Below are 115,343 nucleotides of genomic sequence, written 5' to 3'. Positions count from 1 at the left end.
CGAATATAAGCGATGTAAAATTTCTTCAGTTGCATGGGGATGTAGAGCGATCGCTTTTTGAATCTCGTTCTCTGATTCCGCTAAAACTGATAAAATACTGGCAGGAGTAAAGGAATTTTTGGCGACTGCTAACCTAATCTTAAAAACTTTATCCCTCGCTAACAACATCAAGGTTTCTGGGGAGGTAAAGGGATTTTGGGCTACTGCCAAGCGTATCCAGTCCCAACGACTCCGAGCTAACATCGCTAACTGTTCGGTTTCTGTATCCCAATTACTAGCTATCTCGTGTTGTCCTTCCACTAACTGTATTAACTGGGGTGGACAACTAGGGTTAAACTTAATGGCCAAACGTACAGGTATTTCTAGAGATCCCGCTAATTGTTCTAAGACAGCTAATGGGGTTTCTGATGACTCTGCTACCTGCAAGCGCGGTTCTAAAGTCGGTTCCTGTGCTAGTCTTTCTAACAACTTTAGGCGATAGCGAAGCGGCAAATAGGGGTTACTTAGTCCGTCCATCAAGTATTTTACCGGAACCCATTGACTGAGAAAATCGGGAGAAACGGGAGCAATTTTCAGGAGTTCGACGGCTAGGCGATCGTTTTGCCCCAATTGACACGCTTTTAGTTTTTCCTCTACGGCATCTGTACAATTATCGGCTATTTCTCCTGCCCAGTTAACGTGCATTTGAGCGGCTTCACTAACACGGGGATCAGGGCTTTCTATAAGAATTTGGAGCAGATGACGGGGAGTTTGAGGAAAGTTAGCTACTGCCAGTTGAAAAGAGACGGATTCTCTTGTCAATTGTTCTGGATTATTGAGAAAGGGCTGTAACTCAGAGAGGCTTAACGATGAAAGGAATTCCATAAAATGATCAGAATTTTATAGTTATATTATTCCCAGTAAATTTGTATTTATAACTTTTTTTTCTTAAAGAGTGATAAATCGTTGAAACAGAATTAGCATCATCGACCTCACCTTTGTTAAGGTTAAGAATGACGAGTCAAGTGATACAAGTTTAGCGTAAGTGATCGCAGTTGCCCGTACTCAAGTGGCTCAACTGGTTGGAGGATCAAGCAATGCAACAACATTTCGTATTAAAGCTTTTTGCAGCACTGGGATGCGGGCTGATAGCTGGAGTCTTTTTCGCTTTTTCGTCCTTCGTTCTGGTTCGCTCTTGCACGACTCAGTCCGACACAGGGCATTACTGCGATGCAATCTATTAATATTACGGTGATTAATCCGTTGTTTATGGGGGTTTTGTTGGGAACTGCGGCGGTTTGCATCTTTCTAGCTATTTTTTCGCTCTCTAGGTGGCATCAACCTGATGCCGTTTATTTGCTTGTCGGCAGTCTGCTCTATCTTATTGGTACAATCGGTGTGACTATTGTCTGCAATGTGCCTCTAAACGATGCCTTAGCGACTGTAGAGCCAAGTAGTACAAATGGAGCGAATCTATGGGTTAGTTATCTTAAAAACTGGACATTCTGGAACCATATTCGCACGATTACGGCTCTAGCGGCGGCTACATCATTTACGATCGCGCTATTAATAAGTGAGTAATATTGAAGAAGAAAATTAGAATAAAATAGCGATCGCGTTGAGCAGATAAAAATGTTAATGTACGCCAAGCATTCATGATGGCGCGGCTAACTACATGATTGAAAGTCAAGCAAGGATCAGCCGCCTTTTAAACAAAATTAAACTGTTTTATGCTAAAGATTCTTGTCTTTGATTAAGTCCATAATAATGACCTTTTAAATTAATTAATTCTTCATGAATTCCCTGTTCTACAACTGCGCCATTTTTCATAACAATAATGAGATCGGCATTTTTGATCGTATCAAGACGATGGGTAATATAAAAGATGGTTTGTTCAGTAAAAATTTCTTGTAGATTGAGTAAAATTTGTTGTTCAGTTGTGTAATCTAAAGCACTGGTGGCCTCATCTAACACTAAAATTCTGGGTTGTTGAAGAATAGCGCGTGCAATTACAAGACGCTGTCTTTGTCCACCAGAAAGCGTTGAACCTTTCTCGCCAATCATCGTATTGTAGCCATTGGGTAGGTTCATAATAAAATCGTGAGCAACTGCTATTTTAGCGGCTCTGACGATTTCTTCTGAAGTTGCATTTGGATTAGTCATGCTCAAATTATCTTTAATTGAACCTTCAAACAACATTGTTTCTTGAGGCACAATACTAATTTGTTGGCGTAATGAAAACAGTTCAACTTTATTAATATCATAGCCATCAATAACAATGCGTCCAAATTCTGGTTTATATAGTCTAGCCAGTAAATCCATTAAAGTACTTTTTCCTGCACCACTACCACCAACGAGCGCTACTGATGTTCCCATCGGAATTGTTAAATTAATTTTATTTAATTGGAATGCTCCACTACTTTGATGGCGAAAAGAAACATCTTCAAAAGAAACCGTACCTTTAATAACTGGCATTGGAATATTATCGTAATCTTGTTCGCCTTCTGCTGGCAAATTCATAAACTCGCCTAAACGTTCTAAAGAAAGAGTCGTTTTTTGGAAATTTTGCCAAATTTGGCTTAAGCGCAAGATGGGGGAAGTTACTTGACCTGCAATAATCCGAATAGCGATTAATGTTCCTAATGTAAGCTGTCCCGTAAAAACAAGATAAAATCCGACCCAAACAATCATTAAACGCGATAGTTGCTGAAGAAAGTTATTGAATGTTCGAGAAAGTGATGCTATCTCGGCTGCGTCAACTGATGCCGAAATATAATCCGCATAGTTATCTTGCCATCGCCAACGCATCGGTAATTCAAGACTTTGACATTTTACGGTTTCAATTCCTGTAATTGTCTCAACTAGATGAGATTGTACTAAAGATTTTTGTTCAGCTTTATAACGTAAGCGTTGCCGAGTAGCAGGCGAAAAAGCGATCGTTAATATAATCGACAGAGGAATAACAGCGAGTACTAATACGGTGAGTAAAGGACTTAGAAGAGCTAATACTGCAATTAAAACGATCGATAATGCCGTATCAATAATTGCTCTTAAAGCTTGACCTGTCAAGAATTCCCGCACATCTTCTAATTCATTAACTCGTGAGGTAATTTGACCAATAGGATGTCGCTGAAAATAATTTAAAGGCAGATGAAACAAATGATTAATTGCATTTGTTCCCATGCTCATATCAATACGGTTAGTTGTATCGGATAAAAGATTATCTCGCGCCATCGTTAATAATGTTTCAAAAATTGCCACACCAAGTAACAGAAAGCCAATTATATTAAGATTTGCTACACTACCATCACCTTTATCGATGAGAAATCTGATCGTCAAAGGAAATACTAATCCTAATATTTGCACCACAAAAGATGCTAACAATACTTCAATTAATTTCCAGCGATATCGCATTAAAGTTGGAAAAAACCATCGTAAGCCAAAGGGTTCTTTCTCTCTTTTCTGCATTTCACTAAGAAGTAGTATTTGTACTTCTTCGTTTAGTCCACTAAAAAATTCATCTGTTGAACGACGAGTTAAACCTTTTCCGGGTTGGCCAATCATTACTACTTGATCGCCGATTTCATAAAGAATGATTAATTTTTCATTTTTTATCATCATTCCTGGTAGCTTTAAACGTCGTAAATTCGATGATGGGACAGTAATGAGTTGAGTTTTCAAACCCATTGATTCAGCAATAAGCTCACAGATATCTAAAGAAATTACGCCATGAAGTTGTAATTTTTTATTTAAAATATTACGAACCGTTTCACGAGAAAAAGAAACATTAAAATAGCGACTAATCATTTGAAAGCAAGCCATCGCAGCTTTTAAGCTTCCTTTTCCCGAAATATAAGCCGAATTTATTCTGTTTTTTGGGTTATGGGTAATAAAGTCGCTAAGGCTTGTATCTTCTAATAGTTCGTTAGGAGCGGAAATTGCTTGCTCGGTTATTAAATATTTGTTATTAGATTGATGGTTGTTATTATGATTTTGTTCGGTCTGAAGCTCGACAATTCTTGACCACTGTTCTTGAGGAATAGCCAAAAAACGAATCGCCTCAGAATCTGAAACACGTAAAGTAATTTCTTCTGTTGTTGGGTTAAAACGACTACCAATGGGAAATCCTAATACTTGTCCTCCACCACTCACTAACCAAACCCAATTAGGATCACCTAATGGGCTTTGTTTCAATTTCAAGCGAGTATTAGCGGGAACAGAAAGGATGCGAGTAGAGGGAAGAATTTCTTGAGTTAACTTTAGCAAGTTTTTTACTACTTTGGCTTGCTGTGCTAGATGATAACCTAATAAATCAAAAACTTCTAATATGGAAATTTGCTCAAATAATTCGGTTGCTAGTTGTGGATGTTGTTCTAATAATTTGAGAAAAGCTTGATAGCTCAAGGTTAGACCCACTACTTCTGTTGAAGCACTAGCGGCCTCACAAGGCTGTTTTCTCGCCCAATTAACGCAGCCGATAATTGCTCCTGGTTCTAATATTTTTAGCGTGACTGATGTTTGTTGACAGGGATCGTAACTTAGCCACCGTGCTTTGCCTTCATAAAGAATGACAATATAGGGACTCATTTTCCCTTGTGCCATAATCGTTTGTCCCATCGAATAGCGGAGCGGTTTCATTTGCTCTGCTAGTTTAAATAAGGTTGCTTGGTCAAGACTATTAAATGGAAAAACATTACCGAGAAAGTCTTGTATGGTCTCAGTGGTCTCAGTGATCTCAAAGGACTCGCGCATATTATCTTTTATTTATTACCTTATGGTTATTCAAAACTTTAACATTTTATTCAATTTGTTCTAGATTCTCGGCACTCCGTCGGGAACTGTAAAATCATGGCTCTCTAGACTCTCCATTATATTAAACGCATCTATTTTAATGATCATTTCGTTAAAAGCTATCTAAAATGTAACTCTTTAAAATTTTCTTGACATATTGTTTAAAATATGGTATGAGCGGCGAGTTGTTGAACGGTTAAATTAATTCTTTAATTTTTGCATAATTTCTTGATGCAGAGGTTGTAAGGCTAGGTCGAATTCGGGAAAATAGATAGGACTGGGGAATACTTCACTAAACCATGTTGCTAGGGCTAAGTTTTCCACGACTGGAAAGAAATCATAAGGTTGTACTCCATCAATATGACGACTATTCACGCCAAACCCTGCCCGTTGGTTACGATATTGTATGATAGGTGGGTTTTCTTTTAGCCATTGGATAAAGTTTTTAGAATTTGCCATACTCACACTCAGTTGTTGTTCTAAACTGGTAGGAAGTTCTTCTTGTTTTGTTGTGATCCAAGCTTGTTTGAGTAAAGTTGTTCGAGACTCAGGTTTATTAAACGCTTCAAGAAGAAGATTCATAGAAGACGTAGCGGGTATATTTTTAGCGGGTATGTTTTTTGCTTCCGTTAAAGCTAAAAGTTCTTTACTAAGTGTTGTTCCGTTTTTATCCCAGTCTTGACGCGCTTGTCTTAAATCTCCTATCCACCACGATACACCACCGCGACTCTGATAGAGATGATTTTTTAAAGCAATTGATGAAGTATTGATGAGCAATTTATCATAGAGTTTATAGATTCTTTCGATGATGGGAAGATATAACGGTTGCATTCGGGCAGATCGCCAAATGGGAGATGTTATAAATAAAGGATGGCGTATAACCTCAAAAGCGATCGCATCTAGGGCTAATTCTATTTTATTCTGTCTGAGTAAGCTTAGTCCCAATCCATAGAAATTACCTTGTTTTGCGGGTATCAGTTGAATAGCTTCGATAAAACTGTCGATCGCATTGGCGGAATTTTGGGATAATAGTAGCCATCCTAAATTACTTCGACCAAATTCTTGATAGGGTGATGCAATATTTCCCTTCTCAAACCAAGTAATACTTTCATTGATTAACGGTTGTCTTTGTTGGGGGTTTTGGGTAGTAAGTGCGATGTTTCCCATATTCCATCCGAGTTGATAGGAGTAATAGGGTTCCCAAGGGACAATTTTATGTGCTTGCGTTAGACTGGAAATGAAAGGATCGATCTGATCTTGGTTGAGTGCAAAAAATCCAAGGCTAGAAAGTTGCCATGCGCGATGAATTGGAATTAACCAAATCATAACTGCAATGATTAACCCTAAACCTGTATAAAAAATAGATATCGGTTGCGGGAATTTTTGTTCGGTTTTAAATAACGATGCAAGACAAGCAAAATAGATAATTAGAGTACCACTGATGGAAATATTATCGAGTTGATAGTCTGTCAAACTCATGAAAGCGTATGCAAATAAACCGCTAACCAGACTCGATAGGAAAATTTGATCAGTTGTGTTAGTTGGTCGATAACGGATTACACTATAGATTAACCATGCGATCGCTCCTATCATTATTAATATGCCCCAAATTCCCATTTCTGCAAACAGTTGCACTGGGGTACTATGTAGCTGATAGATTAACTCCGATTCTTGACCTGCCCACACGGGACGATATTTTTGATAAGCTAAAGGTACATTACCGACACCTATTCCAGTCAAAGGGTGATGAGTACCCATCATCCCTCCTACATTCGTATTAATCCAACGATAGGCAAATTCATTATTATTTTGTCCAGAAGTAAGGTTAGTGAAAGTTTGTCTTAGACGGTTATTAGAAAAAAGGAATACCAGCAAAACCGTTAGACTGCTAATACTTCCTATCCCTATCCAACGACGCGAAATACGACTTTTAAAAATTAATATCATCAAACCACAGACAAATAAACCCAATAACCCTAACCATCCGCCCTTAGAACTGGTAGTGTATAGATCTACAATTCCTAAAACTATACCGATACTCCATAACCATCGTTGATTCGGTTGTAGGATAAGATGAGCGACTAAAAGCGGTAATGCTAATAATAAATATCCTGCCACATAATTTTGATGTCCGATGGGTGCCCAGTTGCGTAACTCCAAAACCGAAAAATCAAAAGGGATATTTACCCCAAATGCTTTTAACCCATTTAAACGAGATATTTCGGGGAATACGGTTTGAGTCAACCACAAGAAAAGACTAATGACAATAAATGCAATATTGAGATAGCCTTGTTTAATAAGTAACTGAATACGTTGCTGAGGGATAACTAACCACTGAGACAACGCATATAACGCACCAAAACCGCCCAAAACTGCCCAAACATTCCAAAAAGCCTGATTTTTGAATTCTGCGCCGAAAATCGATAAGATAAGTCCAATTGTAGCGATTCCTATTAGCCAATCTAACCCATTTCCAAGCATTTTTAAGCGATGGTGATGCCAAATTAAGGATAATAGCCAGATTATGGGACATAATAACCCAATTTGCCAAAAAGCTACCCAAGGCCATTGCACCATCAGACTATGACTATCTGGTGCTAAGGTAAACATGACATAAAAAGCAGCAGTTAGCATTAACCATAGCTTGCCAGCGTTACTGATTTCAAGGGAAAAGGTGTTAGTATCGGATGCAGAGTAGGAAGGCATAACAATTAGCGTGATTCATTCATTGTTATTATTCCCGGCAAAAACTTAGAATTATCAGGTATTCAAGAATCGTTTCATGAGTAACATTAACCGTCGTCAGTTATTACAGGGTATTGGAGGATTTACGGTAGGAACGGTTATTATAAATCAACATCGTATTTTAGAAGCAGCAACACCCAGAATAGAAATACACGTCACCGATAGCCAAGGAAAACCTTTAGATAGTAAGATTTTAGATAATCTATATTTTTTAAATCTTCAAGATCATCCTATCCCAGAACTTCCTCGACAAGTAACGCAAGGGAAATTATTTTCTGACTCTCCTCAGTTTCCTTTTGCTATTGCTTTAAAAATGCTTGTGGAGGGTTTTGGCGAAGTGACACTTTATGCGGATAATAAAGGTCAGGGTTATTCATCTACAGATTTTCCCCTTAATCTTAATTTAGCTTTTGCTGAAACGCGAATATATAGAGTCAGTCAAGCGGTTAGTGTCTGGAAAAAAGAAGCTATTCAGTTTCCCAATACGTTAGAATCTCGTTTAGAAAAAGCGAAAGCTTATTACAACAAAGCACTCAATACAGATGATATATATCTAAAAGCGAAATGGTTTAATTCTAGTATAGTCGAAAGTTTAAAAGCAGGGGAAGAAGCGGTGTTTCTTCAAGCGAAACAAAAAATTACTGCTCGAAAAAACTTTCTTTTTGGTTGTAACTTTTTTGGCTATCCTGAAAAAGGGGAAGAATATAATCAACGATTTAAAGAATTGTTTAACTTTGCGACAATTCCGTTTTATTGGAAATACTTTGAACCGAAGCTTGGGCAAAAAAACTGGCCGAATATTAATCAGAGAGTAACTTGGTTACAACAACACGATATTACACCCAAAGGACATCCTTTAGTTTGGTTTCATGAGATTGGTATTCCCGATGAAGTGAGAAAAAAATCTTATGACGAAATTAAAACTTTAATTGCTCGACATATCGAAGAAGTTACCCGCTACTATCGGGGGAAAATAAACTATTTTGATATCATTAACGAACCTCATGGAATTCTCTGGGCGAATGAGTTAGGATATTCTTTAGAACAATTTGTCGAATTAACTCAGATTGCCTCGGAAGCTTCCTATAAAGGAAATCCAGAAATTATTCGTATTATTAATAACTGTTGTTTGTGGGCTGAAAATGTCGCTTATGGAAAACCACCTCAACATAGTCCATATGAATATTTACAAAATTGCTTAAGAAATAATATACCTTTTGAATTTATTGGGTTACAATTATATTATCCTGAACAAGATATGTTTGAAATCAATCGTTTATTAGAGCGATTTGGTCAATTGGGTAAACCAATTCATATTACAGAGTTGGGTGTATCTTCTTCGACTAAAACCGATGAAAGTTCTTATTTTAAAGAACCGATCGGTTTATGGCATTTTCCTTGGAGCGAGACGGTTCAAGCGGATTGGATTGAGCAATTTTATACAATTTGTTATAGTAAAAATTATATTTATGGGATTAGTTGGTGGGATTTAGCCGATGGAGGTTCATTTATGCCCTATGGAGGTTTATTAAATAAGGATATGTCACCCAAAATAGGGTTTTATCGATTAAAAGAATTATTGAATCAATGGAATAAAATTAACTGAGGTGAAAATGATAGATAAAAAAATATTAGAAATTGAAAAATGGATTGATTTTTTGTCTCAAAAAGAACACAAATATTGCTTGAAAAAATGAATAAAAAACTTAAATCTAAAGAGCAAATAATTGAGCGATTTTAAATCAAAATGATTTATAAAAAAAATATATAAATGGCTAATGATCCTGAAATACAAGCAGAAATATCAGCAATTAATCAAAAATTTTTAATTACTGAAATATATAGTTTATTAAATAGTAATTTAATCAAATAGGAGACAAAATGAGATTTATCGCTAACCTAATTACATCACTATTAATCGCTGGATGGATAGCTACAATGTCAGTTTTTTCTATCCAAAACATTACCCCATTTTCCTTAAAATTATTACAATTTGAATCAATTAAAATACCTATTGGAGTATTATTATCTATTAGTGTTGGAACTGGATTTATCTTAGGTTCATTTGTTCCGTTATTTTTAAAAAGTTCTAAGAAATCATCTCAGAGACGCTTAGAAGAAATAAATATTGATGAATTTGAAGAATTCAACTTTGATAAATAATTAAAAATTCTTACTAACCTTTAGGGTTTGGAGACCAAACCCCTACAGAAAAAACATGATATTTTTTTTACATTTACTTTACCTGACGTTTTTCGATGAGGGAAATTGAACGAGAAACGCTATCGGGGAAAATCACCACAAGTCCACCTTCGCTAATTTTATCTAAACCTTTCTCTAAAGCTTCGACTTCATTTAAGATGATTTTGTAAGGCGTATTAGGGTTTTCTGAAACAATGCCTTGAACGATTAGATTTGCCACCTCACCGCGTTCTCGTCCTCTGGTATCATCGTCTTCTTTGATAAGAATCTGATCGAACATTTGGGCTGAAAGTTTCCCTAAAGTTATTAAATCGTCATCTCTGCGATCGCCAGGTCCGCCAACTACCCCGATTTTCTCGCCAGGCCAATTCTTAACAAAACCGCTTACAGCCTCATATCCTGCTGGGTTATGAGCATAATCAATTAAAGCATGATGAGCACCTAAATTAAAGAGGTTCATGCGTCCTGGGGTTTGATCAGCAGATGGAACAAATGTTCTAACACCTTGACGAATCAGTTCAATATCTACACCTTGAACAAAAGCCCCTACACAAGCAGCAAGAGCATTAGCAATCATAAAAGGTGCCATACCACCCATCGTCATCGGAACATTAAGTGCTTCTTCGATGCGGAGTGTCCATTCGCCCTCAAGAATAGAAAGATAACCATTTTCATACACAGCAGCGATCCCACCGCGTCGTACATGAGCTTCAATAATGGGATTATTGGGCATCATCGAAAAATAAGCCACTTTCCCTTTAACCCGTTCAGCCATTGGAGCAACCAAAGGATCATCAGCATTGAGAACCGCGTAACCATTGGGGGCAACAACTTCAGCAACAACGCTTTTGACTTTAGCCATTTGTTCAATTGTATCAATGTCACCGAGTCCTAAATGGTCAGCAGCAACATTTAACACAATTCCGACATCACACTGATCAAAAGCTAACCCTGAACGGAGAATCCCACCTCGCGCCGATTCTAAAACGGCTATTTCAACGGTTGGATCTCGAAGAATCACCCCTGCACTATAAGGGCCTGTATTATCGCCTTTTTCGACTAAATGTTCACCTAAATAAATGCCGTCTGTGGTAGTGTAACCGACTACTTTTCCCGTTTGGCGATAGATATGGGCAGTGAGACGAGTTGTCGTTGTTTTGCCGTTGGTTCCCGTGATAGCAATGATGGGAATACGACAAGGTGTTCCTGGTGGAAATAACATATCAATGACGGGGGCGGCCACATTTCGCGGTAAACCACGACTGGGGGCGACGTGCATCCGAAAACCAGGGGCGGCGTTAACTTCAACAATCACACCATCGACTTCTCGTAGGGGTTTAGTAATGTCTGGGGTAACGACATCGATCCCCGCAATATCTAGCCCAATGATCTTAGCAACTCGTTCGGCTAACCAGACGTTTTCGGGGTGAACTTCATCGGTGCGATCGATAGCGATCCCTCCAGTACTGAGGTTAGCTGTGGCCCGCAGATAGACCATTTCTCCTTGATTGGGAACGCTACTAATGTTGTATCCTTGACGTTCTAGGATGTTTTCTACTGTGCGATCAACTACAATTTTGGTGAGAATATTCGCGTGTCCTTCGCCACGATTTGGGTCTTTATTAGTTTCTTCGATCAATTCTTCAATTGTTGAACGACCATCACCAATCACATGAGCGGGAACCCTTTCAGCAACTGCGATCAGCTTACCATTAACAATCAAAATTCGATGGTCACTGCCTTTATAATAACGTTCAACGATTACTGTCCGGCTTTTTGAGGCTGTGCTGGCTAAATCATAGGCTTCTTCTGCGAGTTCCCATGAGTTAATATCAATGGTGATACCGCGTCCATGATTGCCGTCGAGTGGCTTAATAACGATGGGATAACCGCCGACTTCTTTGATCGCACCTTCTAACTCATCTAGATATTGAATAACGGTTCCTTTAGGTACAGGAATACCGGAATCTCTGAGGATGGTTTTTGTGCCTTCTTTGTCGCAAGCGAGTTCTACGGCTAAAATCCCCGAATTTTGGCTTAATGTGGCTTGAATGCGCTTCTGATAGATGCCATAGCCAAATTGTACCATCGCTCTAGCACTCAGGAGTGTCCAGGGAATTTGACGGGTTTCTGCTTCTTTGACGATCGTTTCTGTACTGGGTCCGAGGGATGAATGGGCGGCTAGATCTCTGAGATCTGCGAGATCTTGTTCTAGTTCGACTTTGGAATAAAAACCTGTTTCGACGATCGCTTGACACATCCGAACTGCAGCGCGTCCCGCATAACGTCCGGCTTGTTCTTCGACGTATTCAAATACAACATTGTAAACGCCTGGGGTTGAGGTTTCTCTGGTGCGACCAAATCCGACGGGCATTCCGACTAATTCTTGTAATTCTAGGGCGATGTGTTCGATAATATGCCCCATGTATGTTCCTTGTTGAACTCGCTCTAAAAAGCCACCGCGATAGCCAGGGGAGCAGTAATGTTCGACCAAACTGGGTAAAATTTTGACTAATCCTTCGTAAAAGCCAGGTATTTCGTTGGAGGGCTTCTCGGCTAAATCCTCCAAGTCAAGACGCATGATCACCAGTTTTTTACGTCGAATACTCCAATAGTTGGGACCTCTTAGGGTCTGAGTTTTGAGAATCTTCATAAGGATTTTGCGTTTTTCACAAACTTGGAAGCACAAAGAAGCCGTTTGATATTGTCTCTTGTTGTCGATGACGATAACTGTTCAGATTGAACATTTTTTTAGGCGTTTTTGGCGATGGGTAAATGTTTATGTAGATGATAGAGATCGCTATGGGAAAGAATATGTAATTTTAGATTATGCAGACTTAACGGTTCATTGACGGTAACTTCGGCTTGATTGGTATAAGACATAGCACGAGCATCAACGATCGCTACTGTTCCTTTGCCGATCACTCTAATGATGCCATCTCGTTCAAACATGGCACAAGTATCTTCATCGATGCCGATCCCAAGACGTTCAGGATAGATGGAAATAGCGCTCAAAAGGCGAGACATTCGGTTACGGTTATGAAAATGTTGATCGACGATCACTTCGGGGATCAAGCCTAAACCCATTGCCATATCGACTAAAGGGCGATTTGGTGATTCTCCGCTACTTCCTCCCGCTATCATATGATGTCCCATGACGGCGGCACCTGCGCTAGTTCCTGCGAGGGTTATTTCTCCGAGTTGAACCCGTTGGCGAATGCGTTCCATCAAGGGGGTATCTGCGAGTAAACCACATAACCTCAGTTGATCCCCACCAGTCAGAAAGATTCCTGTACACTCCTCTACATATTCTTGAAATTGGGGATCTTCTCCTTGAGAGCGATCGCGGATATCTAAAACTTTAATGTATTTCGATCCCATATCTTCAAAAATACGCTGATATCGTTCCCCAATTAGCACGGGTTCACGAGACGCTGAAGGAATAATGCCGATGATTGAATCATCACCACCAGAACGAGTCCAAAAGGTATGCAGAATTTCTTTCCCATGAACTTTATCTTCTGCACCACCGATCACGAGTATAGCTGTTTTGGTTGCTTGAGGCATAGGACTGTCTTGTACTTTGGTCTGTGACTGGAGCATCATAGTTTAATTGCAGAAACGAGAAATTATTTTAGAATGTTTTCGACCATTGTTTCAGGTGTTTTTAGTACATTTATCATTGAATGATTAAATATTTTGTCAACGTACAAAGTCTGTCGAGGGGGACAACTCAATTAAACTACAATTTAAAAAATACAACGATCGCTCACCTCTTGCCAACTTAACATCTACAACTTTTTTCTCAGGGTTTAGTGAAATCCTTTGAAAGAGAAAATGATCCCACTCCTAGCACGATGTCTATGTTGAAGTCAGATCGTTATTTAATGATACTGCATTGATTGACACAAGGGAATGAATTTTAAAAGCGAGATTTTGATCTGATAGAATTGGGGTAAAACTCGTCTAAAGTTTGCCTGTGATCTTCGATGTTATTACCCTTTTCCCCGACTTTTTTACCTCTCCTCTACAGTCGGGTTTGCTCAAGAAAGCGTTAGATCGAGAAATTGCTAAAGTTAATTTAGTCAATCCTAGAGATTTTGTCGTTGATAAATATCGAAAAGTCGATGACGAACCTTATGGGGGTGGTGTGGGAATGTTACTCAAACCCGAACCCATTTTCGCTGCCGTGGAATCAAGAGAAATTTTACCAAGACGAGATATTATTCTAATGACACCTCAAGGTCAATCTTTAGATCAACCACTTTTAAAAGAATTAGCGACTAATTATGATCAACTAATTTTAATCTGTGGACATTATGAGGGGGTTGATGAGCGCGTCACGCAACATCTAGCGACAAGAGAAGTATCTTTAGGGGATTTTGTTTTAACTTGTGGCGAAATTCCCGCATTAACGATTATTAATGGGGTAACTCGCTTATTACCTGGAACAGTTGCTAAAGAAGAATCTCTCAAAGCCGAAAGTTTTGAGACAGGATTGCTCGATTATCCTCAGTATACTCGCCCTCCAGTTTTTCGAGAATGGGCTGTACCTGATGTGTTGCGTTCAGGACACCATCAAAAAATTGAACGCTGGCGTAAAGCACAACAATTACAACGAACTCAGGCGCGTCGTCCTGATTTATGGGCTAAATGGCAAGAGGAAAATCGTGAATCTTAATTATTTTTTCGGCGTTCCTCCTTCTAAATCACTAATTTCGGCTTGGACTTTGCGATGTTCATAACGTAGGGATTTAAGAACAACTTCGGGCAGTTGATCTTCTTTTTTAAAAGCCTGATTATAGTAATCTAAAGCTTGTTTTAATAAGGCAACATTTTTTTCTTTTCGACCTTTAGAACGCAAAATTTGACCCGTTAAATAGTGTAATTCGGGGTTATCTGGGGTTTCTTGTAAAGCTTCTTTAATAAATTTTAATGCTTGATCGTAGTCTTTGAGATCACGATAAGCTAAAGCGATACCGCGATCAACTAAAAAATTGGGTGCAGCATAGGTTTCTAAACGTTCGATAGCTTGTTGTGGACTCGAAAAAGGAAGATTCACAGAAAGCATTAACTCAAGATATCCTTTTAATAAGTTTAATTCGGGATCATCTGGGTTTACTTTTTCTGCCGTTTCTAGATATTGAAAAACTTTTTGTAATCGAGGTAGGGCTGATACTGGCCCTTCTGTTTGAAAGATATATCCCCCCTCTAAAAAGTGACCAACTGCTAAATATAAATTGCCTCGTAAAGGATCTTTATCACTGAGGTTTTGCGCGACTTCAATCGTTTTATTAGCATAGTTTTTCAGTCCTTCCATGTCCTTTTTAGTATAGGCTAAAGAGGCTCTCATGGCATAGGCTAAGGGTTCATTGGGTTCCGTTTGAGTGGCTACGATCACGTATTCTTCTGCTGCTTTGTAGTTTCCTTTTTTAAAAAGTTCGTCAAATGCGGCCTCGGTTTTATCTCCAATATCGCGGGGGTTACTGTTGCGGAAGGGATCACCCGCTAAACTAGGAGGAAGAACACCAGTTAGAATAGTTAAGCTGACTGAACAAGCGCAAGCAATTTTTGTCAATCCTTGGTTTAACTTTGTTTTCATTAAATTTACCTCAAAAACTTGAATAATCTGTCACAATAAAAATAAGATTGTTAGTTGAGTTATAAGATTTCCCTATTAATGCTTTATTTAAAAAACGTTGTCTATCATCCTCCTGCAACACCTCAACCGATTTTAAAAGGAATTAATTTAGAATTAGCCCCTCAAGAATTAGGATTGATTATTGGCCCTAGTGGTTCCGGGAAAACAACTCTTTTGGAAATTCTAGCAGGTTTAGCAGAAAAAACGCGGGGAGAAATTTTCTGGCGAGATCAAGAATTAAATTCTCTTGACTTACAGGAATTAGGGGGGTTAGTTTTCCAGTTTCCTGAACGTCATTTTTGCGGCAAAACACTTTTAGAAGAATTACGTTTAGGTCATCCTGAAATCGGAGTCGAACGGATTAAACAAGCATTAAGTGAAGTGAGTTTAGATCATCTTCCTTTGAATACCTCTCCTCATGATCTCAGTGGTGGTCAACAACGTCGTCTATCTTTAGCAGTACAATTAATTCGTCAACCTAATTTATTATTACTGGATGAACCCACGGCGGGGCTAGATTGGTCAATGCGTCGTCAATTGTCTAAATTATTAGAATCTCTGAAAAAGCATTGGTCTTTATTAATCGTTAGTCATGATCCTAATGAATTATTTAATATTGCCGATCGTCGTTGGAAAATTAATCAAGGAGAATTAGAAACGATTTAATGAATCAATCTTTACCAGCATTTATTGAACTTTGGCAAACTACTTTAAATTGGCAACCTAACCCAGAACAACTGCAAACTTTTCAAGTTCTTTATGATCAGATTTTAGAGGGAAATACTCAATTAAATTTAACTAGAATTACTGAAGCTTCAGACTTTTGGGAGAAACATTTATGGGATTCTTTATCAGGAGTTTCTCAAATTAATTTAGACTCATTACAAAACTCTTGTAAAGTGATTGATATCGGTACTGGTGCGGGTTTTCCTGGTATTCCAATTGCTATAAGTTACCCAGACTGGCAAGTGACACTTCTCGATTCTACTCGAAAAAAATTGGTTTTTGTGCAACAAATTTTAGATAAATTATTGCTCAAAAATGCTAAGATTTTAGTGGGAAGAGCCGAAGCTATAGCCAGAGAAAAACAGTATAGATCTAACTATGATTTAGCCACTATTCGAGCCGTTAGTAATGCGAGTGTGTGTGCTGAATATGCCTTACCTTTTTTAAAAGTGGGTGGAACAGCAATTCTTTATCGTGGTCAATGGAGCGATGAAGAAGATTATAATTTAAAATCGGCTCTTTCATTATTGGGAGGAGAGATAACGTTAGTAAAATCTTTTCAAACTCCTTTAACTCAAGGAATTCGTCACTGTGTATATGTACAAAAAATCCTTAAAACTCCAGAAGAATATCCCAGAGCAATTGGGACTCCAACACAACAGCCTTTAGGAATAAATTTTCAAGATGTTTAGATTAATTAAAATTATTTTTATCATTACGCTTGTTGTCTTAGTGAACCTGAATAACTTAGCATTTGCCGATGAACTCAATTCAGCAAAACTATTTGAAATTAATTGCGCGGGATGTCATCCAAAAGGAGGAAATATCATCCGTAGAGGCAAAACACTTAAATTAAAAGACTTAAAAAAATTTAAAATGGATTCACTCTTATCAGTAACAGATATTGTGACAAATGGAAAAGGTATTATGTCAGCATATAAAGAACGTTTAACAGAACAAGAAATTAATGCAGTTGCTAGTTATGTACTTGAACAAGCTAGAGAAAATTGGCAGTAAATGTAGCAAAATCTTTGGAGATTGGTCTAAAATACGAAATGTAAAGAAATATAAAGGTTTATGCTCAATAAAGTCATTGTTATCGTGGGTGCAACGGGTGGCATCGGTACCGCTTTAGCACACAAACTTAGCACCACAGGGGCTAACCTTGTTTTAGCAGCAAGAAATAGGGAACGGTTATCCGCTTTAGCATCTGGGTTATCGACATCAGGTTTAGTATTAACGGTGCCAACTGATATTACTGACTTATCCCAAGTCGAAAGCTTGATGGAAAAAACCGTGAGTCAATTTGGACAAATCGATGTTTTAGTCAATGCTGCGGGCGCGGGTGTGATGAAACAATACAACAAAATTACCCCAGAAGATTTAGATTTAATGTTGAATCTCAATCTAAAAGGAAGTTTTTATACTTGTCAAGCGGCAGCAAATGTGATGAAAGATAAACACTCAGGGCATATTTGTAATGTCGTGGGAATTTTGGGTAAACATCCGATGGCGATGGCTTCGGCTTATTGTGCTTCTAAATATGGCATGGTTGGTTATAGTAAGTGTTTAGCCGATGAAGTGAAACGGTATGGAATTAAGGTCACTTTATTTTATTTTGGTGGTATTGATACCCCATTTTGGGATAATGTTAGTCTAAAAGTTGACCGAAAAAAAATGCTAACTGCTCAAACTGCGGCCGATGCGATTTATTATGCAATAACAGCCGAACCTCAAGCAGTTCCAATGGAAATTAATATTCAACCCGATAGTCATTTATTCTTTTAATTTATGGTTTTTGCATCGCAAGTTAATCAAGAATGCGCTTATGTATATTGATTATGTTCATTTTTATGTAGAAGATGCAAAAAAATGGCGAAACTGGTTCGTTAATGTAATGGGATTTCTGGTTATTGCTAGTGGTGAGAATGTCCACACCTTAACTGAAGTAGTAGGAAATGTAGGAAATAAAGATAATTCACCAATTATTTTTGTTCTTTCTTCTCCTTTAACTCTATTTAGTCCTGTGACAAAATTTTTACAAAAACATCCCTCTGGGGTTGTTGAGATTGCTTTTTCGGTCGATGATTTAGAAAAGATAATTAACAATAATGCTCAGATTTTTGAACCCATAGAAGAAAGAATTTCATCAGAAGGACGTGTGAAATGGAGTCAAATTAAAAATCCTGCTAACCTTAAACATACTTTAATTGAACGTCAAGGAAAAACGCCGATTATTCCTGAGCTTAATTTAACTGAAATTGCTTATATTCCGACTCAACAAAGTAATTTTAATAAAATTGATCATTTAGTTTTAAATGTAGCTTCTGGTGAGTTAGCAAACACAGCAAATTGGTACGAAACTGTTTTAGAATTTGAGAAAAAACAATCTTTTAGGATTCAAACCGAACAATCTGGATTATATTCTCAAGTAATGGTACATCCAGTGAGTGGTGTACAAATTCCAATTAATGAACCGAGTTCGCCGAATTCTCAAATACAAGAATTTTTGGATATAAATCAAGGTTCTGGCATTCAACATATCGCTTTACAAACATCTAAAATCGTTCAATTAACTGAATCTTTGAGACTTGCTGGACTTTCTTTCTTAAAAGTACCGAAAAATTATTATGAACAAATTTCTAATAAAAATGAGCAAAAAATTATTGAACTTTTAGAATTAGAAGCATTAATTAAACAAGAAATATTAATTGATTTAGAAATAGATCATAATTTAGTAAATTCGACAAATTATCCTCTTTTACTCCAGATTTTTACACAACCTATCTTTGAAAAACCGACTTTCTTTTTTGAGTTAATTGAAAGACGAGAGCAAGCAAAAGGTTTTGGTGAAGGTAATTTTAGAGCTTTATTTGAAGCGATAGAAAGAGAACAAATCAAACGTGGGAATTTAATAATATAGTTAATTATTGAATTAGCTATATTTTTCATGTTGCCATTTTTCACCGATTATGTTTACTTTTTTGATTGCTTCTTCTAATTTTTTTTCAGCAATTTCTAATTGAGGAAGATGTTGAGTAAGCTTATCTAATTTTTCTTGACTTGATTGAATATTTTGCATTTTTTTTACTCCAAAGCTTTAATAAGACTAAATCCTGATAAAAAATGGGTTTATTTTCCAAACGCCTACGCAAATCTAAAGCCTATATTTTACGATTGATTATTTTCCATCGGAAACCAGTTATTGTCTAAAGCTTGTTCTATAGAGATGGTAGACTGAGCAGGAAATAATTCTATTTTACATCCCATTAAACGAGCCATAATTTCTCTAGCATTCTGATAGCATTCCTCAAAGACTTCAAAAAGATAAGGCTTAAGACTCGGACTATCTTTTAAAAGTTCTTTAATTTGAACTCGAAAAGTCGTTATTTCAGATTTCCATTTATTAGAATTATAAGCACGTTCAGCTTCCCAATAAGCTAGTTTTAGTAAGTGTTCAAAAAGTCTAGTTAATAAACTTTTTATCGCCCGCTTATCGCTTTTTCCCATAGTCTCCAACTCCTCAATTAAGTTTTTCCAATCCACTAAGGAAAACTTGCCTTGACGTAGTTGTTCTAGGGTTGCCTTGAGCCATAGCTGATAATCTTGCTCGTACAAAGTTTGGATTGATGAATCTATTTGTGCTGTCATAAACACGCTCTATTTTTGAGATTTTTATCCTACTATTGTACCTTTTCAATATTTCCGGCTTTAATCCAACCTTCTTGATTAGTCGAAATTACCTTAACTCTTTGCCAGTTTCCATCATCGCTGGTTCCTAAAACCATAATTTCGGCTTTATAACCAAGACTACCTAATCTAGCGGCTTCTGTGCTAGGTTCGGCCCGTAAACTTAAACCATCTGACCATGATACAAAAGCTTTATAAGTTCCGGTGGGAATATCTTCTAAACTTTTGACTTCGGTAACTGGGTTGGTTGCTGCTTTGTTGGGTTCGGTTGTTGTTGCTTTTTTGGCTAATGCTTGTTGTTTCTTTTCTTCAGCGAAAAGGGGTTTATCTGGTGGCGAAGACATTTTCGATAAAATCACATAAGCAACCGCCGCAGATGCTCCCGCTAAAAGGACAACTCCGAGGATAAAACCGATAATAAATTGTAAAAAACCAGATAAACGATTCATATTATTTTAAGTTTAGTTTAGTTGAATTGACGTTGAATGCGATCGTTAAAACGACCATCTCTAGAGGCTAAACGGGCTTTTCCTGAATTTGCCCAGTTTTGCAAAAATTCGATTTGTTCTTGTGCAGTTCGAGCAAGGGGAATCATTTGACTAGCGGCTTCTAGAATATCATCAATTGTAAAGTCACGATTTTGACTAAACCCGATGTGCATTGCTTCGACGATGGTTTGCTCAATTTCAGCCCCCGAAAAATCTGGCGTTTCATAAGCCAAACGTTTTATATCGTAATTTTTCAGGTTGTGCGGACGCAACCGAGATAAATGGACGGTAAAAATGGCTTCGCGTTCCTCTTGGTTGGGTAAACCGACAAAAAAGATTTCATCAAAACGCCCTTTTCTTAACATCTCTGGCGGCAAAGCTTGAATATTATTCGCAGTGGCTACGACAAAAACCGAGGATTGTTTTTCTGCTAACCAGTTAATAAAAGTCCCAAAAACTCGGCTAGTTGTACCACCGTCACCCCTGCCATCCACGCCAGCAAAGGCTTTATCAATTTCGTCAATCCACAGTACACAAGGGGATAGGGCTTCCGCTAGATTAATCATTTGTCGGGTACGAGATTCTGATTCGCCCACTAATCCCCCAAATAATCGCCCTACGTCTAACCGTAGTAAGGGTAAATGCCAATGGTGAGAAATGGCTTTCGCGGTGAGTGATTTTCCCGTTCCTTGTATACCGACGAGGAGTAAACCTCTGGGATGGGGTAAACCATATGCCCGCGCCCTTTCGGTGAATGCGCCACCGCGTCGTAATAACCAGTCTTTGAGGTTATCTAAACCGCCAATATCGGTGATTTGTTCGGTAGCGGGATAGTAATCTAGAATTTGTGTTTGTCGGATTGATTGGCGTTTTTCTTCTAAAATCAGTTCTACGTCTTCGGGTTCAATTTTGCCGTGACTGGCGAGACAACGACTTAAAACGCGGCGAATTCGTTCTAATGATAACCCTTGGGCTGCCCGTACTAATTCATCAGTGAGTTTATCAGATAATGATTGTCCTGTGGATAGAATTAAGCGTTGAATTTCGCTTTTAATTTCTGTGGCGGTAGGAAGGGGAAAATCTACAACGGTGAGAACTTCGGTTAAGTCTTGGGGAATTTGAACCGTCGGGGAAATTAAAATAATATTTTTGGGTTGTGCTTTGAGACTACGCGCTAAATTACGCAGTTTTCGGGAAATAGAGACATCTTCTAAAAAACGCTGAAAATCTCGAAAAATAAAGATACCGCCCGCATTAGTTGGGAGTTTTTCTAGGTATTCTAAGGCTTGTAAGGGATTGCGTTTTCCTACTCCTTCATTATTCGGGTTGTCGTGATAACCATCGACAAAATCCCACACGTAAACCGAACGGTTGCCCATTTGTTTCGCACAATCGGCGATCGCTTTTTCTAGTCGTTCCTCTTCAAGTGTGGGAACATAGATTAAAGGATAGCAAGCCCGTAGTAACAGTTCAAACTCTTCACTAAAGCCCATAGCTTGTCGGGTATTTTTTCTTAATCTTTAATTATGGCTCAAATTGGTTTTACCAAAAATGCTGCTTTTGCTGTCTTGGCTAAAACCAATCTCGCCAAATATTATAACGTTTAAGCATTAACCTATAGAGATGAAAAAGGATGGGATCAAACCCATCCCTATTTAGTTCCCTCGCTTATTCAGTCAAAATCTGTATTTTGTGTGGCGTTTTTATTGATTTACTAATTGTTGTTGATATCTTCGTTTAATCATCCCACTGCCTTTACATACTTCACACATCACCTCGGAACTGTTTTCTAAATACACTTTTTTTCTTCCTTTGCAGTGGTGACAGATGACTTGTTCTTCTAACCAATAGTTAGAGAGAAAGCTTTCATCTGTGATGTATGTAAAATCCTCATACATTAGACCGTCCTCTTACAATGATTGGCTTAACTCTATTCAGTTGTCTTGCTGTCCTTTAAAAAAATAAGATAGAAGCCAAAAACACAACAAATATATAGATCAAAAACGATTGTGATTAGTCTATAATTGATTTCGTGTTTACCTTAGACATTTCAAACTTAATCTTTTTAAACTTTAACCCTCAAAAAATTTTATTTCTTTAATTTTTATCTTAAAGACTATATTCAGAATGAGACAAAAACTTTACAATACTTCATATTATATTAAAGAACTTTAAAGAGGCTGAGTATTTACTCCATTTTGATTAAGATATATGTACTGAGTGAGCAAAATTTTTTTTAAATGTAGAGTATGAGTAGCTCAAAATATAAACTAGGTTTTATCGACTCATAACAAGATCTAATTAATAATATATTTTTCACAACTATGCTAAGACGGTTAAAATTTAATGAATCCCAAATTTTCCTCATTATCTTGGGACTAATACTAATCTTAGTTCTCCTCAATAAGTTCTGTATTGAATTTCTCTGGTTTCAAGAGGTAGATTATCTAAGCGTTTTTCTAAAAAAGTTATTTTGGCAGTTGCTTTTAGGATTTAGTATAGGTTTATTTTCTTTATGGTTTTTATTAAATAATTTATCGGTTGCCCAGCGATGGAAATGGGTTTTATATGAGAAGCCAAAAAGATATGAGAAGATGATAGATGGTTCAATACAACCGATAGAAAAACCATTGATTAAATCTCAGTTTTTTGAGATTCGTTTTCCTTGGTTACTAATATTAGTGGGAGTCATGACAATTTGGCTCGGGTTAATTATTTTAGGCTATGCCCAAATTATTTACCGAGTTTGGACACCCGATTATTATCTACCTAATATTAAAGTATCTCAATCAACACCTTTTAGTTTTTTATGGTTAAGGCAAGTTGGAAAAGATTTAATAACAGATGGAAGAAAATTAGCTATTGTTACTACAATTATTATTTCTGTAATATTAAGTACAAAATGGACTTTAAGAGCAATTTCGATTTTATTAAGTAGTCTTTTTGGTTTATTATTTGCTTTGAACTGGGAAATTATTCTTAAATTTTTAAATGCAACTTTATTTAATAATATTGATCCTCAATTTAGCAAAGATATAAGTTTTTATATTTTTACAATTCCTTTTTGGCAATTACTTGATACTTGGATAGAAGGTTTATTATTAACGACTATTATATCTGTTTGTTTAATTTATTTTCTCTCTGCTGATAGTCTATCTCAAGGTAAATTTCTAGGTCTTACTCGTGAGCAATTGCATCATTTATGTTTACTTTGGGGTAGCTTAATGGCACTCCTAGCATTACGACATATTTTAGAACGTTTTCAATTAGTTTATTCAACAACAGGAATAGTTTATGGTGCAAGTTTTACTGATATTCGTGTTCAACAATATGTAGAAATTATTTTAAGTTTTATTGCTATATTTGCGAGTATTTGTTTCTTTTGGAAAGCTATAACAGGAAGAAACCTGTTAAGAAAAGTCTTTTATCCGCTCTCTCACAAAAAAAGCATAATTTTAGCTCTAATTCCTATAATTTTATATTTGGGTTTTATGTTTTTTGGCATACTTTTAAGAGATTCTGTCCAAAAAATTATTGTAGAACCCAATGAACTCGAAAAAGAAAAACCTTATATATCTCGGTCTATTTCTAGTACAAGAACAGCTTTTTCATTAGATAAAATTGAAGCAAAAGTTTTTAATCCAATTGGAGATATTACGCCACAAGTATTACAAAATAATGAGCTAACTATAAATAATATTAGTCTGTGGAATTCACGACCTTTATTAGAAGCAAATCGTCAATTACAACAGATTAGACTTTATTATAAGTTTCCTGATGCTGATGTTGATCGCTATCCGATTAAATTTCAATCACAACAACAAGATGATCCTTTTATTAGTGAAAAACAACAAATTATTATTGCCGCAAGAGAATTAGATTATACTGCTTTACCAGAGTCTGCTAGAACGTGGGTAAACGAACATTTAGTGTATACTCATGGTTATGGTTTTACGCTTTCTCCTGTTAATTTAGCTGATGAAGGAGGTTTACCATATTACTTTGTTAAAGATATTGGAACCGCAGAAGAACCAGGAGCGTTACGAACTTCTAGTAAATTAGTACAACAAAGTATTCCGATAAGCAAACCAAGAATTTATTTTGGTGAATTAACGAATAATTATGTAATTACTTCGACAAAAGTCAAAGAATTTGATTTCCCCAATGGTGATGAGAACACTTATAATATTTATGATGGAACGGGTGGAATTGCTATAGGTTCGCCGATAACAAGAGGTTTATTTGCTACTTATTTAAAAGACTGGCAAATGCTTTTTAATAAAGACTTTACACCTCAAACTAAACTTTTATTTCGCCGAAATATTACAGAAAGAGTAAGAGCGATTGCACCTTTTTTAAACTATGATCAAAATCCCTATCTTGTGGCGGCTGATATTAGCAATGAAACCCAAATCTCGAATAATAGTAAACTTTTTTGGATTTTAGACGCATATACAATCAGCGATCGTTATCCATATTCTGATCCAGGTAAATTTAATTTTAATTATATTCGTAATTCAGTCAAAGTGGTCATTGATGCTTATAACGGTACAGTCAACTTTTACATCGCAGATGAACAAGATCCCATTATACAAACTTGGAAAAAAATCTTACCAGAATTATTTAAACCCCTAGCGGCTATGCCCAAAAATTTACAAATTCATCTCCGCTATCCCGAAGATTTTTTTAGAACTCAAGCCGAGCATTTATTAACTTATCACATGATCGATCCACAAGTTTTTTATAATCGTGAGGATCAATGGCAAATTCCGATAGAAATTTATGGAAATGAACAACAAGAAGTCAAACCTTATCATTTAATTATGAGATTGCCAGAAGAACCCTCAGAAGAATTTGTCTTATTGCAACCTTATACCCCAACCAGTCGCCCTAATTTAATTGGTTGGTTAGCTGCGCGATCTGATACACCCAATTATGGCAAATTATTACTATATCAATTTCCTAAACAACAATTGGTTTATGGACCAAATCAATTAGAAGCCCTCATTAATCAAAATCCTACTATTTCTCAACAGATTTCTCTATGGAATCGAGAAGGCTCAAAAGTATTACAAGGTAATCTTTTGATTATTCCTATTGAACAATCGTTATTATATGTAGAACCTATATACATAGTAGCTGATCAAAATGGGTTACCCACTTTAGCCAAAGTAATTGTTATTTATGACAATCAAATTGTCATGGAAGATACGTTAAAAGATAGTTTAGAAAAAATCTTTGGGGCAGTGTAAAGTATTAAAAATCGTTCTTTGGTCTAATAGATAGCTAAATCAAAAACAGATATTCTGTATAATAATCTAAAAAATTGGGAGCTTAAATTATGCGTTGGCAAATGGGGCGAAGAAGTGGCAACGTAGAAGATCGTCGAGGTATGGGAATGACTCCAGTTGTCGGCGGTGGTTTAGGAGCAATTGTTTTAGCTTTAATCGCGCTCTTTTTAGGAATTGATCCATCGATTATATTAGAATCAGGAATCAATCAACAAACCGCCCCATCATCGGGAACAAGACAAGGTACACCAGAAGAAGAACCATTAAAAGATTTTGTTTCCGTTGTTTTAGCGGATACCGAAGATGTTTGGACAAGACAATTTCGCCAAATGGGAAGAGAATACGTTGAACCTAAATTAGTTCTTTTTTCGGGCTCAGTTGACTCAGCGTGCGGTTATGCACAAGCAGCAATGGGGCCTTTTTACTGCCCTAGAGATCAAAAAGTTTATATTGATTTAAGCTTTTATCGAGACTTGCAAAATCGACACAATGCACCTGGTGACTTTGCTCAAGCTTATGTCCTTGCTCATGAAGTGGGACATCATGTACAAACATTACTTGGAATTAGTCAACAAGTTGATGCAGCGCGTCGTAGAGCGAGTGAAACACAGTCCAATCAACTCTCAGTCCGTTTAGAGTTACAAGCGGATTGTTTAGCGGGAGTTTGGGCGAATCAGGCTCAAAGAGAAAGAAATATTCTAGAACAAGGTGACATTGAAGAAGCACTGAACGCCGCTAGTCAAATTGGAGACGATCGCTTACAGTCTAAAGCTAGAGGTTATGTTGTTCCCGACTCTTTTACTCATGGAACCTCAGAACAACGAGTTCGCTGGTTTACGCGTGGTATTCAATCGGGTGACATGAATCAATGTAATACTTTTGCGACCAATACATTATAAAGAAACGTTAAGTAAGATAAACAATGAAACGATAGCTAGTTTAACAAGATTTGCTAAAATACAGTTCTTGCGCCTCTGTATATTTAAGACCTCAAAAGGGGTTTAAAAACGACTATGCTAAATCCTAACTTGGAAGAGATTGTACTCTCTTTTGAGGAATATCAACGTTATTCTCGCCATATTATTTTGCCCGAAGTTGGGCTAGAAGGACAAAAAAAACTCAAAGCCGCTAGTGTACTTTGTATTGGTACAGGTGGACTCGGTTCACCTCTCATTCTTTATCTAGCTGCGGCAGGAATTGGCAGAATTGGTATTGTTGATTTCGACATCGTTGATACTTCTAACTTACAACGTCAAATTATTCATGGTACCTCTTGGGTAGGAAAACCTAAAATCGAATCGGCAAAAAATCGTATTTTAGAAATTAATCCTGACTGTCAAGTTGATTTGTATAACACTCAGCTTAGTTCGGCGAATGCGTTAGAAATTCTCGCACCCTATGACATTGTGATTGATGGGACCGATAATTTCCCGACGCGCTATTTAACGAATGATGCTTGCGTTTTATTAGATAAACCCAACGTTTACGGTTCAATTTTCCGCTTTGAAGGACAAGCAACCGTTTTTAACTATCAAGGCGGCCCCAATTACCGTGATTTATATCCAGAACCCCCACCACCTGGAATGGTTCCCTCTTGTGCCGAAGGAGGCGTTTTAGGGGTGCTTCCTGGTGTGATTGGAACGATTCAAGCGACCGAAACGATTAAGATTATTCTCGGTGCAGAAAATACCCTGAGTGGGCGTTTATTGCTCTATAACGCTTGGGATATGAAATTTAGAGAATTGAAACTCAGACCGAATCCAGAGCGTCCTATCATTGAAAAACTGATTGATTACGAGCAGTTCTGTGGTATACCTCAAGCCAAAGCACAGGAGGCACAACAAGCGATGGAACTTTCTGAAATGACGGTTGTTGAATTGAAACAGCTTTTAGATAGTGATGCTGATGATTATGTCTTGATTGATGTGCGAAACCCCAATGAATACGAAATTGCGAGAATTCCTGGGGCGATTTTAGTTCCTTTACCCGATATTGAACAGGGTTCGGGCATAGCACAAGTTAAAGAATTAGTCAATGGTCATCGCTTGATTGCTCATTGTAAGATGGGGGGTCGTTCTGCCAAAGCGCTCGGTATTCTTCGATCTGCAGGAATCGAAGGCACAAACGTTAAAGGTGGTATTACCGCATGGAGTCGAGAAGTCGATTCAAATGTACCAGAATACTAATTAAAATTAAGGGAATGGTGTGTATCTATTCCCTTTTGGCACAATAACGCTTGATCTGGTTCGTCTCTCTAGCTAAGATGCTAGTAATTTTATGAGATATGTTTAAAAAGACATGAAAAAGCTTACGATTTGGGGAGCGATCGCCACACTTCCCGCCGGTTTAGGAATGTGGGTATTTCCAACGATGCCAGCCGATGCCCGCAATCAATTTGATGTATGTGTACAGCAGATTCAGGGAACAGGTGTACCAGTCACCAAAGCCAAAGTAGCCTGTTCTGATGCCCTCATTCCCAAAGAATTATCGAGATGCGTCAGTCAAATTAAAGGCAGAACGTCGATTAATCCCGAAGATGCCCTAGAAGCTTGTTACCAAGTCAGACGACCCGTTGATTTAGCCAATTGCGTCACAGATATTAATCGTGCAATACCTTTAGCGCCCACAACGACAACAGGTTCTTATCAATCGGAAGAAGGAACACCTTTAAGTCTAGAAGCATCTTCTAAAATAGAGTCCGATCCCTCTCTGTTTTCTTTGGAGTCTTGTCGGCGCAGTTTGTTACCTGGTCGTTATTCAGAATGCGTGATTGCACTGTCTCGGAATGGCGAAGAAACATCACCTGTACAAGCGATGAAAACTTGTTTAACCGCCGAAGATTTCCCAAGAGAAATCTTTCCAACTTATCCACAAAACTAAGCCAAAAAGCTTGACTTAGAAAAATATTTATGTTAATAAAACTGGGAATAAAAAATTAGTTATCTAAAAATATAGCTATTTTTTTATATACCCATTTTTTTTTCAAAAATAAACTATATTAGTTTAAATGTTGATTAAGAAAAAAAATTAGGATCGGGGTGTAATCATGACAGCTAATTTATTTGATGTTAACTACTATCGTCAAGCTAATCCAGATTTAGCCATAAACGGAGTGATAACAGACGAACAACTCACCAATCATTTTTTTACATATGGTGTTTTTGAAGCAGGCAGACAGTTTTCTCGATTGGCTGATCTGAGTTTTTATCGAGCAAGTAATTCAGATTTAGCTTCTTTAGATAATCTATCGCTCTACAATCATTTGGCGAATAATGGTGTTAAAGAAGGGCGACGCTTTTCCCCTTTCTACGATACCCAATTTTATCAAATGGCTAATCCTGACTTAATTCAGGCTGGTTTAGATAATGAAGGTTTGTTTAATCATGTTCAAGCTTCAGTCTTATCAGTAATCAATGAGAATAGACGATTTTCCCCTTTCTTTGATATCCAATATTATCGACAAACTTATAGTAGTGAGCTTGGAGCTTTTGATAATGCAGGATTGTTAGAACATTTTAAAGTATCGGGGATAAATGAAGGACGTAAATCATCACCCTTTGTTGATGTTAATTTTTATTTACAATATCTGGACTCTTACAAAGATTTAGCCGCTACAAGAGCCGCAGTTAATAATAATCGGGGTCTCGCATTTCGGGAATTACAATCCTCTGGACTTCGCCAAGGGCAACGTTTTTCACCCATTGTTGATTTAGATTTTTATCGAGATTATAATCCCGATTTAGCGTATTTAGATAATGGGACGTTATTCAATCATCTTGTTTTAACCGGTTCAACTGAAGGTCGTCGCCTTAGTGCATCTTATGATCCTGTTTTTTATTCTATTGCTAACTCTGACTTAACTGGAATGGGTAGCCAACAACTTTTAAACCATTTTGTTAATTTTGGAATCAATGAATATAGACAGTCATCCGACTCTTATAGTGGAGGATTCTATTTAGGAAATAATTCAGACTTATTACAAGGTGGTTTGAGTAGTCAACAAGCACTTAATCATTATGAAATCATCGGTTTACATGAAGGACGAAGAGCGAATAGCATTGCGATCGCACTTTCAGGAACACCAGGAACTTTCTTCGGAAATGCCACTAATTTAGGTGCGTTTACCAGTGGTAGAAGTGGCATTATCAATGAAGCGGTTAATAATAGTGGTGCGATCGATGTTTATCGTTTTACCGTTGCTTTTCCTTCTAATGTCAGCTTACAAATTAATAATTTAACGGCTCCAGTAAATTACTTCTTAGTTGTCGATCGTAATGGTAATGGGGTGTTAGATGCAGACGAGTATATTAGTAACATTCAGACGAGTAGTACTAGCAATATTGGCGGAAATTTTGCAGCAGGAACTTATTATCTGATTGTGCAGCAAGCGACAACAAATCAACCAACGAATTATAGATTAAATTTATCCTCTAATGGACTGGGGGGAATTAATACATCGAGAGATCCTGGTGAAACAACTGCCACAGCTTTAAATTTAGGCGTTCTATCTACAACTTTTAATACAATTGAATTTAATGATTTTATCGGCACATCTGATCTACAAGATATTTATCGTTTTACCACTACAGATCAGGGTAATTTTAACGGACAAATTTTCAATATTAGTAGCTCCGTCATAGCCGAGATTTTTATTGATAGTAATAAGAATGAAATTTTAGAGGATGGTGAAATTATTTTTAGTCAGTCAGGAAACTCACAATTTTTATTAAGAAATATTCCCGATGAAGTGGCACAAACTTATTACATCAGAATTAGACCGAATCCTTCGACAAATAAAGGAACCTATAGCTTAGGCTATACTTTTACCTAAAAATTCTTGAGTTAGTTTTTCTAACCTATTTCTAAGTCTATTGCTGTAAAATAGAAAACAATTATTTGAGACGTAATAATCATGGCAGTGAATTTATTTGATGTTGGCTATTATCGTGAAGTGAATCCAGATTTAGCCTTAAACGGATTGACAACAGACGAGCAGGCTACCGCCCATTTTTTTAGTACTGGGATTACTGAAAATAGATTATTTTCTCGGTTTGTCGATCTAAATTTCTATCGAGCTAGTAATAGTGATTTATCTTCATTTGATGCACCTAGTCTTTATAATCATCTTTCTAATTTTGGTGTAGCAGAAGGTAGACGATTTTCACCCTTTTTTGATTTAAGTTTTTATCAAAGAGCCAATTTAGATTTAGCCTCAAACGGAGTAACCACTAACGAAGGACTTTTTAATCATTATCAAATTTCTGGAATTAATGAAAATAGACGGACTTCGGCTTTAGTCGATCTAGGCTTTTATCGAAGTGCTAATGCTGATTTAGCGGGTTTAACTCAACCACAATTGTTAGATCATTTACGACGCTTTGGAATTAATGAAGAACGCCGTTTCTCTCCAGTGATTGATCTAGGAATTTATGAAGCAGCGAACCCAGATATAAAAGCCGCAAATATATCGTATTCAGGATTATTACAACATGTGGGAACAAATGGAGTTTTTGAGGGTCGTCGTTTATCCCTTTCTTATGCTCCAGTATTTTATGTTAATCCTCAGAATAACCTCGATTTAGCCGGAATGGGTAGCCAACAACTTTTAGACCATTTTGAATTTTTTGGAATTAATGAAGGTAGACAAGCATCAGAATATTTTAATGTCAATTCTTACCGAATCAATAATCCCGATTTAGGAATAAATGGAATCGTCACCAATCAGCAAGCCTTAAATCATTTTGAAGGAATTGGTTTCCGTGAAGAACGAATACCAGGTAATTTACCTTTGGCTATTCCAGGAGGTATTGATCCAGGAAATGATAATAATAACCTGACAACGGCTGCTAATTTAGGAATTTTCAACAGTAGACGTAGTGGAACTATTACTCAGCAAATTAGTAGTACTGATTTAACCGATATTTATCGAATTTTGATTCCGACAACCTCAGATGTTAATATTTCAATTAGTGGGTCTAATAAACCATTAAATTTAGAAATTATTTATGACAGTAACGCCAATAATATTAACGAAGGTGGTACGTCAGAACAGATTTTCTCTCGTCCTAGCAACATTCCAGATTCTAGTAACCGGTTTGGTTTCAACCGTACTTTAGGCGCAGGAACTTACTACGTTAGAGTATTTGCCTCTGATACAACCACCAACACCACCTATAATCTAAACTTTTCAGCAACAACAGTTCCGATGGCACCAGCTTTTCCCGATCCTGGTGAAATGGCTTCTACTGCTTTGAATATTGGTACTCTTAGTAGTAATCCAGTGTTCCTGCAAAACTTTGTGGGTGCGGTAGATCCATCAGATATTTATCGGTTTAATATCGTCACACCGAGTACTTTAAACTTAACCTTAAATAATTTAAATCTGGTTAGTAATATCGATGCTCCAATATTAAATCTTTACTTTGATGCTAATAACAATAATCAAATTGATGATGGTGAATCAATTGAGTCTAGTCGTCCTTCGCTTAACTCACCTTTTATTAATCTGACAAAATCTTTAGCCGCAGGAACTTACTTCCTCAGATTGCAACAAGATAGCACTTTTACAGCAGCTAGTAATACTCGTTTTAGTCTGAATTTATCAGCATCCTAAAAAAGTTGGAGTGTGTATTGCTCTTTTAATGAATTGCTTGTTGATAAACTGCAATCATTTGATGCGCGATCGCATCCCAACTATACTGCTCAAATGCTAAACTTTTGCCATTCTCTCCTCTTTTTTTGCGTTCTTCTGCGTCTTGTAATGCGGTTTGTAAGGTTTGGGTTAAATCTGCGACAGTACATTTTGTTACCCAACCTGCCGCCGCTTTTTCCACTGCACCCCAAATATGAACTTGATCTGAGATCACAACTGGTGTACCAATTGCCATTGCTTCAGCGACAGCAATTCCAAAATTTTCATAGTATGAAGGTAATACAAATAAATCAGCATCCTGTAATAAACCTAATTTAACCTCGCCTTCAACAAATCCTGTAATTGTGGTATATGAAGATAAAATTGAGCTTTTAATTTGTTGCTTAATCTGATTTTCGTAGTTTGGATCTTGCGGATTACTTCCCGCTAAGACAAAATGAAAATTGATGCCTTTTTCTAATAGAGTTTCTAAGGCAGGTAATAATAAATCTAGTCCTTTTTTGGGTTCAATGCGAGACATAAATACAATTAAAGGAACATGACTCTTTATTCCTAGATTTTGAGATATTTTTCCTTTTTTTGGGAGCAACTTAGGAAAATTAACGCCCAAAGGAACGACAAAATCTTGAGTTTTCGCGCCGAATCGTTCTGATATTTTACATTCTTGATCACTGGTAAAATGAATCCCCGCAGCCCCAACTAAATTAGGTTTTTCTAATAGTGCAGCATAAATCTTTTTTAATTGTTGTTTTTTTCTTAAATCGGCTGGATCAAGTGTGCCTAAAGGACGAAGTAAATAAGGTAAATTTTTTCTTCGAGCAATGGTAGCCGCCGCCGTACTTACTGGAGAAAATAAAGCATGAATATGGGCTATATCATAGTTATGCGCTTCTTTAGCCAACCAACTAAGTAAACCTAGAGAAAATTTATAACGACGAAATGGAGAACAGGGAAAATAAATAATTTGATAGCCATCTTCAGAAATGGGTTTTAAGAGAGGAACATCTAGAGGAGGTTGACCGACATCGCCATTAGAATTAGTGGTTAAGATTGTAACATCAACCCCTAAGTTAGCCAAAGCAGACGATAAACCGATTACCATTTGACTAGGGCCGCCATAAATCAGAGAGATTGAAGGTACAATTTGTAAAACTTTCATAGTTCTTGATAGAAGTCTAGTAAACTTTTTGCTAGAGCTTTATTGGTATATTGATTTATGACGCGATCGTAACCCAGTTCAGCTAAATTTTGACAGAGTGCGGGATTTTCTATCATCTGACGTAAACAATTTTGTAAAGCTAAAATATCACCTTCAGGAAAGATTAATCCTGCTTCTCCAATAACATAAGGAATTTCCCCAGAATTTGAACCAATCACAGGAACTTTACAAGCCATTGCCTCTATTAAAACATGGCCAAATTGTTCTTTCCAACCAACAGCCGTTAAAGTTTTTACCTGATAACTGGTTTCTGAAGGCAGTACTAAAGTACTCATCAAATTAATGTAACGAGGTACTTCATCATGTGGCACACTTTCAACAATAATAATTCGGTCTTGAATGCCAATGGCTGTAGCTTCAGACAAAATAGTTTCTTTTAGGGTTCCTCTTCCTAAAAGTAAACATTTCCAAGATAAATCCTTTAATCCTGCAAGAGCTTTAATGAGGGTTAATATTCCTTTTTCTGGTACAAAACGCCCAACAAAACCAATGACAAATTCTTGTGTTGTCATTCCTAATTCTGTTGCTAATTGAGATTGTTTTGAAGGAGAGAATAAGACTTCATCAACTCCAAGTTGAGGCATTACTTTAGAAATACCTTTATATCCGTGTTCTCGTAAAATGTCCTCAGCATCTTGATTACCTGCAATTAAACCATCGGTATTTTTCAGGTTATAAGACTCCATCCAAGAAATGGGAAACTTATTATTATAAGGAATATTCCACCAAGTAAAAAAGCAATTTTTAGCCTTTAAATTTAAGAGACGATTGAGGGTAATTAGTTCAGAATAACCCAAAGATTTAGCACCTTGCTCAACTTGAATAATATTAGGGCGAAATGTTTTTAAAAGCGAAATAATATCGGCTCCAAAAGTTAGTAATGGCTGGTTATTTTGGCTAAAATTAGAAATAGGAATAACCCGAAAATTACCTAAATTCCAAGGCTTAGTTTCAATAATTTTATTCTGAACTCCGCCTGGTTTCCATCGTTTAGGAACAACAACCGTTACCTCAACATTTTGCTCTATTTCAGTCAAAACCCTAAGTTTTTCACAATTGAGATCAACAATATAAGTATGACTAGCGACTAAAATCTTCATAAACTTATCTGGAGCTATTTACGTTTTTTCTCGCTGTAAAATTTAACTTTTTAAAGATAATTGTTCATTGTTCATGGTTAATTGAGTAGATTTTTGATCTTGCTTAGTATAAATTTGTCCATCATCCCAAAGAGATTTAACTTGAGTTTTGACAGCATCTAAAAAACCTAAACTATAAAAAATTCCACGAGACAAAACTTTAATAGGTGAACCGCCTTTATTACAAGGTGGATTTCCGAGAACATGACAATCAAATAACTTAAAGTAAAGACGAAATTGCTGACTCAACGTTAAATTTTTTAACGCCATCAAAAAATGATTGTGATAAAAAGTAATTTGATATTGCAACGAACGGGTGTTAATATCATGACATCCCCCTGTTTCTTCGCCGAGATGAATTAGATAGGCATCTGGCTCATACCAAACAGAATAACCAGTCGCTCGTAGTCTTAAAGAAAAGTCTGATTCTTCTCGAACTGCACCGCCTCTAAAACGTTCATCAAACCAAACATTATATTTAGTAAAAATGTCGTGCCGAAACGACATATTACAGCCTCTAGGAGAAATGACTTGTTGAGCTTTAATGGTATGAACTAAATCAATATGATACCAAGCGATACCGGGGTCCATTGCTTCGGGGGGTAAATCTTCAATCTCATAAGGCGAGTCATCTGTCTTTAATTTATTAGCATCAGCTAACTTCATCCGATCAAATACTCGCCCTGCAACAATACCCACATCAGGTCGATCTAAAAATATACGAGCATGAGCTTTAAAGTATCCATTGGGAAGTCTGACATCATCATCAATAAATAGAATAATTTCCCCAGATGCTCGTCTCACACCAAAATTTCTCGCCCCTGGTAAACTTGCCCAATTGAGACGAAACCATTTAATTTTATTAGCATTAGCTAAATTTTCGAGATAAGATTGCACTTCGCTTGTATGGGATTGAGTTTGATCAATTACCAACACTTCCAATGCAGGATAGTCTTGTTGCAAAACATCATCGAGAGTATCTTTTAGAGGTTCTTCTCGGCGATAAGTTGGAATAATAACAGAGATTAAAGGAAGTGACATAAGTAAAGAGCGAGGTTTGATGTGAATTAAATAATTTAAGCCCAAGATAATTTCTTACGCTTAATTTTTAAAGTTTCTGCAAGAGTTAATGGTGGATTTTCTTTTAATTGTTGTTCTTGCTTGTCGATAATTGGCAGTTTAAAAATGATGCCAGCAAAAAACCAATAATAAATTCCAACTGGATCTGTATCTAAAGGATACCAATATGGTAAATAGCTAATAATCACCAAAAATATCCAAAAGCTAGAGGCAAAACTCCGAAGACTCGGATCTCGAATCGAACGATATGATAGGAATGCCAAAATTAGTAAATGGGTCAAGAAAATCATATAGATGATAAATCCAATCATACCCAATTCAAAAATAAGTTTACTGTGAAATGTTTCTAAAAATGAAATAGGACCAAATACCCTTGCTGAAGATGTCCCTCTTCCTAATCCATTGCCTAAAATTCCACGCTGATTACTTAATGCAAAATTCACTTGCTTTACAATAAATTCTTGAGGAGGACTTTGATTCCAGCGACCGACAAAACTATCAACTCGTTGTTGAATAAATTCGGAATTAAAGAAAGAAAAACCAATTGATAAAAATATTACTAAAATAACACCAATTACGATTAGTTGTTTAAACTGTTTTAATTGACCTGTCAGAATTAACAAAACAACAATGATGATAGGCACTAATAAAAAAGAGAGTCGCTGTCCACAAATGATTGCATTTATAAAAACTAAAGCTAATCCAGCTAAACCAGTTATTTTCCACCAAAAAGCTTTTTCACTAAAAGCACTTGCAAAGCAGATAGCACTATTGGCGACTAAAAACCAACCCCAGTGCCAAGGAGATGCAAAAGTTCCAGGTAAACGGATTTGATTATATTCTGGACTAAACAGAACTGCACCACCAATGAAACATCGAGAAGCAATTTGGGCTTGAAATAAATCTTCTCCCATCATACCTCTTGTCCCGATACAGCGACCTGTATAAAGTAACCAATACTGGACTAGGGCTAAACTACAGCAAATAATCGCAAGAATTACGAGTAATCGGCCTATGTTTAGTAGTTTCTGCTTACTGTCTACAAAATAGTAAGCGCAGAATATTAGGGGAATATAGCCCATTAAAACTTTTAAGCCAAGAAGGCCTTGAAGAAAAGGTGATCCCTCTTTACAAGGTACTCGAATCGGTAAACCTCCTTGAGGATTGGGTAAGAATTTTTCGGTTAAAGTATCGCAAAATGGGAGAGTTTCCCTCGATAAGTTAACAACAAATAATACTAATAAACAATAAAATAGCAAAAAGGCTAAGGTGGGCATCAATTTTCGAGGTACAAGAATCGGCTTTTTATCTCGAACGCATTCAAAAATTAAACCTAATAATGCTGGAAGATAAAAGATATCTTTACTGACTTGAAGGATGGGATTTTCGCCAGAAACCCAGTAAGTAATCGTTCCATTAAAAGGAATATAAATTAAAAACATCCATAAAGCAGCACGAGGATAGAAAAAAGATAAGATTAAGATTGGAATTACTAAAGCTGTTATCAGCCCATAAACTGGTTTAGCCAACAAAGCGATCGGTAAGCCAATCACTAAACCAGCAGCGATCGCACTAGATGAAACAGTAATTAGCTTTTTTTGGTTTTCTTTAGCCTGACGTTTTCGGGCTAATTGTTCTTGCAAACTAAGCTTTGTCGTTTCTTTTTTGGTCGATTCTTTTTGTGTCTTAATGGTTCTTTTTAACATGAACTAAATAAGCCATGAAACTTTTTATCTAAATAAAATGAAGCACCACAATTTTTGTTTGTTTAAATATATTGTGGTGTTTCATCTAAACTAGCTTCAAGTTTAACATTATTCAATAGCTAGGTACTGTTGCACAATTTGAATAAGATGTTCTGTCCAGTGTTGAGCCGAATTAGCACAAGCAGATTCTACCATAACCCGAATCAATGGCTCGGTTCCCGATGCACGTACTAAAATTCGTCCTTGATCTCCCATAGCCGTTTGAGCCGAGAAAATCGCATTTTGTAAAGGTTCGCACTGTTCCCAGTTACAACGCCGTTCTCGATTTTCGACCCGAACATTTTTTAGAATTTGAGGGTAGGTTTGAAAACTTTGATTGATTAATTCATCCAAAGAAACGCCTAATTGACGAACTAAGGCGGTTAATTGTAGTGCCGTTTGTACACCATCGCCTGAAACACCATAATGATGACAGATAATATGTCCCGACTGTTCGCCGCCTAACATCGCTCCAGTTTCCCACATTTGGGCTTGTACGTGTTGATCCCCAACTGCTGTACGAATAAATTTTCCGCCTAATTTTTGCCATGCTCTCTCAAAGCCTAAATTAGCCATCACCGTCGCAATAATTAGATCATCGGGGAGTAAATTTTGTGTTTTTAAATATTGTCCCCAAAGATATAAGATGTAGTCGCCATCGACAATTTTACCTGTTGCATCGATCGCCATTACTCGATCTGCATCACCATCAAAGGCAAAACCGAGATCAGCTTGATAAGTCTTGACAGCTTCTTGTAGTGTTTCTAGATGAGTTGAACCACAGTTGACATTAATGCGAGATCCATCGGGTTGATCATGTAAACAGATCACATCGGCCCCTAATTGTTTAAATAAGTCGGGGGCTATATTAACCGATGCACCCCAAGCTAAATCTAAAACTATTCTCATTCCAGCAAACGTTAAACCTGACGGGAGGGAATTTAACAGAGTTTGTGTATAATCATGCGCCATTTCTGGACAATAATAGGATTTTCCCCAAATTTTTGTTTCTTGTTGAGAAAGAATGATTGTTCCTCTTAAACCAGCTTCGATTTGTCCTGCAAGCTTGGCTGATAATTTTGTTCCCTGATGACTAAAAAACTTAATTCCGTTGTCTTCGGGTGGGTTATGACTCGCAGAAATCATAATACCGCCTTTAGCATGGGTAGAACGAGTTAGATGAGCAACACAAGGAGTTGGACATAAACCAATGTGCCAAACATCTAAACCGGCTGAGGTTAAGCCCGATGCGATCGCCATTGCCAACATATCACTAGAGTTGCGGGAGTCTTGTCCAATGATAATCGGGCCACTCATTGGGGAAGATGCTTTTAAGACAATTCCAGCCCAAAATCCTAGTTGCATAGCAAAGGAGGCATTTAATAATTCTCCAGCTTTGCCCCGTATGCCATCTGTACCAAAAAGGGGGGATTTGGGTAACGTAAGAATTGAGTTAAAATCCACTGAGTCAAAGGTCTGACGATAGTGATCTAATTGTTCGTTTTCTTTATAAGAAATAGATGTTACCATGTTATATTTGCTCCTCACACATCACACCAAAAAGAAAGTTGAATTGTTAAAGCTTACGACAAATTGGGATTATTGCACCAACCATATTTGCTGTAATAGATGCTAGTATATAGCGAAAAATTTTTTCTATGCTATAATTCACCGATGACGACGGGATAAAAAAGATGTTTCTAGCGATCGAGAATTTCTATCAGTCCTTTTTGTCCGTCTATCCGAACGAGTTGATCATTTTTTAGAATTTCTGTTGCATGATGAACATCCATTACAGCCGGGATACCATATTCTCTGGCAATAATCGCCCCATGTGATAAACGTCCGCCGACTTCTGCAATAATGCCACCTGCACGAGATAAGATGGCACTCCATCCCGAATCGGTATAAGGTACTACTAAAATGGTCTGTGCATCAATGTTCGGTAGATTCTGTAAGGTTTTCACAATTTTGATTATTCCGATTTTTTGACCTGGACTTGCACCAATTCCTTGTAATTTACTCCGAGATGAGATGTTATAAATGAATGGTTTGTTTGTGAGATTTGGCTTTCCATATACGACATAGGGAACTTGAGTTAGGTCTTTATTTTGTTGAAATTCCTGTCGTCGTTGTTGGATTAAATCAGCAAAATTGTGGTTAACTTGAGTTAATTTCTCAATTTCGTCATATTTTAGAAAAAAGATATCACCCGTTTGATTTAAGCGTCCTGAGATCATCAAATTTTCTTCTAATGCGACAAAATGCCAACGTAAATAAGATAATAATTTAGAATAAATTTCTGTAGTTTGATTTTTGAGATTAAGTCGTTTTTGTAGCCAGAGTGTCGGCCAAGATGAAGTAGATAAATCATCTGATGACTTAGTGGCAAAAAATGGCTGACTAGAGAAAAGAAACTGAAAAAATAATTCTTTGACGGGTCGTTGCTCTTCACTCCAACGAGGTACGGCTATATCGGTTCCCACTTCTCCTAAATAGCCATAGCACTCTAACCATTTTTGAAATCGATTTAGAATATTTTTTCCTTCGCTTACTTCTGATAAATGAGCAAATAGGGCGGCAAAATTATCCGCTTTGATGGTTTGGATGGGGAGTAAATGACCTAATTCTTCTGCTAAGGCGGCAAGCGATCGCACTGATGCTACTTCTGGAGCGGCGGAATTATCTAAGTCTTCAAATGGGACTTTTAAGATCGCTTGTCTAATGGCAAAACTTAAGGGAGTTAGGATACTATAATAGGTGGCTTTTTTTAGGACTAATAATATTTGTTCGATTTGATTTAATATTTTTTTGCTTGACAAATTAGTTAAATTATGTATTTCTATTTCTTGAAGTGTTGGTATAAAATAATGTTGTTTATCTTGCTCAAAATCTTTTTCTAATTGCCATTCTCGCTGGGCTAAACGCAATAATCCAGGTAGATTTATAAGAGTCGAAAAAACCGAGGGTTTAGATAATTTCGCGCCTCTGGTTAAAAATTCCAAACTCTCTGGCGGCAGTCCCATTCGTTGAAAAATTGTATTTAGTAAACTGGCATTAAAATAAGCTCTTTGAAAGTGAAGTGTTGCGGTTTGATTAAAGTCTAAATCTTGCGCCCGTTTTCCTAAAACAAGTTGGAAAATATCGCCCCAAACCCCGCAAGTCAAAGGTTGATTTATTGACCAAGTAAGAGGATGAATCACACCAGGGATAACTTCTGCGGCTATTTTGCGTGTCCAAATTGGGTGTAAATTGGTGATTGCACGAGACTGAAGTAACCAAATTGTTTGACCATCATAAGTCCATTCTATATCTTGTGGTTTTCCTTGATATAAGTCTTCTAGTTGTCGAGAAAGTATAGCAACTTGTTTAATTAAATGAAGCGGGACATCTCCTTCGCCTAATATATTAACTTCTATTTCATCTAAATTATTTTCTTTAAGATCACTGACTTCTATTTGATATCGTTCTGGGGTGACTTTTCCTGAAACCACTAGAGACGCATCACCGGGTAAAGCTTCAATCACAACATTAGTATTGAGTTGCTCGACAGGATCTCGACTAAAGGCAACTCCAGAAAAAACGCCTTTAATTTGTTTTTGAATGAGGACTGTCATTGATGTATCTTTTTGTTGTCGATCTTGGCGATATCTAATAGCAGTAGGACTATTATATGAGTTTTGACAAGCTAAAATGGCTGATTCTAATTCTTCTTTATTGGTAATGTTTAAAATACTTATATATTGTCCCGCAGCCGAGGCGTTTTCTGAATCTTCACCAATGGCTGATGAGCGTACGGCTAACGGTTCAGTGATGCTAGGATTTAAGAAAGAAATGAGCGATTGTATGTCGTCTCCTGCGGGTAATACCCATCCATCAGGAATAGCATAACCCAAACGTTTTAGATGAGATAAAGTAGCGGCTTTTTGTCCGACTTTTTGGGGTTTTAAAGAATCATTTAAAGATAGGATAGCTTGCTCACCACGAAAAAAACGAAACATTTTTTTAGATTCTGGGTTAACATTTGTTTGGGATAAGTCTAGATCATCTGGTATTTTTTGATAAATTCCCGCTAGTAACGCAGCAAGTGCGATCGCGCCAATGATATATTCTGGTTGGTTGGCATGACGCAGGGTTAAAATGAGGGCTAACAAAAACAAAACGACTAATTTTCCTGACTTGCGATCGCGGAACAAGGTAAAACTAATTAAACTCAAAACTAGCGTTAAACTTCCCCCTATTGGATCGTGTACCATAACGCCCCAAAAAACATTTGTTGTTCCGGCACCTTTTCCCCACCAGTAACGTCCTAAGACTAAAGCACATAAGGCGAATAATTCCCAAACAGAACCAGAGGGAAAAAAGACTCGCGTTAATAATATTGTTAAAATTCCTTTTGCTGCTTCTGAAACTACGGCGAAAATTCCAGCAAGTTGACCGCCATGATAAAATGCAGCCGATACAGAAATATTTCTCGTTCCTATTTTAGATAAACGTTTTCTACTTAGTCCGTAGGTTATCCAGTCAATGAGGGGAAGTCCCCCCAACAACGGACAGATGATTAAGATGATCAGTAAACCCCAAACTTGTGACATTGAGCGATCGTAATAAAGTTCATGTTTTGAATATAACAGTTAGTACAATTATTTAAGGCATATTGACAAATCAGATCAGGAGATTCTTTATGACCTACACGCCCCAAAAACTAATGACTTTTGAGGAATTTTTGAGACATTATGGGAATGAGTCAGACTATGAATTGGCTGATGGAGAATTAATTAATATGGAACCAACGGGACCCCATGAGACAGTTAGTGGTAAACTAGCAACTCAAATTGGTATTGCTCTAATAAAGGAACAAAAGCCCTGGTTTATCCCTCGTACTTGTTTGATTCGTCCTTTTGCTGAAATAGCTACCGCCCGTCGTCCTGATATTATTGTTCTTGATGAAACTGTTCTCGTTTTAGAACCTCTATGGGAAAAAGAACCTGTGATCACTTCGGGACAATCTATTAAATTAGTTGTTGAGGTGGTGAGTACTAATTGGGAGACTGATTATGCTCGAAAAGTTGAAGAATATGCTTTATTGGGGATTCCTGAATATTGGATTGTTGATTATCGGGGTTTAGGTGGTGTTGCCTTTATCGGAAAGCCAAAACAACCTACTTTCACAGTCTGTCAGCTAGTTGATGAAGAATATCAGCAACAACAATATCGTTTAGGAGAACAAATTTACTCTCCTCTTTTCCCTAATCTCCAACTCTGTTTACTGGATATTTTGCCTCGTTGAGCAAATCTGATTAATTCAATATATCTGACCCTAGCATTCTCTGATATCGATCGTCTAATTCTCTTTTTAATGAGGGAGAATATTTTAAAGTTGGATCTTGTAACATGATTTTTTCGGCTGCGTCTCTGGCTAAGGTTAAAACCTCCTGATCTTCGACTAAACTAGCTAAAGCAAAGTCTGGTAAACCTGACTGTCGTGTACCTAAAACTTGTCCGGGCCCTCTAAAACGCATATCCATCTCGGAGATAAAAAAGCCATCTTGTGACTGTTCTAATACACTCAGTCGTTGACGTGCATCGGTTGTTTTACTACTACTCATCAACAAACAATGAGACTGATGTGATCCTCGTCCAACTCTTCCCCGTAACTGATGTAATTGGGATAAGCCGAAACGTTCTGCATTTTCGATTAACATAACGGTAGCATTGGGAACATCGACCCCAACTTCAATAACGGTTGTTGAGACAATTATCTGAGTTTGGTTATCTCGGAAGGCGTTTAGGGCTGTTTCTTTTTCGGCTGAACTCATGCGACCATGTAATAAACCCACCTGAAAGTCTGGGAAAATCACTTCAGAAAGTCGTTGATGTTCTTCTACTGCAGCCCGTAGATCGAGTTTTTCGGATTCTTCGATCATGGGAAATATTATATAAGCTTGTCTACCCTGGGCAATTTCTCGACGAATGAGATCATAAGCTTGTGTTCGTTGTTGTCCAGTTAAGGCGACGGTTTGAATGGGTTGTCGTCCGGGGGGCAATTCATCGATCTGGCTCACATCTAAATCGCCGTGTAGGGTTAATGCGAGGGTTCGGGGTATGGGGGTAGCGGTCATGCTGAGGACGTGGGGAGATTCGCCTTTAGATAGTAGTCTAGCCCGTTGTTGAACGCCAAAGCGATGTTGTTCATCGATGACGACTAAACCTAATTTTCTAAAGTTGACGGGATCTTGGATGAGTGCGTGTGTACCAATTAGTAGGGGAAGTTCTCCGGTGTCGAGTTGGGCGTGTATTTCTCTTCTTTTAGCGACTCTAGTAGAACCGGTGAGTAGTTCGATGGGCAAATGCAAGAGGTTAAACCATGTGACGAGTTTGCGGTAATGTTGTTCGGCTAAAACTTCGGTTGGTGCCATTAGTGCGGCTTGATATCCAGATTGCAGGGCGGCTAAGATGGCGTATACGGCGACGATCGTTTTGCCTGAACCGACATCCCCTTGTACTAAACGGTTCATCGAAGTAGAGGAGGATAGGTCTTTAAGAATGTCCTGAATGACCCTTTTTTGGGCGTTAGTAAGGCTGAAAGGGATAATTTTGTTAAATTGCTCGATGAGTTGTCCTCTGGGGTTAAAGCTTGCGCTGGTTTGATTTTGTTGGAGTTTGTGGCGACGTTGCAGAAAACCGAGTTGTAGGAAGAAGAATTCATCGAAGACTAACCGTCGTCTCGCATGGGCTAAAAGGTTGGAATTGTCGGGATAATGGATATTAGCGATCGCTTCTTTTAAACTAATTAATCCATAAATATTTTTTAGATCATTGGGTAAGGGATCTTTAATTTGATTGATTGCGGTTAATGCTTCTACAACGGTTTTTCTGATTAAATCAGCCGCGATGCCTTCTGTTAAGGGATATACGGGCAAAACACGACCAATTTTTATGGATTCAATTTGCGAGCCTGAACTGTCTAGGATTTCGATTTCTGGATTATCTAAGGTTACCCCATATTTACTTTTTTTGACTAATCCGGATGCGGCAATTGTAGCACCAGGCGGATAAAATCTTTTTTGTCTTTCTTGCCATCCTTTATTGTTATAACGTGTTCCTGCATAAAAGCGATTGAGTTTTATTTGTCCAGTCGGATCGCTTAAAACGATTTCAAATATGGTTAATTTGGTGTTTTTTGGACTGGTAAAACAGTTACATCTTTTGACGGTTCCGACTAAGGTTACGGTTTCTCCTGCTTCTAGATTTTTGATATAAACTTGACGGCTATAATCTATATGATCACGCGGAAAATAAAATAGAATATCTTTAACGGTTTTGAGTCCAAGTCGTTCAACGAGATCTTGTCCTTTTCTTTCTCCCACTGCTGTCAGACTTTTTAATGATTGATCTAAGGTAAGAGGGCGAGTATTATTAGCGGTTTCTGTGACAGGAATAGTCTTAGGAATTTTCGGTTGTGGCGGTTCTGGAGGATTTTCTAAGGTTTGTTTAAGTTCTTGTAAAAATTGTCGGGTTTCTCTTACTAATTCTTGGCGTTGTGTGGTGATTAATTCTGGATAACGTGAAAATTTTATAGCTAAATCTAACCATTTTCGACGCGCCTCTAAAGATGTACCAAAAGGAGGTGATTGACCAAAACTAAGACACATAAACTCACTGAAGCGATATTGATTTCCTTGTAAGTTTGTAAATCCTTTTTCCGCTTCTATTGATAGGGCTTTTTGTAGTCTAATCCAGTCGATTTGTTCCTCTTTCATATTTTTTAGTTTAACATCGATTTAGTTTAATCATACCAAGAAGAACGCCAAGCTGTTTCGGCTTCTGCGATCGCGCATTCTTTTTCTTTTTTCTGATACTGTTTTTTGAGTTGATTAATTTGTTCTAGTATCTGACGAATTTGTTTTCTTTGTAATGTCAATATTGGCTCTGTAAATTCAATTTCATGTAATCTTAAATGAATTGCAACTAATTTTGTTACTTGAGCCTGAGTCATTGGTACTTCTATATTTTCGGCATCATTTCCTTTATTTCCCGTTTCAATTATAACATCTAATAAATTGGGTTGTCCGCCTGTTGGGTGTTCTGGTGTTTCGGCTTTAATTGCCATTTCTAAAACTTGTTTTGGTAATTGATTGGGTAAAATTTTATATTTTTGTAAATTATTATTAATCTCCATCGAAAGAGTATCTAAAACTTGAGTAATTCCTTTTTCTATGTGTTTAGTCCATTCGATTAATTCATCAGGTTTTTTAATATTACTAAAAGTATCGGAATTTTCTAGCATTATTTCTTCTTCTGTTTCTAAGGGCGTGACTTCTTCTTCTGTAGGTGCAATACCAAGTAACATTTCTTCTAGTATATTAATCGGTTGTTCTTGATGTTTTTTGTGCTTTTTATTTAATAATTCGATTAATTTATCTATAGTTGTTTTGCCAATTGTTTTAATTTGTTCTTGTAGTTTTTGGCGTTGACTGTAAGAAAGATTAATAAATTCTTGAGGATATTTCTGTGTACAAATTTGATAACTCGCCAAGATTAATTGTTTATACACTGACTGACTTAATGACTCTAAATAAGTCTGATAATAATTTCGTAATATTTGGGCTTGCTGAGTTGTATTTTCTTCTAAAGCGGCTAATTCTTGTTTTTTTTGATGTAGTCTTCCAGTCATATCAGTAATTATTTTACGATAATAATAGTATAAATGAACTTATTCAATAAGTAAATATAATAAAGCAGGGTGAGTCAGACCCACCCTACGTTTAATTATTTAAGATTAGCAATTATTTTTTCTTTTTAGAAGATTTTGCCTCTTTTTTTTCTTCTTTTACATCTGGTGAAGGGGTTTCAGCCGGCTTTTCTTCAACTTTTTGACCCATTTGGGCGGCAACTTCATCAGCAAAGTTGACTTCTTGCTTTTCAATACCTTCCCCTAGGACAAAACGAACAAAACGGCGTACCTGAATATTTTCGCCAATTGTTGCAATGGTTTGTTTAATCAACTCTTCTACCGTAATGTTTTGATCCCGAATATAAGGTTGATCTAACAATGACAGTTCTTTGAGACGCTTGTCAATTCGACCTTGTACAATTTTTTCCCTAATATTTTCGGGTTTGTTGCCCAAGTCGTCCCGTCCCATTTCGATGTCTTTTTCTTTTTGAATGATGGTTTCAGGAATATCCGCAACCTTAATGTATTCTACATTCGGACAAGCGGCAATTTGCATCGCAATGTTACCAACGAGATCTTTAAACTCATCACGTCGGGCGACAAAGTCGGTTTCACAGTTGACTTCAACTAATACACCAATTCGACTACCCGTATGGATGTACTGGCCGATCATTCCTTCGGCGGTTGTCCGACCTGCTTTTTTTTCTGCGGAGGTAATGCCTTTTTGTCGTAGCCATTCGACTGCTTTAGACATATCACCGTCATTTTCTGCTAACGCCTTTTTGCAGTCCATCATTCCGGCGCCAGTTTTTTCGCGTAGTTCTTTGACCAGTTTTGCCGATATTTCCGCCATGTTGATTTAATCCTAATCTAGATTCGTTTTTAAAGGAGGGTGTGACTGTTTCCCCTCCGTTTATGATTGTCTTATTTATCGTTTTCTTCGTCAGTGTAGCCAGATGCCCAGTCGGGAATTTCTTCGGAGAAGTCATCTTCTATCTCATCGAGTTCATCCTCAAATTCTTCGTACTCATCCTCACCTTCAAGTTTACCGTGACGACCTTCATGTATCGCGTCGGCTAACTTACCAATGATGAGTTTAATTGACCGAATTGCATCATCATTCGCTGGAATCGGAATATCTACGGCATCGGGGTCACAATTGGTATCTAATAAAGATACGATCGGTATTCCCAACTTTTGACATTCTTTGATGGCGTTGTATTCCCGTCTTAAGTCAACAATTACGGCAATATCGGGTAAGCGGCGCATGGTTTTGATTCCGCCTAGATATTTTTGTAGTTTGCTGAGTTCTCGACGTAATACTGCTCCTTCTTTTTTCGGGCGTTTTTCGATCGCTCCACTGTTTTCGAGTTCTTCGAGTTCTTTGAGTCTTTCAACCCGTCCTCTGATGGTTTCCCAGTTAGTTAGCATTCCCCCTAACCAACGTTGGTTAATGAAGTTAGAACCGCAGCGTAAGGCTTCTTGTGCAACGATTCCGGCTGCTTGTCTTTTGGTTCCAATGAATAAAAACCGCTTGCCTTGTTCTGATGCTTTACGCACATAGTCATAAGCTTCTTCCATCAGTTCGGCTGTTTGTACGAGGTCAATTATATGTACCCCGTTTCTAGCAGTATATATGTACTGTGACATTTTGGGATTCCAACGGCGCGTCTGATGGCCGAAGTGAACGCCTGATTCTAACAGTTCAGCAAGTGTAACAACTGGCATATTTTTGATTTACTCCGATTCGGGTTTAGCTTCCATTCAGGGGGATTTCTTGGTGAGAGAAACACCCGAATTCCTAAATGTGCATTTTTTCACAATTTTACTAATATAACATTTTGGGGGGATTAATGCAATTAATTAGAGGACATTTACAAAGTGAATCTAAAAATGAGCGATCGCCTACTACAACCGTAAATTTTTTCGTTTTGTTGTAAAAAACTTGGCTCTTTTGCTATATTTGTGTACACAGTGATCCATAATTAGGAAAGAGAAAAAGTCTATGCTCGAAAAAGTAGGAATTCGTGAATTTAGGGATCATCTCGCTAAATATTTGAATACTGCCTCCCCTGTTGCTGTGATGCGTCACGGTCAGACGGTTGGCTATTTTTTACCTGCTCAACAAGAACCAGCCGAAGCAGAAATTGAGGGGTTAAAACGTGCCGCTTTGAAGCTAGATGCGCTTTTACAAGAGAAAGGACTTACTGAAGATCTTCTTGTTGAAGAATTTCGTCAACTTCGAGAACAAGAACGGTAAGCCTTTCCATGCCAATAACAAAAAGAATTGTTCTGGATGCTAACATCTTGATTCGTGCCGTCTTGGGAAAAAATTCAAAAACGTAACCTACCAACCGAAGATGTGCTAGAAGTACTAGAAAGGCTAACCTGTTTTGTTCAACTGGTCGATAGTAGTCTGTATAGTTTGTACGAACAAGAAGCCAAACAACGCATTGCTGTGCGCGATGTCGATGATTGGTCAGTTGTGGCAGTAGCTTTGATGTTAGAGTGTCCGATCTGGACTGAAGATACAGACTTTTTTGGTACAGGTATAGCAACTTGGACAAGCGATCGGGTTTACCTGTATCTCGGTCAATAAAATTCCATATCCCCCATCTAACTCCTAGTTGATCTTCAATAAGCTTTTGCTTTTTTTAGGTTTAGTTTGCTGTATTAATTCCTTTTAAAACCTTTAAATCTTCTTGATCTAAGATTTCAGGAACACCACTGCGAATGAGTTCGGAAAAATCTTCGTTAGGAACCATAAAGCAAATTGCATAAAGACGACCTTTCCCAGTATTTCTAATCTCATGTATTCCCGTCGGACGAACCAGTAAGCTATCACCCGGACATAAGGGAATACTTTTACCGTCACAAATTGCTTCACCTTCCCCTTTTAGAATATAAAACATTTCTACAGCAAAGTGATGACGATGAGTTGGTGTACTTCCACCAGGATCAAAAATCTCGACGCACACAGTCAATGAGTCATCGGCTATTGTAGAATCAAAAACGATCGCTAAACGGTTTGTATCCTGTGGACTAATGCGGAAAACTTGGTAATCTTTCGGTGATTTAATCACAGGAATCATGCAATGATCGGTGGTTAGTTCAGAAGAAGTGTTCATCGTTTTTCTATTCCAGTTCGCCAAATTGCATCAGCCACTCTGCATACATCATACATCGGGGCAACATCATGTACTCTTAAGATATCAACTCCAGATGCGATCGCGCTACAACAGGCCGCAGCAGTTCCCCAAACACGTTGTTTAGGATCATTTTGATTTAAAATATAACCGATAAAACTCTTACGCGATAGTCCTGCTAAAATCGGTACATCGAGTTGACGAAATTCTTTTAAGCGTCGAATGAGTTCTAAATTTTGTTCATAATTTTTTGCAAAACCAATACCCGGATCGATAATTAAATTAGAGTGTTTAATCCCTGCTTTTAATGCTTGTTGGATTTGTTGCTCTAAAAATTGCATAATTTCGCCGACTAAATCATTATATTGGGTCAATTTTTGCATGGTTTTAGGTGTTCCTTTGATGTGCATTAAAATAATCGGAACCTCTAGCTTTGCTACTGTAGATAACATTTTTTCGTCAAAACTTGCCCCCGAAATATCATTAATTATATCGGCACCCGCTTCTATTGCTGCTTGTACGACCTCAGAACGAGTCGTATCAATTGAAATAGGATGATCACTTTTTAATCTAATAGCTTTAATAACCGGAATAACTCGATTTAATTCTTCATCTAGTGTAATTTCTTCTGAGCCTGGACGTGTAGATTGTCCGCCAATATCTAGTATATTCGCTCCTTGTTCTATTAATTTAAGTCCCTGATTAACTGCATTCTCTATTGTATTAAACTCTCCACCATCACTAAAACTATCGGGAGTTACATTCAAAATACCCATCAAGTAAGTTTGTTTTCCCCAATGAAATTCATAATTTCTAATTAATAAACTTTCCATATTATGTTTTAATACAAGTTTGCATTAATTCTTCAACACCATTAACAGGAAAAATCGGACTATTTAAAGTCTCAGAAACCTCCCTTACTGTTGTATCATCTAAAAACTTTTCCTCACCATCTTTGAGCATAACAGAAGGTAATAATATTCCATCGCCTAACTCTTTTTCTTGTAAACCTTGTATTAAATCTTGTCCAGTTAATAATCCTGTCACTGTAATTTCTTGTCCCCAATAATCACTCTTTAAAGCGACTAAATTTACGGTTAGGTTCTGCACTTTATTTAACTGCTTTACTAAAGGTTGAAAAGCAAATTCTACCGCATTCCCCACCACCCAAGTTAAACTTTTAGGATTATTTATTTTTTTCGGTAACATTGCTTTTCCCGTTTTTTGAAACTGTTTAATAAACTGACGTATTGAACCTACACCATTACCAATTTGTGGATAGTTTTCATACTCGGATTCTGCGGGCAATTCTTGACGAGCAATTAAAAACCATTCATCAGCTAACCAGACAAAATTACTCCCCATTTTTTGTTTAAATTGCTTCTGTAAAGCTTGAACTTGACTAATAACTTCTTTCGCTTTTTCTGTACTAACTGTAGTGAGTTCATTTTCAGTGGGTCGAAAACGGGTTAAACCGACTGGAACAACCGCAGCAGAAGCAACCGTTGGGATATCTTCTTGAGAAAAATTTGCTAAATCTAAAAGAGTTCTTTCTAAATGTACACCATCATTAATTTCAGGACAAACAACAACTTGAGCATGAATTTGTAAGCGTCTTTCCTTAAACCATTTGAGTTGTTCTAATAATTTTCCAGCGCGTGGATTTTTCAGTAAACGGATTCTTAAATCTGGTTCAGTCGCATGAACAGAAACATAAAGCGGAGATAACCGCATTTGTTCGATTCTTTCCCACTCCTTAGCGGTTAAATTCGTCAGGGTTAGATAACTTCCATAAAGAAAACTCAGACGATAATCATCATCTTTTAAATATAAACTATCTCTTTTTCCTGGCGGTTGTTGGTCAATAAAACAAAATGGACATTTATTATTACATTGAATCAAACCATCAAATAAAGCGTTTTCAAATTCTAAACCCAAATTCTCATCATAGTCTTTTTCAATTTCGACATGATGGGTTTTTCCTGAAGTATCAATTACCTCAAGTTCTAAAAATTCATCAGTACAAAGAAACTGATAATCAATTAAATCTCTGGGACGAATCCCATTAATTGATACAATGCTATCTCCTGCTTCAAAACCCATTTCATCGGCAATAGAATCGGGTAATATTTTAGTAATCTTTGCGGGTTGAATGGTTGCTACACTCATAGTACGTTTAAAATAGACCCTTCTTTTAAGATACCTCAAGCATAGCAACGATCGCAAAATTATATTATTTCACTCTTGAGGTAGCCAACGCCAATTTATGGCTTTAGGTAAATGATAAGTTTGATTTTTTAAAGAAGGTGCTTTATACATGACACCTGGAACGGCATATCGCCAGTTAATAGCTTGTCGTCTGGGTAATGAATTATTAATTTTGGCATGATATTCAAAGATTTGACCACGATAAATGAGTTGCATAATTTATGCTCCTTTTAATTTATTAAATTGGAAAAATTAATATTAGTTAAAAACTATATAATTTTTGATGTAAGAAACACCACGATATTTTAGTAATGTTATAGAACAGTCCTGTTGAGCAATTGTCCAAGGTGCTTGATAGCTAGTACCGCGATACTTCATTGTTTTATTTAATTGAGAAGTATTCAGAGTAAAAGAAGGATTTTTATAATTAATTTGGCGATAGCAAAGAGTCATTTTTAGTCTCCGTAAGCAAGGCTTCTTTTGATGACACTCTTAGTATCCTTTATCTTCTCAAAAAAATAAATACAGAAAAGTTCAGGACATAGCAAAAATTATGCCCAAAAAAGTTAAGGTATTATCAGAACATACTAAAGTTGGGACTAAAAAAGTTAAGGTATTGTCAGAACCTACTAACTCCAATCTTCTTGAGCATCATTCGAGTTTTTCCTGTAAACTTGACCTTTGAGGTGAATTTGGCGAGTTTTTTCAAAAAGAGTCGTTTCTGTTAATTGCCATTTATTGAGTAGTAAATCTAAATCTTTTTGGGTTTCTCTTGCACCTGGGAAATTCTGATAACGAATCCTTAAACGGGCGAGTTCTGCTAAATTATAATCTGTGGGTTCCTCTTGCAAAAGACGATTGACAATTTCTCGGTCTTTTTTTTCTTGAGGATGATTTTGATCCTGTGTTTGCTTGGGTGCGGCCATAGATCGAACAAATTAACGAGAAACCTACTAATATTATTGTACTCTGTCTTTTAGCCTTGCTGCCGTTCGTAAAATCTTACCTGCTAAAATTGCTGCACCAAACCCATTATCGATATTAACAACAGCAATACCAGTCGCACAAGAATTCAGCATGGTTAATAAAGGTGCAACACCCCCGAAACTAACACCATAACCGATACTGGTGGGAACGGCAATCACAGGACATTCAACCATTCCCGCGACGACACTCGGTAATGCACCTTCCATTCCTGCAACAACAATTAAAATATCCGAACTGGTAATTAAATCACGATGACTCAAAAGACGGTGTATTCCTGCCACTCCGACATCCCAGAGACGTTGTACTTCAAACCCGCATAATTCGGCGGTAATTGCTGCTTCTTCAGCGACTGGAATATCTGCGGTTCCTGCGGTCAATATGGAAATTATACCCTGTTGAGTGGGTATTTGGGATGATTTTAACGCACAGATTCGAGCCACAGGATAGTAAATTAAACCTGGAATTTGTTCTAATAGCTGTTGTGCGACATCTGAAGAAATGCGTGTGGCCATGACAATTGGAGCAGATTCACGCAAAGAGTGTATTATTGAAATAATTTGCTCACTCGTTTTCCCCGGTCCCCAAATGACTTCAGGAAAACCGGTTCTCAGGTGACGATGATGGTCAATTTTAGCAAAGTCTTCGACGGGTTCAAAACTTAGATGTTTGAGTTTTTCAAATGCCACATCAGGTAGTATAGCTCCTGTGGCGACGGCTTGAAGAAGATTTTGTAAGGCTTCTGGTTCTGTCATTTTATTTGAGAATGAGGGATTTTCCCCGACCCAACGGCCAAGAAATTTTGTACGCTTGTCCTACTAAATAATCTTTGGATAAAAATCCCCAAGCATGAGAATCTAAACTTGCATTACGATTATCTCCTAGAACAAAATAGGCCTGACTCGGTACTATTTCTGGTCCCCATTGATAATCTGGTGGTTCTGAGATATAGGTTTCTTCCAAGGGCTGATTATTAATATAAACGATCCCGTTCTCGATTTGTATTTTGTCTTCGGGTTTGCCAATGATGCGTTTAATGAAATAATCTCCAGCATCGGGGCTGAGTTTTTTTACTGCATCGGGCGTTTTAAAGACGACTACATCTTTTTGTTGCGGTACATAAGAAGAAGATTTTTTTACTAGCACAAAATCGCCAATTTGTAAAGTAGGTTGCATTGATTCACTGGGAATGTTAAAAAGTTGCCAACGCCCGTCTATCCAATTTGGTAGATAATTCCAAATTATACCCCATGCAAAGATTAAGCCGACCATCACTGCTACAATAGACCGATATTCACGAACACGGAATGAGGATTTTTGGGGAAAACCCAAATAAGCGTGATAAGTTGCGATCGCGGCTAATGTTGGCGATATGATTAATAAACTAGGATAAAGATCATCGAGTCTGAGAAAGATAAGAGAAGCGGTGAGAAAAATTAGCCCTAATATTGAATGATTGCCATATAATTGTCCCAAACCCGGTAAGACACGAGAGACAAAGACAGCAAACCAAGGATTTTTATTAGTACGAGGAATTTTTTCTAAGCTTTTATCGTTTTTGGCTGTATATACAGTCCAATGAGCATCTAAAATATTGGCTAAATAAATAATAATCGTTATTCCCAGAAAAATTAATCCAGTTGATGTTTGTCCATCTGGGCTTAAACATGACCATATTGCCGCAATAATAGCGATAATTTGGCAAATACTCCAGAATAAACCCTTAATAATTTTTTCACCATAGAATTGTCCTAAACCAGGAAAAAACATCGAGAAATTTACTGCTAACCAAGGATCTTTCCGATTGGTTTGTGTGGAATGGGATAATGAAGATGTCATCGTTCTCACGAAACTGTAAGCCTTATGATGTGAGGGTAGTACTATCATAGTCTTTTAATTAATTATCTGAGTAGGGAACAATCACAGTACAGTTGTGATTTTAGTTATTTTTCTCCCCTTAGCCCATAAATTCTTTCATCATCGGTGTCCGAAAACCCTTAATCTGGAAGTAATGACTTACTCTGGACTCTGATAGGGGTTGATATGGTGGCGCATCAAGAACTAAGTTTAATCCAAGCTGTTCGTAAAGAAAATATTCAGCAGGTCAAAACAATTCTCTCACAAGGGGTTGATGTGAATACTACTGATCCCCACAATACCACAGCTTTGATCTATGCTGCTCAACGAGGCGAGTTAAATATGGTTGAATCTATACTACAATTTGGAGCAAATGTCAACCACCAAAAAAAACCGCAAGGAGTCACGGCATTAATGTTAGCAGCTTCGGGTAATCATATTGCGATCGTAGATGCTTTAATTCAAGCGGGGGCGAATGTTAATCAAGTTAATAGTGATGGTAGTCATGCTTTAATGATTGCAGTGTATAAAGGTCATTCGGATATCGTACAACGTTTGTTAGATGCGGCTGCGGATGTTAATCTACAAGACAACGACGGAGATACCGCTTTAAGTTTAGCAATTCAACAAAATTATATTGCGATCGCTATCCAATTAATCCAAAAAGGCGTTAATATTGCTCAACTCTATCCAGACAATGAAACCGCTTTAACTTTAGCTGCTGAAAAAGGAAATTTTGATCTAATCTCTTATTTACTCAAAGCCGGTTGTGACGTTAATCATAGCACTTCAAGTGGTGACACAGCTTTATTGATTGCAGCTACCGAAGGACATACCGAAGTTGTTAAAATCTTATTAGAATTTGGGGCGAATCTTCATCATCAAAATCTTGAGGGAGAAACCGCATTACATTTAGCAACAGTGGAAGGACATTTATCGGTTGTTCAAATTTTATTAGAAGCGGGAATTAAAGCAACGCAAAGAAATAAATTAGGGGATACACCACTGATTTTAGCTACATTACAAGGTTATGAGGAAATTGTCAAAGAACTGTTAAAATATCAAGCTAATCCGAATGTAGAAAACCAAAGCGAAACACCCTTAACTTTAGCCATTGCTCAAGAACATTCAACCATTGTTAAAATTTTACTCGATAGCGGAGCCAATCCCAATCAATTTTACTTAGATGGTAAAACAATTTTAATGAAAGCAGCAGAATTGAATAACGCAACCATTATTCAAGATTTGTTAAATGTGGGAGCAAACATCAATCAAAAAGATAAAAATGGAGGTACAGCCTTAATGTGGGCAAGTTATCGCGGCAATTTAGAAGCGGTACAAACTCTTTTACAAACCCCTAATATTAGTCTAAACGATCGTAACCCAGGTGGTTTGACTGCACTTATGTTAGCCCAAATTCAACAATATCATGTGATCGTTAGTTTATTACAAAAAGCAGGAGCAATAGGATAATGCAACCTTTTTAGGAAAATGACTTATCAATTTACCTTTCATCCCTATCAAAAAAAATTCCGTCAACCTTTATTGACTCATCATGGTACTTGGGAAATACGAGAAGGGATTATTATCAGCTTAACCAACCATGAAGACAAAAAAGCTTTAGGAGAAATTACTACATTACCTTGGTTTGGTTCAGAAACACATCAACAAGCCTTAGAATTTTGCGATAAACTTGGACAAACCATCACCCAAGATACAATTTATAGTATTCCTCATCAATTACCAGCTTGTCAATTTGGTTTTGAGACAGCCCTAGAAAATTTAGAATTTACTGAAATACAACCTCAGAATATCAAATATAGTTATTTACTACCAACGGGGGAAAAAGCATTATATCAGTGGCAAGAAATTTATCAAGATGCGGTACAGTTTCAGACAGATATAACTTTTAAATGGAAAATCGGCGTAAAATCAATTACTGAAGAAACTCAAATATTTGAAAAATTATGTCAATGTTTACCAAGTCATGTAAAATTACGTCTGGATGCTAATGGTGGTTTAAATCTTGATGAAGCCAAAACTTGGTTATCGGTTACAGATGAATGGGGAAAAGTTGAATTTTTGGAACAACCCCTATTACCCGAACAATTTCAAACCATGTTACAGTTGAGTCAAGCTTATTCTACACCTTTAGCTTTAGATGAATCGATCGCAACCCTTCAACAATTAAAAAACTGTTATCATCAAGGATGGCGTAGTATTTTTGTGATTAAACCCGCAATAGCTGGCTCAATTTTAGAATTACGTCAACTCTTTAATCAGTATTCCATCGATGCGGTTTTTTCCTCTGTATTTGAATCCGATATTGGACGACAAAAGGCGATACAATTAGCATCAGAATTAACAAATTGCTCTCGCGCTATTGGTTTTGGTTTAAATCATTGGTTTGATTAGATAGTTGTGACGGATAGCAATAATTTGACTCAGCACTATTGACTTTTTAACCTATTTGTGGTATACGAGGTTAATTAGATAGAAATATTTAAGCACAATATAACTAAAATCCAAAACAGCCACTAGGTTTGCTATCAGCATATCGAAGGTTATAAATTTTCATCAATCAAATTAGAAGTCTGCTCAATAGAGAGAAATGTCTCTTAGAATAGAAATAGCGGAGACAATGTTTCCGTTCACTCCTCACACCACACTCCGCTCGATATTGCTTCGGGCGGTTTCTTTATTATAAATTTCAGCTTTTGAATAAGCCAAAACAAGATTTTTTCTAACACATTGCTTTAAAAATAGCAACAGTTTTTTAAAATTATATACATTTTTGGTTCAAATCAACTAAGTTTTTGCTATGGAAGAAAGCTTAATACTAACAAGACTCTTGTCGGGTTCTTTTTGTGCCACGACAAATTAGAAAAAAGTTAATAAGTGATTTTACTCATTATTACTGTATAGTATACCGTAACTTTTGTTAGACTAGACACTTAAAGACAGTATTTTGTCCTATCTGTATCGGTTATGCAAAAAGTTTCGTTGTTGATTTTAATAAGTATTTTAGGATTTTTGAGCGGAAATCAAACCATATCTGCCCAAAGTTCAACACCTCGGTCTTCTTTTGACGATTATCGTAAAGAATGTTTACAACAAGCCACACAACAAGGTTTAGCCACAGACTCCGCTAATGATCTTTGTAATTGTACAATGACGAAAATTCGATCGCAATATACAATTCAACAATTTCAAACTCTAGTACAAAAATCGAAAACTGATAGAGCAACGGCACAAAGATTAAGTTCTATTGGCGAATCATGTCTAGATTCCGTTCTTTATGAATAAATTCTAAAATTTCTGCAACATAAGTTTATTATAGGGGTGTGGAATGCACTGCACGCCGTTTCACAGGATTTTAAATCCTGTGAGCGGTGCAGTTTGGTCTTCAAACCCTTTTAATATGAAAAACAATTTTAGAGAACAGTTTAATCTTTCTCGAATCGCTATTCGTCATCCTCGTTTAACAATCGCATTTTGGCTAGGTATAGCCGTAGCAGGACTTTTAGCCTTTAGTTCGCTTAAATATGGGTTATTTCCTGAAATCACTTTCCCAGTGGTTGTTGTCAACGCACAAAACCCTATAGAAACTGCGCTCGAAACCGAAACGAAACTAACTCAGCCTTTAGAAACAACATTAAATAACATCGAAACAGTTAGAGATGTTTCATCAATGACCTACCCTGGGCGGGCTGTTGTTAATGTTTTATTTGATATTGGAGATAATTTAGAAACATCGACAGAAATCGTTAAACAAAAATTATCACAAATTTCTTTACCACCTAATACGACTTATGACGTGATACCTGTTAATCTCAATGAATCACCTGTCATTAGTTACGCTCTCTTGAGTGAGACAAAAAGTTTAGATGAACTTAGCCAAATTGCTAAAACGACTATTATTCCACAACTTCAGAGTTTATATGGCGTTTTAAAGGTTAATCTTTTAGGTGATGCTTCGATTTCGACCGAACAATCTTCAACAATTAAAACACAATTTCCCACTTTAGTTCGTTTCAATCAGCAAAATTCCCTCGCTTTACAGGTAATTAAAACCAGTCAAGCAAATACTTTAGAAGTTGTCAGTCAAGTTGAAAAAGCCATCCAAACTCTACAACCGCAATTAAAAGAAATTCAATTAACTTTAGCCGAAACTCAAGCGGGTTTTATCCGAGAAGCAACCCAAGCAACTATTGAAGATTTAATCTTAGCAATTATACTTTCTATCTTAATCGTTTTTCCGTTTTTACGCAGTTTTAGCGCCACCTTAATTACTGCTTTAGCCATTCCCTTGTCTTTACTAGGAACTTGTATTGTCATGGCGATTTTTGGCTTTAATTTAGAAACCATTACCCTACTTGCTTTAACCCTAGTTATTGGTATTGTTATTGATGATGCAATTGTTGATGTCGAAAACATTTCGCGTCATATTGAAGAAGGATATAGCCCAAAAGAAGCGGCAAAAGTAGGAACAGATGAAATTGGTTTATCGGTGACTGCTTCTACTATTACGATAGCTGCGGTATTTATTCCTGTTGCTTTTATGGGTGGTGCCATTGGAAAATTCTTTAAACCCTTTGGTATTACTGTTTCTGCTGCTGTTTTAATTTCTCTATTTGTTGCGCGAACACTTTCACCTGTTTTAGCCGTTTATTGGTTAAAACGTCGAAATAATACGAATCAAAATCATGAACAAAATTGGGCGATCGGGCAAAAATATCGTAATCTATTAAGATGGTCACTTCATCATCGAAAAATCGTCATCGGATTAGCCATTCTTAGTTTTATTATCGGTGTTGGTTTAATTCCTCTAATACCTAAAGGATTTATGCCACAATTAGATAGAGGTGAATTTAATGTCGTTTATACAGTACCTTTACCCAAACTGTCAGTCATCCCAAAACCTGAAAATACGACTAATTCCCAATCTCCGAATAGCGGCGCGTTTAACTGGATTTCTGATCTAGCAAAATCCCCAGAAAGAATACTTTTAAGACGTACTCAACGCATCGGAGAAAGAATAGAGGAAACTGTTTTAAAATCTCCTGATGTCGAATATGTTTTCACTGTAGCAGGAATTCAAGGAACACCAAATAAAGGCAAACTTTACGTTACATTAAAACACGAACGTCAGCTAACAACCGCCCAAGTACAAGAACAAGTCCGCCAAAATTTACCTCAATTAAAAGGAGTTACAGTTAGTGTAGAAGATATCCCATTTGTGCAAACAGAAGCTGAAAAACCTCTACAAATCGCCCTCAGAGGACAAGATTTAACAACATTGTATCAAAGTGCAGAAAAGCTAAAAAATAAGATTTCTCAGTTACCAGGGTTTGAAGATGTCGAGTTATCGAGTCAACTCAGTGAGACAGGAGAAATTGTTCAAATAGAAAGACTTAGTGGAGAAAATACCGTTTATTTAGGAGCGAATTTAAGTCAGGGAAAAGGGTTAGAAGATGCTACACAAATCGTCGAAGATACGGCTAAATCTATTTTACCTGCTGAGATTACTTTAAAACGTTGGGGAAGTTCATCACAAAGTTATGATGTTCTTACCAGTTTTGGAAGAACTTTAAGCTTATCTATTTTAATTATGCTATTGGTTCTTTTTGCATTATTTGGTAGACTTCTAGAACCGATTGTCGTTGGTTTATCATTGCCTTTATCTGTTGTTGGTGCTATGCTCGGATTATTAATAACTCAGAGTGCTTTCGGAATTATTTCTTTAATTGGCTTAATTTTTTTAGTCGGTTTACTCGATAAAAATGCAGTCTTACTACTAGATTATATTAATCAACTTAGACGGAAAGGTATGAATCGAGAAGAGGCAATTTTAGAAACAGGTTTTGTGCGTCTTCGTCCTATTATTATGACAACTGCATCAACTATTTTAGGAATGTTACCGATTGCGTTAGGATTAGGTGCAGGAGGAGAATTAAGACAACCGATGGCTGTAGCAATTATTGGAGGTTTATTAACTTCTTCGTTATTAAGTTTAATTGTTGTACCTGTTCTTTATACAATTCTAGAAGATTTTTGGTTAAAAATAGAAGGACGTAAAACAGTATGAAAACGATATTAGAAAAATGCGACAGTGTTTTATTACATAATATTTCTTGGGAACAGTTTGAAAATATTTTAGAAAATCTTGGTCAAACTCGTAGTTCAAGAGTCGCTTATTATGAAGGAACATTAGAAATTATGACACCTTTACCTGAACATGAATATTATAAACAATCAATTGGTATTACTGTTGAAGATATAGCCGAAGTTTTAGACCGAGATTATGAATGTTATGGTTCAACCACTTGGAAAAAGAAGATTAAAGAAGCAGGATTAGAACCCGATAACTGTTTTTATTTCCAAAATGCTGCTAGAATACGAGGTAAATTAAAATTTGATTTAAGTCAAGACCCTCCACCAGATTTAGCATTAGAAATAGATATTACCAGTAAATCTTTAAATCGTTTTCCCATTTATTCTCGTTTAGGTGTTCCTGAAATTTGGAGTTATGACGAAGGAGAATTAAAAATATATTTGTTACAAGAAAATCAGTATGTAGAAGTTGAAAATAGTTTAGTTTTTCCCGAACTTCCCATCAAAGAAATATTAGTTATAATCGAAGAATATAGAACGATTAGTCGTTTAGCAATGAGAAAAGCGATTCGAGAATGGGCAAGAAATAAAATTAATAAAATACCGTAGGGGTTTGAAGACCAAACCCTCTAAAATATCCTATCGAATCGTCACTTCTAAAGTATAATTAGCTGTTACATCAGTCCCAATAACTAATCTATATTCCCCAGTTTCTGGTAATCTTCCAGACCAAGATTGTACACCATCTGCTTCATAAATTAATTGTGAAGGACTATAAACCGTAAAACTCGTTTGATCTCCTGTTAATAATCTAACATCGATTTTCTGACCTGCACGAGCGCTAAATAGATAATCATGTGTTGTACAGACTGCTATTTTATCTTGAATTGTTGTACCAATTGAACCTCTAGCAAATCTAAGTGATTTGATTATCGGTTTATCTTGTCTCTGACATTGGGCGATAATTTGTGTTTTCATCGGTTCTGAAACACTAGCAGAAATGGGATTAAAAACACTGAAAAGAAGTAAAAATGATAATAAACGTAACATAATTAAATTATTACTCTATTTATAAATTATAATATTTTTCATGTTTTTTTTAAAGGTTTCGGAGACCAAACCCCTACCTATTTTATTTATAAATTATAATATTTTTATTATATTTTTTCAAAGGGTTTATTGACCAAACCCCTACAGTTAATCATAATCTAATTTTCTTTCTGGGTTTATTGACCAAACCCCTACCTATTTCATTTATAAATTATAATATTTGTCATGTTTTTTTCCAAGGGTTTGGAGACCAAACCCCTACATACAATTAGATATTTGTTATGATTTATATGAAAGCAAGCATTATTTTAGGGACACTTTTATTATCTTTAACTTCACCGTCTACAGATGCAGATTTTTCTCGTTTACAAACTGCTTTAGAACAATATGGATTTAAGGTAAAATTAGAAACACCACCAGTTAGAGAAGCTTACGGGTTGTTCCAAAGTAAGACAAAAACAATTTGGATTAATCCCATTGTATTTGATTTAGGAATTGCTAGACCGACTTTAGTTCATGAAGCGGTACACGCAGCACAATTTTGTTACGGAAAAACAGAAGTACAAGCATTAGGTTTAGAAATAGAACCACCACCGATGACACGACTTTATTTTATGCGATATCATTCTTACACACGGCAAATTGAAGCAGAAGCCTATACAATACAAGTACAACCCGATAGCGTAGATTTAGTAATTTCTTTGTTAAATAAACACTGTCAGAAGAAAAAATAATTTTTAAGCTTGGAAAACTTGTTCGACGGTTAAAGTAAGTTCAGGAAAAGTACGAGAAACAATCACATCACTCTCTCTGTAAGCATTACACTGATAATTCCCGTTTTCATCCAATAAATAGACAAAAACTGTAGGTACTTTCGGATTTCCTAAATAACTCCGACTCGCAATCGCTAAATAGTCTATAATCCAATATTCAGGAATTCCTAATCTTTGATATTCATCTAGTTTATCCACATAATCATCTTCCCAGTTCGTCGATACCACTTCTACCACTAATTGTGGAGGTTCAAGCAACGCAGAATAAGCACTTGGAAAAGCATCCCAGATAGCTTTATCTACTACAGTAACATCAGGATGTCGTCCTTGCTGTTTTCCTTTTTGTGTCTGTGTTTGAATGACAACTCTTCCCGAAACCCAATAATTAAACTTTTTACTTTTTACTTCATCTTTAAGCGCATCAGAAAGATATTCTGCTAGGGTGTCATGTTTTCTAGTGGACAAAATACGCATAATTTCACCGTTAACAAGTTCATAACGTCCTTCTGAGTCGGGAAGTTGTTCGATAAACTGTTCAAAGGAAAGATTTTGCTCAGTGGAATAGAGAATATTAGTCATGACAAGCTATCCTAATTCCTAGATTAAGTTTAGTGCAATTATACTATATTTTTCTTTTAAACTTTGTTACGATCGGTTAATATTTCGTACCCGGTTTCTGTGACTAAAACGGTATGCTCGAATTGTGCAGAAAGATTTTTATCGACTGTAATAACTGTCCAACGATCGCGTAAAGTTTTAGTATGCTTTGAACCTGCATTAACTATCGGTTCTATCGCAAGCGTCATTCCTGCTTTTAGTTTAACGTTGGGGAGTTGGTTCGTGCGAAAATTAAACACAGATGGTTCCTCATGTAAATTTCTACCGACACCATGTCCAGTAAACTCTTCTACAACTGTAAAACCATTACTTTTTACATAATCTTCGATCGCACCTGCAATATCAAGTAAATAATTTCCCGCTTTAACCTGTTCAATTCCCTTGTATAACGCACCTTCTGCTACTTTAATCAATTTTTCGGCTTTTGGGGAAACTTTTCCAACTGCGATCGTAATACAAGAATCACCATGATAACCTTGATAGAATGCACCTGTATCGACTTTTAGAACATCTCCAGTTCTAATCTTTTTTTTCGGGTTGGGGATACCGTGTACAACTTCATCATTGATGCTAGAACAAATTGAACCTGGAAAACCATAATAACCTTTAAAGCTTGGAGTTGCACCCATTTCTCGGATGCGTTTTTCTGCAATAACATCTAAGTCAGCAGTCGTCATCCCCGGTTGTACTATTTCTGAGATTTCTTTTAGTACAGTTGCTACGATACGCGCAGACTGTCGCATAATTTCGATTTCTTGGGGCGATTTTAATTCTATCTTTTTGCGGCCTTTTGAAGTGCGAGGTAACCCTGTTTGTTCTTTGGGTGAGGGTTTGGGGGTGATTTCTTTTTTTCCAGTGGAAAAAATATCGCTTAAAATGCTCATTAACTGTAGCTTGATTCTTGAATGCTTATACTTAGATCATTATAGTATGATGCTATTTTCTTCACACGGATGAGAATTAGTATAGGGTGTATAAAATTTAATGGAAGTTGATGAACGAAGTAATATCAGTTGCAGGGTTAACAGACTACATACAGTCATTACTAGAAGACGATCGCATTCTACAACGAGTTTGGGTCACAGGAGAAGTATCGAGTCTACAAGAACATCCCAAAGGTTTATTTTTTACCCTTTCTGACTCGGATGCAGCGATAAAATGTGTCGTTTGGGGTTCGCAAAAATTAAAATTGATGCAACAACCCTCACGCGGTGAACAAATTATCGTCTTAGGAAGTCTTCGCGTATTTAATAAACGGGGAGAATATCAATTAACGGTTTATCAATGTTTAGCGACAGGTGAAGGGTTACAAGCATTAAGATATCAACAACTCCGTAACCGTCTCCAAGCTGAAGGTTTATTCGACGAAACTAGAAAACGCACTCTACCGACTCATCCTAAAATAGTTGCGGTGGTGACTTCTGCGACTGCTGCTGCTTGGGGAGATATCCAACGCACACTTTCTCAACGCTATCCGGGGTTAATGGTTTTATTATCTCCTGCTATTGTACAGGGTGAAGATGCTCCAGATTCTATTGTACAAGCCATTGAACGAGTAAATATTGATGGTCGTGCTGATGTGATTATTTTAGCTAGAGGAGGCGGTGCAGTTGAGGATCTATCGTGCTTTAATGATGAGAGAGTGGTAAGAGCGATCGTCGAAAGTACCATCCCAATTATTACAGGTATTGGGCATCAACGAGATGAATCTTTAGCTGATTTAGTAGCAGACTACCGCGCACACACCCCCACCGCAGCAGCAGAAATAGCAGTACCATCCTATACCCAATTGGTTTTAGAACATCAGAAACGAATACAGCATTTAATTAATAGTGTAAAAGATCGTTTGTCTGAAGAAATAGAAAGATTAGAATATCTCAAAACTCGTCTCAAACGTTTCCCCCAAACCTCACCTCAACTCATCCAAGCAACCGCAAAATGTCATTTACTCCAACAAAAATTAATTGCATTAGACCCCAAAGCAGTTTTACAAAGAGGTTATGCTGTAGTTAGAGGGGAAAATAATCAGATTATTCGTTCTACAACCGAAGTTAAACCCGAACAAGCGTTAAGTATTCAATTAAATCAGGGTACATTAAAAGTTAAAGTCATCGAAATATCATAGGAAGATATTACATGACAACAGTAATAGACTCAGACCTCAAGGAACTAAAAGAGTTTATCAATAATTTTTTTGCAACACAACCTCATTTTTCATTAAGAAATGTAAAAAAGGTCGGAAAGGTCGTATTAATTTACTTAAAAACTTCCGACTTTTCCGACTTGTTTTTATGTTTTTAAATGGCTAGAGTGATTTTACGCGATGCGGACGCTGAGAACCTGGCGATGGCGATCGTATTTGACTCAGATGTCACGCTTTTAAAATGTTCCTCACATTACTTTATAAAAAAGTTAATAAAGCAGAAGATAAAAGATTAAAAGAGGATTATTGAAATTAGTGTCATTACATAGAGAAATATATTAGTATTACAGTCAGAATAGTGTGTTTTGAGATTTAACGGTAGTTAAGTTGACAATACGAGGTAAAATGATGTAGGTAAATCTCACAACCATGAGTAGTTCTAGTAGTCCTTCAGTAACAGTTGTCATGAGTGTCTACAATGGTGAAGCGTATGTCGCTGAAGCTATCTGTAGTATTTTAGAGCAAACTTATCAGGATTTTGAGTTTATCATTATCAATGATGGCTCTACCGATAGCACACAAATGCTCATTTGTCAATATGCAGAGCGAGATTCACGAATCCGCGTCATACATCACTCACAGAACATGATGCTGGTTTACTCTCTAAATCACGGATTGGCATTGGCACGAGGAAAATATATTGCTCGTCAGGATGCAGACGATATTTCTCTTCCTAAACGGTTGGAACAGCAGGTTAATTACCTTGAGCAGAATCCAGAAGTAGTTGCAGTTTCTGGACGCTTTCATCGCTTAGTTAGCAATCGTCTGCACCACGGTGAGAACATTATTGTTCATATGGGTAACCCAATGCTAATGCCTTGGCACATGGCTTTTGCTTACAGCGCCCAGCACAGTCTCTCTATGTATCGGGCTGGTGTTGTAGCACCTTACAGGAAAGACCGGTTACATAGTGAAGACTATGATATGTGGTATCGATTGATGAAAATAGGACATATCGTCAATCTTCCCCAAGTTATTGCTCATGTCCGATTGCATGAGAACAATATTACCCGAATTAAACGAAATGAGGTAGAGGCAACCATGAGAATTTGCCAACGAGATATTGTAAACTGGATAGCTGATCATATCTTGTCAGAATCAGAAAGCTTTGATCTTCAAGCTTTTGGTAATCGACATTTTGCAGCGATCAAGAATCCAGAAGTCTTGCAGACAATTCTTCTTAAAATCCAACAAACTTTTGCAAATCAGTATCCTCACTGGCGTTTTTACTCTCACCGCTTTATAGTAAGACATAATTTACATTGGTTAATTATAGCTCTCGTGAAGGGCGATTTCAAACAAATTCAGAGGCTTTTCTTCATAATATTTTACTGGGGTCCATGGCCAATTTTACTCAGTGTTCTTGACCTACTTTACCTACAAGTGCTACCTCGTCTTTGGTTTATGATTAAAAACTTTATGATAAGGAAGGAAAATTGCTCGCGCTCAACAGAATCAGTGCTACATTTATTTCAATGATTTCAATGAAACTTTGACTAGCTTGATAACAGGTTTACAGAGTCCGTCAAAACATGAACATGAGAGGTGAGAAAGTGACAGCAAAGTTAATCAATGGGGCTGAGTTTCTCCACATTCCCAAAACGGGTGGCTGTTGGGTAAGAGAAATACTTGAGCAGAATAATCTCCTTTTGGTGAACAGAAGACATTTATACTATAAACATGCCGACTATGATCGTAATCTCTTTTTCCCTTTAACAACCTTTCAGGAGCATTTGAGCGAAGCCGCTCGTTTATTTTTAGCAGAAACAAGATTTTCTAAACTTTTACAGTACTGGCCAAAATCATCTGACAATTCGGTTTTTCGGTTCTGCTTCGTGCGCCATCCTCTGTCATGGTATGAATCTTGGTGGAAGTTTATGCGGGCAAAGGAATGGAATGATTGGGGTGTGCAAAACTCCCAACAAAGCTGGCATCCAAATGCGATACTCAATGGACTGGGCAGTGACGATTTCAATGAATTTGTCCGAAATGTGGTTAAAAAGCGTCCTGGGTATGTAACAGAACTAATGTTCGCCTATACAAAACCAGGTATTTCGTTTATTGGCAAGACAGAAAACTTAAAGGAAGACTTGATCTATGTTCTCGATCTTCTTGAACTAAAATACGACAAAGCGTCAATCGAACAGTCTGGAAAGTCGAATGTTTCAGAAACCGACCCAGCAGAGATTCGGTGGGACCCCGACTTATATCGAACTGTGATGAGGCTGGAGCTACCCGCACTGCTGCATTTCGGATATCTGTCCGATGAGGAAAAATCTGATCTGGGTATTAAAATGCCGATTATGCCTAACAAAGCACTGCGCTCGAAGGGTGTGCCACAGCATCAGTTCTAAGCATCAGTATTACCCGTTTAATCTGACATTTACTTAACACTCAAATATTAATATTTTAGTACATAAAAGGTACAATGAAAATTTTTGATTTATACACGCATTACATATTCACAATTGAGTTATATCTACAAACATTAGGTCTGCCAGGCCTTTTAAAAGTCATCCTAACAAAAGTCACCAACCCTAAAGCTTTGATAGGAGTCAAGCGCTCTGATTGCCGTTTTCCGTTCACGTTGCGGTTACATTCCTCTGACGTTCAAGCTTTCAAGCAAATATTTGTGGAAGATGCGTACAACTTTTTGGTACAAATCCAACCTAGCATAATCGTGGATGCAGGAGCAAACATTGGGCTTGCCTCAATCTACTTTGCTAATAAATACCCAGAGGCAAAAATTATTGCTATAGAACCTGAGCAAAACAATTTTCAAATGCTGAAAAAAAATGTTGAGCCATATGCCAATATTATTCCTCTTCAAGCCGCGCTATGGCACAAAAATGAAGAGATTGAGATTATTGATCCAGGTAGAGGCGAGTGGGGATTTGTAATCCAGAATAAAGATTTACAGAAGTATTCTTCAGATCTGCAGCATGATAATCATCAGACTGTGATCGCCATGACCGTGAATAAGCTGATTAACGAATATAATCTAGAAAGAATTAATATTTTTAAAATCGACATTGAAGGCGCGGAAAAAGAGGTATTTAGCAATAGTGCAACTTGGATTGACAAAGTAGATTCTTTAATTGTCGAACTTCATGAGTATCTAAAACCAGGATGCAATCGCAGTTTTTACAATGGATCTGGTGGCTTCGATCAGGAGTGGTATCAAGGAGAAAACATAGTTCTTACAAAACAGAATTATTTGAAAAAATGTTCTACTTAAGAGCTATTCTATTGCTTTTTTATAAATTATGAGATTTTTAAATGAAGATTGCTTATCTTATTCTGGCACATGATAATCATCGTCACTTACAGCGACTTGTTGAAGCTATTTCTTCTCCGTTATCAATGTGCTTTATTCACATAGATCAAAAATCAGATCTCTGTCTTTTTTCATCTATAAAAGGTCAAAATGTTGTTCTGAGTAACAGACGAGAGGCTGTTTATTGGGGAGATTTTTCAATGGTGGAAGCCACACTGATTCTGATTCGCCAAGCGCTTGCCGACCCTCGTTGTTTTGATCGCTTTGTGCTTCTGAGCGGTACAGATTATCCATTACGCTCAGTCTCATACATTGAAAGTTTTTTTAAACACCACCCCGCAGTCGAATTTATCAATCTTGTGCAAATGCCAGCCGAAACAGAACGAAAACTGATGTGGCGGCTTACTTGCCGTGTAATTCGCTCTCAAGACCCATTGGGAGTGAAGCTAATTAAGATGTTTACAAATAAGCTAAGAATTGGTATAGTTCCACGTCACCTTAACTACAAAAAGTGTTTAGGGCATCTGATTCCCTATGCAGGCGACCAGTGGTGGGCTTTATCGAGAGAGGCTTGTCAATATATACAAACCTTTGTTGAAAAAGAGCCTGTAATAACCAACTTTTTCAAGGATACCTTTTGCCCAGACGAGATGTTTTTTCAAATTATTTTAGGCAATTCCTCTTTTAAGCCAAGAATATACAGAAATATCACTTACATGGATTGGGGTGACGATATTAATAGCGAGCATCCAGCTTGGATAAGTGAAAAGCATCTTGATGATATATTTGGGTCGAACTTATTCTTCAAACCTAGCGATTGGTATGGTGCTGGCGAAATGCTCTTTGCCCGAAAGTTTTCGGATGAAGGAGAAAAATTGGTTTTCTCTATAATGCAACGTATCGTTGAAAGGGAGAACCATCAAGCACCAATTCAAATCTAAAGTGCAACAGGTGCTGATAGTTGAGAGCAAAGTACTTCGTAAGACGTTCGATAGTTATATGATAAAAGTAAAAGAGTTAGAAATTATCGCAAAGCTGCTGCCGTTTTTCCAGATTTATCCTAGGGCTGCGCCAACAATTTTTATTTTGGGGGTAACCTCTTCACTTACAGAAGGCTTGGGCATTAGTCTTTTAATTCCCTTCCTACAAAGCCTTGATGGAGAGCAATTAACTGCTGCGAACAATAATCCTGTCTTGGGCTTTTTCGATCAGCTGTTAGCCGGCGTTAATCCCGATAGCAAACCATTTACAATCGCAGCAATGATTTGTGCTTTGATTCTACTCAAAGTGCTGTTGGGCTATTTCTACACCATCCAAGTGGGCTGGTTCAACTCCCGCATTATCCATCGTATACGATGTGATATCTTTGCACAGTTTATGAGCGTTGGCCAACAGTTTTGGGATCAAAGCCGAGGCGGCGATTTACTCAACACCTTATATCGAGAGACTGCAAGTGCAGGACATGCCCTCAGCTATCTGATTTGGCTGGTCATCACTGCCTGCATGATTGTTATTTTTACGGTATTGCTACTGCTGATTTCTTGGCCACTCACTCTATCAGCGGTTCTAGCAATGGGACTCATTTCGCTGCTAGTGCGGCGGATAACTCGACAGGCAGAATCTCTGGGACAGCAACATTTGGCTGCTAACATTCAGTTGAGCCAAACAGCTTTAGAAACCATCAACGGTATTCGGACTATTCGTGCCTTTGGTTGTGAACCCTATGAGCAAAAGCAATTTGCTCGATACTCCCAGAACCTGAGAGATACAGCATTTCGGTTGAGTATGCTCTCAGCGCTCATCGAGCCGATTTTTGAAGGGCTGGCGGTTATTCTCCTTGTGGGCTTGATGCTGTTTACTCTCTTCACTGAGTTCTCTTTGCCTGTATTGGTGACGATGATTTTTATGTTTTATCGCCTGCAACCCCTAGTCAAGAAGTTTGACGCTGACTGGACTTCGCTGCTAGCCATCAATAGCTCCCTTGATAAGGTGCAAGCCCTTCTCACTCCTGCCGATAAGCCCTATATTCGATCGGGCTCAGTTCCTTATACTGGGCTTAAAGATGCCATTCGGCTAAGGTCGGTTGGCTTCAGCTACAGTACTCAAGATCGTCCTGCGCTCCAACATATCTCGATTACACTTCGACGGGGAGAAACGACTGCGTTGGTCGGACCTTCGGGGGCTGGTAAATCTACTTTAATTAGCCTGATTTGTAGATTCTATGACGCGACTGAGGGGCAAATCGAAGTCGATGACCAGCCGTTGACCTCATTGAAGCTGACTGACTGGCGCGACCACATTGCCCTCGTTTCCCAGCAAATTCACATTTTTAACACAACCATCGGTGATAACATTGCCTACGGTCGTATTGGAGCAACAGAGGCAGACATTATCGCGGCAGCTACGCAGGCTAATGCCCATGAGTTTATCTGTGAACTGCCTGAAGGCTACAACACTCAAGTAGGAGATCGCGGTGTCCGCTTGTCTGGAGGACAAAGCCAGAGAATTTCTATCGCTCGTGCTATTTTACGGAATCCTGATATTTTGATTTTAGACGAGGCGACCAATGCTCTAGATAGTCTCTCGGAACATCTTATTCAAGAAGCTCTATATCGTCTGAGTCACAATCGTACAGTGCTTGTCATTGCCCACCGGTTGTCCACTATTAAACATGCGGATCAGATTGTGGTGCTTTCTGAAGGGCAGGTTAAAGAAGTTGGTACTTTTGATGAACTCCTTAACCATCAAGATCTGTTTGCCCAGTTGTATCAGCTACAGCATAAACCTAATTGGTAGGGTAGTATAACCTGAGTTTTGGATAAGGAAAGTACAGAAAAAGGAAGAAATAAGAGAAAATGCTCTCAAAGTAGCTAAATTATAGAATATTACGACTTAATGAAGTACAATATTAACTAAGATCAATTTTCTAAATTTCTCAGATAGATAAAGCATTAAGAATAAAATTTCATCCCGTCAAAGCCTGAATCATATATCGACTAAATTTAGCGAGAGTTTGACTGACCATTACTGAATGCTATCTCGGGTAAACTTTTTCTTTTAATACGATTTATTAGCCTTGCATAAAGATATTTAAAGCTCTTATAAGCTCAAAATCTACATCAAGGTCAACTGTATTAATCAAGATGATGTTACTCAATTTGATAAGAACTATCATGAATGAAATTACTTCTGGTTATTGTTTGAGAACGAAGAAAGATCACAAGAGGAAAAAAGCAACATCGCTTACCACAGATTTTGGGATTTTAAACCATCACTGCTGTTCGAGCATTAACTTAAAGAAGCAACTGATATTGTTATTTTAACTACAGTTAAAACTTATAAAATAGTATCCAGAAAAGAATAACCGTCTATTTCTTTTATTCTTAAGGTTGTATGTTAAGTTTTGTAGAAGGTTAATAGCCAAAAAGTGAAAAAACATGGAAATATTTTCAGCTTACAGTTAATTTAAGCTTTATAGTTTAAAAATAAATTTCTTCTACAATACTTACGATGCCCAAAGTTATTTCCGTTCATTCTTATCGAGGGGGGACTGGTAAATCTAACTTTACTGCAAACCTTGCTACTAGCATTGCTCAGACTGGCAAACGAGTTGGGGTAGTAGATACAGATGTCCCTTCACCTGGCGTTCATAACATTTTGGGTCTTGAACCTGAGCAAATGGACAAAACCTTAAATAATTACCTGTGGGGTGAAAGTACGATTCAAGAAGCTTCCTATGATGTTAGTCAAAATGTTGGTCTGACAGAAGAGGGGAAAATCTTTTTGATTCCATCGAGTGTGAAAGCAGATGACATCGCTCGCATCCTCAAAGATGGTTATGATGTAAAACTTCTCAATGATGGTTTTCGCAGTCTCGTCAAGGAACTTCAACTTGATTACCTCTTTATCGATACCCATCCTGGTCTTTCCAAAGAAACCTTTCTTTCTATTGCTATTTCTCACATACTACTACTCATTGTACGCCCCGATAAACAGGATTATCAAGGAACTGCTGTCACCGTTGATGTGGCACGACAACTCAAAGTCCGTAATATGCTTATAGCTGTCAACAAAGCACACAGCAAGCTTAACTTTGATGCACTCAAGCAAAAAATAGAAGAAACCTATCATGTCCCTGTGGCGGGTATTTTCCCTCTGTCTGAGGATGTCGTGCAGCTTGCAAGTGAAGGCGTATTCTGTCAGAAACATCCAGAGCATTTCATCAGCCAAGAATTTAAAAAAGTAGCTCGTATCATAATGAACTAAATTTGTCAAATTATTTTACAAAAACATTACACAGCCGTAATCTCTAATTAATTGAGGAATGCTATGGATAACTCAGGTAATCTATTTTCTCTGGCGAATTCAATTCATGCCGTTACGTCTCCCTTCCGTAATTATCTTAATGAACTTTATGAAAAATATCGATCTTTAAACGATGGGGCAGTGGCAGATTATATTCCTGAACTCGCCCTTGCTCAACCTGAATGGTTCGGGATCTGTGTAATCACATCTAATGGTAAGATTTTTGAAGTCGGCGACTGCGACAAGCCCTTTACCATCCAATCCATATCGAAAGCCTTTGTTTATGGATTAGCCCTAGAAGATCATGGACGAGAGTATGTCAATGGTAAAGTGAGTGTAGAACCAACAGGAGAGGCTTTTAATTCTATCATCTTGGATGAAAAAACCAATCGACCCTATAATCCAATGGTGAATGCAGGTGCGATCGCAACTACCGATCTGATCAAAGGAGCTAATACCACCGAACGCCTTAAACGGCTCTTGGAGATGTTCAAACGGTATACAGGACGCGATCATCAGATCAATGTACCAATTTTCCTTTCAGAAAAAGCGACAGGTCATCGAAATCGAGCAATGGCTTATCTAATGCTAAATTTTGGCATGGTGAGTGAACGTATCGACGAAACTTTAGATCTCTATTTTCAACAATGTTCACTTCTTGTAACCGCCAAAGATCTCGCCATGATGGGAGCTACGTTAGCCAATGGTGGCATCAACCCCGTAACCAGAGAAAAAGCCATTGATGAACACTATGTACAGGATGTTATTAGCGTCATGCTCACTTGTGGAATGTATGACTATTCGGGTGAATGGGTTTATCGAGTGGGGATGCCTGCTAAGAGTGGAGTCGGTGGAGGAATTACCGCCGTTGTTCCAAGTAAATTAGGAGTTGGAACTTTTTCACCTCTCCTCGATGCCAAGGGAAATAGTACGAGGGGGATCAAAGTTTGTGAAGATCTCTCCCAAGATTTCGGATTACATTTATTCAATGTGGCTAAATCGGAACGAGATCTACAAGCGTGGATTGATGGTACCAATGAAGATGAATGGTAAGACCTGAAAAATAGACTTGAACCGATCAAACAGAGTAAATTAAAAACTTAAACCTCTCGTCGTGATTACCGATGATGAATAACCGTAAATTCCATCTTCGTACTGCCCTAGTCGTTCCTTTTGTTTTGGAAATTGCGGCGGCGGTAGGGCTAGTAGGTTTACTCTCTTACTGGGGAGCGAGAAAAGCTGTCAATGATCTTGCCTCTCAACTTCGCAATGAAGTAACCGCACGCATCGAGCAAACATTAGAAAGTTATTTCGCTTCGCTTAATGAGATCAATCAATTAAATGCTGCTGCTTTTGTTCAAGGGGATCTTGACTTTAAAAATGGCAAAAATGTCTCTCAAATGTTACAACAGGTCAAAATTGCACCGTTTATCTTCGGGACATATTGCGCCAATCAAGCAGGAGAATTTATCGGTGTTGGGCGTGAACCTAATTTAAAAGGTACTCATCTGTGGCTAGTCAATCCGATAACTCAGGCTAACCTGCATTATTATAACCTCGATCATCAAGGTAATCGTCTTGGTTTTGTCGAGAATTATGGTTTATATGATGCCCGCAAACGTCCTTGGTATCAAGAAGCAGTCAAACAGCAACGCCCCGTCTGGAGTAAAATTTATTTGGATTTTACTACCCTACAGCCCACCCTGACGGCTAGTCATCCAGTCATAAATCCCGACGGAAAACTGATTGGTGTTTGTGCTACAGATTTTTTACTAACCGAAGATTTTCGGAAATTTCTGGCGAGCCTCTCTATTGGTAAATCTGGAGAAGCTTTTATCATTAATCGCTCTGGTCAAATTATCTCTAGTTCGACTATTGAACCCCTCACCGTTGGTCAAGGGGAGAACGCCAAACTCATTCAAGCTACCGAAAGTGACGAACCTCTGATTCGAGAATCAATAAAAGTTCTTAAGCAATCTTTCAGTAATTTTGAACTGATACAGCGATCGCAGCAATTCGATTTCTGGTTGGATGGTCAACGGCAATTAGTCCAAATTCAGCCTTTTCAAAAGGGACGAGATTTAGATTTTCTGATTGTCGTGATTGTCCCTGAAGTCGATTTCATGGGACATATCGACGTGATTATGCAGAACACAATTGGGTTAGCTTTAACCGCATTAGGTTTGGCGATCGCTTTAGGCATTTATACGGCTCGTTGGGTCACTAGACCGATCCATCATATTACCCAAGCTGCTAGTAAAATGGCACAAGGCAACCTCAAGCAGCAAGTTGAATTAAACATTGGTGTCGTTGAACTCGAAAAGTTAGCTTCAGCTTTCAATAGTATGTCGGAGCAGCTTCAAATCTCTTTCGCCGACCAAGAAGCCAAAAATGCTGCCTTAGCTGCTAGTGAAGCCCGTAAAGATGCTCTTTTAGAAGCGATTCCCGATTTGATTATGGAGATCTCCTCTAATGGCATTTATTTAGATTTTATTGCTCCCAAAGACGATAGCTGGCTGTTCACTTCAGCAGAAAAACGAATTGGTCAACGAATTCAAGATCTTTTACCCCCAATGCTGGCACTGGAATATCTGCAAACAATTCAGCAAGTTCTACAGACTCAGCGAGCGAGTACCCTAGAGTATCAGCTACCTGTTGCTCAATCTTTGAAGACCTACGAGGCGCGAATCGTCCCCTGTAGCCAGAATTCGGCTTTGTTTATGGTGCGGAACATTACCGAACGAAAACAAGCTGAAGAGGCCCTCCGTATTGCTGAGGAAAACTATCGCAGTATTTATGAAAATGCACTAGAAGGAATTTTTCAAACGACACCAGAAGGACGTTATCTTAATGTCAATCCAGCAATGGCTAGGATTTATGGCTATGACTCTCCTCAAGAAATGGTCGAGAAGATTACGGATATCGAGCAGCAGATCTACGTCGATCCAGAAGCTCGTCTAGAGTTTAAACAATTTATGGAGCAAAACGATCAGGTGATCAATTTTGAATACCGAACCTATCAGAAAGATGGCGATATTATCTGGGTTGAGGAAAATACCCGCGCTGTCCGCAATGACAAGGGTCAATTACTTTACTATGAGGGGATGATTCAGGATGTTAGTGAGCGCAAATATAAAGAAACAGAATTAAGACGACAATTAGAAGAGTTAAAGATTGAAATTGATGCTCAAAAACGAGAACAGGAAGTGTCCTTAATTACTCAGAGTAGTTTTTTTCAGGAAATACAGGAAGAAATTGCAGAAGTTAATTTAGATGAGTTTTGGGACTTTACCAAATAGGGCGAGTTTTGACTTTCACTTTCAAGTTAAGCCGAACGCAAGATCGCATTATAAGGATTTTTGGTTAATTAACTAATCTCTGGAAATACGCCCTGAGAACGAGAATCAAACGACTACAAAGAAAAACAATTTGTTTTTCAAAAAGATCGCTAATGCACGATCTGGTAATTGGACTATATATTAATAATGGGACTTAAACAAAAATCAAGCCCAAATAAAGCCTAAACTCGCTTTATATCTAGCAAAAACATTCCTATTTTCTATTAGCCAGTCAAAAAAACGGAAAGACATAGCTGTCCGAAATGCTTCTAAAGCTTCAGTAAATGTATTCAAAGGTTTAGTTGCCCATCGCCTTTGTAACCCTCCAGTTAGCTTGTGCCATAAAATAAAAGTATAAGCACAAAATACCAAAATAAAATGACGAAGCAAGCTTCTTTTTCCTCTGACTTGATATTCTCTTAGCCCTAACCATCCCTTCGCTTCAAGGGTAGAATACTTCTACCCAATTTCTTTTTGAATAGGTGGTAACTATCCATTCAGGTGTCACTTTTGATGCCTCGAAATTTGTGATGAAGTAATCAATATCGGTCGCCTTCTCAAAAGAACTAGCATTCATAACGATGGCAAAAGTTCTTTCTCCTTCTAGACGCGGTATTTTAGCAGTAAATGTCTTTACCCAAACCGTTTTAGGTTTATTCAAGTTTAATATGACTGGCATAAAACTCCAGGCTGGTAGAGTTCTTGCCAATTCATCTAGTCTAATTATTAATTTATCTTCTGAGCAATTATTAATTATTATTTTTCGATTTTTAGCCAGTCCTCCTAAATATTTTAATTTCCTTTCTTCTAGTTGTTTAAGAAATTGGGTATTATTGCCATAGCCAGCATCAATTAAGACGATTTCAGGACAATAGCCTCTGCTCATACTTCGGTCAATCATCTCTATTCCTAGTTCTGGCTTCTTCTTAAAGTCTGGGTCTTTTTGTTCCCCTAGTAGTGCATTAGATTTCTCATAGATTTCTAGGTCTAATGGTAAACTCTTTTTTCCATCATAGAGATGGGTTGTAACTACGACTATTCCATTCTCTGTTTTCCCAATTTCTCCGATGTACTGTCTTCCTACTCCTGATGTAAAATTCCCACTTTTTCTATGTCCTGAGTCGTCTAAAATTAAGGTAAACCCTCTACTAATTCTTGTTTGAGAACATTTGCTCAGTATCTCCAGACGACATTGATTTATCTCTGTCGCTTCCCAAGAAGCATCTGTTAAAAAATGGTGTAATCGATGATAAACTACTCCCACCGCGTTATCGGCCCTTTGAGTTAGATTTTTTCTCTCACTTTCTCCCAATAATCCTCCTATATAGTGTCTAAACCCTGTTTTTTGTGCCTTCGTTTTAAAGCAACCATCAAAACGTTGACACCATTTTTCAAAACATGGGGGCATAGCGGTGCCACCGTTGTCTCTCTCATGGAAGTATTCAGGACGTGAAATAATTGCTGTACCTTGATTATAACCTAATAACACTTCTTTTCTGTTTAAGGACCAATAAGTAGGAATTTCATAGAGAAATTATCTAGATTCCCACAGATTTACTACACCACCTTATGGTTACAGGTATTTGAGGAATTATCGGAATAGTAGTATTTTTCCCAATGCTTAAGTTACTCTAAGTCTCGATGTGTAAACGGTTTCGCATCATCACCCGCATACGTCGCTACAATATGACCATCACCCACGATCTTATATTTATACGTTACCAAACCTTCTAAACCAACGGGGCCACGGGGCGGCATTTTTTGAGTACTAATTCCAACTTCTGCACCAAAACCATAACGAAACCCATCTGCAAAGCGTGTCGAACAATTTTTGAATACTCCTGCTGCATCGACTTGACTACAAAAGATTTCTGCTGCTTGTTCGTCTTCCGTTACAATAGCCTCAGTATGCTTTGAACCGTAAGTATTGATATGCAATATCGCTTCTTCTAATGATTCTACAACCTTGATCGACAAAATAAGATCACTATATTCGGTTGACCAATCTTCCTCGGTTGCTGCTGAAATATTAATCACTTCTTGAGTTATTACATCCCCTCTTAATTCTACCTGTTTATCCTGTAATGCTTCTGCAACAAGGGGTAAAAACTTATATGCAATGTCTCGATGTACGAGTAAAGTTTCAATCGCATTACAAGCAGCAGGATATTGTGTTTTAGAATCGACTGTAATAGAAATAGCCTTCTCTAAATTAGCAGATCGATCGATATACAGGTGACAAATTCCATCGGCATGACCTAAGACGGGAATCTTAGTATTGTCTTGAATATAGCGCACAAAAGCATTAGAGCCTCTAGGAATAATCAAATCAACGTATTCATCTAAATCTAATAATGCTCGAATTTCTTCCCTCGTCGTGAGTAACTGTACTACATCGGGATTAACTTTTGTTTCGGCTAACGCTTTATGAATAATTGTTACAAGTGCTTGACAAGTTTTCGTTGCTTCTTTTCCTGCTTTGAGAATCACACCATTACCTGATTTAATCGCCAAACTGGTAATCTGAATTAGTGCATCGGGACGCGCCTCGAAAATTACGCCTAAAACACCCAAAGGGCAAGTAAATCGCTTTAAAACCAAACCTGTACCTAATTCTCGGTGAATTTGAACCGTTCCCACTGGATCACTTAGTTTTTTAACATCTCTTACGCCTTCAATTCCTGCTTTAAGTTTCGCTGCGCCCAATTTGAGACGAGAAAATAACGCTTGGGAAATTCCTTCTTGTTTTGCTACTTGACAATCTGCTTCATTTGCGGTAACAATTTCAGGCGTAGCGGATTCTAAAGCTTGTGCGATCGCGTCTAGTGCTGCATTGCGTTCATCAGTTGATAGTATGGCGAGTTGACGTGCTGCAATTTGAGTATTTCTAGCAATTTCAGTTAAGGATAAAGAAGTAGTAACCATAGAAAATGAGTAAACAATCGCTTTTTTTATTTTAAGGGAAAATAGAGCGCGATCGTTACTGAAGATTATGAAACATGAAAATCGGACAAATACAAAAGTTTTATTTTTAAGTTTACAAAATGTTAATTAGTTTCTCATAAATGAGACGATGTGAAAGACTCTCCTCTATCCTCGTTCTAGAGTTTTAATATCCCAGCTTAGTCTATGTTTCAGCCGTTTCAGGAATTTTTAGAGCAAGAACTGTTCGGTCATTTTGATTTACAAAGTAGTCCGATTCCCTCAGGATTAGAGTACCAAGTCAGTGAGCGCGGTAGAAACCCTGCAACGATCAAAAGCTGGTGCTACCAATGTCCTGAACTTCGCAAGATTCGCTACACCTATATTGATGCGGGGGAAATGTCCCAGATTTTTAATAGTGTGATTTATCCGAGTCATCAGTATGATATTCCTCTTTTAGGAATTGACTTTTTAGCTTTTGGACAGAAAAAAATTCTAGTAGTCCTCGATTTTCAGCCTCTTTTTAGGGATGAAGCGTATCTAGAAAAGTATATCGAACCGATGCGAGTGATTCGAGATAAATACAATGAATTAGCACAAAACTTAGAAATGAAGTTTTATGACGCTAATCAGTATTTTTCTAAAAATATCCTTTTTGCGAAAACCGATGCTGAAACGGTAGTCACTCGTTTATTTCCCGCTTATCAAGAATACATACGTTTGTACTGGGAAACGTTAGCGAACGCAACGCCTTATACTGATCCTGAAGATATCCAACGGATTGTTAAAGCCCAAAAAGACTATGATCAATATAGTGCCGATCGCGATCCTGCTTCAGGCTTATTTAGTAGCTATTTTGGTCATGAATGGTCAGAAAAATTCTTGTATGAATTCTTGTTTGAAGATGCTGTCCCTTTAGCGATTCCTGCTGGAAGCAAAAAATAAGCATTAAAAAAAGATAATCTTGTAGAAGAACTAACCTATTAACCCAAAAATAGGAATGCTTTGAAATGTGTCATTTGAATACCGAAAGACTACAACTAAAAGCGGTTACAGAAAACGATCTCAATGTTTTTCATGAGATTCTAATTAATCCATTCGTGAGAAAGTACCTTTGTGATGACAATATTTTATCCCTTGCACAGGTTCAGGAATTTATAGAGGTTAGTCAAAAAAACTTTGATGAGCAGCAATTTGGCTTGTGGTTGATGTACACGAAATCAACACATGAATTGATTGGTTTTGTCGGTTTTTGGTATTTTTTTGATGAACCACAGCCGCAGCTACTTTATGCACTGTTACCAAATGCGACCAAAAAAGGATACGCGACAGAAGCTGTCAGTCACTTAATTCAGTATGGTTTTAAGCAGCTTAGGTACAAATATTTAATAGCTAGTTGTGATGAACCAAACTTTGAATCTCGAAAACTAGCTGAAAGACTGGGGATGAAGTTGGTCGAAAAAAAAGATGTTAATGAAAAACCAATACTTTTTTTTAGAATTGACCAAAAAGGATAAAAAAGGGTTTGGTGACCAAACCCCTACAATAATTGGTTTTAATGTTTCATTAATGCCCAAAAAACAAAAACTATCCTCTTGTTTTGGAAGACCAAACCTTAGTAGGTAGTCCCCAAACATAGATAAAGCCTTCTGCTGCTCTATGATCAAATTGATCATCTTCACCGTAAGTAGCTAAGTCGGGTTCATAGATTGAATAATCAGATTTACGACCAACTACTTTAGCAGTTCCTTTAAATAACTTCACACGAACGGTTCCTGTAACTCGTTCCTGGGTTTTATCAATAAAAGCGTCAAGAGCTTCTTTAAGTGGACTATACCAAAGTCCTTGATAAATTAATTGTCCGTAGGTTTCCTCAATTCCGCGTTTATAGTGAGTGACATCACCTGTTAAGGTTAAGCTTTCTAAGTCACGGTGAGCATCAATAAGAACGAGTAAAGCAGGTGCTTCGTAGATTTCGCGTGATTTAATTCCGACCACACGGTTTTCGATCATATCCAGTCGTCCGACTCCATGTTTACCCGTAACTTCATTAAGTTGAGAAATCAAGGAAACAGGATCAAGAGTTTGACCATTAAGACTAACAGGATAACCTTTCTCGAATCCGATATCGACGTATTCGGGTTCATTGGGAGTATCTGCGATCGCTTTCGTCATCAGATAGATTTCTTCAGGAGGTTCCGTCATCGGATCTTCGAGTGGCCCAGCTTCGATACTTCTCCCTAAAAGATTGCGATCTATGCTAAAAGGGGAAGATTTTTTTACGGGAGATTCTAGCCCAAATTTTTCGCCATATGCGATCGTTTGTTCTCTGCTCATACCCCATTCACGAGCCGGGGCTAATACTTTAATTTTAGGATTAAGAGCCATAATCCCAACATCAAAGCGTACCTGATCATTTCCTTTTCCTGTACAGCCGTGAGCCACCGCATCAGCCCCATATTTTTCGGCTGCATCTACTAATAATTTAGCAATCAAGGGACGAGCCAAGGCAGTAGAAAGAGGATAACGGTTTTCATATAAAGCATTAGCCCGAATTGCTGGAAAAGCATAATCTTTGACGAAAGTTTCTTTAGCATCTACCACTAAAGATTCAATTGCTCCACTTCTGAGGGCTTTTTCTTGAATTGGCCCTAGTTCGTCACCTTGTCCTAAGTCAGCAGCAAGGGTGATGACTTCATTAACGCCCCATTCTTGTTTGAGGTAAGGGATACAAACGGTAGTATCTACCCCACCAGAATAAGCTAATACAACTCTATTGGCGCGACCCATAAATTTTTATCTAAAAACGACTAGATGGTTATTGTATCAGGTTCGCTTCAAGCAAGTTGCTGCCATTGTTATCAAAACGAGATAATGATCTAGCCAAATGATTTTTATTGATTTTTGAGTCTTTTCTTTTTTGATGACGGCTTCACTCAAAAAATGCTTGTCTGATTCTTTTTAATAATCTAAAAGCAAAATGACTTTCAATAAAGCAGATGATAGAAAGCCACTTAATCATCAATCATTTTTATAGCTTTTTGGGGCGGCTGTCTGACGTAAATGATCATGACTATCAAACTTATAATTGTGATTTATTGTCTCGATAGTTTGTTGTTTTAAATTAGGATTGCCATCATGATTACGATAATATTTTTGTTCGTAGTTATCGTTAAAATTAGATGTTTTAATACAAGAGGCTAAATTCCATAAAATTAATGAATACACCTTTTTGACCTGGGCTAATGAATGGAAGAGCAAATCATGAAAAATTGATTATTAAACAAAATAATATTTTTCCTCAAAAAGTGCATCTATCAAAAGCCTTAGAACAGGTTTTCTCTTAAAATACTAATTATTATCTAGTATCTAAAAAGTATATCTATCTTAAGGAAGATACATAACCCAAAAGATTAGTTCATAGGGAAGATGCAATAACACCAAAAGAATTGATACAAATAGGTACAGATAAAAGAAATCAAACCGAATGATTAGTCAGGGTGCAAATTACAAAAAGTGATTACTCAAACGGATTTGATAAATACCATAGACCTAATAAGGAGATTCTTAAAAATGCTAGTCAGCAAATTAAATACAATTTTAAAGAATACAGTTTGTTTCATTATTTCGGCTGTTCTTTGTGTTTCTCTCGTAACATCTTTTGCTTTTCCTGCGGCGGCTGGAACTCCTAGCCCTGTTACTAAAGGTGAAGCTAATTTGAATAAAATTCAAGCTAAAACAGACGAACTAGCACAACAAGAACCTCCATCTCTCAAACAAGTTGAGGAGAGAAACAAAGGCGGACTTAACGAGGTTCAAGGTAGCGCAGATGCTAATAAAATGATTAGTCCTGAAGATGCTCAAGGAACAACAACTCTTAAAGATAAAATTGAACAAGCCTTAGATAAAGTAACCAACGCCAAATAAAATTTTTAAGGGTCAGGCGTACAAAGCTCAAGTTTTAGTCTTTTATTTGTGTCCATAAACTGAGAATCAACATAAAAATTGATTCTCGGTGTTTTTTTATTTAAGAAAAAATTTTTTGAGCAATAAAAGTGTATAATCTTTGCTGAAATTGGCGAGCAGCCGAATTCCACGGGTCAACGCGATCGATGATTACCTCTTTCGGGGTAAGATGAGAAATAGTGATCAAAATCATACCCAAGTTAACTCAAAGAAAGTGGTAACAACCGCCCCACTTTCACCTCCTGACACTTAAGGGTCGGAGGAGGTATAGCGGATCGACAAAGGAAGCAATGAGTCAAGAAATCTTTGATAGAGTCAAAAAAGTTGTCATCGATAACTTAGAAGTAGATGAGGAAAAAGTTACTTCAGAAGCGAGTTTCGCTAATGATCTAGGAGCAGATTCTTTAGATACAGTAGAACTCGTAATGGCACTAGAAGAAGAATTTAATATTGAAATTCCCGATGAAGCAGCCGAAAAAATAGACACCGTAGGCAAAGCAGTCGCACATATTAGCGAAAAAGTAGAAGCAGCAGCATAAGCTTAATTTCTATGAGATCAATTAATCACACCGTATTAACTTCTATCTGCATTTTGGGTGAATTCAGCCCGTATTACCTTTAAAATCATGGCCAATTCAGAGCTAAAACGTGTTGTTGTGACGGGGCTAGGTGCAATCACCCCCATTGGAAATAACCCGACTGAATATTGGGAAGGATTGCTCAATGGGCGCAGTGGTATTGCCCCAATAACCTTATTTGATGCTTCTCGGCATGAATGTCGGATCGCAGGAGAAGTCAAGGGATATGATCCTCTGCTCTATTTTGATCGCAAAGAGGCAAAGCGAATGGATCGTTTTGCTCAATTTGGGGTCGCCGCCAGTAAACAAGCCTTAGCCGATGCTCAGTTCGTCATCAATGACCTAAATGCAGAAGAAGTCGGCGTGATTATTGGCACAGGAGTCGGCGGCTTAAAAGTTCTTGAAGATCAGCACGAAGTCTTAATGACCAAAGGACCCACTCGCTGTAGCCCGTTTATGATCCCGATGATGATTGCGAATATGGCAGCAGGCTTAACCGCAATTCACACCGGAGCAAAAGGGCCAAACAGTTGTACAGTTACGGCTTGTGCGGCGGGGGCTCATGCGATCGGCGATGCGTTTCGTTTAGTACAAAGAGGCTATGCGAAAGCCGTCATCTGTGGTGGTGCCGAAGCAGCCGTTACTCCTCTATCCTTTGCGGGCTTTGCGTCTTCCCAAGCTCTTTCGATGCGAAATGATGATCCAGCACATGCAAGTCGCCCCTTTGATATTGATAGAGATGGTTTTGTCATGGGAGAAGGCGCGGGAATCCTTCTTTTAGAAGAACTCGATCAAGCATTGAGTAGAGGAGCAAAAATTTATGGCGAAATTGTAGGTTATGGAATGACCTGTGATGCTTATCATATAACATCTCCGGTTCCCGATGGACGAGGTGCAACTCGCGCAATGGAACTCGCCCTCAAAGACGCGGGTTTATCGCCCCAAGAAATTAGCTATATTAACGCACACGGAACCAGTACGCCCGCTAATGATACTACCGAAACGAAAGCCATAAAAAAAGCTTTAGGCGATCATGCTTATCGAGTCGCAATTAGTTCGACTAAATCGATGACGGGTCATTTATTGGGTGGCTCAGGTGGTATTGAAGCTGTGGCGACGATTCTAGCGATCGCCAATGATCGGATTCCACCAACGATTAATTTAGTTAATCCAGATCCAGCTTGTGATCTCGATTATGTGCCAAATCAAAGCCGGAGCCATCGGGTTGAAACTGCCCTCTCAAATTCCTTTGGTTTTGGTGGTCATAATGTAACTTTAGCCTTTAAAAAATACGTTTAATTCGTTTGTGGCACAATTGTGAGGCGCGAAAGTTAATTCTTTTTCCTATTCCCTTTGTACCATCAAGCTTTAAACTGATAGCGAGTGCTTTATTGTAATTTATTCATGAGAAATTATGGTTGTTGCCACCCAGTCATTACAAGAACTTTGTGTAAATGCGATCCGCTTTCTCTCAATTGATGCGGTCGAAAAAGCGAAATCGGGACACCCAGGCTTACCAATGGGAGCGGCTCCTATGGCCTTTGTCCTTTGGGATCAGTTCATGCGGTTTAATCCAAAAAGTCCAAAATGGTTTAACCGCGATCGCTTTGTTCTCTCGGCAGGACATGGCTGTATGTTACAGTACGCCTTGCTACACCTGACGGGCTTTGACAGCGTTCCAATGGATCAAATTAAGCAGTTTCGTCAGTGGGGATCTAAAACACCTGGACACCCCGAAAATTTTGTCACTGACGGGGTTGAAGTTACAACAGGCCCCCTAGGTCAAGGAATTGCTAATGGAGTGGGTTTAGCCCTCGCTGAGGCACACTTGGCAGCCCGTTTTAATAAACCTGATTGTACTCTAGTCGATCACTACACCTATGTGATTTTAGGTGATGGCTGTAACATGGAAGGTATTTCCGGGGAAGCTTGTTCTTTAGCTGGCCACTGGGGTTTAGGAAAATTAATCGCACTCTACGACGATAACCATATTTCGATTGATGGCTCAACTGATATAGCTTTTACCGAAGATGTTAGTAAACGTTTTGAAGCCTATGGCTGGCACGTACAACACGTCGAAAATGGCAATACTGATTTAGATGCGATCGCCGCCGCCATTGCCGCAGCTAAAGCCGTTACCGATAAGCCATCGATGATTAAAGTTACTACCACCATTGGTTATGGCTCTCCCAATAAAGCGAATACGGCTGATGCTCACGGTTCCGTCTTGGGAGCTTCGGAAATTGAACTAACTCGCAAACAGTTAGGATGGGAACACGAACCCTTTGACATTCCTCAAGATGTGCTTAATCACTTCCATAAAGCCATTGAACGCGGAGCCGAATACGAAAACGAATGGAAACAAGTCTGGGAAACCTATAAGAATAATTATCCATCCGAAGCCGCCCTTTTTGATCGTATGCTCAGTGGCGAACTTCCCGAAGATTGGGATAAAGCACTACCTACTTACACCCCCGCAGATAAAGGACTCGCAACCCGTAAACATTCTGAAATTTGTCTAAATGCTCTTGCGCCCGTTCTAAGCGAATTACTCGGCGGTTCGGCTGATTTAACCCATTCTAACTATACCGAATTAGAACATATCGGCAATTTCCAAAAAGGACAATATCAAGAAAGAAACGTCCATTTTGGAGTTAGAGAACACGCGATGGGAGCCATTTGTAACGGTATTGCGCTACATGGTTCGGGTTTAATTCCCTACGGTGCAACCTTCCTCATCTTTACCGACTATATGCGAAACTCGATTCGTTTGTCGGCTCTTTCTGAAGCGGGCGTAATTTGGGTAATGACTCATGACTCTATAGCACTCGGTGAAGACGGACCCACACACCAACCTGTTGAGCATATTGTCTCACTTCGCGCTATTCCTGAGTTAACCGTTATTCGTCCGGCTGATGGTAACGAAACTTCTGGAGCTTATAAAGTAGCGGTCGAAAATGCGAAGAAAAATCGCCCGACTCTACTCGCTCTTTCGCGTCAGAATTTACCCAATTTAGCTGGTTCTTCGATTGATATTGTGGCTAAAGGGGCTTACATTCTTAGTGATAGTGAAGGTACACCCGATTTAATCCTCATTGGTACTGGTGGCGAAACCTATCAATGTGAAAAAGCAGCCGAAATTATACGCGGTGAAGGAACAAAAGTTCGTGTTGTTTCGATGCCTAGTTGGGAGTTATTCGACGAACAAGACGCAGAATACAGAGAATCTGTACTACCCAAAGCAGTCAGAAAACGTCTAGCTGTTGAAGCGGGAATCAGTCTCGGTTGGTGTCGCTATGTCACCGATGAAGGTTCTACCATCAGTGTTGATACTTTTGGTGCTTCTGCCCCCGGTAATGTTGTTTTAGAAAAGTTTGGCTATACGATCGATAATATTGTAGCCAAAGCTAAAGCATTACTTGGATAATTTTTAATCTCCATTTAGTTAGATAGGGTGGACTCAACAGGGTTTACCCTTTTTGTTTTAACATTTCTTCAATGCGATCGAGTTGTTCCATAATATGTTGTTGATAAGTGCCTTCGTCCATTTTTAACGATTGTGGTTCAACAGATAAACTGCCGTCTGTTTCTAAAATCGCTCGTTTAACGTCCGAGAGTTTTCTAAACCCCTGACGACGCAAACTGGCTTTTAATTCTGCTTGTGTAATGACTTCTGAGGCTAAATTTTCTACAATAATTTGACCATTTTTGACTAATATCGTCGGTTCACCTTCTAAAATCCGCAAAAACAAGGAATGACGGTAGGCTAATCGCACCACAATATAATTAACCATCAATAATGTTGCTGCACCCACAAAGCCACCCAGAACAGAGTTATCGTTCCCAATAATGGCATTTTGAACCGTATTCGAGATTAAAAGAAGTACCACTAAATCAAAACCCGTCATCTGACCAAGTTCACGCTTTCCACCAAGACGTAGTGCAATTAATAAGAAAAAGTAAACCAGAATTGACCTAATAATTTTTTCTAGAAGCGGTACACCAGACACCCAAAGATCATTATAGAATTCCATGATAAAATTTTATGCGAGTTGATAGATTGAATACTTTAAAATTGAAAGTAGGATATTTTACTATAGAATAATAAAGACAAAAATGGACGCACTAATCGAGAAATTAACCGAAAAATTTAGACATTGGAATCCAGATATTGCTCAAAAAGTCAGACAGCATATTGAAGAAATTATTGATTTAGCTGATCAAGATTTACTAGATCTGATTCGTTTAAGAACAATTGAACAAGAGGTTTTAGATTTATTAGATGAACCCTAAACTTGGAGAAATTTGGCTTGCTGATCTTGGACTAGCCGCTACAATGAGACCTATTGTAATTGTCTCTCGCTATGATCCTAATCCACCAAAAGCTTTAATTATTTATGTACCTCTAACCACTCAATATAGAGGTAGCTTATATGAAATAGTTATTTCTCGATTATCTTTTCTTACTCAAAATTCTATAGCTAATGTGCAAGGTCTAGGTTCTATTCCAAAAGTTAGGCTCTTTGCGTAAACTAGGTCAACTTCCAGATGAATTGATGATTAAAATTAAAGAAGCTTTAATTTTTGTTTTAGATTTGAATTTTTAAGGATGATAGTTCTTAAGCAAATAAACGCTACAATTTTTGTGGAGACAACGAACTCAAGCCGTAGGAGCTTTAAAAAGTGTTAGAGTTATATCAATTCGAGTTATCCCAATATTCTGAGAAAGTCCGCCTTATTTTAGATTACAAGGGTCTAGAATACACAAAAATTGAAGTTATTCCAGGAGTAGGACAACTCGAACTGTTTCGCCTTTCAGGACAGCGACAAGTTCCTGTACTCAAAGATGGTGAAACGGTGATCGCTGATTCTACGGAAATTGCTCTCTATTTAGACCGTAAATACCCTGATAAACCGATTATTCCTTCAGCTCCAGTCGCTAAAGGACAAAGTTTACTCATCGAGGAATGGGCAGATGAATCTATTGGTTTAAAAGGTCGTACGGCTTTTATTGGTGCATTTAATCAAAATCAAAATTTTAGAACGGTTTTTCTACCTAGAGAAATTCCTGATTTTGTGAGAACGTTAGTCGGTTCGGTTCCTAATGAATTTTTGGAAGTCCTAGGAACGGGAGTAGGCTTTAGTAAAGATGCGATTAAAAGCGCACAGAAAAGCCTTAAACAGGATTTAGAAGCATTATGTCTAATATTGCAAAATAGACCTTATTTAGTGGCAGATCATCCAACAATAGCCGATTTAGCGGTTGCTGGACTAAGCATGATTATTAAGTTTCCTTCAGGTAATTATCTTGATATACCGAGTGAACTTCAAGGTAAAGGTGTTCCAGGATTAGCCGATAATAGTGCTTATGATCCGTTTTTTGAGTGGCGCGATCGCTTGTATGCCGAGTTTCGTAATCAGAACATTTTGCCGAAAAATCCGCCTTCTGGTGATTCTCCAACCTCAATTGAGATTGAATAAGTTCAGATTGAGTAATGAACTTTTTTTGCGGATTGGGGTCTAAGTAGTGTAGTTAATCGAGTTGGTAAAGTCAGAATGGTTAAGCAAAACTATACAGTACCTAAAGTATTCAAGTTTGAGGATAACGACTCTGGACGATATTGGCAAATTCGTTTAGTCGGTACAACAGAAATGCCAGAATGGGTTTTTGGCGATGTTTTTGCTGTTCTCCATCCTAGTATAAATGCTGAAGATTATACGGACTATTTTGCCCCAATTCCTGCTCCTTGGAAGAGTCAAAAACCAATTATGACTCCTGAAGGCGAGCAATTAGTTTCTACTTTATATGAAGCGGGTTTATATTATTTAATTGCTCAATCTAATAGTCCTTTAATGCTACCGTTTCAACAGTGGATTACAAGAGAAATTTTGCCAGCAGTACGACCGCGAAAAAATCATTCTATTATCGGCAGTACACCGACGGAAAATCTTTCAGTTAAAGATAAGCTTGAGACGATTCGTTTAGGCATGGATTTATTATATGAATTAGGCGGAATTGATGATTATATCCGTTTAGCGATTCGAGAACAGGTGAGAGAAATTTTGTTAGATAATGCTTTACAATCTTTTGATGATTTGAATAAAAAAAATCACCAATGGCATCAGGTTGATGCTAAATCTTTAGATTCATTGTCACCAGTTACTAATCACGAAAATCATCATAAAACAAATTCTGAAAATATTACATCTAATCATAAATCTGATCATTCACTTTCCGAATAAAATAAAAACTATTAAGTTAATTATTAAATTTTATTAATTGTTTGCTTATTCGATAAAATTTAGATAAATTTTGGATGTTCACTTTTATTAAATTATTAATTATCTTACGGAAAAAGCATCGCTAAAACGTCGAGTAATGGGTTCAATAAAGAAAGTTAGTACAGATTTTTGACGAGTTACAATATCCGCAGTAGCGGTCATTCCAGGTACTAAGGCGACTTCTTTCCCTCTCACCATCATTGATTTTTTTTCTAATTCAATAGTTGTTTTATAAACTAATCCTAAATCTTTATTTTCTTCATCTACAGTTGCATTGGGATCAACTCTTAATACTTTTCCTTCGATTGTGCCAAATTCTTGAAAGGGAAAAGTTGTTAATTTAATTTTTGCTCGATCTCCTGTATTAATAAAACCGATATCTCTATTTAATACTTTTACTTCTAGAACAATATTATCACCGCTTGGCAAAATAGATAATAAATCTTCTCCTCTTTGCACAGGTCCTTGGGTAGCTTTTACTTCATATACAGTCCCATCAACGGGAGCTTTAATTAATTCAAAAGTTTTCTCTTTTTTCGCTTTTTCAAGTTGTCCAGCAGCAGAGGTTAATTCTTCTTGTCGTTGATTTAAACGGGTTAAAATTTCAGTCTGACGCTCCGTTTGAAGGCGGTTAGTTTGTCCTAATGCTCCTTGATAGGATTCTTGGGCGATTAAAATAGTTTGTTTTTGTGCGGCAATGTCTTTTTCTAAGGAAATAACTTTATCTTTTGCGGTTACTAATTCATTTTCGGCGCGGATAACTTCTGCTTCTGATTGAATAATTTGATTTTGCACTTCCACATATTCTAATCGAGGAATGGCTTGATTTTCTGGAGCAACTAAAACTCGTAATGATTTTTCTTTTTCTTTGGCATTTCCTAACCCTTCTTTGGCTTTTTCTAAAATTGTTGCTGCTTTGTCTTGGGTAATACGCGCTGTTTTGAGATTTTCTTGTAAACGGGATAAACGAGCGATCGCTTCTTGTTTGGTTGCCAATTGTTTGTTAGCATCAGCTTGAGCGGTAATACGACGCGCTTGATAATCTCCAAGACGAGCGGTTTGGAGTTGATCTTGAGATGTATTTCCTGTGGCTATTTGATTTAATCTTTCTGCGTTGAGACGTGCAATATCTTTTTTAATGAGATTAACTGAGTTTTGCAAACGGTTAATTTCAGTTTGTGCGATCGCATCATCTTTTTCAAGCAAAATTTCATCTTTTTTGACTTGTTCTCCCGCTTTTACCGTGACTTCTCGGATAATACCATCATTAATAGCGCGTACAGGTCTAAGACTTTTCGAGGGAATGATTTTACCTGTAGTAGTCGCCACTTCATCGACTTGAGCGTAATAGGCCCAAGTAATGCCCCCAAAGATTAATAATGATATAGTTCCCGCCAGTAAACGGGTGTAAAGTGGGGGTAATTCTTGAATAGCTTTTCCTAATTCATAGGAAAGATAGTCATTCTGCTCGGCAAAACGTTCTTTAGTATAACGAGCATGAGCAGGTGAAAAAACAATAGGAGATTTCATAGACAGTGTATTATTAACCAACTCGTTTTAATTCTTCGGTCAGCATTTTTTGATAAATTCTGCTTAAATGAGGACTCATCGAATTTGTTTCTATACCATATCCTAGACTTGTCCAAGTTCGGGAGAGTAATTTTAAAACAGCATCAATTTTACCTTGTTGAAGTTTTTGGGAAATATTAACACCCCAAGCATTAGAATCATTTAACCAAGCATAAACGACTTTATCTTGATATTCGGGTTCAAAACTATAATTTTTCCACCACAACAAACCAGACGGTTTCGGGTGATATTGTCTCGCTTTTTCGTACCAAGTTGTATTTAGAAATTGATAACGTCCGGCGGCGGTGCTACATTGACCTACATTTGGCCCTGTTACAATTGGCATACACTGTTCAGGGTGTGTACTCAAATCATCAACGTATTTTCCACCATACAGCACATAATAAGGTTTATCGACATTCGATTCACTAGCCGTAATGGTACGCATCAAAGCACGAATATAGGGATCTCCTCCTGTCATTGCTAGAGGTTGAGTAGCGTATGATAATTTAATCGTCGATGCTGAGAATTGCTGAGTTAGGGTGTTAACGAGAGAGGGAAACTGTCCATGAAAAGCTAGAACAATAAGAACTGATGTACCAAAAATTGTTTGAGTGAAAATATTTTTTTGTCTGTTGCTCATTCTGTTTTCTGTTAAATGATTTCGTCTGGGTTTATTCCCCGTTCTCGAAGTATTTCTGCTAACCGTTCGGCGCGTTGGCGTTCTTGTTCGGCGCGTTGGCGTTCCTGTTCGGCGCGTTGGCGTTCCTGTTCGGCTATTTCATCCCCAGTCAAGAGAATTTGTTCAGTCTGGTCACACCACCGTAACCAAGTATATTCTTTTCCTTCAAAAGTTCCTTGCCACAGCTTTAACCCTAATTCTAGATCTGGCATCCAAAAATCATCAATTTGATTGTATTTGTTGGCTTGTAATTTGTATAGCTGTAATACAGTTTGGCTAAGTGCTTTAAGTGGATCGAAAACCGCATAATAACCCACTCTCGCGTTAGCATAGCTTTTAAGTTTGCTACTGAGTTCGTTTCCAACTTTGTTAGAGACAATTTCAATGACTATTTCTGGCGGTTTACCCATTTCCCAGATTAAATAAGAGCGATTTTCTTTTCTACTCCAGTCTTGAGGTACTGTTACATCTAAACTGAGCATAACATCAGGAACTAAGGGACGTTGTTTGAGGGCGTAAAACAATCCGACGTTTGCGGCCGCTAGAAAAGGTAAAGGTATATTTTTAGCAAAAGAGCTATATAGAGAAGTTACTAATAAGCGTTGCTGTTTTTCGGAAATTAAACTATCCACAGGGGTATCGTCTTCTATCACCAAATGACTAATATCGGGAATGACTAACTCGCTTTCCCAATCTTTAAGATTAGTCTCTGGCGCAGTCTCAGAAGAAATAGTCATAAAAATACAACTAAAATAACTCTATTCAATTGTAGCTAAATTATTTTTAGACTAAATTACCTTGCCGCAACATTTGTAAACATTTGTTCCCAATTCACGGCCGGTGCGTCAGATGAAGTGACAATTTCTAAAATTTTGTTCTTTGCTTGGGGATAAAAAAGTGATTCTACGCAAACTTGGGCTACTTTTGTTCTAGGAATACTGCCTTCAAACAGGGTATCTGCGGATGACAAGAGAATAGGTTCCGCGTTATCTTCGTTCTTAAGACCACCAGGACGGACAATAGTATAGTTTAATCCGCTATTAATTAGGTAGTCTTCTCCCTGTTTTTTCCAATAAAGAATCAACCAAAATAGATTAAGAGGATGAAAAAATTTAGAGACACAAAGAGATGAAACAAAGACAAACTGCTGAATTTCTTTCGCTTTGGCTGCATCGACTAAATTTTTGGTTCCTTGAAAATCAACGGAAAAGGGTTCTGTAGGGTTAAAACTGGGTTTAGCTCCAGTAGCACATAATAATACTGTACTATCAGCGATCGCATCTTTTAAGGTTTCGGGTTGCAGGACATCTCCGAGGACTAATTCGGCTTGAGGCGGTAGAATTTCTTTAGCGGTTTCTAGGTTTCTCACTAAAGCCCTAACAGGAATATTTTTATCGATTAACTCTTTAATAATTCTTCGACCCGTTTGACCGGTTGCGCCTGCTACAAACGCTTTCATGTTGGTTACCCCAGTTTTTTATAGATTAGGTAATACTATTCTTACAAAAACATTATGAACGTCTTTCTATCTTTTTGCTAGAATCCTTGGTTGGATTAGTAAAAAGAACATATTCACCCTCGCCCCCCAACTTCTGGTTATGCAGTGCCAATATGTTACTTCTGGTCCCGATGATTTTTCTGATTCTAAGTTAATAGAGACTAAAATAGCTCATTTTCAGGCGCATTTTGAGGGCTGTATGGAAATGTACAGCGATGCTCAGACTGTGGCAGAATACTTGAATCAACATGACGGATGGTTTTGTCGATGCGCGGAACCGATGAAAACTGAACCGATGGGCAATAATGGTTATCTTTTAGCAGTTGGTAAATATGGGGCGTTTGGTCATGATGTGGAACCAAAAATGGCTGTAGTTCTAGAACCGCCAGTCGATGGGGTTTATTATATGCACAGTATCCCCCTAGAGAGCGAAGAAGATTTAGGCTATCAAGTTGATTATCGTGCTTTGATGACTTTAGATGAAGTTAAAGCGATAAAAGCTATGTCGAGTTTAGAAAGTGCATTTAGAAAACAGGGAATGACCCAGTTACCAGATGTGGTGACAAAAGTAACTTGGGAATTGCATATGGATGTAATGGTTAGATTCCCTAAGTTTATCTCAAAATTACCTTGGAATTTAGTTCAGACGACTGGCGATCGCTTACTGAGTGAAATTGTCCGTCAAATTTCGCCACGTTTAACCTACAAAGTACAACAAGATTTTCATCATCGTTTAGGTTTACCCCTTCCGAATAAAGCGGGGCGTACCTTTCAAAAGATTGATTTAAAAACGGTAGCCGCTTAATAATCACACCTCAGATCGTGATTCTGTAGAGACGCGCCATGGCGCGTCTCTACTAAGATTTAGGCTTCACTTTCGATATAAATAAAGAGAAGTCCCATTACAATCGCAGGTAATAACCAGCAGACGAAGGGAATTAAAATCCAAGGTAAAAAAGAGGCAGCGTAAGCACCGTTCATGTGAAATTCTCCTATCTAATGTCAAAAAAACCGATGAAAGTAGATAATGAAAGGGAAAAGTAACTAGACTTAACTATTGATTAAATCCACCGCGCATGATGCCGTCAACGACGTTAAGATTTTCTAATAGAAAGTAAGCCACAAATGCGCCGCCCATACCGCCAACGAAGAAACCAGCAGCAAACTGACTCCAGCCTTCAGAGGTTTTTAGGGCATCAGGACCCACAATATCATCTTTGCCTTGGAAATAAACCAAACCATAGAGCGATAAACAAGCAGTTGCAATAAGGATCAGTGCTAGACCCGAAATTAAACCGCCTAAGTTAGCGTGATCAGAGTCACGTAAGGGGCCAAGTAATACCCAAGGGCCAATTAAAAAATAACCGTGAGCCATTCCGACTTCTAAGCCCCGTATAATGGGGGATAGACCACGACGGTAAGCGGGTAAATTTCCGATAAAAGTTCTGGTAAAGTCAGAATCAGAAATCGGGGTTGAGAGATGACCTACAAAAGGATCACCATGATAAGGATGAACAACCTGTTTAAATGGAGTTTCGGGCATTTTATTTGAGTTCTCCTCTTTCTAATCCAAATGAGAATAGAAAACTTAAAAATATTTTAAGCAACGCGTGTCCATCTCGCTTCTAAATTTATCTTTTGCGTTAGAAAAGTTCATGAAACCAATTTCTCATATGATATTTTTATAGCAATCATGATGAGAGTTAATACAATGAAACGTTTGTTGAGCTTTTTTTGTACTGTATTGTTAGCTTGGGGACTGCTAATGATTCCGGCTCATGCTACAGGAGTTTATGATTTACCTCCCTTGAGTTCAGGTGATCCTACTTGGGTGATTGACAACGCGGATACGATAAGTCGTGCCAATGAAGCGAAGGTAAGCGGTGACTTAAAAAAATTAGCCGATCGTACAGGAAATGAAGTTCGTATGGTGGTGATTCGTCGTCTAGATTTTGGTCAAACGATGAATCAGTTTGCCGATGATTTATTTAATAAATGGTATCCGACTCCAGAAGAAAAGGAAAATCAGACTTTATTGATCATTGATACTCTAACAAATGCCACGGCAATTCGTACAGGAAAAGGTGTCCAAAATTTACTGACCGATGACATTGCTGACAGTGTAGTCTCTGAAACTGTTGCCGTTCCGCTCAAAAATGGTGCCAAGTATAATCAAGCTTTGTTAGATGCGAGTCGTCGAGTAAGTGCTGTTCTATCGGGTGAACCTGACCCTGGCCCACCTGATGTACAAGAAATCAATATTGACAGTACTTTTACCAGCGCCGAGGATACTAACGATACCAGTGCGAGTATTTGGGTGATCGTTTTCTTGTTTTTCGCTACGCTGATCCCGATGGTCACTTACTTTTGGTATGCGGGTTTTCCCTGGGGTGGTGGCGGCGAAGAAGAGGAATAATTTTTTGAATTAACTCTTGACAAAAATACAATTTTATGTATTAAATCTGATTAGGGGCTTGGTTGTCAAGCCCTTTAACTTTCAATCTTGTATATAGTCTTCACCACTGATTAAAGCTTGTTGGGCGCGGACAAATTCTCGCCCCAGATAAGCTGCATGATCAAGAAAACCCACAGGACAAGGTTTAGTGTCTTCAATAATTTTGACACAAAGTTCTTTAGCGGTTCTTGCTGTATAAAGAGTTTGGGCGGTGCGTTCTACTTTTCCCTTCGCTGGAATTACTTTTCCAGTTTCAGGATCAACCGCTAATCCTTTTTCATTAATAATATTGGTATAATGTTTGGCACAAATCAGACCCGCATCTCGATCTAAATAAATAATAAAGTAACCTGCTGGATCTAGCTCAATATACCGCTTAGATAGCTCATCGTCTATCGTTTTAATCGTGTCTGCAATGATCATAAGGTTTTTGTATTTGATAGCACAGTTTTTTATTCTAAAGCTTTATCCAAAGAATTTTTTTGACCTCACCCTAGCCCTCTCCTCAAAGGAGAGGGAATTATTACGACTTAATCTATATATTGAATGACATCTTCTAACTTATAACGGACTTTAGGTCTGTTGGCGGGTGTAGATCGATCGTCTTCGGCACGATAACCCGCAGGACAAGCGACAACGGTAGCATAATCCGTTAATCCGAGGATTTCATCGTATTTAGCAGGGTTAAGACCTTCCATCGGACAGGTATCTATGTTTAGCATCGCCGCACAAGTCATAAACTGTCCTAGCGCAATATAAAGCTGTCTCGCTGACCATTCATCTAAATTTAGGGGATACGGAGGCTTGGTTAGAAAACCCTTGACAACGTTACCAAAACCCTGTAGGGCATCAACTGGTGTACCTTGGACTTCGGACATTCTTTCTAAATAGCGATCGACTTCTGCTGCGTCTATATTTTTTTTAATGGCAAAAACGACTAAATGGGAAGCGTCAACCACTTGAGTTTGTTTCCATGAATGTTCAAGTAATTTTTGACGAACATCAGGGTTACGAACTTCGATAAATTTCCAAGGTTGTAACCCAAATGAAGACGGTGCTAAGACTAAACTTTGTTCTAAGACTTGCCAAAGATCATCGGGTATCTTTTTTGTCGGATCAAATTTTTTAGTTGCATAACGCCATTGAAGCTGTTTAAGGACTTGTTCGGACATTTCCATAATGTTTCTTGTTGTTATAGGTTAGTTGTTGAGGGTTGATAGTCCCCATGCTATCTTAAAAGCTTTTTGTAAGTAATTTAAAGTGAGATCAAAAAGCCCATCTCTTTGTAGGAGAAGAGTTGAGGTGAGGTCAAAAAAACAGGAGCAATGATTAAATTACCCTTGCTTTGATTAGTTCACGCTAAAAGCTTGTTGAAAACTTCTCGATATAGTTCTTTTGCACTATTATTGATGATATGAAACGATTTTGGGATTAATTTGTGGATGCGAATAAATTGCAGTTGCTTAGAGAGGAGATTATCAGTGCTTATGCTGCTGGAAAGCAAGATTTCCGGCGGATTGAAGCTGAAGGAATTGATTTGAGTGGGGTTGACTTGAGTGGGGTTAACTTTAGTCAAGCTCGTTTGGATGGAGCGAGCTTCAGAAACGCCAACTTGAGTCATGCCATTTTGAGTGAGGTTCAAATGACTGGTACTGATTTGAGTGGAGTCAACTTGAGTAATGCTCATTTTTTTGAAAGTATGCTCTATGAAGCTAATTTTAGTAATGCCAACCTCAGTGGAGTTGATTTTGGTGGAGGTAATGGAACTGATTTGAGTGGAGTCAACCTCAGTGGAATCAATCTCAGTGGAGCAATGATTGGAAATACTTCTTTTGGCAATTTGAGTGGAGCCAACTTGAGTAATGCAACGATTATATTCTGTAATTTTACACATGTTGACTTGAGCGGTACTATTTTTAATAATGCCTCCATTGAACAATCTAATATCCTCACTCAAGCCAAACTGTATGGAGTCGATTTAAGTAGTGCTACTTTGATCGATTGCTGTTGAAATGGTATCGCTCGTTGATTGTTTCGTAATTGTGGTTTTAGCCAGAGAATAAATTCTCTGTCTTAAAGCTAAAGTCCTACGGGGCTTACAAGCTGGGCGCGCAGGTCGCCCAGACAGCCCCTCATTAAAATGGACTAACCTTTTTACATCGGAATCGGTTTCAACCGATTTTAACTTTGAGACAGGGATTTCAATCCTTGGCGTTATATAATTCTAATTTTTATTACACTTTGAGCCAATTTCCCCCCAATTGCTATCTAATACCCAGTTAACCTACAAAAAAACAGGAGCAATGATTAAATTACCCCTGTTTTATTTATTTAAACAAGAACCTTAGTAACGGCTGTTATTCGCATTGGGTTTGTGAACGATAAAGCTCATAGTTTGACACTGTTTAATGTTGTCGAAACCAATTACGCGAATGTAAGAGTCACCATACTCGTTACGGCACTCACGAACTTCGTTTAAGACTTCTTGAGGGCTGTTAGCTCTGAATAGGGGAAGTTTCCACAGAGTCCAGTGATGATCGCTAGGTTGAGGATCTTTTTCAAATTCAACAGCAGGAATATAACCTTGCTCTAACATATATTGAATTTGTTTAGCGATTTGCTGATCAGTTAAAGGAGGTAAGTAGGATAGTGTCTCGTAACGCTTCTCTTTAGATAATGTTTTCATGGGTCTTTTTTCCTATTGGATGAAAAACTATTCTTGGGGCGGTATTTCTTTGTCTTCCCAAAGGGAGATCTCAGGCTGAACTGATGTTGATTCAGTTTGAGTTTGTGTTAAGCGTTCTAAAAGTTGACGACGATGGTCGATATTAGCCTTACTAATTCCTGCTCTTACCATTTCTGGCAAAAATTCTAAAACTTGTTCTGCTAGATGTTCTCTCACTGTCATGATCCGCAAGACTAATTCTTTATTCTCCGTCATTAACCCTTCTAAATAGGCTTCCCCGTCTTGTATTTTGTTGGTGGAAGAATATTGACTTAACCAAATGGCTTGAGTCGGGTTCGTTTCCGAGAGTTGATCGATGATCGTGCGAACAGCTTGGTAAGTTAGGTAACTTTGTAAGACTTTTGCTGTATCTTGTGCAACTTTTTTGGGATACATTTTTCAGTTATCAGTTATCGGTGATCGGTTATCAGTAATTTTTTAAAACGATGTATTGATGAAGGACTGTTTTATTTTCCTATCATGATAACCGTTTACTGTTAACTGTTCACTGATAACTGTTAACCGTTTTATAGGGTATCCATTGCCTCAAACTCGAACTTGATTTCTTTCCAGAGTTCGCAAGCTGCGGCTAACTCAGGAGACCAGCGACAAGCTTCACGAATAACGTCGTTACCTTCACGAGCTAAGGAACGTCCTTCGTTACGAGCTTGAACACAAGCTTCGAGAGCAACACGGTTAGCGGTTGCACCAGGTGCGTTACCCCAAGGGTGTCCGAGGGTTCCACCACCGAACTGTAAGCAAGAATCATCGCCGAAGATTTCGACTAACGCGGGCATATGCCATACGTGGATACCACCAGATGCAACAGGGAATACACCGGGTAAAGAAGCGTAATCTTGGGTAAAGAAGATACCACGTGCGCGATCTTCTTCAACGTAATCTTCACGCATTAGGTCAACAAAACCCATCGTGATACCGCGCTCACCTTCTAATTTACCGACAACGGTTCCAGAGTGTAAGTGGTCACCACCAGATAGTCTTAAGCACTTGGCTAAAACGCGGAAGTGAATACCATGATTTTTCTGACGATCGATTACAGCGTGCATTGCACGGTGAATGTGAAGCAGTAAACCATTAGCGCGACAGAATTTAGCCAGGGTGGTATTAGCTGTAAAGCCACCAGTTAAATAGTCGTGCATGATGATCGGGGTTTTGATTTCTTTGGCGAACTCAGCCCGTTCCATCATCTGTTCGCAGGTGGGAGCAGTCACGTTTAGGTAGTGACCTTTCATCTCATTGGTTTCAGCTTGAGCTTTTTCGATCGCCTCTTGTACGAAGAGGAAGCGATCGCGCCAACGCATGAAGGGTTGTGAGTTGATGTTTTCGTCGTCTTTGGTGAAGTCTAAACCACCACGAAGACACTCATAAACGGCACGACCGTAGTTTTTTGCCGATAAACCTAATTTGGGTTTGATGGTACAACCGAGTAAAGGACGACCATATTTATTTAGGATGTCACGCTCAACTGTAATACCGTGTGGGGGTCCTTGGAAGGTTTTGATTAAAGCAACGGGGAACCGTATATCTTCTAGACGTAGGGCGCGTAGAGCTTTAAACCCAAATACGTTACCAACGATCGAGGTCAGAATGTTAGTAACTGAGCCTTCTTCAAAGAGATCTAGAGGATAAGCTACAAAGCAAAAATACTGATTATCTTCGTTAGCAACGGGTTCAATGTTGTAACAACGACCTTTGTAACGATCTAAGTCGGTTAGGTTATCTGTCCAAACGGTTGTCCAAGTTCCTGTTGAAGATTCTGCCGCTACTGCTGCTCCTGCTTCTTCGGGAGGTACACCGGGTTGAGGCGTAACACGAAAACAGGCGAGAAGATCGGTATCTTTGGGGGTGTAGTCTGGGGTGTAATAAGTTAAGCGATAGTCTTTTACACCTGCGTCAAACCCTGTTTTTCCTTTAGCTTGCACCATCTGGCTTTATTCCTCCATAAACTGCATGATTATTTCTCTCTATCAAGTTAAGACCTCTGAAGCTCTCAATCTTCTATAAGGAGAATTCTTTTTTTTTGTAAGTCCCCTGGCTAGTTGCTGAGGGTAAATATGATTATTTCTTTTTTCGGGTAATCATCTTATCATAAATCTTAAATTATTCTGTCCATTTTTTTTCCTCTATTTTCTAAAATTTTGATTGCTTTTTTTTCTGAGGCTGATTAAGTTTTCTAATGTACTCTTCATAATACTTAACAAAACTTAATTTTATCTAAAAAAACACAAAACTTATTTTTAAAAGCTATACAGCACTAAGGTTCTGGGCTATTTTTTTAATAGCAATATTTAAAAATGCCAAAAATTGACAAGCAAATTTGTTTTAGCTGATCTGCTAAGTGTAATTACTTATCTTATTGTTTTTTTGTCCTTTGATCATTTGCTCAAAAATGAGCTAAGTACAATGACTTATTCTTTCTTTTTTTGCGGTTGATTCTGTTTAGAATTGTTTTGATTTCGTCTCTCTGGAAAAAGAGTAAATAAGAGTTGATTAATATAAACTTGTCCCACAACAGGCCCTTCTATTGCTGGAGGTGTTTCAGTTTTTGCGGTTGTTGGCGGCTGATTTTCGATACTTACATCGGCTTCTTCTAAAAAAGGATCTGGAAAAGCCTCGGTTACGGGCAGTTCTGAGCCATTTAGCATTTCTAGTGAAGGTTGATCATTTTCTTCAATGAGTTCCGCCGTTAGAATAGCCTGACGAGAGCGATCGCCAATTAGAGATCCTGCGGGAATCACCGTCATTGCCTCAACAGAAGTATTTAGAATCGTTGTTGTCGAACCGATACAAGCATTATGACCGATTTCACCGTGTCCAATAATTAGCACTCCCGCCCCTAAAATAGCCCCTGATTTGATTTCGATATCGCCTTGATAGGCATTGAGAATCACACCCATACCAACACAGACACCCTCTTCGACAATAATACGACTATCGGGGGCGGCTTGCAGGATAGCACCGGGGGCTACTACCGCGCTTTCATGAATGGTAACGTCACCATTTACGAAAATATCTGAGGTACTAATAGTATGAATCGGCGGTAAGTGCATCTTCAGTAAACAGTAAACAGTAAACAGTAAACAGTGAGTCGTAAGCAGTAAACAGTAAAAAATAACTGATGACTGATGACTGATGACTGATAACTGTTAGGGGCGTTGGATAATGGTTTCTAAAACGCGGCGTTTGGCTTTAGGATCAATGCCCAACAGACGAACGTATTCGCCTTGGTGTTCGGCGATACAGTTTTCGAGTGCGACAAAAACATCGGATTCTCTGGTACTTTCAACAGGGGTACAACTTTGCCATGAACCCGTTTTAAAACGACGTTTGTCGGCGTGTTCCATGCCGATTTTGTGACCTTGAGCGATGAGCGATCGCACTTGTGCTACAACTTCTGAACTGAGACGGTTGTTACCTGCATGAGTTTTAGTTGTTTTAGAAGAACTGCCATAGCTAGAGGGAGACTCATTTGCGGGGCGTGATATGGTTTGCGCTTTATCATCAGGACGATGAATAATCGCTTCTAGTACACGGCGTTTGGCTTTAGGATCAATCCCTAACAGGCGTACATACTCGCCTTCATGTTCAGCAATACAAGCTTCTAAAGCCGAAATCACTTCAGATTCGCGGTTACTTTCGATCGGTGTACAACTTTGCCAAGAACTGGTTTTAAAACGACGTTTATCGGCGTGTTCTGTGCCAATTTTGTAACCTTGAGCGAGTAAAGCACGAACTTGACTAATCATGTCTGAAGCAATACCCGCTTTAACGGCAGAACCGCCACGACTGCTAGAACCGTAGGAAGATTGACCATGAGAACTACCGTTAGAATCTAGGCTGACTTTTTCTCCTGGTCTTTGTACGATGAGTTCTAAAACGCGGCGTTTGGCTGTTGGATCGATACCCACTAAGCGGACGTATTCGTTAGGATGATCGGCGATCACGGCTTCTAAAGAGCGGATCACGGCATTTTCTTGATGCCCTTCGATGGTTGGACCGGTTTGCCAAGAACTGGTTTTAAAACGGCGTTGGTTGGCGTATTCTGTCCCAATTTTGTAACCTTGGCTCATTAGCGATCGCAAATGTGTCCGTACATTTGAACTAACTTGTCCGTTGCTGGACTGACTTGATCCCTGATGAGCGGGTGTACTTTTATAATGACCGTTGCTACCAGATGAAGAACTTTGAGTTGGGTTATCACCGGGACGCTGAATAATGGTTTCAAGAACGCGACGTTTAGCATTTGGGTCGATGCCGATTAAACGGACATATTCTCCTTGATTATCTTGCAGAAAAACATCAATTTCATGGAGAATTTGTTCTTCGCGTTGTCCTGTGATCGAGCCGCAGCTTAACCAAGAACTGGTTTTAAAACGACGCTGATCGGCGTGTTCTGCGCCTATTTTATAGCCTTGAGAGAGAAGAGAGCGCACTTGATCTCGAAGGTTTGTCGTTGTCATCATAGGTGTTTCCGAATTTTTATAGAGAGTCTGTGTAGATTCTTTTATAGGGGCTTGTTGTTCTTGTACGGCATTCAAGCAAGCAGCATTTTGGGAACTTTGATCACCCACCCGTAAAGCTTTATTCATTTCTACAACGTGGTTAGCAAAAAGACGATCGCTTTCTTTAACTTCGGGTAAGCGATCGGCTTGTTGCTGGTTTGTAATAATTGATCCTGACGGAACATACTTACCGGGTGGAATTTCTACATCTTGAATTAGGGCGTGCATCATGACAATACAGCCTTCACCAATACGGGCATTGAAGACCGTTGAGCGGAAGCCAATAAAGCAATTATTACCCACATAAGCTGGCCCGTGAATGAGTGCCATATGGGTAATACAAACTTGTTTACCGAGCCATACGGAATATTCTTTACCGTCATCGCCGACCACTCGTCCTTTTTCAAGTCCGTGAATCACTACACCATCTTGAATCTTGGTGCTTTCCCCGATATAAAATGGGGTTCCTTCATCGGCTCGAATGGACGTTCCAGGCGCGACTAAAACATTAGGACTCACGGTAACATTGCCAATGAGATTTGAGAAGGAGTGAACATAAGCACTGGTATCAATTTGGGGTTCTTCTAGGTTTTTTGACCACGGAGTCGGGGGCGCCGCCGTTTGGGAAAAGACAGTGCGGGCTGCCATACTTCATCCTCCTAAAGCTCTTTCTAACTCCTGATTAGCCACGATTTTCGCCTTTTTTGCTGTATAGCTGACGATTATCGACTGTGACTGTGTCGATGATTCCTATCACCATTGCATCTAAAGGACGGTTATTATACCCATCATCGATCCGGGCTGCACCGCCTCTAGACACCAGTACCCACTCATCTATTCCCGCTCCAACTGTATCTCCTGCCACTTCATATTTAGGGAGTAGTTGGCCTTCGGCATCGATAAACTGTAACAATAGGAGCTTAACGCCTGTCAGACTACGAGCTTTATGGGTACTTACGACGGTGCCACGAACTCTGGCTATTTGCATTATCGAAAGCCTACACTATTACATTCTTCTTAATGGTGGAGGGTTAACACTTTCTCGAAACTGTTCTACGGCTTCGGTATAGCGAATGGGTAGGACATATTCGAGGTTTTCGTGAGGACGAGCAATGATGTGGGTTGAAAGAACTTCGCCACCGTTAACCCGTCTCACATTCTGAGTTCCTGCTGCTACTGAAGCTTGTACTTCAGAAACATCACCCCGTACGATCACGGTGACTCGTCCACTACCGATTTTTTCGTATCCGACTAGGGTAACACGGGCTGCTTTGACCATCGCGTCAGCCGCTTCTACGACGGCAGGAAATCCCAAGGTTTCTACCATTCCTACTGCAATTGACATGATTTTAAGACTCCTGTCCGATTTGTTGTTGTTCTGCAAAAAAAGAAAGTTATCTACAGGGCTGACTCATAGTTGATTTTCTATAAAAAAGTGATAAACTATTGTTTATAGACTATGAATGAGCGGAAAAACGAAAAACAATATTAATAGGCGCGGAATTGCTCTACTTCTTCGGTATAACGTATGGGTAGAACATATTCGAGGTTTTCGTGAGGACGAGCGATGATGTGGGTTGAAAGAACTTGACCGCCGTTAACTCGGTTAGCTGCTTCAATTCCTGCTGATACAGACGCTTGAACTTCTGAAACGTCACCCCGTACAATTACGGTGACTCGACCGCTACCGATTTTCTCGTATCCGACTAAGGTAACACGGGCTGCTTTGACCATCGCGTCAGCCGCCTCTACCACTGCGGGAAACCCTAGGGTTTCTACCATTCCTACTGCAATTGACATAATTTTAAGGCTCCTAATCTTGATTGGTTAAATTTTAAAATGATGTTAGTAACTCCGGAATTGTTCTACTTCTTCGGTGTAGCGAATGGGTAAAACATATTCGAGGTTTTCATGAGGACGAGCGATGATGTGGGTTGAGAGAACTTTTCCACCGTTGACTCGGTTAGCTGCTTCAATTCCTGCTGATACAGATGCTTGAACTTCTGAAACGTCACCTCGTACAATAACGGTAACTCGACCGCTACCGATTTTTTCGTATCCGACTAAGGTAACACGAGCCGCTTTAACCATTGCGTCAGCCGCTTCGACAACGGCGGGAAACCCTAGAGTTTCAATCATTCCTACTGCAATTGACATCTTTACTGAGTCCTAATTTGTCAAGCCTAACTACAGAATTGAGGGTTCATTTCATATAAGCTGCTTTGTCAAATTTTTTCCCTGGCTGATTACTTGCTTTCTTGAGATTGCTTTCACGCGTCATGGGAAACATTGACCATTCCGAATTTTACCGGGATTGGGATCGCTTTAAATCGTTTTCTTTTCGATTGGGCTGGCTTTAGTAAAATAGAAACGGAAGTGGCTAATTTAATTCACCTAAAAATAAGAATAGAGAACCTTGACCACTTTGACAATATAATTCATGATGATGATTTCTAATTCTATGGTTAATGAAAATTAATAGGTCATCACAATCTACCCTCAGACATAAGATAAATTAAAAAATTTTTTCCATGCTTCAGACTGTTTTATAATTTTTTTATACTAATTTCAAAGAAAAACACAAAACTGAGTAGGCAAAAGCATCCAAGCTGATTTAAGGGGATCACAGCAGATTAAGGACTCAGACTAGGTAAGAAGACTTATTAAAGAAGCCAGAGAAAACCCGATGATCTTTGACGAATCAACAGCAAAAGTAGTGGATCGACCTATGCTGATAGGTGTAGATTTGTCAAGTAAATAAATTAAATTAAGGTGAGGGCGTTAGTAGATGTCTAGAACAGCAGCAGAACTTATAAAATCGTTTTGAAAAAGTTGTACAACTCATATCAAAAAGATAAATAATATAAAACAAAACTTGTTTTAATCAATTGGCTCTAGTCCCAGACTTGGTTATCCTTAAATAGCGTGTTCATCCTTCATTTCAAGATTATTTTTCAGTAAATGAGTCATTTTTTTCTCTTTAACAGTTGGTTTATTCCCTTTTATGGACTGATAGGGTCGATTTTGACGCTCCCTTGGTCATTGGGAATCGTGCGACGGACGGGCCCGCGTCCAGCAGCTTATCTAAACTTATCAATGACCGTGTTGGCTCTGGCTCACGGCGCGATCGCATTTAGTCAAATTTGGCAAGTCCAAACCCAACAATTAATCTATCATTGGCTCAAAGTAGCTGATCTAGATCTAACTTTGGTTATGGAATTATCTCCAGTCAGTCTAGGAGCATTAGAACTTATTACAGGCATCGGCTTACTCGCCCAATTTTATGCTCTCGGCTACATGGAAAAAGACTGGTCACTAGCCCGATTTTTTGGCTTAATCGGCTTTTTTGAGGCAGCATTAAGCGGAATCGCCCTAAGTGACTCGTTACTGTTGAGTTATGGCTTACTGGAAATGCTAACCTTCTCAACCTATCTTCTGGTGGGTTTTTGGTATGCTCAACCCTTAGTCGTTACCGCCGCCCGCGATGCCTTTTTAACCAAACGAGTTGGGGATATTTTATTATTAATGGGTTTGGTTGCCCTATCGAGTTATGGGGCGGGTTTAACCTTTTCTCAACTCGAAACTTGGACAGAAACCTCATCATTACCCCCTCTAACGATCACTTTAATCGGTTTATCCTTAATTGCGGGGCCGACGGGTAAATGCGCCCAGTTTCCCCTAAACCTGTGGTTAGATGAAGCGATGGAAGGGCCGAACCCTGCTGGAATTATGCGAAATTCGATCGTTGTTTCGGCGGGTGCTTATGTTTTGATTAAATTACAGCCAGTCTTTAGCTTATCTCCGGTTGTTTCCGATACACTCGTCGTTTTAGGAACTGTAACCGCCCTTGGAACCTCTTTAATGGCTTTGGCGCAAATCGATATTAAACGCGCTTTGTCCCATTCAACCAGTGCGTTTTTAGGCTTAGTTTTTATTGCAGTGGGTTTAGGTCATGTCGATATCGCCATTTTATTATTATTTTCTCACGCAGCAGCCAAAGCCTTACTCTTCATGAGTATTGGGGCAATTATTACATCGACGAGTAACCAAAATATTACGGAAATGGGGGGATTATGGTCAAAAATGCCCGCAACGACCACCGCTTTTATCGTAGGTTCGGCAGGTCTGATCGCGCTAATGCCGATGAGTTTATTCTGGACGCTACAGCGTTGGTTTAATGGGTCTCTGGCAGTTGATGGCTGGTTATTGGCGGTTTTGATGTTTGTTAACTGTTTTAACGCTCTAAACCTCACTAGAGTCTTTCGCTTGGTCTTTTTGGGACAACCTCAAAGCAAAACTCGCCGTACTCCCGAAGTTGCTTGGCCGATGGCGTTTCCGATGGTGACTTTAATCATTATTAATTTAATTGTTCCCATTATTCCAATTCGCTGGAATTTGTGGCTATCAAATGTTACACCTGTGATCGATAATGATTCTGGGGTTGTACAATGGGCGATGCCTTTATTGGTTCTATCAGGATTTTTGGGTTTTCTCATTGGTTCAACGATCGAATTACGACGCGCATGGGCCAGACCGACACAATTATCATTAAGATTTTTACAAGATTTATTCGCCTACGATTTTTATTTAGACAGAATTTATCAAGTGACGGTGGTTTGGGTTGTTGCTACACTATCTAAAATTACCGCTTGGCTCGATCGCTATGTGATTGATGGGTTTGTTAATTTAGTGAGTTTAGCGGCTATTTTGAGTGGAAATACGCTGAAATACAATGCTACTGGACAATCTCAGTTTTATTTACTCACGATTATTGTCGGCGTTATTTTAATACTTTGGTCGCTGGTTAATGGTCAATGGTCAATGATGATTAATTATTGGTCATCTTTAATTAGTTAATAAAAATGGGTGGGAGAGTATCACCCTATTCGCAAAAAAAGAGGGAAAACGGTAAAGATGTTAAATGCTTTTGTTTTAATACCTATTTTAGGTGCAATTTTAATAAGTTTTTTACCAATCGAATTAGAGGCAAAAAGAACCAAAAAAATAGCGATAATAATTGCTTCAATCATCCTCGCTTTAAATATTATTTTGGTCTTTCAGTTTAATCCTAATATTCCAGATATTCAGTTTGTTGAGTACTTACCTTGGATTAAAGGGTTAGGTTTAAATTACCATCTTGGGATAGATGGTTTATCCTTTCCCATGCTTTTTTTAAATAGTTTACTGACTCTCATTGCTATTGGGAGTACCAGTACAACGATACACCGACCTCGTTTCTATTATGCTCTTTTATTTTTGCTCAGTACGGGGGTAGCAGGAGCATTTTTAGCACAAGATTTACTATTATTTTTCTTGTTCTATGAATTAGAAATTGTCCCCCTTTACTTTCTTATTGCCATTTGGGGAGGAGAAAGACGGGGTTATGCAGCGATGAAATTTCTCCTCTATACCTCAGTATCGGGCTTTTTGGTTTTAGTTTCCTTCTTGGGGTTGGTATGGTTAAGTGGCGCAACCAGTTTTGATTATGCCTTTTTGCGGGAAATGAGTCTAGGTGCAGATGCTTTACCCTTGGGAACGCAATTACTCTTAATTACGCCTTTATTGGTGGGTTTAGGGATTAAAATTCCGATTTTTCCCTTTCATACTTGGTTACCTGATGCCCACGTTGAAGCATCGACCCCCGTTTCGGTTTTATTAGCGGGTGTATTATTGAAGTTGGGAACTTATGGACTATTACGCTTTGGTGTCGGGTTATTTTTAGATGCTTGGCAATATCTCGCGCCAAGTATGGCCACATTAGCGGCTATTAGTGCATTATATGGGGCTTCATGTGCGATCGCGCAACGAGATATGAAAAAAGTTGTCGCCTATTCTTCCATTGCCCACATGGGTTATATTTTACTTGCTGTTGCTGCTGCGACTCGTCTGAGTATCACCGCGTCTATTTTCCAAATGGTGAGTCATGGTTTAATTTCGGCATTGTTATTCTTGTTGGTGGGTATTGTTTACAAGAAAACGGGTAGCCGTGATGTGTATTATCTCAAAGGTTTACTCAACCCGCAAAGAGGTTTACCCATTGTTGGTAGTCTGATGATTTTAGCAGTAATGGCGAGCGCTGGTATTCCTGGAATGGTGGGCTTTATCGCTGAATTTTTGGTATTCAGAGGAAGTTTTCCGATTTTTCCCATACAAACTTTGCTTTGCTTAATTAGTAGTGGTTTAACGGCGGTTTACTTTCTCCTGATGATTAACCGTGTATTTTTTGGCCGTCTGACAACCGAACTTTCTCGACTTCCACAGGTTTTATGGGCAGAACGCGCCCCCGCTTTTGTTTTAGCTATATTAATTATTGTGTTAGGAATACAACCGAGTTGGATGGTGCGTTGGAGTGAACCCCAAGTCTCGGTTTTACTAACAGGTACTTCGGATGTTGCTTTATCAGTAAACAGTGAACAGTAATCAGTAATCAATTATATAAACATGGTAACGACACAACTTAAACCCTCTAATCATCCACTTGCAGAAGCTATTCATCGCATAGAAACGGGACAAGCATTACTCAAAGACTCAAAAGAAAATGTTCTCGAAGTCGTTGGTATTCTTAAAAGCTACGGCGTTGTCTTAGATGCTTATTCTAACAATCTCATCTATATTGCAGACAATCAGTTTTTGGTTTTGTTTCCCTTCTTTAAATACTTTAATGGCGATGTGACCTTTTCTCGCTTGCTAAAACATTGGTGGCACGATCGCATAAACTATGAATATGCTGAATATTGTATGAAGGCCATGTTTTGGCATGGTGGAGGACAGTTAGATGCTTATGTCGATAGTCCTGAGTTTTTAGCAGTCGTCGAAAAAGTCGTTCAGGCTAAATTTAAAGGGAATTTATTTATGATGTCGCTGCATAAAGCATTCCCTGATTTTTTGCCCGAACAAATGCGGATGATGGCCTATTACAGTGGTTTAGGGCAATTCTGGCGCATCATGGCAGATATGTTTTTAAGTTTATCCGATCGCTATGATGGTGGGGAGATTAAAACTATTCCTGATGTGGTTCAACATATTTTAGATGGTTTAGTCGCCGATGCGGGTACACCCATTACCTATCAAGTCAAAGTGAAGGGACAAACTTACGATGTTATTCCTAAAGAAGCAAATTTAACTTTTTTAATGGATACTGCGGTACCTTATGTCGAAGCAGTTTTCTTTAGGGGTACGCCTTTCCCTGGCACAATTTCTTATAATGCTCAAGCGTATCAAATTCCCTATGATCAAGGAATGTTTACTTATGGTGCATTATACGCTGATCCGTTGCCGGTTGGTGGTGCAGGAATTCCCCCTACTTTATTGATGCAGGATATGCGCCACTTTTTGCCTGAATACTTACACCAATTTTATCGTCAAAGTTTTCGTCAAGAAGAAGATTTACTGGTACAAATTTGCGAAACGTTCCAAAAATCGATGTTTTGTGTCACAACAGCAGCCATTAAAGGTTTAGCACCTTATCCTATGGATACCACAGATTTGATGCAACAAAAAGCCAATCGCGCCTACTTAGAAAAATGGATGAATCGGTTTTTGACTTCTCGTATTCTAGATGTTAATCAGTAAGTGTGTTAACCATGTTTGTTGATTATGACTTAATTGTCATCGGTAACACGGCTGAGGCGATTTATGCGGCTTCTAGAGCATCTAACCTCAAAATGCGAGTCGCTTTAGTTGAACAATCGTCTAAGGCGAATATAGATAGATCTGAGGCGATTTTTGGACGCACCTACACCCATTTTACAAATCTATTTGCTCAGGTGAATCAGGTTGCCTCAAATTTAGACATTAAACCGAATTGGCAATTAATTCAAGCTTGGACAAAAGAAGCAGAAACGATTTTATCGGAGTATCATTCTTTATCGCTACTTGCAGCGAAAGGAGTTGATGTTATTTCGGGTATCGGGGAGTTTTGCAGACTTCCCTACCTAGGATTTATTGTAGATCAAAGACGATTGCGATCGCGTACTTATTTACTTGCAACAGGTTCAATTTTTGTTCAACCGAATATTAACGGGTTAGAGAATATTGATTATTTAACGGTTTCCCAAGTTTGGCAAAAAAATACACTCGATGATTTACCCGAAAACTTGACTATTATTGGAGAGACACCAGGAGCTATACAATTAGCACAAAATTTGAGACGGTGTGGTAAACAGGTAACTCTTTTAGTTGAAAGTGAAAGATTATTACCTCACGAAGATTCTGAGATTTCTTGGTTATTGCAAACACAACTCGAAGCAGAAGGAATTATTCTATTTACTCGAACTCCTGTAACTCATGTAAAATCAATAAATGGTCAAAAATGGCTACAAGCTGGAAATCAAGCAATTGAAACTGATGAGATTATTATCGCTTTTCATCCTTTCCCAAATCTAGAAGGTTTAAATCTACAGCAGGTAGGCGTAAAAGTCGAGCCAAATGGAATTTATGTTAATACAAAGTTACAAACAACGAATCCTAGAATTTATGCTTGTGGGAGTGTATTAGGGGGTTATTGTTTACCCCACATCGCACAGCAAGAAGTCAATATTATTCTCAAAAATATACTGTTTTATCCTAAGTTTCAAGTTAGTTATAATCATCTTCCCTATTGTATCTTTACTGAGCCACCGATTGCTAGAGTTGGACTAAGCGAAAGACAAGCAAAAAAACAATATGGCGATAAAATTAGAGTTATACAACAACCTTATAAGATTAATACTCAAGCACAGATTATCGGACAAACTACAGGATTTATTAAATTAATTTTAGACCAAAAAGGAACGATTTTAGGAGGACATATTATTGGGAAACAAGCAGAAGATATAATTAGTGCGATCGCTTTAGCTATTCAACATAAAATAAAAATACAATCTTTAGCCGAATTCCCTTTACCTTCTTTAACAATTTCAGAAATTATTCATCAAGTAGCCTTAGAATATCAAAGTCAATCTTTACAAAATAATAAAACATTATTAGATTTGCTAGAGACTTGGCTAATATGGCGCAGAAAGTCAGTTAAAAAATAGACGAGAACAATTATAATTATTGTAGAGTGAGAGAAAAATATGCAAAATTCAATTACGTCTAATTCCAAAAAAAATTTATACGAACAAGATTTTTATCAATGGATACAAAATACGGCTACTTTATTGAAAGAAAAACAGTTTGAACAAGTAGACTGGGAAAATGTTATCGAAGAAATAGAAAGTATGGGAAGAAGCGAAAAAAGAGAATTACTAAGTCGTTTAATTACTATCATTGAACATTTACTTAAACTTCAATATTGGGAAGCGGAAAAAGCATATAATGAAAGAGGATGGAGAGTAACCGTAGTTGAGCAAAGAAGTCAACTAGAATTAACTTTAGAAGATAGTCCTAGTCTAAAACCTATTTTAGAGGAAGTTTTTTTAGATTGTTATCAAAAAGCTCGAAAAGTTATTCTAAAAAAATATCAACTTTCTTCTAATATGTTTCCCTCAGAACCTCCTTTTACGATAGAAAATGTTTTAAACTCAGATTATTTCCCAGAATAGCAAATGAAATCATTATTTATTGTTTTTGAAGGTATTGATGGTTCAGGAACATCAACGCAAGCGAATTTATTAAAAGAATATTTTATTACACAAAATCAATCAGCTATTTTAAGTCCAGAACCGACAACTGGAGTCATTGGGAAACTAATAAGAGAAGCGATGCAAAGCTCAATTATTCCCATTCAAGATAAAAAAAAGTTTGATGAACAGATGGCCTATCTTTTTGCAGCAGATCGACACTATCATATTTATAATGATGTGGATGGTATCTTAAAATTAACGCAACAAGATCACTGTCATGTCATTACCACACGATATTATTTTTCCTCCCTTGCGTATAACTGTAATACTCTCGAAGAATTTCAGTTTGTTAGTCAACTTAATGCTAAATTTCCTCAACCTGATGTAGTGATTTATCTAGATATATCTGTACAAGTTTCGTTAAATAGAATAGCAGAAAGACAGCTAAAAGAAGTCTATGAGAATGAAGAAAAGTTAAATCATGTTAGAGAGAACTTTATTAATATTTTTTCTGAGTATGAAGGAAATAAATTAATCATTAATGGACAGGATACTATAGAAAATATCCATCAACAAATTATTCAGTATTTAGAAGGAATTGCCGTTAGCAAAAGTACGCCATAGAATAAATTCTCTGTCTCAAAGCTTAAGTCGGTTAAAACCGACTAATTCGGGGGGTTTTCAGTCCATTTTAATGGACTTTAGCTTAAGATGTGTGAATTTATTCGCTGACTGACTGAGCAATGTTTAATTCCTCGCATACTATAATCTTAAAGAAAACTTAGGTCATTTAATGCCGTTCATATCTTTTGATGGTTATCTTAAATTGCTGCAAAAAAATCTACAAAAAGGTAGTGAAAGAAGTCATTATCTAGCATTGAAAGATTTATTAGACGATCCAGAAAAAAGAATTGATGCTGTTATTGAAGAAAAGGGTAATAAAGCAGGTATTCCAGATTTTACCGTAAAGCGTCGGGAATTGCTGGTGGGTTATGTCGAAGCTAAAGATATTGGGATAAATTTAGATCAAACTGAAAAAACAGAACAGTTACAACGCTACTTAGAGTCATTTTCTAATTTAGTATTAACCAATTATTTAGAATTTCGCTGGTACGTCAACGGAAAACGTAGACTACAAGAGGTTTTAGCGGTTCAAAGTGGGAATAAACTTCAAATAAGAGATGCTGATCAGGTAGCTGCATTACTCGATCAGTTTTTATCATATAATGGCGAAATTGTCAATAGTCCTGAAGACTTAGCCCGACAAATGGCGAGGTTAACGAAAGCGATCAGGTTTGCTACAGCTACTACTTTATTGGAAACCCCTGAAAGTGAATTGCATCAATTAAAGCAGGGTTTTAGTGAGGTATTATTACCCGATCTCAATGATACAGACTTTGCGGATATGTATGCTCAAACTCTATCCTATGGACTGTTTGCTGCTAGAGTGGGTCATGCTCAAAATATAGATGGTGAGAAATTTACTCGTCGTACCGCTAGTACATATATACCTGCAACAAACCCGTTTCTAAAACGGTTGTTTAATACTATTGTTGAAACTGATCTGATTAGTCAGATTGATTGGGCGATCGATGATTTGGTACAATTGCTATCTAGTGTGGATATGGATAGCATTCTCGAAAACTTTGGACAACGTACCCGTCAAGAAGATCCCGTAGTCCATTTTTATGAAACATTTCTCGCGTCTTATAATGCAGCTTTGCGGAAGAGTCGTGGCGTTTATTATACACCTGAACCCGTTGTATCATTTATGGTGCGCTCGGTTGATGCAATCTTAAAAAATCGTTTCGATCTACCATTAGGTTTAGCAGACAATACAAAAGATCCTATCACCAATAAACCCAAAGTACAAATACTCGATCCCGCAACGGGTACAGGGACATTTCTTTATGAAGTTATTAAACAAATTTATCGTAATTTAGAAGAAATTGGCATGGCTAACCAGTGGGATAGTTATGTGAGAGATAATTTATTAAATCGGTTATTTGGTTTTGAGTTGTTGATGGCACCCTATGCTATTGCTCATCTTAAACTAGGATTACAACTACAAGAACTTGGCTATCAGTTTACAGGAAAACAAAGATTAGGAATATATCTGACGAATACACTAGATGAAGCGATGAAAAAATCAGATATATTATTTGGTCAATTTGTCGCACTTGAAGCAAATGAAGCATCAACAATTAAACGAGATACACCTGTAATGATTGTAATAGGAAATCCTCCTTATTCTTATCAATCATCAAATACAGGAGAATGGATCAGTAATTTAGTACGAGATTACTATCAAATTGATGGAAAAACTTTAGGCGAGAAAAATCCAAAAGGGCTACAAGATGATTATGTTAAGTTTATACGTTTTGGACAATGGAGAATCGATCGTACTGGTTCGGGTATTTTAGCATTTATTACTAATCATGGCTATCTCGATAATCCGACTTTTAGAGGAATGCGTCAGAGTTTAGAAAAAACCTTTGATGAGATCTATTTTATGGATCTACATGGGAATAGTAAGAAGAAAGAAATTGCGCCCGACGGTTCACCCGATAAAAATGTGTTTGATAAGTAACAATGCATAATTAATTGTATATTTGTGGTAAGCTTTTAGTGGCTCTAGTTGTTGCTAGTAGGTAAAAATT

At 38.0% G+C, this 115,343-nt stretch carries 107 protein-coding genes and 2 pseudogenes (1 of these 109 running past the window's edge); 54 read left to right on the top strand and 55 right to left on the bottom strand.

What is annotated here, in order from left to right; translation table 11 throughout:
* Positions 1 to 864, bottom strand: partial view of a HEAT repeat domain-containing protein gene (locus tag C7H19_RS06495; protein WP_106456080.1) — the 5' end (the start) only. It extends 3,111 nt beyond the left edge of the window; the window shows 864 of its 3,975 coding nt (coding positions 1-864); its start codon is at positions 862 to 864; its stop codon lies off the left edge, out of view.
* Between the two features lie 345 nt (positions 865 to 1,209).
* On the opposite strand from C7H19_RS06495, the gene C7H19_RS06490 reads away from it, so the two are divergent.
* On the top strand, positions 1,210 to 1,560 hold the full coding sequence (locus C7H19_RS06490) for an anthrone oxygenase family protein (protein ID WP_219907601.1): 351 nt from the start codon (positions 1,210 to 1,212) through the stop codon (positions 1,558 to 1,560).
* Positions 1,561 to 1,707: 147 nt separating this feature from the next.
* Here the strand turns inward: C7H19_RS06490 and C7H19_RS06485 are convergent, their stop codons facing one another.
* Together C7H19_RS06485 and C7H19_RS06480 are read right to left on the bottom strand one after the other, a co-directional pair.
* Positions 1,708 to 4,731: a peptidase domain-containing ABC transporter gene (locus tag C7H19_RS06485; RefSeq protein WP_106456079.1), complete on the bottom strand. Its 3,024-nt coding sequence runs from the start codon at positions 4,729 to 4,731 to the stop codon at positions 1,708 to 1,710.
* A gap of 240 nt (positions 4,732 to 4,971) precedes the next feature.
* Complete coding sequence (locus tag C7H19_RS06480; RefSeq protein WP_106456078.1) at positions 4,972 to 7,476, bottom strand: O-antigen ligase family protein; 2,505 nt, start codon at positions 7,474 to 7,476, stop codon at positions 4,972 to 4,974.
* A 76-nt stretch (positions 7,477 to 7,552) separates the two neighbouring features.
* On the opposite strand from C7H19_RS06480, the gene C7H19_RS06475 reads away from it, so the two are divergent.
* Together C7H19_RS06475 and C7H19_RS06470 are read left to right on the top strand one after the other, a co-directional pair.
* Entirely contained in the window at positions 7,553 to 9,121 is a 1,569-nt protein-coding gene (locus C7H19_RS06475) for an endo-1,4-beta-xylanase (RefSeq protein WP_106456077.1), read from the top strand.
* A 275-nt stretch (positions 9,122 to 9,396) separates the two neighbouring features.
* Positions 9,397 to 9,678 carry a lipopolysaccharide assembly protein LapA domain-containing protein gene (locus C7H19_RS06470; protein WP_106456076.1) on the top strand — a complete coding sequence of 94 codons (282 nt, stop codon included), beginning with the start codon at positions 9,397 to 9,399 and terminating at the stop codon, positions 9,676 to 9,678.
* Between the two features lie 73 nt (positions 9,679 to 9,751).
* Here C7H19_RS06470 and cphA read toward each other — a convergent pair whose 3' ends face one another.
* Positions 9,752 to 12,370, bottom strand: a complete 2,619-nt coding sequence (gene cphA, locus C7H19_RS06465; RefSeq protein WP_106456075.1) for a cyanophycin synthetase — start codon at positions 12,368 to 12,370, stop codon at positions 9,752 to 9,754.
* Positions 12,371 to 12,468: 98 nt separating this feature from the next.
* Positions 12,469 to 13,320 carry a cyanophycinase gene (locus C7H19_RS06460; RefSeq protein ID WP_106456074.1) on the bottom strand — a complete coding sequence of 284 codons (852 nt, stop codon included), beginning with the start codon at positions 13,318 to 13,320 and terminating at the stop codon, positions 12,469 to 12,471.
* A gap of 376 nt (positions 13,321 to 13,696) precedes the next feature.
* Here C7H19_RS06460 and trmD point away from each other — a divergent pair, with 376 nt between their 5' ends.
* The gene (gene trmD, locus C7H19_RS06455) at positions 13,697 to 14,398 is read left to right on the top strand and encodes a tRNA (guanosine(37)-N1)-methyltransferase TrmD (protein ID WP_106456073.1); all 702 of its coding nucleotides are present in this window, start codon (positions 13,697 to 13,699) and stop codon (positions 14,396 to 14,398) included.
* Here trmD and C7H19_RS06450 read toward each other — a convergent pair whose 3' ends face one another.
* Entirely contained in the window at positions 14,399 to 15,319 is a 921-nt protein-coding gene (locus tag C7H19_RS06450; RefSeq protein ID WP_106456072.1) for a Sll0314/Alr1548 family TPR repeat-containing protein, read from the bottom strand.
* A gap of 78 nt (positions 15,320 to 15,397) precedes the next feature.
* Between C7H19_RS06450 and C7H19_RS06445 the strand changes: the two genes are divergently transcribed.
* From C7H19_RS06445 to hppD, 5 genes are read left to right on the top strand one after another with little or no spacing between them, the layout of a single operon-like run.
* Positions 15,398 to 16,024 (top strand): ABC transporter ATP-binding protein, encoded by a 627-nt coding sequence (locus tag C7H19_RS06445; RefSeq protein WP_106456071.1) that lies wholly within the window; start codon positions 15,398 to 15,400, stop codon positions 16,022 to 16,024.
* Entirely contained in the window at positions 16,024 to 16,776 is a 753-nt protein-coding gene (gene rsmG / locus C7H19_RS06440) for a 16S rRNA (guanine(527)-N(7))-methyltransferase RsmG (RefSeq protein ID WP_106456070.1), read from the top strand. The genes C7H19_RS06445 and rsmG overlap by 1 nt, the downstream gene beginning before the upstream one ends.
* Complete coding sequence (locus C7H19_RS06435; protein ID WP_106456069.1) at positions 16,769 to 17,101, top strand: c-type cytochrome; 333 nt, start codon at positions 16,769 to 16,771, stop codon at positions 17,099 to 17,101. The genes rsmG and C7H19_RS06435 overlap by 8 nt, the downstream gene beginning before the upstream one ends.
* A gap of 60 nt (positions 17,102 to 17,161) precedes the next feature.
* On the top strand, positions 17,162 to 17,872 hold the full coding sequence (locus C7H19_RS06430; RefSeq protein ID WP_106456068.1) for an SDR family oxidoreductase: 711 nt from the start codon (positions 17,162 to 17,164) through the stop codon (positions 17,870 to 17,872).
* A gap of 40 nt (positions 17,873 to 17,912) precedes the next feature.
* Positions 17,913 to 19,007, top strand: coding sequence for a 4-hydroxyphenylpyruvate dioxygenase (gene hppD / locus C7H19_RS06425; RefSeq protein WP_106456067.1), 1,095 nt, complete (start codon positions 17,913 to 17,915; stop codon positions 19,005 to 19,007).
* 12 nt (positions 19,008 to 19,019) lie between these two features.
* Here the strand turns inward: hppD and C7H19_RS25530 are convergent, their stop codons facing one another.
* The 5 genes from C7H19_RS25530 to C7H19_RS06405 all read right to left on the bottom strand — a co-directional run bounded on the left by C7H19_RS25530 (position 19,020) and on the right by C7H19_RS06405 (position 22,160).
* Entirely contained in the window at positions 19,020 to 19,166 is a 147-nt protein-coding gene (locus C7H19_RS25530) for a hypothetical protein (RefSeq protein WP_181280542.1), read from the bottom strand.
* 89 nt (positions 19,167 to 19,255) lie between these two features.
* Complete coding sequence (locus tag C7H19_RS06420; RefSeq protein WP_106456066.1) at positions 19,256 to 19,735, bottom strand: DUF29 domain-containing protein; 480 nt, start codon at positions 19,733 to 19,735, stop codon at positions 19,256 to 19,258.
* 32 nt (positions 19,736 to 19,767) lie between these two features.
* Entirely contained in the window at positions 19,768 to 20,223 is a 456-nt protein-coding gene (locus C7H19_RS06415) for an SH3 domain-containing protein (protein WP_106456065.1), read from the bottom strand.
* A gap of 17 nt (positions 20,224 to 20,240) precedes the next feature.
* Positions 20,241 to 21,755, bottom strand: coding sequence for an AAA family ATPase (locus tag C7H19_RS06410; protein ID WP_106456064.1), 1,515 nt, complete (start codon positions 21,753 to 21,755; stop codon positions 20,241 to 20,243).
* A 210-nt stretch (positions 21,756 to 21,965) separates the two neighbouring features.
* On the bottom strand, positions 21,966 to 22,160 hold the full coding sequence (locus C7H19_RS06405) for a hypothetical protein (protein WP_106456063.1): 195 nt from the start codon (positions 22,158 to 22,160) through the stop codon (positions 21,966 to 21,968).
* 426 nt (positions 22,161 to 22,586) lie between these two features.
* Between C7H19_RS06405 and C7H19_RS06400 the strand changes: the two genes are divergently transcribed.
* From C7H19_RS06400 to C7H19_RS06375, 6 genes are all read left to right on the top strand, one after another.
* Complete coding sequence (locus tag C7H19_RS06400) at positions 22,587 to 25,514, top strand: UPF0182 family protein (protein WP_106456062.1); 2,928 nt, start codon at positions 22,587 to 22,589, stop codon at positions 25,512 to 25,514.
* A gap of 89 nt (positions 25,515 to 25,603) precedes the next feature.
* On the top strand, positions 25,604 to 26,452 hold the full coding sequence (ypfJ, locus tag C7H19_RS06395) for a KPN_02809 family neutral zinc metallopeptidase (protein ID WP_106456061.1): 849 nt from the start codon (positions 25,604 to 25,606) through the stop codon (positions 26,450 to 26,452).
* Positions 26,453 to 26,566: 114 nt separating this feature from the next.
* Positions 26,567 to 27,739, top strand: coding sequence for a molybdopterin-synthase adenylyltransferase MoeB (gene moeB, locus C7H19_RS06390; protein WP_106456060.1), 1,173 nt, complete (start codon positions 26,567 to 26,569; stop codon positions 27,737 to 27,739).
* 112 nt (positions 27,740 to 27,851) lie between these two features.
* Complete coding sequence (locus C7H19_RS06385; RefSeq protein WP_245927346.1) at positions 27,852 to 28,433, top strand: hypothetical protein; 582 nt, start codon at positions 27,852 to 27,854, stop codon at positions 28,431 to 28,433.
* 166 nt (positions 28,434 to 28,599) lie between these two features.
* A complete protein-coding gene (locus C7H19_RS06380) occupies positions 28,600 to 30,384 on the top strand; it encodes a hypothetical protein (RefSeq protein ID WP_106456059.1) in 1,785 nt (594 codons plus the stop codon).
* Positions 30,385 to 30,465: 81 nt separating this feature from the next.
* Complete coding sequence (locus C7H19_RS06375) at positions 30,466 to 32,166, top strand: PPC domain-containing protein (protein ID WP_106456058.1); 1,701 nt, start codon at positions 30,466 to 30,468, stop codon at positions 32,164 to 32,166.
* Between the two features lie 25 nt (positions 32,167 to 32,191).
* Here C7H19_RS06375 and hpsP read toward each other — a convergent pair whose 3' ends face one another.
* The 6 genes from hpsP to C7H19_RS06345 form a co-directional block, all read right to left on the bottom strand.
* Entirely contained in the window at positions 32,192 to 33,364 is a 1,173-nt protein-coding gene (hpsP, locus tag C7H19_RS06370) for a hormogonium polysaccharide biosynthesis glycosyltransferase HpsP (protein ID WP_106456057.1), read from the bottom strand.
* Entirely contained in the window at positions 33,361 to 34,524 is a 1,164-nt protein-coding gene (gene hpsO / locus C7H19_RS06365) for a hormogonium polysaccharide biosynthesis glycosyltransferase HpsO (RefSeq protein ID WP_106456056.1), read from the bottom strand. Before hpsO ends, hpsP begins: the two co-directional genes overlap by 4 nt.
* A 42-nt stretch (positions 34,525 to 34,566) precedes the next feature.
* Positions 34,567 to 35,604, bottom strand: a complete 1,038-nt coding sequence (gene hpsN, locus C7H19_RS06360; protein WP_106456232.1) for a hormogonium polysaccharide biosynthesis glycosyltransferase HpsN — start codon at positions 35,602 to 35,604, stop codon at positions 34,567 to 34,569.
* Positions 35,605 to 35,639: 35 nt separating this feature from the next.
* Positions 35,640 to 37,349: a hormogonium polysaccharide biosynthesis protein HpsL gene (gene hpsL / locus C7H19_RS06355; RefSeq protein WP_106456055.1), complete on the bottom strand. Its 1,710-nt coding sequence runs from the start codon at positions 37,347 to 37,349 to the stop codon at positions 35,640 to 35,642.
* Between the two features lie 108 nt (positions 37,350 to 37,457).
* Positions 37,458 to 38,918 (bottom strand): phosphoglucosamine mutase, encoded by a 1,461-nt coding sequence (glmM, locus tag C7H19_RS06350; protein ID WP_106456054.1) that lies wholly within the window; start codon positions 38,916 to 38,918, stop codon positions 37,458 to 37,460.
* 170 nt (positions 38,919 to 39,088) lie between these two features.
* Positions 39,089 to 41,983, bottom strand: coding sequence for a glycerol-3-phosphate acyltransferase (locus tag C7H19_RS06345; RefSeq protein WP_106456053.1), 2,895 nt, complete (start codon positions 41,981 to 41,983; stop codon positions 39,089 to 39,091).
* An 89-nt stretch (positions 41,984 to 42,072) separates the two neighbouring features.
* Here C7H19_RS06345 and C7H19_RS06340 point away from each other — a divergent pair, with 89 nt between their 5' ends.
* Positions 42,073 to 42,678 (top strand): Uma2 family endonuclease, encoded by a 606-nt coding sequence (locus C7H19_RS06340; RefSeq protein WP_106456052.1) that lies wholly within the window; start codon positions 42,073 to 42,075, stop codon positions 42,676 to 42,678.
* A 10-nt stretch (positions 42,679 to 42,688) separates the two neighbouring features.
* On the opposite strand, the gene recG is transcribed toward C7H19_RS06340, so the two are convergent.
* From recG to rpsB, 4 genes are all read right to left on the bottom strand, one after another.
* Positions 42,689 to 45,151: an ATP-dependent DNA helicase RecG gene (gene recG / locus C7H19_RS06335; RefSeq protein ID WP_106456051.1), complete on the bottom strand. Its 2,463-nt coding sequence runs from the start codon at positions 45,149 to 45,151 to the stop codon at positions 42,689 to 42,691.
* Between the two features lie 26 nt (positions 45,152 to 45,177).
* A complete protein-coding gene (locus C7H19_RS06330; protein WP_106456050.1) occupies positions 45,178 to 46,065 on the bottom strand; it encodes a hypothetical protein in 888 nt (295 codons plus the stop codon).
* A gap of 112 nt (positions 46,066 to 46,177) precedes the next feature.
* A complete protein-coding gene (gene tsf, locus C7H19_RS06325; protein ID WP_106456049.1) occupies positions 46,178 to 46,918 on the bottom strand; it encodes a translation elongation factor Ts in 741 nt (246 codons plus the stop codon).
* Positions 46,919 to 46,989: 71 nt separating this feature from the next.
* Positions 46,990 to 47,793, bottom strand: a complete 804-nt coding sequence (rpsB, locus tag C7H19_RS06320) for a 30S ribosomal protein S2 (RefSeq protein WP_106456048.1) — start codon at positions 47,791 to 47,793, stop codon at positions 46,990 to 46,992.
* 277 nt (positions 47,794 to 48,070) lie between these two features.
* Between rpsB and C7H19_RS06315 the strand changes: the two genes are divergently transcribed.
* Together C7H19_RS06315 and C7H19_RS06310 are read left to right on the top strand one after the other, a co-directional pair.
* Positions 48,071 to 48,325: a prevent-host-death protein gene (locus C7H19_RS06315; RefSeq protein ID WP_106456047.1), complete on the top strand. Its 255-nt coding sequence runs from the start codon at positions 48,071 to 48,073 to the stop codon at positions 48,323 to 48,325.
* A 54-nt stretch (positions 48,326 to 48,379) separates the two neighbouring features.
* On the top strand, positions 48,380 to 48,664 hold the full coding sequence (locus tag C7H19_RS06310; protein ID WP_245927344.1) for a PIN domain-containing protein: 285 nt from the start codon (positions 48,380 to 48,382) through the stop codon (positions 48,662 to 48,664).
* A 61-nt stretch (positions 48,665 to 48,725) separates the two neighbouring features.
* On the opposite strand, the gene C7H19_RS06305 is transcribed toward C7H19_RS06310, so the two are convergent.
* The 8 genes from C7H19_RS06305 to lepB form a co-directional block, all read right to left on the bottom strand.
* Positions 48,726 to 49,193, bottom strand: coding sequence for a cupin domain-containing protein (locus C7H19_RS06305; RefSeq protein ID WP_106456046.1), 468 nt, complete (start codon positions 49,191 to 49,193; stop codon positions 48,726 to 48,728).
* On the bottom strand, positions 49,190 to 50,044 hold the full coding sequence (folP, locus tag C7H19_RS06300; protein WP_106456045.1) for a dihydropteroate synthase: 855 nt from the start codon (positions 50,042 to 50,044) through the stop codon (positions 49,190 to 49,192). Before folP ends, C7H19_RS06305 begins: the two co-directional genes overlap by 4 nt.
* 1 nt (position 50,045) lies before the next feature.
* Positions 50,046 to 51,380, bottom strand: coding sequence for a TIGR03279 family radical SAM protein (locus C7H19_RS06295; RefSeq protein WP_106456044.1), 1,335 nt, complete (start codon positions 51,378 to 51,380; stop codon positions 50,046 to 50,048).
* A gap of 69 nt (positions 51,381 to 51,449) precedes the next feature.
* Positions 51,450 to 51,635: a hypothetical protein gene (locus C7H19_RS06290; protein ID WP_106456043.1), complete on the bottom strand. Its 186-nt coding sequence runs from the start codon at positions 51,633 to 51,635 to the stop codon at positions 51,450 to 51,452.
* Positions 51,636 to 51,677: 42 nt separating this feature from the next.
* A complete protein-coding gene (locus C7H19_RS06285) occupies positions 51,678 to 51,872 on the bottom strand; it encodes a DUF4278 domain-containing protein (protein WP_106456042.1) in 195 nt (64 codons plus the stop codon).
* Positions 51,873 to 52,048: 176 nt separating this feature from the next.
* The gene (locus C7H19_RS06280; protein WP_106456041.1) at positions 52,049 to 52,345 is read right to left on the bottom strand and encodes a DUF3288 family protein; all 297 of its coding nucleotides are present in this window, start codon (positions 52,343 to 52,345) and stop codon (positions 52,049 to 52,051) included.
* A gap of 33 nt (positions 52,346 to 52,378) precedes the next feature.
* Complete coding sequence (gene larB, locus C7H19_RS06275) at positions 52,379 to 53,158, bottom strand: nickel pincer cofactor biosynthesis protein LarB (RefSeq protein WP_106456040.1); 780 nt, start codon at positions 53,156 to 53,158, stop codon at positions 52,379 to 52,381.
* Position 53,159: 1 nt separating this feature from the next.
* Positions 53,160 to 54,242 (bottom strand): signal peptidase I, encoded by a 1,083-nt coding sequence (gene lepB, locus C7H19_RS06270; RefSeq protein ID WP_245927342.1) that lies wholly within the window; start codon positions 54,240 to 54,242, stop codon positions 53,160 to 53,162.
* A 204-nt stretch (positions 54,243 to 54,446) separates the two neighbouring features.
* Here lepB and C7H19_RS06265 point away from each other — a divergent pair, with 204 nt between their 5' ends.
* The 5 genes from C7H19_RS06265 (at position 54,447) to C7H19_RS06245 (ending at position 60,983) form a co-directional block, all read left to right on the top strand.
* A complete protein-coding gene (locus C7H19_RS06265; RefSeq protein WP_106456039.1) occupies positions 54,447 to 55,733 on the top strand; it encodes an ankyrin repeat domain-containing protein in 1,287 nt (428 codons plus the stop codon).
* A gap of 18 nt (positions 55,734 to 55,751) precedes the next feature.
* Complete coding sequence (locus C7H19_RS06260) at positions 55,752 to 56,675, top strand: o-succinylbenzoate synthase (RefSeq protein WP_106456038.1); 924 nt, start codon at positions 55,752 to 55,754, stop codon at positions 56,673 to 56,675.
* 573 nt (positions 56,676 to 57,248) lie between these two features.
* Positions 57,249 to 57,566 carry a hypothetical protein gene (locus tag C7H19_RS06255; RefSeq protein ID WP_106456037.1) on the top strand — a complete coding sequence of 106 codons (318 nt, stop codon included), beginning with the start codon at positions 57,249 to 57,251 and terminating at the stop codon, positions 57,564 to 57,566.
* Between the two features lie 115 nt (positions 57,567 to 57,681).
* Entirely contained in the window at positions 57,682 to 60,348 is a 2,667-nt protein-coding gene (locus C7H19_RS06250; protein WP_106456230.1) for an efflux RND transporter permease subunit, read from the top strand.
* Positions 60,345 to 60,983 (top strand): Uma2 family endonuclease, encoded by a 639-nt coding sequence (locus C7H19_RS06245; protein ID WP_106456036.1) that lies wholly within the window; start codon positions 60,345 to 60,347, stop codon positions 60,981 to 60,983. The genes C7H19_RS06250 and C7H19_RS06245 overlap by 4 nt, the downstream gene beginning before the upstream one ends.
* 30 nt (positions 60,984 to 61,013) lie before the next feature.
* Here the strand turns inward: C7H19_RS06245 and C7H19_RS06240 are convergent, their stop codons facing one another.
* Positions 61,014 to 61,424 (bottom strand): hypothetical protein, encoded by a 411-nt coding sequence (locus C7H19_RS06240; RefSeq protein ID WP_106456035.1) that lies wholly within the window; start codon positions 61,422 to 61,424, stop codon positions 61,014 to 61,016.
* Positions 61,425 to 61,705: 281 nt separating this feature from the next.
* Here C7H19_RS06240 and C7H19_RS06235 point away from each other — a divergent pair, with 281 nt between their 5' ends.
* Entirely contained in the window at positions 61,706 to 62,158 is a 453-nt protein-coding gene (locus C7H19_RS06235; RefSeq protein WP_106456034.1) for a hypothetical protein, read from the top strand.
* Between the two features lie 3 nt (positions 62,159 to 62,161).
* Here C7H19_RS06235 and C7H19_RS06230 read toward each other — a convergent pair whose 3' ends face one another.
* Both C7H19_RS06230 and map read right to left on the bottom strand, forming a co-directional pair.
* Positions 62,162 to 62,776, bottom strand: a complete 615-nt coding sequence (locus tag C7H19_RS06230; protein ID WP_106456033.1) for a Uma2 family endonuclease — start codon at positions 62,774 to 62,776, stop codon at positions 62,162 to 62,164.
* Positions 62,777 to 62,832: 56 nt separating this feature from the next.
* Positions 62,833 to 63,699 (bottom strand): type I methionyl aminopeptidase, encoded by an 867-nt coding sequence (map, locus tag C7H19_RS06225; protein WP_106456032.1) that lies wholly within the window; start codon positions 63,697 to 63,699, stop codon positions 62,833 to 62,835.
* Positions 63,700 to 63,809: 110 nt separating this feature from the next.
* Here map and xseA point away from each other — a divergent pair, with 110 nt between their 5' ends.
* The 10 genes and pseudogenes from xseA to C7H19_RS06175 all read left to right on the top strand — a co-directional run.
* Positions 63,810 to 64,940: an exodeoxyribonuclease VII large subunit gene (xseA, locus tag C7H19_RS06220; RefSeq protein WP_106456031.1), complete on the top strand. Its 1,131-nt coding sequence runs from the start codon at positions 63,810 to 63,812 to the stop codon at positions 64,938 to 64,940.
* A 447-nt stretch (positions 64,941 to 65,387) separates the two neighbouring features.
* Positions 65,388 to 66,497 carry a glycosyltransferase family 2 protein gene (locus C7H19_RS06215; RefSeq protein WP_106456030.1) on the top strand — a complete coding sequence of 370 codons (1,110 nt, stop codon included), beginning with the start codon at positions 65,388 to 65,390 and terminating at the stop codon, positions 66,495 to 66,497.
* Between the two features lie 74 nt (positions 66,498 to 66,571).
* Entirely contained in the window at positions 66,572 to 67,372 is an 801-nt protein-coding gene (locus tag C7H19_RS06210) for a sulfotransferase family 2 domain-containing protein (RefSeq protein WP_181280541.1), read from the top strand.
* Positions 67,373 to 67,446: 74 nt separating this feature from the next.
* Entirely contained in the window at positions 67,447 to 68,256 is an 810-nt protein-coding gene (locus tag C7H19_RS06205) for an FkbM family methyltransferase (RefSeq protein ID WP_106456028.1), read from the top strand.
* 41 nt (positions 68,257 to 68,297) lie between these two features.
* The gene (locus C7H19_RS06200; RefSeq protein WP_106456027.1) at positions 68,298 to 69,236 is read left to right on the top strand and encodes a beta-1,6-N-acetylglucosaminyltransferase; all 939 of its coding nucleotides are present in this window, start codon (positions 68,298 to 68,300) and stop codon (positions 69,234 to 69,236) included.
* 58 nt (positions 69,237 to 69,294) lie between these two features.
* The gene (locus tag C7H19_RS06195; protein WP_106456229.1) at positions 69,295 to 71,091 is read left to right on the top strand and encodes an ABC transporter ATP-binding protein; all 1,797 of its coding nucleotides are present in this window, start codon (positions 69,295 to 69,297) and stop codon (positions 71,089 to 71,091) included.
* Positions 71,092 to 71,805: 714 nt separating this feature from the next.
* Positions 71,806 to 72,561, top strand: a complete 756-nt coding sequence (locus tag C7H19_RS06190) for a MinD/ParA family ATP-binding protein (protein ID WP_106456026.1) — start codon at positions 71,806 to 71,808, stop codon at positions 72,559 to 72,561.
* 63 nt (positions 72,562 to 72,624) lie between these two features.
* Entirely contained in the window at positions 72,625 to 73,653 is a 1,029-nt protein-coding gene (glsA, locus tag C7H19_RS06185; RefSeq protein ID WP_106456025.1) for a glutaminase A, read from the top strand.
* Positions 73,654 to 73,724: 71 nt separating this feature from the next.
* Entirely contained in the window at positions 73,725 to 75,899 is a 2,175-nt protein-coding gene (locus C7H19_RS06180; protein WP_106456024.1) for a PAS domain S-box protein, read from the top strand.
* A 92-nt stretch (positions 75,900 to 75,991) separates the two neighbouring features.
* Positions 75,992 to 76,096, top strand: a pseudogene (locus tag C7H19_RS06175) (IS1 family transposase); the annotation flags it as partial.
* 7 nt (positions 76,097 to 76,103) lie between these two features.
* Here C7H19_RS06175 and C7H19_RS06170 read toward each other — a convergent pair.
* Both C7H19_RS06170 and C7H19_RS06165 read right to left on the bottom strand, forming a co-directional pair.
* Positions 76,104 to 77,372 (bottom strand): annotated as a pseudogene (locus C7H19_RS06170) (IS701 family transposase).
* A 192-nt stretch (positions 77,373 to 77,564) separates the two neighbouring features.
* Positions 77,565 to 78,863, bottom strand: coding sequence for a glutamate-5-semialdehyde dehydrogenase (locus tag C7H19_RS06165; RefSeq protein WP_106456023.1), 1,299 nt, complete (start codon positions 78,861 to 78,863; stop codon positions 77,565 to 77,567).
* A 204-nt stretch (positions 78,864 to 79,067) separates the two neighbouring features.
* On the opposite strand from C7H19_RS06165, the gene C7H19_RS06160 reads away from it, so the two are divergent.
* On the top strand, positions 79,068 to 79,805 hold the full coding sequence (locus tag C7H19_RS06160; RefSeq protein WP_106456022.1) for a 15,16-dihydrobiliverdin:ferredoxin oxidoreductase: 738 nt from the start codon (positions 79,068 to 79,070) through the stop codon (positions 79,803 to 79,805).
* A gap of 74 nt (positions 79,806 to 79,879) precedes the next feature.
* On the top strand, positions 79,880 to 80,377 hold the full coding sequence (locus C7H19_RS06155; protein ID WP_219907599.1) for a GNAT family N-acetyltransferase: 498 nt from the start codon (positions 79,880 to 79,882) through the stop codon (positions 80,375 to 80,377).
* A gap of 70 nt (positions 80,378 to 80,447) precedes the next feature.
* Here the strand turns inward: C7H19_RS06155 and C7H19_RS06150 are convergent, their stop codons facing one another.
* On the bottom strand, positions 80,448 to 81,650 hold the full coding sequence (locus C7H19_RS06150) for an argininosuccinate synthase (protein ID WP_106456020.1): 1,203 nt from the start codon (positions 81,648 to 81,650) through the stop codon (positions 80,448 to 80,450).
* A gap of 231 nt (positions 81,651 to 81,881) precedes the next feature.
* Positions 81,882 to 82,088: a hypothetical protein gene (locus C7H19_RS06145; RefSeq protein ID WP_106456019.1), complete on the bottom strand. Its 207-nt coding sequence runs from the start codon at positions 82,086 to 82,088 to the stop codon at positions 81,882 to 81,884.
* A gap of 345 nt (positions 82,089 to 82,433) precedes the next feature.
* Between C7H19_RS06145 and C7H19_RS06140 the strand changes: the two genes are divergently transcribed.
* Complete coding sequence (locus tag C7H19_RS06140) at positions 82,434 to 82,787, top strand: hypothetical protein (RefSeq protein WP_106456018.1); 354 nt, start codon at positions 82,434 to 82,436, stop codon at positions 82,785 to 82,787.
* 100 nt (positions 82,788 to 82,887) lie between these two features.
* Here C7H19_RS06140 and C7H19_RS26995 read toward each other — a convergent pair whose 3' ends face one another.
* The gene (locus tag C7H19_RS26995; RefSeq protein ID WP_281261717.1) at positions 82,888 to 83,019 is read right to left on the bottom strand and encodes a hypothetical protein; all 132 of its coding nucleotides are present in this window, start codon (positions 83,017 to 83,019) and stop codon (positions 82,888 to 82,890) included.
* A gap of 97 nt (positions 83,020 to 83,116) precedes the next feature.
* On the opposite strand from C7H19_RS26995, the gene C7H19_RS06135 reads away from it, so the two are divergent.
* From C7H19_RS06135 to tkt, 3 genes are all read left to right on the top strand, one after another.
* Positions 83,117 to 83,365: an acyl carrier protein gene (locus C7H19_RS06135; RefSeq protein WP_106456017.1), complete on the top strand. Its 249-nt coding sequence runs from the start codon at positions 83,117 to 83,119 to the stop codon at positions 83,363 to 83,365.
* Between the two features lie 87 nt (positions 83,366 to 83,452).
* Complete coding sequence (gene fabF / locus C7H19_RS06130; protein WP_106456016.1) at positions 83,453 to 84,703, top strand: beta-ketoacyl-ACP synthase II; 1,251 nt, start codon at positions 83,453 to 83,455, stop codon at positions 84,701 to 84,703.
* Between the two features lie 115 nt (positions 84,704 to 84,818).
* Positions 84,819 to 86,831, top strand: coding sequence for a transketolase (tkt, locus tag C7H19_RS06125; protein WP_106456015.1), 2,013 nt, complete (start codon positions 84,819 to 84,821; stop codon positions 86,829 to 86,831).
* A gap of 43 nt (positions 86,832 to 86,874) precedes the next feature.
* Here the strand turns inward: tkt and C7H19_RS06120 are convergent, their stop codons facing one another.
* Complete coding sequence (locus C7H19_RS06120; protein ID WP_106456014.1) at positions 86,875 to 87,438, bottom strand: DUF421 domain-containing protein; 564 nt, start codon at positions 87,436 to 87,438, stop codon at positions 86,875 to 86,877.
* 82 nt (positions 87,439 to 87,520) lie between these two features.
* Between C7H19_RS06120 and C7H19_RS25525 the strand changes: the two genes are divergently transcribed.
* From C7H19_RS25525 to C7H19_RS06105, 4 genes are all read left to right on the top strand, one after another.
* Positions 87,521 to 87,697, top strand: a complete 177-nt coding sequence (locus tag C7H19_RS25525) for a hypothetical protein (RefSeq protein ID WP_181280540.1) — start codon at positions 87,521 to 87,523, stop codon at positions 87,695 to 87,697.
* Entirely contained in the window at positions 87,687 to 87,935 is a 249-nt protein-coding gene (locus C7H19_RS06115; protein ID WP_219907598.1) for a type II toxin-antitoxin system PemK/MazF family toxin, read from the top strand. Before C7H19_RS25525 ends, C7H19_RS06115 begins: the two co-directional genes overlap by 11 nt.
* A 152-nt stretch (positions 87,936 to 88,087) precedes the next feature.
* A complete protein-coding gene (locus C7H19_RS06110; protein ID WP_106456013.1) occupies positions 88,088 to 88,885 on the top strand; it encodes a glutathione S-transferase family protein in 798 nt (265 codons plus the stop codon).
* Positions 88,886 to 88,960: 75 nt separating this feature from the next.
* Positions 88,961 to 89,647: a BRO-N domain-containing protein gene (locus tag C7H19_RS06105; RefSeq protein ID WP_106456012.1), complete on the top strand. Its 687-nt coding sequence runs from the start codon at positions 88,961 to 88,963 to the stop codon at positions 89,645 to 89,647.
* Positions 89,648 to 89,746: 99 nt separating this feature from the next.
* Here C7H19_RS06105 and C7H19_RS06100 read toward each other — a convergent pair whose 3' ends face one another.
* From C7H19_RS06100 to C7H19_RS06085, 4 genes are read right to left on the bottom strand one after another with little or no spacing between them, the layout of a single operon-like run.
* Positions 89,747 to 91,216 carry a beta-barrel domain-containing protein gene (locus C7H19_RS06100; RefSeq protein WP_106456011.1) on the bottom strand — a complete coding sequence of 490 codons (1,470 nt, stop codon included), beginning with the start codon at positions 91,214 to 91,216 and terminating at the stop codon, positions 89,747 to 89,749.
* A gap of 13 nt (positions 91,217 to 91,229) precedes the next feature.
* Positions 91,230 to 91,898, bottom strand: a complete 669-nt coding sequence (locus tag C7H19_RS06095) for a glycoside hydrolase family 24 protein (RefSeq protein ID WP_106456010.1) — start codon at positions 91,896 to 91,898, stop codon at positions 91,230 to 91,232.
* A gap of 11 nt (positions 91,899 to 91,909) precedes the next feature.
* Entirely contained in the window at positions 91,910 to 92,674 is a 765-nt protein-coding gene (locus tag C7H19_RS06090) for a Uma2 family endonuclease (RefSeq protein WP_106456009.1), read from the bottom strand.
* Between the two features lie 56 nt (positions 92,675 to 92,730).
* The gene (locus C7H19_RS06085; RefSeq protein WP_106456008.1) at positions 92,731 to 93,396 is read right to left on the bottom strand and encodes an SDR family oxidoreductase; all 666 of its coding nucleotides are present in this window, start codon (positions 93,394 to 93,396) and stop codon (positions 92,731 to 92,733) included.
* Positions 93,397 to 93,535: 139 nt separating this feature from the next.
* On the opposite strand from C7H19_RS06085, the gene C7H19_RS06080 reads away from it, so the two are divergent.
* Positions 93,536 to 94,240, top strand: coding sequence for a DUF1997 domain-containing protein (locus C7H19_RS06080; protein ID WP_106456007.1), 705 nt, complete (start codon positions 93,536 to 93,538; stop codon positions 94,238 to 94,240).
* A gap of 59 nt (positions 94,241 to 94,299) precedes the next feature.
* On the opposite strand, the gene C7H19_RS06075 is transcribed toward C7H19_RS06080, so the two are convergent.
* Positions 94,300 to 94,416 (bottom strand): photosystem I reaction center subunit VIII, encoded by a 117-nt coding sequence (locus tag C7H19_RS06075; RefSeq protein WP_106456006.1) that lies wholly within the window; start codon positions 94,414 to 94,416, stop codon positions 94,300 to 94,302.
* 73 nt (positions 94,417 to 94,489) lie between these two features.
* Positions 94,490 to 94,978: a photosystem I reaction center protein subunit XI gene (locus tag C7H19_RS06070; protein WP_106456005.1), complete on the bottom strand. Its 489-nt coding sequence runs from the start codon at positions 94,976 to 94,978 to the stop codon at positions 94,490 to 94,492.
* Between the two features lie 168 nt (positions 94,979 to 95,146).
* Here C7H19_RS06070 and psb32 point away from each other — a divergent pair, with 168 nt between their 5' ends.
* Positions 95,147 to 95,851: a photosystem II repair protein Psb32 gene (gene psb32, locus C7H19_RS06065; protein WP_106456004.1), complete on the top strand. Its 705-nt coding sequence runs from the start codon at positions 95,147 to 95,149 to the stop codon at positions 95,849 to 95,851.
* 81 nt (positions 95,852 to 95,932) lie between these two features.
* Here psb32 and C7H19_RS06060 read toward each other — a convergent pair whose 3' ends face one another.
* A complete protein-coding gene (locus tag C7H19_RS06060; protein ID WP_106456003.1) occupies positions 95,933 to 96,313 on the bottom strand; it encodes a DUF4346 domain-containing protein in 381 nt (126 codons plus the stop codon).
* A gap of 107 nt (positions 96,314 to 96,420) precedes the next feature.
* The gene (locus C7H19_RS06055) at positions 96,421 to 97,062 is read right to left on the bottom strand and encodes an NAD(P)H-dependent oxidoreductase (protein WP_245927338.1); all 642 of its coding nucleotides are present in this window, start codon (positions 97,060 to 97,062) and stop codon (positions 96,421 to 96,423) included.
* 266 nt (positions 97,063 to 97,328) lie between these two features.
* Here C7H19_RS06055 and C7H19_RS06050 point away from each other — a divergent pair, with 266 nt between their 5' ends.
* On the top strand, positions 97,329 to 97,901 hold the full coding sequence (locus C7H19_RS06050; protein ID WP_106456001.1) for a pentapeptide repeat-containing protein: 573 nt from the start codon (positions 97,329 to 97,331) through the stop codon (positions 97,899 to 97,901).
* 333 nt (positions 97,902 to 98,234) lie between these two features.
* On the opposite strand, the gene C7H19_RS06045 is transcribed toward C7H19_RS06050, so the two are convergent.
* From C7H19_RS06045 to C7H19_RS06005, 9 genes are all read right to left on the bottom strand, one after another.
* Positions 98,235 to 98,576 carry a ribulose bisphosphate carboxylase small subunit gene (locus tag C7H19_RS06045; protein ID WP_106456000.1) on the bottom strand — a complete coding sequence of 114 codons (342 nt, stop codon included), beginning with the start codon at positions 98,574 to 98,576 and terminating at the stop codon, positions 98,235 to 98,237.
* A gap of 27 nt (positions 98,577 to 98,603) precedes the next feature.
* Positions 98,604 to 99,011 (bottom strand): RuBisCO chaperone RbcX, encoded by a 408-nt coding sequence (gene rcbX / locus C7H19_RS06040; protein ID WP_106455999.1) that lies wholly within the window; start codon positions 99,009 to 99,011, stop codon positions 98,604 to 98,606.
* A gap of 131 nt (positions 99,012 to 99,142) precedes the next feature.
* A complete protein-coding gene (locus C7H19_RS06035; protein ID WP_106455998.1) occupies positions 99,143 to 100,561 on the bottom strand; it encodes a form I ribulose bisphosphate carboxylase large subunit in 1,419 nt (472 codons plus the stop codon).
* A 483-nt stretch (positions 100,562 to 101,044) separates the two neighbouring features.
* Complete coding sequence (gene ccmN / locus C7H19_RS06030) at positions 101,045 to 101,686, bottom strand: beta-carboxysome scaffolding protein CcmN (protein ID WP_106455997.1); 642 nt, start codon at positions 101,684 to 101,686, stop codon at positions 101,045 to 101,047.
* 96 nt (positions 101,687 to 101,782) lie between these two features.
* Positions 101,783 to 103,786, bottom strand: coding sequence for a beta-carboxysome scaffolding protein CcmM (gene ccmM / locus C7H19_RS06025; protein ID WP_106455996.1), 2,004 nt, complete (start codon positions 103,784 to 103,786; stop codon positions 101,783 to 101,785).
* A gap of 34 nt (positions 103,787 to 103,820) precedes the next feature.
* Positions 103,821 to 104,126, bottom strand: coding sequence for a beta-carboxysome shell vertex protein CcmL (ccmL, locus tag C7H19_RS06020; protein ID WP_106455995.1), 306 nt, complete (start codon positions 104,124 to 104,126; stop codon positions 103,821 to 103,823).
* 18 nt (positions 104,127 to 104,144) lie between these two features.
* Positions 104,145 to 104,483: a carbon dioxide-concentrating mechanism protein CcmK gene (locus tag C7H19_RS06015; protein ID WP_106455994.1), complete on the bottom strand. Its 339-nt coding sequence runs from the start codon at positions 104,481 to 104,483 to the stop codon at positions 104,145 to 104,147.
* Positions 104,484 to 104,626: 143 nt separating this feature from the next.
* A complete protein-coding gene (locus tag C7H19_RS06010) occupies positions 104,627 to 104,938 on the bottom strand; it encodes a carbon dioxide-concentrating mechanism protein CcmK (protein WP_106455993.1) in 312 nt (103 codons plus the stop codon).
* Positions 104,939 to 104,983: 45 nt separating this feature from the next.
* Positions 104,984 to 105,295 (bottom strand): carbon dioxide-concentrating mechanism protein CcmK, encoded by a 312-nt coding sequence (locus C7H19_RS06005; protein WP_106455992.1) that lies wholly within the window; start codon positions 105,293 to 105,295, stop codon positions 104,984 to 104,986.
* 804 nt (positions 105,296 to 106,099) lie between these two features.
* Between C7H19_RS06005 and C7H19_RS06000 the strand changes: the two genes are divergently transcribed.
* The 7 genes from C7H19_RS06000 (at position 106,100) to C7H19_RS05970 (ending at position 115,273) form a co-directional block, all read left to right on the top strand.
* Positions 106,100 to 107,995 carry an NAD(P)H-quinone oxidoreductase subunit F gene (locus tag C7H19_RS06000; protein ID WP_106455991.1) on the top strand — a complete coding sequence of 632 codons (1,896 nt, stop codon included), beginning with the start codon at positions 106,100 to 106,102 and terminating at the stop codon, positions 107,993 to 107,995.
* Positions 107,996 to 108,052: 57 nt separating this feature from the next.
* A complete protein-coding gene (locus C7H19_RS05995; RefSeq protein ID WP_106455990.1) occupies positions 108,053 to 109,558 on the top strand; it encodes an NADH-quinone oxidoreductase subunit M in 1,506 nt (501 codons plus the stop codon).
* Between the two features lie 21 nt (positions 109,559 to 109,579).
* On the top strand, positions 109,580 to 110,710 hold the full coding sequence (locus C7H19_RS05990; protein WP_106455989.1) for a CO2 hydration protein: 1,131 nt from the start codon (positions 109,580 to 109,582) through the stop codon (positions 110,708 to 110,710).
* Positions 110,711 to 110,721: 11 nt separating this feature from the next.
* Positions 110,722 to 112,155: a dihydrolipoyl dehydrogenase family protein gene (locus tag C7H19_RS05985; protein ID WP_106455988.1), complete on the top strand. Its 1,434-nt coding sequence runs from the start codon at positions 110,722 to 110,724 to the stop codon at positions 112,153 to 112,155.
* Positions 112,156 to 112,194: 39 nt separating this feature from the next.
* Positions 112,195 to 112,662, top strand: a complete 468-nt coding sequence (locus C7H19_RS05980) for a DUF29 domain-containing protein (RefSeq protein ID WP_106455987.1) — start codon at positions 112,195 to 112,197, stop codon at positions 112,660 to 112,662.
* Between the two features lie 3 nt (positions 112,663 to 112,665).
* Positions 112,666 to 113,307, top strand: coding sequence for a dTMP kinase (gene tmk, locus C7H19_RS05975; protein WP_106455986.1), 642 nt, complete (start codon positions 112,666 to 112,668; stop codon positions 113,305 to 113,307).
* 169 nt (positions 113,308 to 113,476) lie between these two features.
* Entirely contained in the window at positions 113,477 to 115,273 is a 1,797-nt protein-coding gene (locus C7H19_RS05970; RefSeq protein ID WP_219907597.1) for an N-6 DNA methylase, read from the top strand.
* The last annotated feature ends 70 nt before the right edge of the window (positions 115,274 to 115,343 follow it).

Origin of the sequence: Aphanothece hegewaldii CCALA 016 (assembly GCF_003007785.1) — a bacterium.
Lineage (GTDB): Bacteria > Cyanobacteriota > Cyanobacteriia > Cyanobacteriales > Microcystaceae > Chroococcus > Chroococcus hegewaldii.
Note: the sequence above shows the minus strand (reverse complement) of the source record. Positions and strands in the feature narration are given on the sequence as shown.

Coding starts and splice junctions, on each gene's coding strand:
- C7H19_RS06460 (WP_106456074.1), bottom strand. CDS start 13,320: ATGCTCCAGTCACAGACCAAAGTACAAGACAGTCCTATGCCTCAAGCA.
- psb32 (WP_106456004.1), top strand. CDS start 95,147: ATGAAACGTTTGTTGAGCTTTTTTTGTACTGTATTGTTAGCTTGGGGA.
- tsf (WP_106456049.1), bottom strand. CDS start 46,918: ATGGCGGAAATATCGGCAAAACTGGTCAAAGAACTACGCGAAAAAACT.
- C7H19_RS06435 (WP_106456069.1), top strand. CDS start 16,769: ATGTTTAGATTAATTAAAATTATTTTTATCATTACGCTTGTTGTCTTA.
- C7H19_RS05990 (WP_106455989.1), top strand. CDS start 109,580: ATGGTAACGACACAACTTAAACCCTCTAATCATCCACTTGCAGAAGCT.
- ccmM (WP_106455996.1), bottom strand. CDS start 103,786: ATGGCAGCCCGCACTGTCTTTTCCCAAACGGCGGCGCCCCCGACTCCG.
- C7H19_RS06445 (WP_106456071.1), top strand. CDS start 15,398: ATGCTTTATTTAAAAAACGTTGTCTATCATCCTCCTGCAACACCTCAA.
- C7H19_RS06000 (WP_106455991.1), top strand. CDS start 106,100: ATGAGTCATTTTTTTCTCTTTAACAGTTGGTTTATTCCCTTTTATGGA.
- C7H19_RS06250 (WP_106456230.1), top strand. CDS start 57,682: ATGAAAAACAATTTTAGAGAACAGTTTAATCTTTCTCGAATCGCTATT.
- C7H19_RS06095 (WP_106456010.1), bottom strand. CDS start 91,898: ATGAGCAACAGACAAAAAAATATTTTCACTCAAACAATTTTTGGTACA.
- C7H19_RS06245 (WP_106456036.1), top strand. CDS start 60,345: ATGAAAACGATATTAGAAAAATGCGACAGTGTTTTATTACATAATATT.
- C7H19_RS06120 (WP_106456014.1), bottom strand. CDS start 87,438: ATGGAATTCTATAATGATCTTTGGGTGTCTGGTGTACCGCTTCTAGAA.
- rsmG (WP_106456070.1), top strand. CDS start 16,024: ATGAATCAATCTTTACCAGCATTTATTGAACTTTGGCAAACTACTTTA.
- C7H19_RS06230 (WP_106456033.1), bottom strand. CDS start 62,776: ATGACTAATATTCTCTATTCCACTGAGCAAAATCTTTCCTTTGAACAG.
- glmM (WP_106456054.1), bottom strand. CDS start 38,918: ATGGTAACATCTATTTCTTATAAAGAAAACGAACAATTAGATCACTAT.
- hpsP (WP_106456057.1), bottom strand. CDS start 33,364: ATGAAAGTTTTACAAATTGTACCTTCAATCTCTCTGATTTATGGCGGC.
- C7H19_RS06430 (WP_106456068.1), top strand. CDS start 17,162: ATGCTCAATAAAGTCATTGTTATCGTGGGTGCAACGGGTGGCATCGGT.
- C7H19_RS06285 (WP_106456042.1), bottom strand. CDS start 51,872: ATGACTCTTTGCTATCGCCAAATTAATTATAAAAATCCTTCTTTTACT.
- tmk (WP_106455986.1), top strand. CDS start 112,666: ATGAAATCATTATTTATTGTTTTTGAAGGTATTGATGGTTCAGGAACA.
- C7H19_RS06075 (WP_106456006.1), bottom strand. CDS start 94,416: ATGAACGGTGCTTACGCTGCCTCTTTTTTACCTTGGATTTTAATTCCC.
- lepB (WP_245927342.1), bottom strand. CDS start 54,242: ATGACATCTTCATTATCCCATTCCACACAAACCAATCGGAAAGATCCT.
- ccmL (WP_106455995.1), bottom strand. CDS start 104,126: ATGCAAATAGCCAGAGTTCGTGGCACCGTCGTAAGTACCCATAAAGCT.
- C7H19_RS05995 (WP_106455990.1), top strand. CDS start 108,053: ATGTTAAATGCTTTTGTTTTAATACCTATTTTAGGTGCAATTTTAATA.
- C7H19_RS06090 (WP_106456009.1), bottom strand. CDS start 92,674: ATGACTATTTCTTCTGAGACTGCGCCAGAGACTAATCTTAAAGATTGG.
- glsA (WP_106456025.1), top strand. CDS start 72,625: ATGGATAACTCAGGTAATCTATTTTCTCTGGCGAATTCAATTCATGCC.
- C7H19_RS06105 (WP_106456012.1), top strand. CDS start 88,961: ATGGTTAAGCAAAACTATACAGTACCTAAAGTATTCAAGTTTGAGGAT.
- C7H19_RS06115 (WP_219907598.1), top strand. CDS start 87,687: ATGAACCCTAAACTTGGAGAAATTTGGCTTGCTGATCTTGGACTAGCC.
- C7H19_RS06470 (WP_106456076.1), top strand. CDS start 9,397: ATGAGATTTATCGCTAACCTAATTACATCACTATTAATCGCTGGATGG.
- C7H19_RS06290 (WP_106456043.1), bottom strand. CDS start 51,635: ATGCAACTCATTTATCGTGGTCAAATCTTTGAATATCATGCCAAAATT.
- C7H19_RS26995 (WP_281261717.1), bottom strand. CDS start 83,019: ATGATTTTGATCACTATTTCTCATCTTACCCCGAAAGAGGTAATCATC.
- C7H19_RS25530 (WP_181280542.1), bottom strand. CDS start 19,166: ATGCAAAATATTCAATCAAGTCAAGAAAAATTAGATAAGCTTACTCAA.
- tkt (WP_106456015.1), top strand. CDS start 84,819: ATGGTTGTTGCCACCCAGTCATTACAAGAACTTTGTGTAAATGCGATC.
- C7H19_RS06135 (WP_106456017.1), top strand. CDS start 83,117: ATGAGTCAAGAAATCTTTGATAGAGTCAAAAAAGTTGTCATCGATAAC.
- hpsL (WP_106456055.1), bottom strand. CDS start 37,349: ATGTTAAAAAGAACCATTAAGACACAAAAAGAATCGACCAAAAAAGAA.
- C7H19_RS06010 (WP_106455993.1), bottom strand. CDS start 104,938: ATGTCAATTGCAGTAGGAATGGTAGAAACCCTAGGGTTTCCCGCAGTG.
- C7H19_RS06345 (WP_106456053.1), bottom strand. CDS start 41,983: ATGTCACAAGTTTGGGGTTTACTGATCATCTTAATCATCTGTCCGTTG.
- C7H19_RS06165 (WP_106456023.1), bottom strand. CDS start 78,863: ATGGTTACTACTTCTTTATCCTTAACTGAAATTGCTAGAAATACTCAA.
- C7H19_RS06385 (WP_245927346.1), top strand. CDS start 27,852: ATGAAAAAGCTTACGATTTGGGGAGCGATCGCCACACTTCCCGCCGGT.
- C7H19_RS06450 (WP_106456072.1), bottom strand. CDS start 15,319: ATGAAAACAAAGTTAAACCAAGGATTGACAAAAATTGCTTGCGCTTGT.
- C7H19_RS06475 (WP_106456077.1), top strand. CDS start 7,553: ATGAGTAACATTAACCGTCGTCAGTTATTACAGGGTATTGGAGGATTT.
- folP (WP_106456045.1), bottom strand. CDS start 50,044: ATGGAAAGTTTATTAATTAGAAATTATGAATTTCATTGGGGAAAACAA.
- rpsB (WP_106456048.1), bottom strand. CDS start 47,793: ATGCCAGTTGTTACACTTGCTGAACTGTTAGAATCAGGCGTTCACTTC.
- C7H19_RS06485 (WP_106456079.1), bottom strand. CDS start 4,731: ATGCGCGAGTCCTTTGAGATCACTGAGACCACTGAGACCATACAAGAC.
- C7H19_RS06070 (WP_106456005.1), bottom strand. CDS start 94,978: ATGCCCGAAACTCCATTTAAACAGGTTGTTCATCCTTATCATGGTGAT.
- C7H19_RS06255 (WP_106456037.1), top strand. CDS start 57,249: ATGCAAAAAGTTTCGTTGTTGATTTTAATAAGTATTTTAGGATTTTTG.
- C7H19_RS06215 (WP_106456030.1), top strand. CDS start 65,388: ATGAGTAGTTCTAGTAGTCCTTCAGTAACAGTTGTCATGAGTGTCTAC.
- C7H19_RS06305 (WP_106456046.1), bottom strand. CDS start 49,193: ATGAACACTTCTTCTGAACTAACCACCGATCATTGCATGATTCCTGTG.
- C7H19_RS06055 (WP_245927338.1), bottom strand. CDS start 97,062: ATGTCCGAACAAGTCCTTAAACAGCTTCAATGGCGTTATGCAACTAAA.
- C7H19_RS06035 (WP_106455998.1), bottom strand. CDS start 100,561: ATGGTGCAAGCTAAAGGAAAAACAGGGTTTGACGCAGGTGTAAAAGAC.
- hpsO (WP_106456056.1), bottom strand. CDS start 34,524: ATGAAGATTTTAGTCGCTAGTCATACTTATATTGTTGATCTCAATTGT.
- C7H19_RS06190 (WP_106456026.1), top strand. CDS start 71,806: ATGCCCAAAGTTATTTCCGTTCATTCTTATCGAGGGGGGACTGGTAAA.
- C7H19_RS06150 (WP_106456020.1), bottom strand. CDS start 81,650: ATGGGTCGCGCCAATAGAGTTGTATTAGCTTATTCTGGTGGGGTAGAT.
- C7H19_RS06405 (WP_106456063.1), bottom strand. CDS start 22,160: ATGTATGAGGATTTTACATACATCACAGATGAAAGCTTTCTCTCTAAC.
- recG (WP_106456051.1), bottom strand. CDS start 45,151: ATGAAAGAGGAACAAATCGACTGGATTAGACTACAAAAAGCCCTATCA.
- C7H19_RS06415 (WP_106456065.1), bottom strand. CDS start 20,223: ATGAATCGTTTATCTGGTTTTTTACAATTTATTATCGGTTTTATCCTC.
- moeB (WP_106456060.1), top strand. CDS start 26,567: ATGCTAAATCCTAACTTGGAAGAGATTGTACTCTCTTTTGAGGAATAT.
- C7H19_RS06180 (WP_106456024.1), top strand. CDS start 73,725: ATGATGAATAACCGTAAATTCCATCTTCGTACTGCCCTAGTCGTTCCT.
- C7H19_RS06100 (WP_106456011.1), bottom strand. CDS start 91,216: ATGAAATCTCCTATTGTTTTTTCACCTGCTCATGCTCGTTATACTAAA.
- C7H19_RS06160 (WP_106456022.1), top strand. CDS start 79,068: ATGTTTCAGCCGTTTCAGGAATTTTTAGAGCAAGAACTGTTCGGTCAT.
- C7H19_RS06085 (WP_106456008.1), bottom strand. CDS start 93,396: ATGAAAGCGTTTGTAGCAGGCGCAACCGGTCAAACGGGTCGAAGAATT.
- C7H19_RS06240 (WP_106456035.1), bottom strand. CDS start 61,424: ATGTTACGTTTATTATCATTTTTACTTCTTTTCAGTGTTTTTAATCCC.
- C7H19_RS06140 (WP_106456018.1), top strand. CDS start 82,434: ATGCTAGTCAGCAAATTAAATACAATTTTAAAGAATACAGTTTGTTTC.
- C7H19_RS06340 (WP_106456052.1), top strand. CDS start 42,073: ATGACCTACACGCCCCAAAAACTAATGACTTTTGAGGAATTTTTGAGA.
- C7H19_RS06045 (WP_106456000.1), bottom strand. CDS start 98,576: ATGAAAACATTATCTAAAGAGAAGCGTTACGAGACACTATCCTACTTA.
- C7H19_RS06080 (WP_106456007.1), top strand. CDS start 93,536: ATGCAGTGCCAATATGTTACTTCTGGTCCCGATGATTTTTCTGATTCT.
- C7H19_RS05985 (WP_106455988.1), top strand. CDS start 110,722: ATGTTTGTTGATTATGACTTAATTGTCATCGGTAACACGGCTGAGGCG.
- ypfJ (WP_106456061.1), top strand. CDS start 25,604: ATGCGTTGGCAAATGGGGCGAAGAAGTGGCAACGTAGAAGATCGTCGA.
- C7H19_RS06235 (WP_106456034.1), top strand. CDS start 61,706: ATGATTTATATGAAAGCAAGCATTATTTTAGGGACACTTTTATTATCT.
- cphA (WP_106456075.1), bottom strand. CDS start 12,370: ATGAAGATTCTCAAAACTCAGACCCTAAGAGGTCCCAACTATTGGAGT.
- C7H19_RS06005 (WP_106455992.1), bottom strand. CDS start 105,295: ATGTCAATTGCAGTAGGAATGATTGAAACTCTAGGGTTTCCCGCCGTT.
- rcbX (WP_106455999.1), bottom strand. CDS start 99,011: ATGTATCCCAAAAAAGTTGCACAAGATACAGCAAAAGTCTTACAAAGT.
- C7H19_RS06400 (WP_106456062.1), top strand. CDS start 22,587: ATGCTAAGACGGTTAAAATTTAATGAATCCCAAATTTTCCTCATTATC.
- map (WP_106456032.1), bottom strand. CDS start 63,699: ATGAGCATTTTAAGCGATATTTTTTCCACTGGAAAAAAAGAAATCACC.
- C7H19_RS06410 (WP_106456064.1), bottom strand. CDS start 21,755: ATGGGCTTTAGTGAAGAGTTTGAACTGTTACTACGGGCTTGCTATCCT.
- C7H19_RS06315 (WP_106456047.1), top strand. CDS start 48,071: ATGCTCGAAAAAGTAGGAATTCGTGAATTTAGGGATCATCTCGCTAAA.
- C7H19_RS06265 (WP_106456039.1), top strand. CDS start 54,447: ATGGTGGCGCATCAAGAACTAAGTTTAATCCAAGCTGTTCGTAAAGAA.
- C7H19_RS06015 (WP_106455994.1), bottom strand. CDS start 104,483: ATGTCAATTGCAGTAGGAATGGTAGAAACCTTGGGATTTCCTGCCGTC.
- C7H19_RS06260 (WP_106456038.1), top strand. CDS start 55,752: ATGACTTATCAATTTACCTTTCATCCCTATCAAAAAAAATTCCGTCAA.
- C7H19_RS06420 (WP_106456066.1), bottom strand. CDS start 19,735: ATGACAGCACAAATAGATTCATCAATCCAAACTTTGTACGAGCAAGAT.
- hppD (WP_106456067.1), top strand. CDS start 17,913: ATGTATATTGATTATGTTCATTTTTATGTAGAAGATGCAAAAAAATGG.
- fabF (WP_106456016.1), top strand. CDS start 83,453: ATGGCCAATTCAGAGCTAAAACGTGTTGTTGTGACGGGGCTAGGTGCA.
- xseA (WP_106456031.1), top strand. CDS start 63,810: ATGAACGAAGTAATATCAGTTGCAGGGTTAACAGACTACATACAGTCA.
- C7H19_RS06060 (WP_106456003.1), bottom strand. CDS start 96,313: ATGATCATTGCAGACACGATTAAAACGATAGACGATGAGCTATCTAAG.
- C7H19_RS06280 (WP_106456041.1), bottom strand. CDS start 52,345: ATGGCCGCACCCAAGCAAACACAGGATCAAAATCATCCTCAAGAAAAA.
- C7H19_RS06200 (WP_106456027.1), top strand. CDS start 68,298: ATGAAGATTGCTTATCTTATTCTGGCACATGATAATCATCGTCACTTA.
- ccmN (WP_106455997.1), bottom strand. CDS start 101,686: ATGCACTTACCGCCGATTCATACTATTAGTACCTCAGATATTTTCGTA.
- hpsN (WP_106456232.1), bottom strand. CDS start 35,604: ATGTCACTTCCTTTAATCTCTGTTATTATTCCAACTTATCGCCGAGAA.
- C7H19_RS06490 (WP_219907601.1), top strand. CDS start 1,210: ATGCAATCTATTAATATTACGGTGATTAATCCGTTGTTTATGGGGGTT.
- C7H19_RS06375 (WP_106456058.1), top strand. CDS start 30,466: ATGGCAGTGAATTTATTTGATGTTGGCTATTATCGTGAAGTGAATCCA.
- C7H19_RS06330 (WP_106456050.1), bottom strand. CDS start 46,065: ATGACTGGAAGACTACATCAAAAAAAACAAGAATTAGCCGCTTTAGAA.
- C7H19_RS06205 (WP_106456028.1), top strand. CDS start 67,447: ATGAAAATTTTTGATTTATACACGCATTACATATTCACAATTGAGTTA.
- C7H19_RS06480 (WP_106456078.1), bottom strand. CDS start 7,476: ATGCCTTCCTACTCTGCATCCGATACTAACACCTTTTCCCTTGAAATC.
- C7H19_RS05970 (WP_219907597.1), top strand. CDS start 113,477: ATGCCGTTCATATCTTTTGATGGTTATCTTAAATTGCTGCAAAAAAAT.
- C7H19_RS06195 (WP_106456229.1), top strand. CDS start 69,295: ATGATAAAAGTAAAAGAGTTAGAAATTATCGCAAAGCTGCTGCCGTTT.
- C7H19_RS06295 (WP_106456044.1), bottom strand. CDS start 51,380: ATGAGTGTAGCAACCATTCAACCCGCAAAGATTACTAAAATATTACCC.
- C7H19_RS25525 (WP_181280540.1), top strand. CDS start 87,521: ATGGACGCACTAATCGAGAAATTAACCGAAAAATTTAGACATTGGAAT.
- C7H19_RS05980 (WP_106455987.1), top strand. CDS start 112,195: ATGCAAAATTCAATTACGTCTAATTCCAAAAAAAATTTATACGAACAA.
- C7H19_RS06380 (WP_106456059.1), top strand. CDS start 28,600: ATGACAGCTAATTTATTTGATGTTAACTACTATCGTCAAGCTAATCCA.
- larB (WP_106456040.1), bottom strand. CDS start 53,158: ATGACAGAACCAGAAGCCTTACAAAATCTTCTTCAAGCCGTCGCCACA.